Consider the following 114731-nt stretch of genomic DNA (forward strand, 5'->3'; position numbering starts at 1 on the left):
AGCGTGTTTTCACACAGTCTGCGAGGCCGGTTTTTTCAATTCAACGATCTCAGAACGTGGCGTTCTGCAGGTCGTCCAGGTAACGCTCGGTGTCGAGTGCGGCCATGCAGCCGGCACCGGCCGAGGTGATGGCCTGACGGTAAACGTGGTCAGCCACGTCACCGGCGGCAAAGATACCTTCGACGCTGGTCGCCGTCGCGTTGCCTTCACGACCGCCTTGCACCACCAGATAACCGTCTTTCAGCGTCAGCTGACCTTCGAACAACGAGGTGTTCGGGGTGTGGCCGATGGCGATGAACACGCCGTCGACTTTCAGCTCGTCGAAGCTGCCGTCGTTGTTCTTCAGGCGAGCACCGGTCACACCCATGTTGTCGCCCAGGACTTCGTCCAGGTTCGAGTTCAATTTCAACTCGATCTTGCCTTCGGCAACCCGGGCATTGAGCTTGTCGATCAGGATCTTCTCGGCGCGGAAGGTTTCGCGGCGGTGGATCAGGGTCACTTTGTTGGCGATATTGGCCAGGTACAGGGCTTCTTCAACAGCGGTGTTGCCGCCGCCGACCACAGCCACAGGCTTGTTGCGATAGAAGAAACCGTCGCAGGTCGCGCAGGCCGAAACGCCTTTGCCCATGAATGCTTCTTCGGACGGCAGGCCCAGGTAACGAGCGCTGGCGCCGGTGGCGATGATCAGAGCGTCGCAGGTGTACGTCGCGCTGTCGCCGACCAGGGTGTACGGCTTGGAAGCGAAATCCACGGCATTGATGTGATCGAAAACGATCTCGGTTTCAAAGCGCTCGGCGTGTTCTTTCATGCGCTCCATCAACGCCGGGCCGGTCAGACCGTGGACATCGCCCGGCCAGTTGTCGACTTCGGTGGTGGTGGTCAGTTGACCGCCGGCTTGCATGCCGGTGATCAGCAGTGGCTTGAGGTTGGCACGGGCGGCATAGACCGCAGCGCTGTAACCGGCAGGGCCGGAACCGAGAATAATCACTCGCGAATGACGGGCTTCAGACATGACCTGCTCCTGTTGACCGGCCCTGAATACCGGGCGCGGAACGCCGGGTTGCCGGCGGGAATAAAAAAGAACCGTGGTAAACCTTGGGGAAGGCTTGAGTACGACAGTCCTGCAAAAAGATTGGGTGCAGCGTATCGAGGGGGCGAAGATTAAGGAAATACGGTTTAACAATCCAGCTCATAGGTGGTCTCTATCCCACCGACGAGACTATAAAGACGTCTTTGTTACAGTGAATGTCGATTCCACTGCTGCGCTTTCCCCCTTCCGGCAAAGCCGGTAAGGTCGGCGCGTTTCCCTCTGCCCGGAGCACGTTATGCCCGCACCTGTCCTGTCCGGACCGCAATACCTGCGCGAAGGCCTCAAGCTGGTTCTGAGCCCCAGCTTGCGTTTATTCGTGTTATTGCCGCTGGCAATCAACCTGGTGCTGTTCGTCGGATTGATTTATCTGGCCGGCCATCAATTCAGCCTGTGGGTCGATACGCTGATGCCGACCTTGCCCGACTGGCTGAATTTTCTCAGTTACATCCTCTGGCCGATTTTTGTGGTGCTGGTGGTGTTGATGGTGTTTTTCACCTTCACCATGCTCGCCAACGTCATCGCCGCGCCGTTCAACGGCTTCCTCGCGGAAAAAGTCGAAGTGGTGGTGCGTGGCACCGACGACTTCCCGGCCTTCAGCTGGGGTGAGCTGACCGCCATGGTCCCGCGCACCCTGGCTCGGGAGATGCGCAAACTCGGCTACTTCCTGCCACGGGCCATCGGGCTGTTCATCCTGTCCTTCATCCCGGTGGTGAACATCATTGCCGCACCGCTGTGGCTGCTGTTCGGGGTGTGGATGATGGCGATCCAGTACATCGACTACCCGGCAGACAACCACAAACTGGGCTGGAACGAGATGCTCGCCTGGCTGCGCGAGAAGCGCTGGCAGAGTATGAGTTTCGGCGGCAGCGTGTATCTGGTGCTGCTGATCCCAGTGGTGAACATCCTGATGATGCCGGCCGCCGTGGCCGGGGCGACGTTGTTCTGGGTGCGTGAGCGCGGCGCGGAGAATCTCGTAACCCAGCGCTGAACGGGTCATAAATCCATCATCAAAGCGCCACAATGCCGACATGGCCTCAGCCGACACTGAGGTCATGACGACAGCTCTGCATATCACCCTCATCACTGAAACATTCCCACCGGAAATCAACGGCGTGGCCAATACCCTTGGCCGTTTGTGCGACGGCTTGCGCGCGCGCGGGCATCAGGTGGAGTTGGTGCGGCCACGCCAGGTGTGTGATCAGCAGCTGAGCAACAACGATGATTTGCTGTTGTGTCGCGGCTGGCCGCTGCCGGGTTATCCCGGTTTGCAATGGGGCCAGTCGTCGATGCACAAGCTGTTAAGGCGCTGGACGCGCCATCGCCCGGACGTGCTGTACATCGCCACCGAAGGGCCCTTGGGGTTGTCCGCATTACGCGCAGCACGGCGATTGGGGATCTCGGTGGTCAGCGGCTTTCACACCAACTTTCAGCAGTACTCCAGTCAATACGGGCTGGGGATGCTGACCAGATTGCTGACTCACTATCTGCGCTGGTTCCACAACCGTTCGACCCTGACACTGGTGCCGAGCCCCAGCCAGCGGCTGGAGCTTGAGCGTCGGCATTTCGAGCGTCTGGCATTGCTCTCCCGGGGTGTCGACAGCAAATTGTTTCACCCGAGCAAAAGGCTGACATCGCTGCGCGAACAATGGGGGCTGGCCGAGGATGACATTGCGGTCATTCATGTCGGGCGTTTGGCTCCCGAGAAAAACCTGGGCTTGCTCAAGCGTAGTTTCGGCGTACTGAAAGCCACTTTTCCACAGCGCCACCTACGCTTGATCGTGATTGGCGACGGCCCTCAACGAGCGGCGCTGGAGCAGGAACTGCCCGAGGCTGTTTTCTGTGGCGCACATCGCGGCGAAGCGTTAGCCAGTCACTACGCGTCCGGCGATGTGTTTCTGTTTCCGAGCATGACCGAAACCTTTGGTAACGTGGTGCTTGAGGCATTGGCGTCAGGTTTGGGAGTGGTGGCATACGACCAGGCGGCAGCGGCCCAACATATTCGCCATGGCTACAACGGCGTGTTGGCGATGCCGGGGGATGAAGAGGCGTTTTGCGATGCGGCAGCGTGGCTGCTGGAAAAGCGTGAGACCTTGCGTTGCGTGCGATTGAATGCGCGCCAGCATGCGAGCCGACAGGGTTGGGCGGCGATTATCGAACAGTTTGAGGGGCAGTTGCGAGGGGCTTGTGCCGGGGAGTTGTTGGTTCCTGAGGCACAGACTTTATCCTGACCCTTTGGTGACTTTGAATCCGCTTTCGCGAGCAGGCTCGCTCCCACAGTGGTTCTGTGTCGTTCACAAAACCTGTGGGAGCGAGCCTGCTCGCGAAGGGGTCCTTCCTGCTGCCGCTTAAACCAGGGTCATCAACGCCTCACGGCTGAAAGGCAGGATGTCTTCTTCACGCCCGTCGCGTACTTTCTGCGCCCAGTCCGGGTCTACCAACAAGGCACGACCGACGGCCACCAGGTCGAATTCGTCGTTATTCAAGCGTTCCAGCAGTTTTTCCAGGCTCGCCGGTTGGGCGATCTTGTCGGTGTTGACCATGAATTGCAGGAACTCGCCATCCAGGCCAACGCTGCCCACGGTGATGGTCGGCTTGCCGGTAAGCTTGCGGGTCCAGCCCGCCAGGTTCAGCTCGGAGCCGTCGAATTCCGGCTCCCAGAAACGGCGTGTCGAGCAATGGAAAATGTCCACGCCAGCCTCGGACAACGGCTTGAGGAACTCACCCAGCGCTTCTGGGGTTTGCACCAGACGCGCGGTGTAATCCTGCTGCTTCCACTGGGAGAAGCGGAAGATGATCGGAAAACCTTCGCCGACCGCTGCACGCACGGCCTGGATCAGTTCGATCGCGAAGCGTGAACGGTTGGCCAGATCACCACCGTATTCGTCGGTGCGCTGGTTGCTGCCTTCCCAGAAGAACTGGTCGACCAGATAACCATGGGCGCCGTGGATTTCCACGCCGTCCATGCCAATGCTCTGGGCATCTTTGGCAGCTTGGGCGAACGCGGCGATCACGTCCTGAATGTCTTGCCTGGTCATGCCGTGAACCACGACCTGACCGTCCTTGAGTTTTTCCGACGGGCCGTAACCCGGGACGCTCGCATCCGGCTCTGTGCCGATACGGCGCACACTGCCGACGTGCCATAGCTGTGGCACGATCTTGCCGCCTTCGGCATGCACGGCGTCGACGACTTTCTTCCAGCCGGCCAGCGCTGCTTCACCATAGAAATGCGGCACGTTCGGGTAGCCGTTCGAGGCTTTGTGACCGACGGTCGTGCCTTCGGTGATGATCAGACCCACGCCGGCAGCGGCGCGGCGACGGTAGTACTCGATCACTTTGGAGTTAGGTACCCCACCCGGCGAAAAAGAACGGGTCATCGGCGCCATGACGACACGGGTCGGCAGTTCAAGGGTGCCGAGATGGAACGGTTTGAACAGGGCTTTAACGGGCATGAGGCACTCCACGAAAACGATATCGACGGGATCATATTTTATGACGGCGATAATATGCGCAGTGGCGAGCGATGCCCAGCACTATTGATCCAGGTGATTAAGGGTCAAAAGGCAGACATAAAAAATCGCAGCCCGAGGGCTGCGATTTTTGAGGGTCAGCTCAGCGCTTTTTCAATCGCATGAACGATCGTCGGATCATCCGGCGCCGTACGGGGCGAAAACCGCGCCAGTACACGGCCGTCCTTGCCCAGCAGGAATTTTTCGAAGTTCCAGGTAATGTCACCCGGGAATTCCGCACCCTCGCCCGCCAGCAGGCGATACAACTGATGACGTTCATGACCGTTGACTTCCAGCTTGCTGGACAACGGAAAAGTCACGCCATAGTTGAGGCTACAAAACTCCTGAATCTCTTTCTCGGAACCTGGCTCCTGCCCGGCAAACTGGTTGCAAGGCAAGCCCAGCACGCTGAAACCTTTACCTTTGTATTGCTGGTAAAGGTTTTCCAGCGCCGCGTACTGTGGGGTCAAGCCACATTTGGAGGCGACGTTAACCACCAGCACGACTTGCCCCTTGAAGGGCGCCAGCGGTAGTTCCTGTCCATCCAAGGCTGTCAACTTAAGGTCGTGAAAAGCACTCATGACGAACTCCAAATTCCCGTGTTCTTCTCGAAACAGCCACTTGGTAATGCCACCAAGGACAGCCGCGGACTAAAAAGGCGCCCTCGGGCGCCTCTCCAGTTCTCTGAGCTTAGCGCAGAAAATCAGTGGTGATGGCCACCTTCGCCATGGACGTGACCATGAGCGATTTCTTCCTGGCTGGCGTCACGGATGTCGATGATTTTGACCTTGAAATTCAGGCGCTGACCAGCCAACGGGTGGTTGCCGTCAACGGTGACATCGTCGCCGTCCAGATCACGAATGGTGACGATCTGCATCTGGCCATCCGGAGCGGAAGCGTGGAACTGCATACCCACTTCCAGTTCATCGACGCCTTCGAACATGCTGCGGCTCAGGGTGCTGACCAGTTCGGCAGCGTATTCGCCGTAGGCATCTTCAGGTTCAACGGCTACGGTCAGCTCGTCGCCGACTGCTTTGCCTTCCAGAGCCTTTTCCAGGCCCGGGATGATGTTACCTGCGCCTTGCAGGTAGACCAGCGGCGCGCCACCGGCGGAGCTGTCGATGACCTCACCAGCGTCGTTGGTCAGGGTATAGTCGATGGAGACAGCCTTATTGGCGGCGATCAGCATGGGGCGAGACCTTTTGCATAAGAATGAAGAAAGGCCAAGTTTAGCGAAGCAATCGTCCGAAAGCGAACAGAACCCGGACGGAAGGTTCGAGGCGCCTGGCGTAACGGTCACCGGCTTCCATCAGGATGAGGACGGGCATTGGGTGGCCGAGCTTTCCTGCGGCCACACCCAGCACCTGCGCCACCAGCCACCGTGGCAATCGCGCGCCTGGGTCCTGGACCCCGCGCAACGTATTGAAAAAATAGGCCAGCCCTTTGATTGCGGTTGGTGCGCACAAGGCCCGGTTAGCGATAACCTTGACGACTGAATTTCGGTAGACGACCAGACATAGATCGTCACCATTGCCATGCACCTCCAGAGAATCCGCATGCAAACTTTTTTTATTGCACCCACCGACTTTGGTGTGGGTCTGACCTCCATCAGCCTCGGGCTGGTACGCACACTTGAGCGTGCGGGCCTCAAGGTCGGTTTCTTCAAACCGATTGCCCAGCCACATCCGGGTGACACCGGCCCGGAACGTTCCACCGAACTGGTAGCCCGCACCCACGGCTTGAAGCCGCCTCAGCCGCTGGGCCTGGCACACGTCGAGCGCATGCTCGGCGATGGTCAACTGGATGAGCTGCTCGAAGAAATCATCACCCTCTATCAGCAAGCCGCCATCGGCAAAGATGTGCTGGTCGTCGAAGGCATGGTCCCGACCCGCAGCGCCAGCTACGCCGCGCGGGTCAACCTGCATTTGGCCAAAAGCCTCGATGCCGACGTGATTCTGGTCTCTGCGCCGGAAAGCGAAGCCCTGACTGAGCTTTCTGGCCGCGTGGAATTACAGGCGCAATTGTTCGGTGGCCCGAAAGACCCGAAAGTCCTCGGTGTGATCCTCAACAAGGTGAAGACCGACGAAAGCATGGACGTCTTCGCCACGCGCATGAAGGAACACTCGCCATTGCTGCGCAGCGGTGATTTCCGTCTGCTGGGCTGCATTCCGTTCCGGCCGGAATTGAACGCCCCGCGCACTCGCGACGTGGCGGATTTGATGGGCGCACAAATCCTTAATGCCGGAGATTACGAAACCCGGCGCATGACCAACATCATCATCTGCGCCCGTACCATGCGCAACACCGTGGAGCTGCTCAAGCCCGGTGTGCTGGTGGTAACCCCCGGTGATCGTGACGACATCATTCTTGCCGTCAGCCTCGCGGCCATGAACGGCGTGCCATTGGCCGGCCTGCTGCTGACCAGCGACACCCTCCCCGACCCACGCATCATGGACCTGTGCCGTGGCGCGTTGCAGGCGGGTTTGCCGGTATTGTCGGTGAGCACCGGCTCCTACGACACCGCCAATCAGTTGAACGGTTTGAACAAGGAAATCCCGATCGACGACCGCGAGCGCGCGGAGATCATCACCGATTTCGTCGCCAGCCACCTAGATGCCAACTGGCTGCACCAGCGCTGCGGCACCCCGCGTGAAATGCGCCTGTCGCCCGCCGTGTTCCGCTACCAATTGATCCAGCGCGCCCAGGCGGCCAACAAACGCATCGTGCTGCCAGAAGGCAGTGAGCCGCTGACCGTGCAAGCGGCGGCGATCTGTCAGGCGCGTGGCATTGCCCGTTGCGTACTGTTGGCCAAACCGGCGGACGTCGAAGCCGTGGCTCGCGCTCAAGGTATCGAGCTGCCACCGGGGCTCGAGATTCTTGACCCGGACCTGGTTCGCGAACGCTACATCGAGCCGATGGTCGCCCTGCGCAAAAGCAAAAGCCTCAACGCGCCGATGGCCGAGCAGCAACTGGAAGACACCGTGGTGATCGGCACCATGATGCTGGCGCTGGATGAAGTCGACGGCCTCGTCTCTGGCGTCATTCACTCCACGGCCAACACGATCCGCCCGGCCCTGCAGCTGATTAAAACGGCGCCGGGCTGCACCTTGGTATCGTCCGTGTTCTTCATGCTGTTCCCCGAAGAAGTGCTGGTCTACGGCGACTGCGTGATGAACCCGCATCCGAGCGCCAGCGAACTGGCCGAAATCGCCCTGCAAAGCGCCGACTCGGCTGCCGCGTTCGGCATCACCCCGCGCGTGGCGATGATCAGCTACTCCAGTGGTGAGTCCGCCAGCGGTGAAGAAGTCGAGAAAGTGCGTGAAGCGACGTTGCTCGCCCACGAGCAGCAAAACTCGCTGCTGATCGACGGTCCGTTGCAGTACGACGCCGCCGCCAACGAAACCGTGGCCCGGCAATTGGCACCCAACAGCCAGGTCGCCGGTCGCGCCACGGTGTTCGTGTTCCCCGACCTGAACACCGGCAATACCACCCACAAAGCCGTGCAGCGCAGCGCTGACTGCGTGAGCCTCGGCCCGATGCTGCAAGGCTTGCGCAAACCGGTGAACGACCTGCCGCGCGGTGCGCAAGTCGATGACATCGTCTACACGATCGCATTGACCGCGATCCAGGCTGCCAACCGACCTATGGATATTTAAATGCTGGATTTTTTGCCTGCCGCCATACGCGGCGTGATTGCCTCGTTGTTGTTGGCCCTCAATACCATTTTGCTTTGCTCGTTTCTGTTCTGCGTGGCGATTTTCAAGGTGCTGCCATTCGCCATCACACAACGCTTCACGCTCTGGTTGATGAGCCACACCCATGAGGCATGGATCAGTAACAACAAAGCGTGGATGAACCTGGTTTACCGTACCCGCTGGCACCTCAGTGGCCTGGAAGGTCTGGACTATCAGCACTCCTATCTGATCACCAGCAACCACCAGAGCTGGGTCGACATCATGGTGCTGCAATACGTGCTCAATCGCCGCATCCAGCCATTGAAGTTTTTTCTCAAGCAAGAGCTGATCTGGGTACCGGTGATTGGTCTGGCGTGGTGGACGCTGGGCTTTCCGTTCATGAAGCGCTACTCCAAGGCGTATCTGGAAAAGCACCCGGAGAAGAAAGGCAAAGACCTGGAAACCACCCGAAAAACCTGCGCGAAGTTTCGTAATAGCCCGGTGGGGATTTTCAATTTCGTTGAGGGCACACGCTTCACCGAAGGAAAACATGCGCAGCAGAAATCACCATTCAAGTATTTGCTTAAACCCAAGGCTGGCGGCATTGCGTTTGTGCTGGATGCCATGGGTGAGCAGCTGGAGTCCATCGTCAACGTGACGATTCACTATCCGGGCGGGCGTCCGGGGTATTGGGATTTGCTCTGCGGGAATGTGAAGGACGTTGTTGTGCATTTTCAGGAACTGAAGATTCCGCCGCAGTTTATCGGCAAGAACTACGACCAGGATGGGGAGTATCGATTGCAGTTTCAGGGGTGGATCAATCAGCTGTGGCTGGACAAGGATGCGCAGCTGGAGCAGATGCATCGGGAGTATCCGGCCAAGTCTTGAGGTGCCTGTACTGGCCTCATCGCGAGCAGGCTCACTCCCACAGTTGATCTACGGTAAACACTGAAATTGTGGGAGCGGGCTTGCCCGCGATGGCGATCTGAAGGACACAAAAAACCCGCCGATGATCACTCATCGGCGGGTTTTTTCTTGCAGCTTGAAGCTAAAAGCTTGTCGCTGCTTCTACCTTAGATCGCGCCGCGCTGACGCAACAGATCCAGCACTTGCTTGACGCTTTCTTCCAGCGACAGCGACTGGGTGTCGACCACGAGGTCTGCGTCCAGCGGTACGTCGTACGGGAAGGAGTCGCCCGGGATGTTGTCGCCACCAGCGGCGTACAACCCTTGCGGATCACGCTCGGCGCAAACAGTCGGCGACGCCTGCACGTAAACGGTCAGCAAACGCTCCTTGCCGATCAGCTCCCGAGCCTGCACGCGGCCTTCGGCGCTAGGCGCTACGAATGCAGCCAGGGTCAACAGACCGGCCTCGTTGAACTGACGAGCAACGTGCGCCGCACGACGCCAGTTCTCGGTACGTCCGGCGCGATCCTGTGGCAGACCTTTGTTCAGGTCGTGACGCAGGTTCTGGCCATCGAGTACAAACACCGCGCGGCCCAAGTCGAACAGCTTGCGTTCAACCGCGTAGGCCAGGGTGCTTTTGCCGGCGCCCGACAAGCCGCTGAACAACACGGTGGCCGGTTGCTGGCCGAAGCGCTGGGCGCGTTCTTCGGTAGCGACGTGAGCAAGCTTGCCGTGGTGCGTGCTGCTGCCATGCGCCACCGGCTGAGCGATGATCATGCCGGCCGCGACGGTGCCATTGGTCAAACGATCGATGACGATGAACGAACCGGTGGTGCGGTTACTCGCGTAACCGTCCAGCGCGATAGCGGCGTCCAGGCTGATCTTGACCCGACCGATCTCGTTTAGCTGCAAGGCGCTGGCCGGACCTTCTTCCAGAGTGTTCACGTCAACGCGGTTGACGATGCTGGTGATCGAACCCGGCACGTACGTCGTGGCGCGTTTGATGTCGTATTTCTTGCCCGGCAGCATCGGCTCTTCGGCCATCCACACCAGCATGGCGTCGAAGGCGTCAGTCACTTGCGGCAGGTTGTCGGCATGCACCAGCAAGTCGCCGCGGGAGATGTCGATTTCGTCTTCCATGGTCAGCGTCACAGCCTGACCCGGACCTGCGTGCTCCAGCTCACCTTCAAAGGTGACGATGGATTTCACGCGGCTGCTCTTGCCCGACGGCAGCACAACCACTTCGTCGCCCTTGTGCACGACGCCGCTGGCCAGGGTGCCGGCGAAACCACGGAAGTTCAGGTTCGGACGGTTGACGTACTGCACCGGGAAACGCAGGTCGGCGTAATTGCGGTCGCTGGCGATTTCGACGGTTTCAAGAATTTCCATCAGCGACTGGCCGGTGTACCACGGCGAGCGCTCGGACTTGTTCACAACGTTGTCGCCCTTGAGCGCCGACATCGGCACGAAGGCCATGGTGGTCGGCTTGAAGGCGATGCCTTCGGCGAACTTCAGGTAATCGGACTTGATCGACTCGAAGACTTTTTCGTCGAAGCCATTGAGGTCCATCTTGTTGATGGCGACCACGATGTGTTTGATACCCAGCAACGAGGCGATAAAGCTGTGGCGACGGGTCTGGGTCTGCACGCCGTAACGGGCATCGACCAGGATGATCGCCAGGTCACAGGTGGATGCACCCGTGGCCATGTTGCGGGTGTACTGCTCATGGCCGGGGGTGTCGGCAATGATGAATTTGCGCTTGGCGGTGGAGAAGTACCGGTAAGCGACATCGATGGTGATGCCCTGCTCACGCTCGGCCTGCAAGCCGTCGACCAGCAACGCCAGATCAATGTCATCGCCGGTGGTGCCGACTTTCTTCGAGTCGCGGGTAATGGCTTCCAGGTGATCTTCGTAAATCATCTTGGAGTCGTGCAGCAGGCGCCCGATCAGGGTGCTCTTGCCGTCATCGACGTTGCCACAGGTCAGAAAGCGCAGCATTTCCTTGCGTTCGTGCTGGCCCAGGTAGGCGAGGATGTCCTCGCTGATCAAATCGGATTGGTGGCTCATTGGGGTTAAGCTCCGAGCTGTAAGCTTCAAGCGGCAAGCTTGTCGGCGTACAGCTAGTCAGAAATTTTGTTGATCAAGCCGCAGAGCATTTTTGAAAGCTCGCGAGTTTCTGTAATCCAATTTTCAGCCAGTGGATCGGCGATGTATGCAATTTCACGGGCAATGAGGAGTTGGGTGCGTAACTCCCCACAGGAAGCCTTGGCGATCCAAAGAAAACGTACTTTTTCCTTTGAACTACGCCGTTCCATGCCTTCAGCAATATTGGAAGGTATCGAAAGTGCGGACCGGCTGATTTGATCCTTGAAACCAAAGTCCCGGCAACGCGCAAACTCTCTATAAATACCCACCGCCAAACACTTGCTACGCTGCCAAACAACCAGTCTCTCGAAGTCCATAACGAGTAACCCGATCACGGCTCGCAGCAACTGGCCACAAGCACCAAACCACAACGTTACGCATACCGCCCTTAACTTGCAGCTTGCCGCTTGTAACTCAAAGCTTAGAAATACCCCTGCCGTTTCTTTTCTTCCATCGAGCCTGCGCCATCGTGGTCGATGACCCGGCCCTGGCGTTCGGAAGTTCGCGTCAGGAGCATTTCCTGAATGATGTCGGTCAGGCTGGTCGCCTCGGACTCGACCGCACCGGTCAGCGGGTAGTCGCCGAGCGTACGGAACCGGACCTTCTTCTTGACGATGCGCGCCTTGTCTTCATCACTCAGGTGATTGAGCAGGCGTTCGTCGTCGATCATGATCCAGGTGCCGTTCATCTCGATAACGTCGCGCTCGGCGGCGAAATACAGCGGCACAATCGGGATGCCTTCGAGGTAGATGTACTGCCAGATGTCCAGTTCGGTCCAGTTCGACAACGGGAACACGCGGATCGATTCGCCCTTGTTGACGTTGCCGTTGTAGACGTTCCAGAGCTCCGGGCGCTGGTTTTTCGGGTCCCAGCGGTGCTTGGTATCACGGAAGGAATACACGCGCTCTTTGGCACGGGACTTCTCTTCGTCGCGGCGGGCGCCACCGAAAGCGGCGTCGAAACCATACTTGTCGAGGGCCTGCTTGAGGCCTTCGGTTTTCATGATGTCGGTGTGCTTGGCACTGCCGTGGGTCAGCGGGTTGATGCCCTGCGCAACCCCGTCAGGGTTGACGTGCACCAGCAGGTCCAGGCCGAGTTCTTCGACCATGCGGTCGCGGAACGCGTACATTTCCTTGAACTTCCACTGGGTGTCGACATGCATCACCGGAAACGGAAGTTTGCCCGGGAAGAACGCCTTGCGCGCAAGGTGCAGCATCACGGCGGAGTCTTTACCGACGGAGTACAGCATCACCGGGTTATCGAACTCGGCGGCGACCTCGCGGATGATGTGGATGCTTTCGGCCTCCAGCTGTTTCAGATGCGTCAGTTTGTCGACCATGGCTACTCACGAAAACGATCTTATGGACGGCCAGCGGGCCGTGTTCGAGCGAGGAATCCTAGCACAGCGACCTCTTCTAATCAGGACGCCAGCTAGATCGAAAGGGTATATGAATATACCTGCCTGTTCGGGTGTACTGAGTCATGTGGGAGTGAGCCTGCTCGCGATAGCGGTGCGTCAGTCACATCAATGTCGAATGTTATGCAGCCATCGCCGGCAAGCCGGTCTCGCTCCCACAGTGGATAGGGGCTGATTCAGATCGGATTCGGGCAATCGATGAAGATGTGTTCGAGGGCAAACCGGCGTGCCAGATAATCGCCCAGCGCCTGTACACCATAACGCTCGGTAGCGTGATGGCCGGCGGCGATGAAACTGATGTCGTTTTCCCGTGCACTATGGAAAGTCTGCTCGGAGGCCTCGCCACTGAGGTACAGATCGACACCGGCCAACACCGCCTGGTCGATGTAGCCCTGGCCGCCACCGGTGCACCAGCCGACCCGGCGAATCGTCGCGCTGCCTTCGATCAGCAGCGGCTCGCGGCCCATGACTTCCTGAACACGACGGGCGAAATCACGCGGCGTCATCGGCTCGCTCAACGAACCGACCAGGCCAACAACTTTAGGATTTTCCGGATCCAGCGGGCCTTCGACGGTGATGTCCAACTGCCGGGCCAGTTGCACGTTGTTCCCGACTTCCGGGTGCAGGTCCAGCGGCAAATGGTAGGACAGCAGGCTGATGTCGTGCTTGAGCAAGGTTTTCAACCGACGCTGCTTCATGCCGGTGATGCACGGGTTTTCGCCTTTCCAGAAATAACCGTGATGCACCAGCACCAGATCGGCCTGGGCTTCGACGGCTGCGTCCAGCAGCGCCTGGCTGGCGGTGACGCCGCTGACGATACGCATTACTTGCGGCCGGCCTTCGACCTGCAAGCCGTTAGGGCAGTAATCAGCGATTTTGGCGCTGGCGAGGTAACGGTCGGCTTCTTCGACCAGGGTGCTCAGGGCGACGGCCATAAAAGACTCCTAAATATCCCGTTCAGAGGCGTGCTTGGCCTCGTATAATGCGCGACATTATGGGCGGTCTCATTCCGCCTGCAACCTTTCAGGACGTGCTTAATGCTCAAGGCGCTGCGTTTTTCCGGCTGGCCGCTATTGGCCGGCGTGCTTATCGCTCTTTTGATAATTCAGCGTTACCCGGAGTGGGTCGGGCTTCCCAGCCTAGACGTGAATTTGCAGCAAGCACCTCAAACCACCACCGTACAACAGGGGCCCGTGTCTTACGCCGATGCCGTCACCACGGCCGCGCCGTCGGTGGTCAATCTGTACACCACCAAGGTCATCAACAAACCAAGCCATCCGCTGTTTGAAGACCCGCAGTTCCGCCGCTTCTTCGGCGACAACTCGCCCAAGCAGAAGCGCATGGAATCGAGCCTCGGCTCCGGCGTAATCATGAGCCCGGAAGGCTACTTGCTGACCAACAACCATGTGACCACGGGTGCCGACCAGATCGTGGTGGCGCTCAAGGATGGCCGCGAAACCCTGGCCCGGGTGATCGGCAGCGACCCGGAAACCGACCTTGCGGTCCTGAAGATTGATCTGAAGAACCTTCCTTCTATCACTATCGGCCGTTCCGACAACATCCGCATCGGCGATGTGGCTCTGGCCATTGGCAACCCGTTTGGTGTCGGCCAGACCGTGACAATGGGCATCATCAGTGCCACCGGGCGTAATCAGTTGGGCCTGAACAACTACGAAGATTTCATCCAGACTGACGCCGCGATCAACCCCGGCAACTCCGGTGGTGCGCTGGTGGACGCCAATGGCAACCTGACCGGCATCAACACCGCGATTTTCTCCAAGTCCGGCGGCTCGCAAGGCATCGGATTTGCGATCCCGGTCAAACTGGCCATGGAAGTGATGAAGTCGATCATCGAGCACGGCCAGGTGATTCGCGGCTGGCTGGGCATTGAAGTGCAGCCCTTGAGTCAGGAACTGGCGGAGTCGTTCGGTCTGTCGGGACGTCCGGGGATTGTGGTCGCGGGGATTTTCCGGGATGGCCCGGCGCAGAAGGCCGGCCTGCAATTGGGAGATGTGATTCTCTCTATCGACGGTGAGCCCGCAGGTGATGGTCGCCGCTCGATGAACCAGGTCGCGCGGATCAAGCCGACGGACAAGGTCACGATTCAGGTGATGCGTAACGGCAAAGAACTGAAGCTCACGGCCGAGATCGGCCTGCGTCCGCCGCCAGCGCCGGCGCCGGTCAAAGAGAAAGAAAAAGAGTAAGCATTAGCCCAAGGATTGTGGGCTAACAGCAGACATGTCGTCTTGAACAATGGCCGCTGTGGCAAGTCTTGCCCTCGGCCTGTTTCGAGATACTGTCTTCGCCGAAGAGTCCGACACCCTCGAACTGAACACCTTCAGCGTTACTTGCGACTACGAATCCCATCGGCGGGTTACCGCGCCATTCGCTCCTCCAACGCGACTAAAACCGATACCGCGAAACGCGACGTCCCGCAGTCCGTTTGCATGGTTCCTGCCGTGAGTTCAAATATCTGGGCGGTTACCGGCCAACCCCACCGTTGACCTGCTGGCGTTTCGCAGGGCCTGCGAAAACGTCACCGTGACCCTGGTGGGTAATGGAGGGTTAAATGTGATATCGACTCAGACACAAGTCCCGATAAACAACAACCAGGTTACTTCCAGCCGAGGTCTGTTCTACTCAATGAATTTTATCAACGAATCGAATCATGAGTAACAATAAGTACTGCGACGATTACTAACCTCACTCAACAATGCTTATTTCAAATCAAGCTAAGCAGCTGTCATTTCTGACAGTAGCCCTCGAACCACTCCAAGGTTACCGTTCATATCGCAAAAGGCAGAATCACAGAATAAAACTTACTATTTACAACTAAAGGAGCTGCACTCGTGACCAGTCTTAATCCTGTAACAGAAAATAACGCCCAAAAGATGGGCACCTTTACGGCCACCATTGAGCGCGAACCCGATTTTCTTTCTAAAGACGTGTTACTACACAAGTTCGCAGGTGAGAACCCTGGCGGAATGATCATTGCTAATATATCTTCGAACTATCATCTTGCTATTGGCTTTCCCCAGGGCGTCGTAGAAAACAAAGAGGTAACATTAGTCTACCCTTTCCCAACCCCAACCCCAACCCAAAGCAATCTTCAATGGTCTTACAGCAATGGAACAACCAACCTCTTCGCTAAAACCGGCACAATAAAAATAACATTGACATCAAACAGCGGCGTGAGCCGAGCCACCGGTGTGTTCGACTTCATTACAACCGAACAACCACCTCGAAAAGTCTCTGGCACATTTGACGCAAGCCGCTGAGTAAGTACGCCAAGAGCAGCCTGACCAAGCTCACGATAATTGAGCTTGGTCGGTACGACAATTGCCGCAATGATTTCTACAAATCACAGAGACCGTCGATCAGTGCCTGATTCTGCTCTGGCGTGCCAATGCTGATCCGCAGGAACTGAGCAATCCGCTCCTGCTTGAAGTGCCGAACAATCACGCCCTGCTCACGCAACTTCGCCGCGAGGCCAGCCGCATCGTGCTTCGGGTGACGGGCGAAAATGAAGTTCGCCGCCGACGGCAACACCTCAAACCCCTTCGTCTCCAACTGTCCAACCACCTTGTCACGGCTATCGATGACCAGCCGGCACGTCTTGTCGAAGTACTCGCGATCCTCGAACGCCGCCGCAGCTCCCACAATCGCCAGACGATCCAGCGGATAAGAGTTGAAGCTGTTCTTGATCCGTTCCAGCGCCTCGATCAGGTCCGGATGCCCCACCGCCAGGCCAACCCGCAGGCCGGCCAGCGAACGGGACTTGGACAGGGTCTGCGTCACCAGCAGGTTTGGATAACGGTCGACCAGGCTGATGGCCGTCTCGCCGCCGAAGTCGATATAAGCCTCATCCACCACGACCACCGAATCCGGGCTGGCCTTGAGAATTTGCTCGACGGCATCCAGCGCCAGCAGGCAACCGGTGGGGGCGTTCGGGTTCGGGAAGATGATCCCGCCGTTCGGCTTGGCGTAGTCGGACGGGTTGATCTGGAATTGCTCGTCCAGCGGCACGGCGTCGAACTGGATGCCATACAACCCGCAGTAAACCGGATAGAAGCTGTAGCTGATATCCGGGAACAACAGTGGCTGATCGTGTTGCAGTAACCCGTGAAAGATGTGCGCCAGGACTTCATCGGAACCGTTGCCGAGGAACACCTGGTTGCCCTGGACGCCGTAGTACCTGGCAACAGCCTGCTTGAGCACATCGCTGTTCGGGTCCGGGTACAAACGCAGGTTGTCGTTCAGTTCGGTCTGCATGGCGGCCAAGGCTTTAGGCGATGGACCGTAGGGGTTTTCATTGGTGTTGAGCTTCACCAGTTTCATCAGTTTCGGCTGTTCGCCCGGCACGTAGGGCACCAGGCTTTTGACGAAGGGGCTCCAGAATTTACTCATGTTCACTTCCCCTGCTCTTTATTGGAGAGCGCGTCAATGATGCGGTATTCGGCGCTGCGGGCGTGGGCCGTCAGCGACTCGCCACGGGCCAGCACGGAAGCGGTCTTGCCCAGTTCGGACGCCCCCTGCTCGGAGCAGAAGATGATCGACGAGCGCTTCTGGAAATCGTAAACCCCCAGCGGAGAGGAGAAACGCGCGGTGCCGGAAGTTGGCAACACGTGGTTCGGACCGGCGCAGTAATCGCCCAAGGCTTCGCTGGTGTGACGCCCCATGAAGATCGCGCCCGCGTGGCGGATCTGCGGCAACCAGGCTTGCGGATCTGCGACCGACAATTCCAGGTGTTCCGGCGCAATGCGGTTGGCCACTTCGATGGCTTGCTCCATGTCACGCACCTTGATCAGCGCGCCACGGCCATTGATCGAGGTTGCGATGATCCCGGCACGCTCCATGGTCGGCATCAATTTGTTGATGCTCGCGGCAACCTTGTCGAGGAACTCGGCATCCGGGCTGACCAGAATCGCCTGGGCGTCTTCATCGTGTTCGGCCTGGGAGAACAGGTCCATGGCGATCCAGTCCGGATCGGTCTGGCCGTCGCACACCACGAGAATCTCGGACGGGCCGGCGATCATGTCGATACCGACCTGACCAAACACGTGACGCTTGGCGGTGGCGACATAGATGTTGCCCGGGCCGACCACTTTGTCGACCTTCGGCACGCTTTCGGTGCCGTAAGCCAGTGCGGCAACCGCTTGCGCGCCACCGATGGTGAACACCCGGTCAACGCCGGCAATGCAGGCCGCTGCCAGCACCAGTTCGTTGATTTCACCGCGCGGGGTCGGCACAACCATGACCACTTCGGTCACGCCAGCCACTTTGGCCGGGATCGCGTTCATCAACACCGAGGACGGATACGATGCCTTGCCGCCCGGTACATACAGACCGGCACGGTCCAGCGGCGTGACCTTCTGGCCCAGCACGGTGCCATCGGCTTCGGTGTAGGTCCAGGAATCCTGTTTCTGTTTTTCGTGGTAGCTGCGCACGCGGGCTGCGGCTTTTTCCAGTGCTTCGCGCTGCGGCACGGTGATTCGGGTCAGCGCCAGTTCCAGACGTTCGCGCGGCAGTATCAAGTCGGCCATCGAGGCGACTTCCAGGCCGTCGAACTTCTGGGTGAATTCCACCAGTGCGGCATCGCCACGCTCGCGCACGGCTTTGATGATGTCCAGCACCCGCTGATTGACCGAGTCGTCAGACACACTTTCCCAGCTCAGCAGATGATCCAGATGATGTGCGAAACCCGGGTCAGCAGCGTTGAGTCGGCGAATTGCAGTCGGTGCGGTCATAGCGAGAGCCTCATAGGATTGGCAAAAACTCAGGCGCCCGAAGCTAACATTCGATCCGCTTGGGCACCTGAGAATTCTGGCTATGAGGCGGATAGACGGCGCGACTCAAGGTCGCGCAGGTAAATCAGCCGCGGTGTCGAGACTCCACTGCCTTGCGCAGGGTGTCGATCAACGCCTGGATACGGGCGTGCTGCATTTTCATCGAAGCTTTGTTGACGATCAGACGCGAGCTGATGTCGGCAATGAAGTCCTGGGGTTCCAGGCCATTGGCGCGCAGGGTGTTACCGGTGTCGACCACGTCGATGATCTTGTCCGCCAGACCGATCAGCGGCGCCAGCTCCATCGAGCCGTAAAGCTTGATGATGTCGACCTGACGGCCCTGCTCGGCGTAGTAACGCTTGGCGACGTTGACGAATTTGGTCGCCACCCGCAGACGGCCCTTGGGCTCGACATCGCCGACACGGCCGGCGGTCATCAGCTTGCAGAGGGCAATTCGCAGGTCCAAAGGCTCGTACAGGCCCTGGCCGCCATATTCCATCAGCACATCTTTACCGGCGACGCCGAGGTCCGCGGCACCATGCTCGACATACGTCGGCACGTCGGTGGCGCGCACGATCAGCAGACGTACATCAGGCTGGGTCGTGGGAATGATCAGCTTGCGGCTCTTGTCCGGATTCTCGGTCGGCACGATGCCCGCTTCAGCCAGAAGCGGCAGGGTGTCGTCAAGGATGCGGCCCTTGGACAGTGCGATGGTCAACATGGGAAACGTCAGTCCTTAATCAGGAATCTTATGCCCGGTCGCAAACGGCGCCGGACACACATCGAGGCTTTCTCAATAATGAAAAGTCAGCCCCGATTTGAAACAAATCCAGCGGGCACGTCCCTGTGCCCATGCAGCAGAAACTAGCCCGGTACGCGGCGAATCTTGGCGCCGAGCATTTGCAGTTTCTCTTCGATGCACTCGTAACCACGGTCGATGTGGTAGATGCGGTCGATCAGGGTATCGCCTTCAGCGATCAGCGCCGAGATGACCAGGCTGGCCGAAGCACGCAGGTCGGTGGCCATGACTGGCGCGCCTTTGAGCGTCTCGGTGCCAGTAACGATGGCAGTGTTGCCTTCGACCTGGATCTTGGCGCCCATGCGGTGCAGTTCGTAAACGTGCATGAAGCGGTTTTCGAAGATCGTCTCGATCACAGCGCCCGTACCTTCGGCAATGGCGTTGAGGGAGATGAACTGCGCTTGCATGTCGGTCGGGAACGCCGGGTATGGAGCGGTCCGCACGTTGACGGCTTTGGGCCGCTTGCCGTGCATGTTCAGCTCGATCCAGTCTTCGCCGCAGGTGATTTCAGCACCCGATTCCTTGAGTTTCTCAAGCACGGCTTCGAGGATGGTCGGATCGGTGTCCTTGACCTTTACACGGCCGCCGGTCACGGCAGCAGCAACCAGATAAGTACCGGTTTCGATTCGGTCGGGCATCACTTTGTAAGTGGTGGTGTGCAGACGCTCGACGCCATCGATGGTGATGGTGTCGGTGCCAGCGCCGGAAACCTTGGCACCCATGGCGTTCAGGAAGTTGGCCAGATCGACCACTTCTGGCTCGCGTGCGGCGTTTGCCAACACACTGCGACCCTTGGCCAGCGCAGCCGCCATCATGATGTTTTCGGTACCGGTCACGCTGACGGTATCGAAGAAGAAGTTCGCGCCGCGCAAGCCGCCTTCTGGCGCCTTGGCCTTGATGTAGCCGCCTTCGACGTCGATGACCGCGCCCATGGCTTCAAGGCCACGGATGTGCAGGTCAACCGGACGCGAACCGATGGCGCAACCGCCAGGCAGTGCGACTTCGGCTTCGCCGAAACGGGCAACCATCGGACCAAGTACCAGGATCGACGCACGCATGGTTTTAACCAGCTCGTACGGTGCGATCAGGGTCTTGATCGTGCGCGGGTCGATTTCGACGCTGAGCTTCTCGTCGATCACCGGCTCGATGCCCATGCGACCAAACAGCTCGATCATCGTGGTGATGTCGTGCAGGTGCGGCAGGTTGGCCACGGTCACCGGGCCATCACACAGCAGGGTGGCAGCGAGGATCGGCAGGGCAGAGTTCTTTGCCCCGGAGATGCGGATTTCGCCATCAAGACGAACGCCACCGGTAATAATCAATTTATCCATAAGAATCTCGACGCCCTTGGGCTCAGGTGCGCTCGGCCCAGGCCGCGCTGCTGAAAAATTTCATAGTGACCGCATGGATGCTGCCATCGGTGATCCATGGGTTCAAATGGGCATAGATCTGCTGCTGACGCTTCACCGGGCTCAACGCCGCCAGTTCATCGCTAATCACATTCAGCTGGAAATTGCAGCCTTCGCCCTCGACTTCTACCAACGTTCCGGGCAGCTTTCCTTCAAGGAAGCTCTTCACTTCTACGGCCTGCATGCTCAACCTCAATCGGCGCCCTGTGCGCACGGGTCGGACATCATACAAAAAAGCCCCGCGCCTGCGAACCCCGCTAAGCAGGACTCTGACGGGGGGCTTGCTTATAGATGCGGTCAGGGGTGCGCCAACAGCTCGGTCAATTCGCTGACCTGAGCGATTTCACGCATGTCTTCTGGCATCCCGCGAATGCTCAGCGCCTTGCCGGCCGCCTCTGCATCGCGCATGAAGCACAGCAGCAGCGACAAGCCGACGCTGCTGGACTTCGATACTGCCGAACAATCAACCACCAGTTCAGTCGCTGCGCTGGACTTGATCAGCGCCTGTCCCTGCTTGCGCAGATCCGGGCCGGTGAGATAGTCCAGCATGCCACTCAACCGCAGCTCGCCGGATTCGCTCATGCGAATGGCCGACACACTCATTGGGCCTGAGTCTCGGTGGTTGCCTTGGCTTTGGCGACTTCCCCGGCCCAACCATTGATGGTCTTGTCCAGGTCGTTGCCATTGCGCTGCATCGCATCAGCGAACTGATCACGGAACAGCTTGCCGATGTTGATCCCGTTGATGATCACGTTGCGCAGCTTCCACTCGCCATTGATTTTTTCCAGTGTGTAAGACACAGGATAGATCGCGCCACTACTACCTATTACGGTCATGCCAACGCTGGTGCGATCGCCAGACTCGTCTTTGGCGGGGTCAACGGTGATGCCCTGGTTGTTGTACTCAAGCAACGCATTGCCATAAAACTGGAACAGGCCCCTCTTGAAGTTCTCTTCGAAGGTTTTCATCTGCGCCGGCGTGGCTTTTTTTGAATACTTGACCGTCATGATGCTCTTGGAAATACCCTCGGCATCCACCACAGGCCCGACGATCGTGTTCAGCGCCGTATAAAAGTCCTGGGGGTCCTGCTTGTACTTCTCTTTGTTGGCCTTCAGATCGGCCAGCATCCGGTTGGTGGTGTCCTGTACCAGATCGTGCGCGGAAGGCGCCGCTACGGCGTTAGCCATCAACGGCAGTGCCGCGAGTACTATCAACAGGCCACGTCGCAAGGTAGAGATCATTCAAAAGCTCCTCATTTGGCTTCTTTGCTTACAGTATTGAGCAAAAATTTACCGATCAGGTCCTCGAGCACCAGCGACGACTGGGTGTCGTGAATGGTTCCACCTTCCTTGAGCAAGGCTTCTTCGCCACCCACGCTGATACCGATGTACTTCTCGCCCAACAGGCCAGCGGTCAGGATAGATGCAGTGGAGTCAGTCGGCAGGTTATCTACGCGCTTTTCCAGTTGCATGGTCACCCGACCGGTGAAGCTGTCGCGGTCCAGATCGATCGCTGTGACCTTGCCGATGGTTACACCGGCCATGGTCACTTTGGCTCTGACCGTCAAACCGGCAATATTGTCAAAGTAAGCATAAAGTTTATAGGTGTCGGTGCTCGGACTCGGGGACAGACCGCTCACCCGCAACGCCAGCAGCAACAAAGCCAGGATGCCAGCCAGCAAGAAAAGGCCGACACCGATTTCCAGGGTGCGGTTTTGCATCAGAAATCTCCAAACATCAAAGCGGTCAGAATAAAGTCCAGGCCGAGCACAGCCAAAGAGGCATACACCACGGTCTTGGTAGTGGCACGACTGATCCCCTCGGAAGTGGGTTCGCAGTCATAGCCTTGGAATACGGCGATCCAGGTCACGACGAACGCGAAGACGATGCTTTTGATGATGCCGTTGAGCACATCATCAGTGAACGTCACGCTGTTTTGCATGTTCGACCAGTAGGAGCCTTCATATACACCCAGCCAGTCGACAGCCACCCACGAACCGCCCCAGATACCCACCACGCTGAAGATCATCGCCAGCACCGGCAGGGAAATGAAGCCGGCCCACAAGCGCGGGGCAACAATGTATTTGAGCGGGTCGACACCAATCATTTCCAGACTGGACAACTGTTCGGTGGATTTCATGTTGCCGATTTCGGCAGTCAGCGCCGAACCGGCACGCCCGGCGAACAACAACGCCGTCACCACAGGCCCCAGTTCTCGCAGCAACGTGAGCGCAACCATCTGCCCAACCGCCTGCTCCGAGCCGTAGCTCGACAGAATGTTGAAGCCTTGCAGCGCCAGCACCATCCCGATGAACACCCCGGAGACCACGATGATCACCAGGGACATCACGCCCACTGAATGCAGTTGCTTGATCAGCAAGCCAAAACCGCCGCCGATGCCACCGCGACCGAGCAAGGCATGAAACAGGAATATCGTCGAACGACCGAACACCGCCAGCACGTCGATGCCGGCGTGGCCAAACCGGCGCACGCGCTCTATTAGTGAAATCTTGCGCATCAACGCTTCCCCAGAAGATCTGCGCGGTAATCCGTCGCTGGAAAGTGGTATGCGACCGGACCGTCGGGTTCGCCGGTCATGAATTGACGGATCCGTGGCTCCTGCGAGTTCATCAACTCTTCGGGAGTCCCCTGCCCCAAAACCTGGCCTTCGCCGACGACATAGATGTAGTCGGCGATGCTCGCGGTTTCGGCCAGATCGTGGGACACCACGATACTGGTGATACCCAGCGCATCGTTGAGCAGACGGATCAAGCGCACCAGCACGCCCATGGCGATGGGGTCCTGGCCGACAAAAGGCTCGTCGTACATGAGAATCTGCGGATCAAGGGCAATCGCCCGGGCCAGCGCTACACGACGCTTCATGCCACCGGACAATTCGTCAGGCATCAGGTCGATGGCGCCACGCAAGCCCACCGCCTGCAATTTTAGCAGGACGATGTCACGGATCATTTCTTCCGGCAGCTCGGTATGAACGCGCAGCGGAAAGGCGACGTTCTCGAACACATCAAGGTCGGTAAACAGGGCGCCACTCTGGAACAGCACGCCCATGTGCTTGCGCGCATCGAACAGATCACTGCGCGACAACTTCGGCAGGTTCTGGCCGTTGACCCAGACTTCGCCCTTTGTCGGACGCAATTGTGCGCCCATCAACCGCAACAGCGTGGTTTTGCCGCACCCGGAAGGCCCCATGATGCCGGTGACCTTGCCGCGCGGGATACGGATATCGACGTTATTGAAAATGCTGCGCGTACCGCGCTTGAAGGACAGTCCCTTCAGCTCGACCGCGTAGGCGTTATCGGCACTCATCTAAACTCCTTGCGATGCAGCCTCTTACTCGGACGCCTGTCTCTCTGACGAAAGCACATACCTCCCCGGGCAGGCCGAACTGGCCGCGAACTATATCACTGCAAAGGCCATGCGCCCAAGGCCCACGCCGGTCCATGTTCAGCAACATGACAGGCAAACAGCCTTGTTTAGAGGGGATTGTGTAAGCGGGAATGCCAAAGCGTGACGAACTTGCGTGAGGGTTTTGATCATTACCGCTATAATCGCCGCCTTTTCATCAGGCTATACGATTTCTGACATGAGCCAATCCAGCGACCTGATTCAATCAGCACAACGCACCATCCGCCTCGAACTGGAAGCCGTAGAAGGCTTGCTGCCCCACATCGACGCAGATTTTGTACGCGCTTGCGAGATGATTCTGGCCAGCAAGGGCCGCGTGGTTGTGGTGGGCATGGGTAAATCAGGACACATCGGCAACAAGATTGCCGCGACCCTGGCCAGCACCGGCACCACGGCATTTTTCGTCCACCCGGCCGAAGCCAGCCACGGCGACATGGGCATGATCACGCGGGATGACATCATCCTGGCCCTTTCGAACTCCGGTTCCACCAATGAAATCGTGACCCTGCTGCCCCTGATCAAGCGTCTGGGCATTCAATTGATCAGCGTGACCGGCAACCCGGATTCCCCGCTGGCCAAGGCCGCCGAGGTCAACCTCAATGTTCACGTCGAACACGAGGCCTGCCCGCTGAACCTGGCACCCACCTCCTCCACCACGGCCGCCCTGGTGATGGGCGATGCCCTGGCCGTCGCATTGCTGGAGGCGCGCGGCTTTACCGCTGAAGACTTCGCCTTTTCCCACCCCGGTGGCGCGCTGGGCCGACGCCTGCTGCTGAAAGTGGAGAATGTCATGCACGCTGGGCAAGAGCTGCCACAGGTTCAGCGCGGCACCCTGCTTAAAGACGCCTTGATGGAAATGACCCGCAAGGGCTTGGGCATGACCGTCATTCTGGAAGCTGACGGTAAATTGGCCGGGATCTTCACCGACGGTGATTTGCGTCGCACACTGGATCGCAGCATCGACATCCACAGCGCCACCATCGATCAGGTCATGACCGCTCATGGCAAGACCGCCCGCGCCGAAATGCTCGCCGCCGAGGCCCTGAAAATCATGGAAGACCACAAAATCAACGCCCTGGTCGTGGTCGACAGCGAAGACCGTCCGGTCGGCGCCTTGAACATGCACGATTTGCTGCGTGCGGGAGTAATGTAATGAACACGGACCTGCTGCAACGCGGCAAACAGATCAAACTCGCGGTGTTCGACGTCGATGGCGTGCTGACTGACGGGCGCCTGTACTTTCTCGAAGACGGCAGTGAATTCAAGACGTTCAATACGCTCGATGGCCAAGGCATCAAGATGCTGATGGCAGCGGGCGTGCAGACCGCTATTATCAGCGGCCGCAAAACCCCGGTGGTCGAACGGCGCGCGAAAAACCTTGGCATTCCCCACCTTTATCAGGGGCGCGAAGACAAACTGGTAGTACTGGACGAGCTTCTGGCTCAACTCAACCTAAGCTATGAACAAGTGGCCTACCTCGGTGACGACTTGCCGGACCTGCCGGTGATTCGCCGCGTCGGCCTGGGCATGGCGGTAGCCAACGCCGCCAGCTTCGTGCGTGAAAACGCCCATGGCATTACCGTTGCCCGAGGTGGCGAGGGTGCCGCTCGCGAATTCTGCGAATTGATCCTGCGCGCCCAGGGCCGCCTCGATGCGGCCAACGCTGCGTACCTGTGAGCCCATTATGCTGAGCAAAAAGTTTCGTAACATCCTGCTATTCAGTTGCATCGCCGCGCTGTTCGCGGCGGTCGGCTACTGGAACATCAGTCCGGAACGCTTCCTCGACAAGCCTGTGGCCAAGCTCGATGAAAGCACGATCGACTATTACGCGCTCAACGCCCACAGCGTGCAGTTCCTGCCGGACGGCAGACTGCAGTACGAAATGACGTCCGACAAGGTCGAACACTTGAAGGCGTCCGAAGTCACGTTGCTGACTAATCCCGACCTGAACATGTTTCGCGGCACCGAGTTTCCCTGGCACGTCCAGAGTGAACACGGGGAAGTCAACCCGGACGGCACTCAGGTCGAGCTGATTGATTCGGTGCGCATCACCCGTTTCGACGAAAAAAATCGCAGGACCCTGATTACCACAACCCGTATGACTGTGTTCCCGCAGCAGCAATATGCGCAGACCGATCAACCCGTTAGTATCGACGGCGCTGGCGGTGTATCGACAGGCATCGGAATGAAAGCGTATTTGAAAGAAAGCAGGATACACCTGCTATCTAACGTAAGAGGACAGTATGAGGCTCGTTAAAACCCTCCCTATTTTGCTCAGTCTGGGCGCAGCACTGGGAAGCGTGAGCGCCTGGGCTCTGCCGAACGATCAAGAGCAGCCTATCCGCATACAAGCCGACGACGCCCAACTGGACGACAAGAATGGCGTTGCTACCTATACGGGCGATGTGATCATCACCCAGGGTTCGATGAAGGTTACCGGCAATAAAGTGACCATGACCCGCACCCCGGCTGGTGACATCGATGTGGTGACCTCGGTGGGCAATCTGGCCTACTTCGAGCAACTGCAAACTGCAGGCGACCCCAAGCCTGTCCAGGGCTGGGGTGTGACCATCCAGTACCATGCCTCGCAAAATCGCGTCGTTCTGATCGACAAGGCAAAAGTGGTCGACAAGGACAACAACATCACCCAAGGCGAGAAAATCGTCTACGACACCGAGAAAAAGCTTGCCAGCGCCGGTCGCGCTACAGGCAGCAAGGTGACCGAGTCGCGTCCGCGTATCGATATGGTGATCCAGCCCAAGCCGAAAACCGACGAGAAAAAGGCCCCGTAATGGCAACTCTGAAAGCTCAGCATCTGGCCAAGAGCTACAAGAGCCGCCAGGTCGTGCGCGACGTCAGCCTGTCGATCGACAGCGGTCAGATCGTCGGCCTGCTGGGGCCTAACGGCGCCGGCAAGACCACGTGTTTCTACATGATCGTCGGCCTGGTGCAGGCTGATCAGGGCCGCGTTCTGATCGACGATCTGGACGTCAGCCACCAGCCAATGCACGGTCGTGCAAAGGCCGGTATCGGCTATCTGCCGCAAGAAGCGTCGATCTTCCGCAAACTCTCGGTGGCCGACAACATCATGGCCATCCTCGAGACCCGCAAGGAACTCGACAAGGCCGGGCGTCGCAAAGAGCTGGAAAGCCTGCTGCAGGAATTTCATATCAGCCACATCCGCGACAACCTTGGCATGAGCCTGTCGGGTGGTGAACGCCGCCGCGTGGAAATCGCCCGGGCACTGGCTACCAACCCGAAATTCATCCTGCTCGACGAACCCTTCGCCGGCGTGGACCCGATTTCGGTCGGCGACATCAAACAGATCATCTACCACCTCAAGGCCAAGGGCATTGGCGTGCTGATCACTGACCACAACGTCCGTGAAACCCTGGATATCTGCGAAACAGCCTACATCGTCAACGATGGCCAGCTGATCGCCGAAGGCGATGCCGCCACTATCCTGGCCAATGATCTCGTCAAGGAAGTTTATCTGGGCCATGAGTTCCGCCTGTAAGCGTTGAGGTGTCTGGCTAGTCGACTGAGCGCTAATCGCGGTAAAAATCAACAGGTTTTTATTGTTACAGCGCTCTAGGCAAACACTTCAGTTTCAGGCATATAATTTGCTTATGTTTGGCGCTCCGGCGCCCTGTAGTGGATGGCGCATGTGCGCCGGCGAATAAGGTGTTAAGCCCCTGCCATGAAACCATCGCTAGTCTTGAGAATGGGCCAGCAGCTGACGATGACACCGCAGCTGCAACAGGCCATCCGCCTGCTCCAATTGTCGACCCTGGACCTGCAACAGGAAATCCAGGAGGCCCTGGAGTCCAATCCGATGCTCGAACGCCAGGAAGAAGGCGACGACTTCGACAACGCCGACCCCTTGGCCGACAAAGCCGAGCAGCCACCCAACGCCGACATTCAGGAACCCTCCTACCAGGAGACCGCCCCGACGGTGGACAACCTCGATGAAGGCGACTGGAACGAACGCATTCCCAATGAGCTGCCAGTCGATACCGCCTGGGAAGACGTGTACCAGACCAGCGCCAGCAGCCTGCCGAGCAACGATGACGACGAATGGGATTTCACCACTCGCACATCGGCCGGCGAGAGCCTGCAAAGCCACCTGTTGTGGCAACTGAACCTGGCACCGATGTCCGACACCGATCGCCTGATCGCCGTGACCCTGATCGACTGCATCAACAATCAGGGCTATCTGGATGAAACCCTCGAGGAAATCCTTGAAGCCTTCGATCCGGAGCTGGACATCGAACTGGACGAAATCGAAGCCGTCCTGCATCGCATCCAGCAATTCGAGCCAGCCGGTATCGGCGCTCGCAACCTGGGCGAATGCCTGCTGCTGCAATTGCGCCAATTGCCAGCCAAGACGCCTTGGCTCGCCGAAGCCAAGCGCTTGGTCAGCGACTACATCGATCTGCTCGGCAGCCGCGACTACTCCCAGCTGATGCGCCGGATGAAGCTCAAGGAAGATGAACTGCGCCAGGTCATCGAACTGGTCCAGAGCCTCAACCCGCGCCCCGGCTCGCAAATCGAATCCAGCGAAGCCGAGTACGTCGTCCCCGACGTTATCGTGCGCAAGGATAACGAACGCTGGCTGGTGGAGCTGAATCAGGAATCGGTGCCACGGCTGCGGGTCAACGCCCAATACGCCGGGTTTGTCCGTCGCGCCGACACCAGCGCCGACAACACATTCATGCGCAATCAGTTGCAAGAGGCCCGCTGGTTCATCAAGAGCCTGCAAAGCCGTAACGAAACACTGATGAAAGTCGCCACCCAGATCGTCGAGCATCAGCGCGGCTTCCTGGAATACGGCGACGAAGCCATGAAGCCGCTGGTCCTGCATGACATTGCCGAAGCCGTGGGCATGCACGAATCGACGATTTCACGGGTGACCACGCAAAAATTCATGCATACCCCTCGGGGTATATACGAGCTGAAATACTTTTTTTCCAGCCACGTCAGCACGTCCGAAGGCGGTGAATGCTCGTCCACAGCGATCCGCGCGATCATCAAAAAACTGGTTGCCGCGGAAAATCAGAAAAAGCCGTTGAGTGACAGCAAGATCGCTGGTTTACTGGAGGCACAAGGCATTCAGGTGGCTCGCCGCACCGTCGCCAAGTACCGCGAGTCCCTCGGGATCGCGCCTTCGAGCGAACGCAAGCGGTTGATGTAGAGCCACGCCACAGCGTTCCAGTGGTAGATCATCTGATCTACCGCTTTATGCACTGGCAACGAAGGAGAAGCTGTATGCAAGTCAACATCAGTGGACACCAACTGGAAGTGACCGAACCCCTGCGCGCCTACATCGGCGAAAAACTCGAACGATTAGAGCGGCATTTCGACAAGATAACCAACGTGCAGGTCACGATGACGGTCGAGAAGCTGAAGCAGAAAATCGAAGCCACCCTGCATATTCCCGGCAATGAAGTGGTCGCAAACGCGGAACATACCGATATGTACGCGGCGATCGATTCACTGACCGACAAGCTGGATAAACAACTCAAAAAGCATAAGGAAAAGACCCAGAGCCTCCTCCAGGGCGCAACCGGTCGTTAACCCCCCCAATCCATGATCCGACTAGAAACCATCCTGACCCCCGGCCGTTCTCAAGTGAACGCGCCGGGTGGCAGTAAAAAGAAAGCCCTCGAGCAAATTGCCAACCTTATCCACCGCGAAGTACCGGATCTGGAAATGCAGGACGTCTTCGAGGCCCTGATTGCCCGTGAGAAACTCGGTTCTACCGGTTTCGGCAACGGCATCGCCATCCCCCACTGCCGGCTCAAAGGCTGCACCTCGCCAATCAGTGCGCTGCTGCACCTGAAAGCCCCTATCGATTTCGACGCCATCGACGGCGCCCCGGTTGACCTGCTGTTTGTGCTGCTGGTCCCGGAAGCCGCCACCGATGCACACCTGGAATTGCTCCGCCAGATCGCCAGCATGCTTGATCGCAAGGAGGTGCGTGAAAAACTGCGCAGCGCCCCGAGCAATGAAGCGTTGTATCAGGTTGTCCTGGACGAGCAGAACGGTCACTAATCATGCGCCTGATCATCGTCAGCGGCCGCTCCGGCTCAGGTAAAAGCACCGTCCTCGATGTTCTCGAGGACAACGGCTACTACTGCATCGACAACCTGCCCGCCGGCCTGCTGCCGGAACTCGCCGAACGAGCGCTGATTCATACCGAACTGCTGCAACCGCTTGTCGCTGTGTCCATCGACGCGCGTAACCTGCCGAGCCACCTTTCGCGGTTTCCCGAACTGCTCGAGGAAGTCCGTAGCCGGCATATCAAATGCGATGTGCTGTACCTGGACGCCGACGAAGAAACCCTGCTCAAGCGATTTTCCGAAACCCGCCGTCGTCACCCGCTGAGCACCGCCAACCGTTCGTTGGCCGAGGCAATCGAGGACGAAAGCAATCTGCTGGGGCCCATCGCCGATCTGGCAGATCTCAAAATCAATACCACCAACCTGAACCTGTATCAGCTGCGCGATACCATCAAGCTGCGCCTGCTGAATCAGCCGGAAGCCGGTACTGCGTTCCTGGTCGAGTCATTCGGTTTCAAGCGTGGCATGCCGGTGGACGCGGACCTGGTGTTCGACGTGCGCTGCCTGCCCAACCCCTACTGGAAGCCGGAGCTGCGTGCGCAATCCGGGCTCGATCAACCGGTGGCCGAGTACCTGGCAGCCCAACCGGACGTCGAAGAGATGTTCCAGGACATATCCTCGTATTTGCTCAAGTGGCTGCCGCGCTTTGCCGCGAGCAACCGCGCTTATGTCACCATCGCCATTGGCTGCACCGGAGGACATCACCGCTCCGTCTACCTGACCGAACGTCTGGGCCAGGTTCTGCAACAATCCCTGAAGAACGTCCAGGTCCGCCACCGCGACCTCAGCTAAAGGATTCACATCGCGATGCCTGCTCTGGAAATCGAAATCATCAACAAGCTGGGCCTGCACGCCCGTGCTTCTGCAAAATTTGTTGGCGTTGCCGGTGAATTCAAGGATTGCACGATTAGGGTAGGACGCACGCCGGAAACTACGGTCGACGGCAAAAGCATCATGGCCATGATGATGCTCGCTGCGGGCAAGGGCACCAAAATCCACCTGAGCACTGAAGGCGAGCAAGCTGATGAAGCGCTGCAGGCATTGGTGGATTTGATCAACAGATACTTCGACGAAGGCGAATAATACCGCGCCTGTAGCAGCTGCCGAAGGCTGCGCCAGCTGCTACAAAATTCGTGTCAGGCCAACGCCGTATCCATCACCATCATCAGACAAAACCCGATCAGCAAGCCAAGGCTAGCGAGCTTGTCGTGACCATTGCGCCGTGATTCGGGAATCACTTCGTGGCTAACCACCAGTAGCATTGCCCCCGCCGCCAGGGCCAGACTTAAAGGCAACAACAGCTCGGCAAAGCTCACCAGCCACGCGCACAACAGCGCGAATATCGGTTCGACCACGCCTGACGCCGCACCGATCAGAAATGCCTTGACCCTCGACATCCCCGCCCCGGCCAACACCAACGCAATCACCAGCCCTTCTGGCACATCCTGCTGTCAGTACCGATGCAAAACTGACCCACCCTACCGGTTGAAAACTGACCCACTTGGGCAAAATGCAGCTTTTGCGAGCTGCCCATGCTGTCCCAGGAGCAACACGTGGAAATCAGTGTTCTTATTCGTCAGGGTTTATCTATTCGGTCCATCGCGCAACGGATCTGGCGACTCATCCAGCGCCAGCTTTCGAGGTACGGTTGCTCGTGCAAGGCAGAACTCATGATCCGGGCTCATTTGGTAATGAGATTTATTATTGGATGATAATGAGAAACAAAACAACTCGCTACTTGCGCAGGGTTAGTTGTGGGAGCGAGCCTGCTCGCAATGGCGCAGTGTCAGTCGACATCGTTGGCGGATGTTCCACCGCAATCGCGAGCAGGCTCACTCCTACAGGGGGCTGGTGCCAGGCGCATAAAAAAGGCGCGCCACCCGATGGGGTGGCGCGCCTTTTGTGTAGCGGTAAGGGTTAGCTACCCGCCACTGTCATCCGCTCGATCAGCACCGAACCGGTGCGAATGTTGCTGCGCAACTCCAGGTCATTACCGACCGCAATGATCTGTTTGAACATGTCACGCATGTTGCCGGCAATGGTGACTTCCTGCACCGCGAACTGGATCTCACCGTTCTCGACCCAGAAACCCGCCGCGCCTCGGGAGTAATCGCCGGTGACCATGTTCAGGCCCTGGCCCATCAGCTCTGTGACCAACAAGCCACGCCCCATGCGGCGCAACAAAGCGGCCTGATCTTCATCCCCGTGGGTGACGAACAGGTTGTGCACGCCGCCGGCGTTAGCGGTGCTCGGCATCCCGAGCTTGCGCCCGGAGTACGTGCCCAGAATGTAGGAGACCAACTCACCCTTTTCGACGAACGGTTTGGCGTAGGTCGCCAGGCCATCGCCATCGAATGCGGAACTGCCCATGGCGCGCATCAAGTGCGGACGCTCATCGATGGTCAGCCATTCCGGGAACAGCTTCTGACCCAGCGTGCCTTCCAGGAACGATGATTTGCGATACAGACTGCCGCCGGAAATGGCCGACAGGAAGCTGCCGAACAAACCACCGGCCAGTTCAGCGGAAAACAGCACTGGCACTTCGCAGGTTGGCACCGGACGTGCGCCCAGACGGCTCGCGGCCCGTTGCGCGGCACGCTGACCGATGCTCACCGGGTCGGCCAACAAATTGCCCTGACGGTTCACGTCGTACCAGTAATCGCGCTGCATCTGGCCATCGGCCTCGGCGATCATCACGCAGCTCAGGCTGTGGCGCGTCGACGCATAGCCACCGATAAAGCCGTGGCTGTTACCGTACACGCGGCATCCCTGATGGGTGCTGAGCGTGGTGCCGTCGGCATTCTTGATCCGGCTGTCGGTGGCAAACGCGGCGGCTTCGCAGGCCAGCGCTTGTTCGATGGCTTGTTCCGGGGTGATATCCCATTGGTGGAACAGGTCAAAGTCCTGAAGATCGCGAGCCATCAGCGCGGCATCAGCCAGGCCCGAAGCCTCGTCTTCGGAAGTGTGCTTGGCGATGGCCAGTGCCGCCGCGACGGTTTCGCGAATGGCGTCAGGACCGCTCGCCGAGGTACTGGCCGAGCCTTTGCGCTGGCCGACGTACAAGGTGATGCCAAAGCCTTGATCGCGATTGAATTCGACGGTTTCGACCTCACGCTGGCGCACCGACGTCGACAAGCCCTGCTCCAGCGACACAGCGACTTCGCAGGCGCTGGCGCCCTGACGCTTGGCTTCAGCAATGATCTGCTCGACTTGTTCTTGCAGTGCCGGCAACGCTTGTGGGCCGACGCTTTCAACTGCACTCATGCTGTTCTCCACTCAAATTCTGCTTTCGGTATGGCCTTCGAGCGACCGGGCCGGACAAGCGGCCCCCGACTGGTTATCATGGCGGCGTTTCTTTGCGGACGGCCACCATGGTTGATTCTTACGACGACTCCCTCGATACGGGAGAAAAAAGCAAATCCCAGGTTAAACGCGAGCTTCATGCTCTGGTTGACCTTGGCGAGCGCCTCACAACACTCAAGCCTGACTTGCTGGCAAAACTGCCGTTGACCGACGCTATGCGCCGGGCACTGGCCGATGCGCCCAAGCACACCGCGAATATCGCGCGTAAACGGCACCTTATGTTCATCGGCAAACTGATGCGCGATCAGGACACTGACGCCATTCTGACGTTGCTCGATCAACTCGATGCCTCCACCCGGCAGTACAACGAACGTTTCCATGGCCTGGAACGCTGGCGCGATCGCTTGATCGCGGGCGACGATGCAGTCCTGGAGAAGTTCGTGCTCGACTACCCGGAGGCTGATCGTCAGCAATTGCGCTCCCTGATCCGTCAGGCCCAGCACGAACTGGCGACCAACAAGCCACCGGCATCGAGCCGTAAAATCTTCAAGTACATCCGTGAGCTGGACGAGACTCAACGCGGTCTGCGTTAAGTCCCGAATCGGGTGAGTCGCCAAGCGCCTCACCCGAGGCTCCATCCTTTCTTACGACCCTGTGCCACCCACAGTGATCGCATCGATTTTCAGCGTTGGCTGGCCGACACCCACCGGCACCGACTGCCCATCCTTGCCACACGTCCCTACGCCGCTGTCCAGCGACAGATCGTTGCCGACCATCGACACCTTGCTCATGGCTTCCGGGCCGTTGCCGATCAATGTCGCGCCTTTGACCGGCGCAGTAATCTTGCCGTCTTCGATCAGATACGCTTCGCTGGTGGAGAACACAAACTTGCCGCTGGTGATGTCGACTTGCCCACCACCGAGGTTGGCGCAGTAGATGCCACGCTTCACCGAAGCGATGATTTCTGCCGGATCACTTTCGCCCGCCAGCATGTAAGTGTTGGTCATGCGCGGCATTGGCAGGTGTGCATAAGATTCGCGTCGACCGTTGCCGGTACGGGCCACGCCCATCAGGCGGGCGTTGAGCTTGTCCTGCATATAGCCTTTGAGTACGCCGTTTTCGATCAGGGTGGTGCACTTGGTCGGGGTACCTTCGTCATCGACGCTCAGGGAGCCGCGTCGGCCTGCCAGCGTGCCGTCATCGACGATGGTGCATAGTTTGGACGCAACCATCTCGCCCATGCGCCCGCTGTAGGCGGAGCTGCCCTTGCGGTTGAAGTCGCCTTCCAGACCGTGGCCGACCGCTTCGTGCAGCAGCACGCCGGACCAGCCGGAACCCAACACCACCGGCAACGTGCCGGCCGGAGCCGGAATGGCTTCAAGGTTGACCAGCGCCTGACGCAACGCTTCACGGGCGTAGCCCATGGCGCGGTCGTCACTGAGGAAATAACGGTAATCGGTACGCCCGCCGCCGCCATGTCCACCGCGCTCGCGGCGACCGTTTTGCTCGACGATCACGCTCACATTGAAGCGCACCAGCGGCCGCACGTCGGCGGCCAGGCCTCCATCGGTGGACGCGACGAGGATACGTTCCCACACACCCGCCATGCTCACGGTCACTTGCTGGATACGCGGGTCGAGGGCACGAGTGGCGGCATCGATGCGCTTGAGGAGTTCGACTTTCTCGGCGCGGGTCATCACTTCCAGCGGGTTATCCGGCCCGTACAACTGGGCGACGTCCTGAGTCGTGAACGCCTGTACCGTACCATTCTGCCCAGCGCGGGAGATCGAACGCGCGGCACGGGCCGCCGCACCGAGGGCTTCCAGGGTGATGGCATTGCTGTAGGCAAAACCGGTTTTTTCACCCGACTGTGCACGCACGCCGACACCTTGGTCGAGGTTGAAGCTGCCTTCCTTGACGATCCCGTCTTCCAGCGCCCAGGACTCGGAAATCTGCCCCTGGAAATACAGGTCGGCGGCATCGATGCCCGGGCCGGCCAGATCGCCGAGCACGCCTTGCAGGCTCTCGATCGTTACGCCGCCGGGCGCCAGGAGGTGTTCACTGACTGAGGACAACAACTCGCTCATATGCTTTACGCCTTAAATTCATCGTTCTGAGGCAGGTCGCTGAGCGCCCTGCGAGAAAAAGCGCCGGTGACTGGACACCGGCATCCGCGCCCTGATGGACGCCTGTTCGCTGCTATCGCGTTCGGCCAGCAGCACGGCCTCGCCTTGATCCTGTTGCGCCAGCACCCGCCCCCACGGGTCGATGATTGCGGCATGCCCCCAGGTTTCGCGCGGCCCCGGATGAATCCCACCCTGGGCGGCCGCCAGCACATAACACTGCGTCTCGATGGCGCGAGCGCGAATCAGCACATCCCAATGCGCCGCACCGGTCACCGCCGTAAACGCCGACGGCGCGGTAATCAGCTCCGCTCCAGCGGCGCGTAATTCGCTGTACAGCTCCGGGAAGCGCAGGTCATAACACACCGTCAGCCCGACTCGACCGACCGGCGTATCCGCCACCACCACCCCACTGCCATAAGCATAGTCATCGGACTCGCGATAACGCCCACGATTGTCTGCCACGTCTACGTCGAACAAATGCAGCTTGTCGTAACGCGCCACCGTCTCGCCGTGATCATTCACCAACAGCGAGCAGGCATGCACTTTCGCCGTCGGTTGATCCACTGGCGGCAACGGCAACGTGCCGGCCACTATCCATAATTTGAGGTCGATGGCTGTCTGTTTCAACCATGGCAGGATCGGGCCGTCGCCCAACGCTTCGGCACGGCCGATGTCGGCAATGTCGCGTCGGCCCATCGCGGCGAAATTTTCCGGCAACACGGCGAGTTGCGCACCGCCGGCCGCCGCCTGTTCAAGCAGCCGGCGTGCCTGGGCCAGGTTGGCCTGAACGTCGCTCTGGCTGACCATCTGAATCACCGCTACCGACATGGCCTTTCCTTACTTGAGAAGAGTCCGCCTGTAGCAGCTGGCGGAGCCTGCGTCCGGCTGCGAAGCAGTCGTAAAATCGGTCGACATGGTCTTTCAGATAAACCGTGCAATCCGGATTTACGACTGCTGCGCAGCCGGACGCAGGCTTCGCCAGCTGCTACACGACCTGCGTTTGGCCATGCTACTCCATCGGCCCAGGACATGGCTTTTGAAAAAGAGCGTCAAAAAGGCTTGTCGAAGGTGATTTTCGGATCTTTCCAGGGCCCTTTTACGTTGTATTGCACACTGGCAAAACGGGCCATGCGGTCACCCATCAGTTTATCGATCAGGAACAACGCGCCGCCGACTGCCGGAGCGCCAACGATCAACGCCGCGATCGGCAAGTTAGTGGCCACCGGCAAACTGACCAGTAACTTGGCATCAATCTGATCACCCACAAGGTTCAGGGTGCCATTGAGTTCAATGTTGCTGGACGGTCCGGTCATCCGGATCGGCTCACGGGTGACGTAGACGCCATTGGTCGCGACCAGCACACCTTTGACCCGGTCATAACTCAGGCCTGAGCCGAACAAGTCGGAAAAGTCCAGGCGCAAGCGCCGACCGATGGAGTTGAAATTAAGCAGGCCGAAGACTTTCAGGGCCTGGGCACTGGCGTCGACCTCAACAATCTGGCCCTTGGTGAGCGTTGCATCAAGGGTGCCGGAGAAACGCTTGCTGGCCAGCCAGGCCGGCGAACCAGGCCAGCGACCATCAACATCCAAATGAAACGATTCACTCGTGACACTGGGCGCAAAGCCCCAGTTTTTGAGCGCATCGGCAAGATTCTTGCCGCTGATCCGCCCCTTGTACCAACTGCTGGAGCTACCGGGAACGCCTTCCCAGCCACCACTGCCTTGCAAAAGAATCCCTTTGAGGCCCATGTCCAGCGCATTGAGCGCAATGCCCCTCGCGGTCGGACGAATTTTCATTGACCAGGCGCCCACCAGATCCGGCCCCAGGAACAGCTGGTTGATGGAGATGTCCAGTGCCGGAATCTTTGTCGGGTCCACCGTAACCAATGGATCGGGCGCGTTTTCGTCGGTCACGACCTTGGGATCCGCTGCGGGCAGGCGTACGTATTGCAGATTGACCGTGATTGGTGCGCCTTTCGCATCCGGAACACCGACGGAACCTTTGACCTGCTGACTGTCGAGTTGCAGCGCCCAACTGGCGGGCTTTCGGTTCAGCTGCACAGAAGCCTGATCGAGGGTAGCGCCCAGAGCACTGAGCTTGCCAACCTTGAAGTCCGCACTGCTGAGTAACTGTTTGGCACTGTCGCCCGACACCTGGCCGGCGTACTTATCCAGCAAATCCTTCCACGGGCCGACATCCAGCTCCGACAGCACGCCCCGCACCCGCAGACCTTTGACACCGGGCAATACGGCCTCGCCACCACCGAGAAACAGCTCACCGCGCCCCCCGGCAAAATTTCCGTCCGGTGCTGCATATGTAAAGTTCGCCAACTGACCGTAATTAACCCAGTAGCGCCGCTCCGGACCTTGCAAGGTCATGCGAAACGACGTGTCGCGGCACGTACCGGCCGTCAGGCCAAACGGGGCCGGCAGGTCGATTGTCGCGCCTTTGAGGCAGGAGTTGACCATCAACTGACTGTCAGCACCGCTCAGGTTCAGTTCCAGCTCATACGGGATCACCCCGAAAACCGGTACTGGCTGAGTCACGTGCAACCAGTCGGTGAGCTTTTTGATCTCCACCTGACCGGAGGCCATGACGCGGGTCTTGAGATTACTCGAATTGCCATCGGCGAAAATCTGCGCAGTGACAGGCTTGTCAAAGACGCGGGCGCTGATGCGCTGCCCGCTCAATCCCTTGGTGCTGTCAAAGCGGAAATCGCCCTTGAGTTGAGTCAGCTCCAGTGTTGGCTCCGCCAGTTTCAGACGCGCCTTGGCGGTCTTGAAGTCAACGATAATCTTCGGCAGCTCGCCTTTGGCCAGCGGGATATCCAGTTTCAATTTGCCTTGCAGATCGCCCTCACCTTCCCAGCCGGCAAAGGTTGCAGCAGTGCCTATCGGCGCTGTCTGAAGAATTTTCAGGCCATCGCCCAAGCCACCGGCGAATTCACCGTCGAGGAACAGATGAGAAGTTTTGCCCTCAGGCACATGCGGAATATCGACATAAATATCGCGCACCTGGGTATCGAGCAACTGACCCTTGCTGGCCAGAACCCGAACACCACTGTCTTCAACAAACACATCACCCGTGACCTTGCTGACATGCGGCCAGCCCGGCTGGAAAGCCAGTTCGGCATCGTGCACCTTGAAGAACAGGCTGATGCTGCGGTCGGTGTCGCTGGCGCCAGATTTCAGCGACCCCTGATACTGGAAGAAACCTTCGTCCACCGCGCCTTTGATAATCGCTGTTCGCAGCCATTCGTCCAGCGCCGGGCCGAGCATTGTCGGCAGGTACTTGGCGGTGTAACGACCATCCCCATCAACCATGCCGACCCGAAGATCCATGTAATCATCCTGAGCGGGATCGAAACGCAGGCGAATCAGGAAGTCGCCGGCAATCTTGCCTTCTTCGCCGAGCACCTTGAGGTACGGCGCGATCAGGGTGAAACCTTCTTTGTCGAGCTTCCAGGTCAGCGTCGCGTTGGCCTGAATGTATTGCCATGGCTTGGCGAAAATGGGGGTCAGGTGCAGGACAAAGTCCTTGCTGTCCATGCGCAGCTCGCCCTTGCCCAGGTCGCCGCTGATGCTGCCGCTGACATTTCGCGCCGCCGGAGCACCGTAATAAGCGTCAAAACCTACCCGGTCGAGGTTCGCGGCGAAGCTGAACTTGCTGTCATCGGTGGCATTGGGTTTGAAGTCGATGAGCACATTGCGCAACCCGCCGGTCACCTTGAGCTGTTCGACCGCCGTGGCAACACCTTCGGGCAGTGGACCCAAGGCGTTCAGCAACGGCGTAAGCGGGGTGAGGTCGATGCGGTCGGCTTGCAGGTGCCAGATTTCTTCGACCTTGTCGGTGGCTGAAGTTTGTTTGAGTTGCAGATGCGATTCCCAGCGAGTGTCGCCGAAACTCATAGCCAGGGGATCCAGTGTCACCACAACGCCTTCGGCGCTACGCTGGAAATGGCCAGTGAGCGCCAGATTGGTGATCTCAATCGGCTTGCGTTTGGCGTACGCCCCTTTGAGCTGCAGTGCGTTCAAGCGGATTGCAGCGCTTTGCAGTGTGCCCTGCCCCCAATTGGCCCAGAGCTCGCCACCGGCCTTGATCTCGGAAAAATTCCATTCTTTGGTCAGTCGCTCGGGCAGCCATTTCGACCAGTCGCTCTGCGGCAAGCTCAGGTAGGCTTCTGCTGCACCGTCGCGCCATTCACTGGCGCGTATTCGGGTGCGCACGCTCATGGCGACGGGCTGGCCGTCAGGCAAGGTCAAACGGGCATCAAGGCGCTGGCGGGCGGCACCGACTTTCAGATTAAGGCCGACGTAGGTCAGGGTCAGCGGCGGATGATCCAGTGGTTGCAATGTCACCTGACTGTCGATCACCGATAACTGTTGCACCATCTGCAGGCGGTTGAGCAGTTGTTCAGGATCAAGCGGCTGATCCTGCTGCACCGGTAGACCTTCAAGCGCCCACTTCCCGTCGTCGCCTTCCTTGAGGCTGATCTTCAGGCCGTTGAGTTCCAGGTGAGCGATGCGCAACTGGCGAGTCAATAAACTTTCCAACATGTCCGGCACCGCACGGACCTGGTCCAGGCGCAAGGCATTGGCGCCCTCCCCGACTGTCACGTCATGAGCCAGCAAGATTGGCGCAAAACCACTCCAGTTACCTTCCAGCTTGCCGATTTTCAACGGCATGCCCAAGGCCTCGCTGGCTTTGGTTTCGGCTTCCGTAGTGTACTCGGCCACCAGCGGCGTCAGTTCTCGACCAAGGCTGACATACAGCGCCATCAGCACCAATACCAACGCGCACAGGCCCAGACCCCAGCGGGTCACTTCGACCAAAATGCGTGTCAGACGCTCCATGTCAGGTGGCTCCCATGGCGAAAATGCAGCAAAAAGCTGAGGCCAGCCGATTTAACAAGGATGAAACACAGCGATTCAGAGCAACACCACGTCGTATTGTTCCTGGGAATACATGGTTTCCACCTGAAAGCGAATGGTGCGTCCGATAAATCCTTCCAGTTCGGCAACATTACCTGACTCTTCATCGAGCAATCGGTCGACAACTTTCTGGTTCGCCAATACACGATAGCCTTCCGCTTGATAGGCGCGCGCCTCGCGGAGGATTTCTCGAAAAATTTCGTAGCAGACCGTTTCCGGCGTCTTCAGCTTGCCTCGCCCCTGGCAGCTACTGCACGGTTCGCACAGTACCTGTTCAAGACTTTCGCGGGTGCGCTTGCGGGTCATCTGCACCAGGCCCAACTCGGTAATGCCGATGATGTTGGTTTTGGCGTGGTCGCGCTCCAGTTGCTTCTCGAGCGTGCGCAATACCTGGCGCTGATGCTCCTCATCTTCCATGTCGATGAAGTCGATGATGATGATCCCGCCCAGATTGCGCAGACGCAGCTGACGGGCAATGGCGGTGGCGGCTTCGAGGTTGGTCTTGAAGATGGTTTCTTCAAGATTGCGATGGCCGACGAAGGCCCCGGTGTTGACGTCAATGGTGCTCATGGCTTCGGCCGGATCGACCACCAGATAACCGCCGGACTTGAGCGGAACTTTGCGTTCCAGGGCTTTCTGGATTTCGTCTTCAACGCCGTACAGATCGAAAATAGGACGCTCGCCCGGATAATGCTCAAGACGATCAGCGATTTCAGGCATCAGTTCGGCGACGAACTGCGTTGTTTTTTGAAAGGTTTCCCGGGAGTCGATGCGGATCTTCTCGATCTTCGGCCCCACCAGGTCACGCAAGGTCCGCAGCGCCAGGCCGAGGTCTTCGTAGATCACACTCGGTGCGCTGATGGTTTTGATCTGCTCGTTGATCTGATCCCAGAGCCGGCGCAGGTAGCGGATATCCATAAGGATTTCATCGGCGCCCGCCCCTTCGGCAGCGGTGCGCAAAATGAAACCGCCGGCCTCTATGATGCCTTCTTTGGCCACACAGTCGGTGACCACCTGCTTGAGGCGTTCACGCTCGGCCTCGTCTTCGATTTTCAGCGAAATACCGACGTGAGCGGTGCGCGGCATGTACACCAGATAACGCGATGGAATCGACAGCTGGGTCGTCAGGCGTGCGCCTTTTGAGCCGATCGGGTCCTTGGTGACCTGGACCACCAGGCTCTGGCCTTCATGTACCAGGGCACTGATGCTTTCGACGACAGGACCTTCGCGCAGGGATATTTCCGAAGCGTGGATGAACGCCGCGCGGTCCAGACCGATGTCGACGAACGCCGCCTGCATGCCTGGCAAAACCCGTACGACCTTGCCTTTATAAATGTTGCCGACGATCCCGCGCTTCTGCGTTCGCTCGACGTGGACCTCTTGCAGAACACCGTTTTCGACCACCGCCACGCGCGATTCCATCGGCGTGATGTTGATCAGGATCTCTTCACTCATGGCAGGGTCTCGTTCAGGCATATTCACGATAATGGCTGCATCTTGTCAGTACAGCGCTCAGCGCGCGTTAAGGGTTTGCCAACAGGGTATGCCGAAATAGCCGAGAAGTTCTGCGGTTTCGCACAGCGGCAGTCCGACCACAGCCGAGTAACTGCCGTTGAGCCCGGCAACAAATACCGCACCCAGTCCCTGAATTCCGTAGCCGCCCGCCTTGTCGCAAGGCTCACGGCTGGCCCAATAGGCTGCCGCTTCTTCGCGACTGATGTTGCGAAAGCGCACCAGACTGCGCACCACCCGAGACTCGCAGCGCTCTGCGTCGAGTACGGCGATCGCGGTCAGCACTTCATGCTCACGGCCGGCCAACTGCATAAGCATGGCGCACGCTTGGGCTTCGTCCACCGGTTTGCCAAGTATTTTCCCGTCCAGCACCACTGCGGTATCGGCCCCCAAGACGCAAAACTGCGCATCGGACACGACAACGTCCCGCCCGGCCTCGGCCTTGCCACGCGCCAGACGCTCGACATAGGCCGATGGGGATTCTTGAGCTAAAGGGGTTTCATCGATGTCCGCGCTGATGGCGCAGAACGACACGCCGATCTGCGTGAGCAGTTCACGCCGACGCGGCGAGCCTGAGGCGAGGTACAGCTGTTTCATCAAGACATCTCCCTGTTTAGTGCCCTGCCTCACAAATACTGTTCCTTTTTGGCGGCGTCTGTTGCAGCCGTACTGCGTTGCCGCTCCTCGCCATAGCGAGCTATGACTCGTCGCGGCGCCTTGTCTGGCAACAACAGCCACTCGCCAAAAAAGGGAACGTATTTGCGAGGCAGGGCCCCGGCAAATGCCTGACCGAATTAATTGATTTTGTAGCGTCGACGCAGACCACGCAAACCGTAGCTGACCCATGGCCACAGCAACGCACTGACCAGGGCCGGCAACACCAGCGCCAACGTTGGCTGACGATTACCGGTCAAGGCACTCAGCCACAATTGAACAAGCTGTGCGAGGCCGAAGATCACCAGGATCACCAGGCTCTGCTGCCACATCGGGAACATGCGCAAGCGTTGTTGCAGCGACAGCACCAGGAAGGTGATCAATGTCAGGATCAGCGCATTCTGGCCAAGCAAGGTGCCATAAAGCACGTCTTCAGCCAGTCCCAGGCACCAGGCAGTGAGCATGCCAATTTTTTGCGGCAGAGCCAGCGCCCAGAACGCGAGCAGCAACGCCAGCCACAGCGGACGGAGAATTTCCATGAATTGCGGCAACGGCGAGACGCTGAGTAACAGGCCGACAGCAAACGTCACCCAGACCATCCAGCCGTTTCGGGAGGCTTTGACACCGACCATTATTCTTGTCTCCCAGTGGTAGCCGGCGCGGGGACGGGCGGTTTGGCAGCAGGCTTCACGACGGTGGGTGGCGTTGCCGGCGGTTTAGCGGCTGCAGGGGCAGCCTCCGGCGGCTTCTTGACGCCCGGTTTCGTAGCAGTAGCAGGCTTGGCCGGAGTTGCGGTAGCCGGGGTAGCCGGCACGACAGGTGCGGCCGGCGCGGCAGCAGGTACAACCGCAGCAGGTGTCACAGGAACCGGTTTGGTTACAGTCGCCGGAATGATCGGGCCACCGCCGTGCTGGTCCAGTGCTTCCTGCGCCTGGGCCGCTTCGTTGGCGCGTTCCTCGGCTGTGCGGCCGTCGCTGTACACCAGCAGCAAATAACGGCTGCGATTCAACGCGGCGGTCGGTACAGCGCGAACGATCGCAAACGGCTGTCCGGAGTCGTGAATCACTTCCTTGACCGTGGCCACCGGGTACCCCGCCGGGAACCGCTGACCAAGACCAGAGCTGACCAGCAGATCACCTTCCTTGATGTCGGCAGTATCGGCGACGTGACGTAACTCGAGGCGCTCGGGGTTGCCGGTGCCGCTGGCAATCGCCCGCAAACCGTTACGGTTCACCTGCACGGGAATGCTGTGGGTGGTGTCGGTCAGCAGCAATACGCGGGAGGTGTAGGGCATCAACTCGACCACTTGTCCCATCAGACCGCGCGCATCGAGCACCGGCTGACCGAGGATCACACCGTCGCGCTCACCTTTGTTGATGATGATGCGATGGGTGAAGGGGTTCGGGTCCATGCCGATCAACTCGGCCACTTCGACCTTTTCGTTGACCAGCGCCGAAGAGTTGAGCAACTCGCGCAGCCGAACGTTCTGCTCGGTGAGGGAGGCAAGCTTTTGCATGCGCCCCTGCAACAGCAGATTTTCGCTCTTGAGTTTTTCGTTTTCGGCGACGAGTTCGGTACGGCTGCCGAATTGGCTGGCCACACCCTGCCATAGCCGCTGCGGCAGGTCGGTGATCCAGTAAGACTGCATCAGCACCAGCGACATTTGGCTACGCACTGGCTTGAGCAATGTGAAGCGGGCATCGACAACCATCAGCGCAACCGATAGCACGACCAGCACCAACAAGCGCACGCCCAGTGAAGGCCCTTTGGTGAAAAGCGGTTTAATAAGCCGCTCCTCCCAGGCAAATGTTCTTTTTATTCATACGGCATCAAACCGAGCTGGATGCAGACTGACAGAAGATAAACGCCAACAGGCAGCACTGCAAAGTGCTGCCTGCGCGCCAACAGCATAGATGCAACCGGCGAGATCACTCGCTGGAAAGCAGGTCCATGGTGTGTTTATCCATCATTTCCAACGCACGGCCACCGCCGCGAGCAACGCAGGTCAGCGGATCTTCGGCGACGATCACCGGCAGACCTGTTTCCTGGGCCAGCAACTTGTCGAGGTCACGCAGCAGTGCGCCCCCCCCGGTCAGTACCAGACCGCGCTCGGCGATATCGGATGCCAGCTCCGGAGGCGACTGCTCCAGTGCGCTTTTCACAGCCTGAACGATGGTGGCCAGGGACTCTTGCAGAGCTTCCAGCACTTCATTGGAGTTCAGGGTGAAAGCACGTGGAACGCCTTCGGCCAGGTTACGGCCACGCACGTCGACTTCACGTACTTCGCCACCCGGGTAGGCCGTACCGATTTCCTGCTTGATGCGCTCGGCGGTGGACTCGCCGATCAGGCTGCCGTAGTTGCGACGTACATAGGTGATGATCGCTTCGTCGAAACGGTCGCCGCCAACCCGTACGGATTCGGCGTAAACCACCCCGTTCAGGGAGATCAGAGCGATCTCGGTAGTACCACCACCGATATCGACTACCATCGAACCGCGCGCTTCTTCAACCGGCAGGCCGGCACCGATCGCAGCAGCCATCGGCTCTTCGATCAAGAACACTTCACGAGCACCGGCACCAAGGGCCGATTCACGGATGGCACGACGCTCAACCTGAGTGGATTTGCACGGAACGCAGATCAGCACACGAGGGCTAGGCTGCAGAAAGCTGTTTTCGTGAACCTTGTTGATAAAATACTGCAGCATCTTTTCGCAGACGCTGAAGTCGGCGATCACGCCGTCCTTCATCGGACGAATGGCAGCGATGTTGCCCGGCGTTCGGCCGAGCATGCGCTTCGCTTCGGTGCCGACAGCTACGACACTTTTCTGGTTACCGTGTGTCCGAATAGCCACAACCGATGGCTCATTCAGGACGATACCGCGCTCGCGCACGTAAATAAGGGTGTTGGCAGTGCCCAGGTCAATGGAGAGATCGCTGGAAAACATGCCACGCAGTTTCTTGAACATGGGAAAGGGACCCTAGGCAACGCGTGGGTAAAAAAGTGCGGCAAACTCTAACAACGACAGGGATTTTGGGCAAGGCGCCAATATGTTAAATTGGCCGCTTTTCTGTGCACCAACCCCCACAATCGCGGCCTTATGACCGTAGAAATGCGGTAGTGTTCAGACAATCTAACACACGGACGCCGTCCGTTCTGTTTTCCACTGGAGAATCGCAATGGCGCTTGAACGCTCCGACGTGGAAAAAATCGCTCATTTGGCCTGCCTTGGCCTCAATGATGCCGATCTTCCACACATCACTTCGGCCCTGAACAGCATCCTGGGTCTGGTCGACGAAATGCAGGCGGTCAATACCGACGGTATCGAGCCGCTGGCCCACCCACTGGAAGCCAGCCAGCGCCTGCGCGCAGACGTCGTGACCGAGACCAATCATCGCGAGGCCTATCAGTCCATCGCACCAGCGGTCGAAAACGGCCTGTACCTGGTTCCGAAAGTCATCGACTAAAGGGAAAGAGCCTGCAATGCATCAATTGACTCTGGCCGAGATCGCCCGCGGACTCGCCGAAAAAAAGTTTTCTTCCGAAGAGCTGACCAAAACCCTGCTGGCGCGTATCGCCCTGCTCGATCCTCAGCTCAACAGCTTCATCAGCCTCACCGAGGACCTGGCGCTCCAGCAAGCGAAAGCCGCTGACGCACGCCGGGCCAATGGTGAGAGCGGCGCCCTGCTTGGCGCGCCGATTGCGCACAAAGACCTGTTCTGCACCCAAGGCATCCGCACCAGCTGCGGCTCGAAGATGCTCGACAACTTTAAAGCACCGTACGACGCCACCGTCGTGGCCAAGCTGGCCGCTGCCGGGACCGTGACCCTGGGCAAGACCAACATGGACGAATTCGCCATGGGGTCGGCCAACGAGTCGAGCTACTACGGCCCGGTGAAAAACCCGTGGAACCTGGAACACGTGCCCGGCGGTTCGTCCGGCGGTTCGGCGGCAGCGGTTGCCGCGCGCCTGCTGCCTGCGGCTACCGGTACCGATACCGGCGGCTCCATTCGCCAGCCCGCCGCACTGACCAACCTCACCGGCCTGAAACCGACGTACGGTCGCGTTTCGCGCTGGGGCATGATCGCCTACGCCTCCAGTCTCGATCAGGGCGGCCCGATGGCGCGCACGGCCGAAGACTGTGCAATTTTGCTGCAAGGCATGGCCGGCTTTGATCCAAATGACTCCACCAGCATCGACGAACCTGTGCCCGATTACAGCGCCAGCCTCAACGGCTCGCTGCAAGGCCTGCGCATCGGTGTACCGAAAGAATATTTCAGCGCCGGTCTCGACCCGCGCATTGCCGAGCTGATCCACAACAGCGTCAAGGAGCTGGAAAAGCTCGGCGCCGTGATCAAGGAAATCAGCCTGCCGAACATGCAGCACGCGATTCCTGCGTACTACGTGATCGCCCCGGCGGAAGCCTCGTCCAACCTGTCGCGTTTCGACGGCGTGCGTTTCGGCCATCGCTGTGAAAACCCGAAAGACCTGATCGACCTGTACAAGCGCTCCCGTGGCGAAGGTTTCGGCCCGGAAGTGCAGCGCCGGATCATGGTCGGTGCGTACGCGCTGTCGGCCGGTTACTACGACGCCTACTACCTCAAGGCCCAGAAGATTCGTCGCTTGATCAAGAACGACTTCATGGCAGCCTTCAATGAGGTCGACATCATCCTCGGCCCAACCACGCCGAACCCGGCCTGGAAGCTCGGCGCCAAGAATAGCGACCCGGTCGCCGCGTACCTGGAAGACGTCTACACCATCACCGCCAACCTCGCCGGCCTGCCGGGCTTGTCCATGCCAGCCGGTTTCGTCGATGGCCTGCCGGTGGGCGTGCAACTGCTCGCTCCGTATTTCCAGGAAGGTCGCCTGTTGAACGTTGCCCACCAGTATCAGCTCAACACTGACTGGCACACCCGCACCCCAACCGGCTTCTGAGGAGACACACATGCAATGGGAAGTCGTGATCGGGCTGGAGATTCATACCCAGCTCACCACCCGGTCGAAAATCTTTTCCGGTAGTTCCACCACGTTCGGTTCCGAGCCGAATACCCAGGCCAGCCTCGTAGACCTGGGCATGCCCGGCGTACTGCCGGTGCTGAACCAGGAAGCGGTACGCATGGCAGTGATGTTCGGCTTGGCGATTGACGCCGAGATCGGTCAGCACAACGTGTTCGCCCGTAAAAACTATTTCTACCCGGACCTGCCCAAGGGCTACCAGATCAGCCAGATGGAATTGCCGATCGTCGGCAAGGGCCACCTGGACATCGCCATGGAAGACGGCACGATCAAACGTGTCGGCGTGACCCGTGCGCACCTGGAAGAAGACGCCGGTAAAAGCTTGCACGAAGAATTCAACGGTGCCACCGGCATCGATTTGAACCGTGCCGGCACGCCGCTGCTGGAAATCGTGTCCGAGCCAGACATGCGCAGTGCCAAGGAAGCCGTGGCCTACGTCAAGACGATCCACGCGCTGGTGCGTTACCTCGGCATCTGCGACGGCAACATGGCCGAAGGCTCGCTGCGTTGCGACTGCAACGTGTCGATCCGTCCGAAAGGCCAGGTTGAGTTCGGTACTCGCTGCGAAATCAAGAACGTCAACTCGTTCCGTTTCATCGAGAAGGCGATCAACAGCGAAGTGCAGCGCCAGATCGAGCTGATCGAAGACGGCGGCAAAGTGATCCAGCAGACCCGTCTGTACGATCCGAACAAGGACGAAACCCGTCCGATGCGCAGCAAAGAGGAAGCCAACGACTACCGTTACTTCCCCGATCCAGACCTGCTGCCCGTGGTCATCGAAGACTCGTTCCTCGACGACGTACGCGCCACCCTGCCGGAATTGCCACCGCAAAAACGCGAGCGCTTCCAGGAACAGTTCGGTCTGTCGGTCTACGACGCCAGCGTGCTGGCGACCAGCCGCGAGCAAGCCGATTATTTCGAGAAAGTCGCGAGCATTGGCGGCGACGCCAAACTGGCGGCCAACTGGGTGATGGTCGAGTTGGGCAGCCTGCTCAACAAACAAGGCCTGGACATCGAACAGTCGCCGGTTTCCGCCGAGCAACTGGGCGGCATGTTGCTGCGCATCAAGGACAACACCATCTCCGGCAAGATCGCCAAGGTGGTGTTTGAAGCGATGGCCAACGGCGAAGGCAGCGCGGACGAGATCATCGACAAGCGCGGCCTCAAGCAAGTGACTGACAGCGGCGCCATCTCGGCGGTGCTGGACGAGATGCTCGCGGCCAATGCCGAACAGGTCGAACAGTACCGCGCGGCAGACGAACCCAAACGCGGCAAGATGTTCGGCTTCTTCGTCGGCCAGGCCATGAAAGCCTCCAAAGGCAAGGCCAACCCGCAACAGGTCAACGAACTGCTCAAAAGCAAGCTCGAAGGCTAACCACAGTGATCGCTCCCACGCTCCGCGTGGGAGCGCCTCATTGGACGCTCTGCGTCCGCTTTTGTGACGCGGAGCGTCACTGGCTGCATTCCCACGCGGAACGTGGGAACGATCATAGGGTCACCTAATGAAGCGTCTGCTCAGTGCCTGCGCCCTGCTCGCCCTGCTGGCCGGTTGCGCCAGTAATGATGTCGTCGATCCACACGGCTACGACAAAACCGGCACCGCGTCTTATTACGGCGCCAAACACCAAGGCAAACGCACCGCCAGTGGCGAGCGTTTCAACAAGAATTCCATGACCGCCGCCCATCGCCAGTTGCCCTTCGGCACGCGGGTGAAGGTCACCAATCTGAACAACGACAAGTCCTGCGTGGTCCGCATCAACGATCGCGGGCCGCATACCCGCGGACGTCTGATCGATCTGTCCCATGAAGCCGCCGAGCGCCTGGGCATGATCAAAAGCGGCACCGCCAAGGTTCGCGTGCAAGCCCTCGACAACTGACAGACGGAGCACACCCATTTTCGGACTTGTCGATTTACCCCTGATCAGTGTGATTGAACTGCTCAGTGGCCTGGTTTTACTGATCTTCGGCGCCGAGTTGATGGTGCGTGCCGCCGTGCGTCTCGCGGCGCGGTGGCATGTGCGGCCGCTGATCATCGGCCTGACCATCGTCGCCCTCGGCAGCAGTGCGCCGCAGATGGTGGTCAGCTTGCAAGCCACCCTCACGGAAAATGCCGACATCGCCGTCGGCAGCGTTATCGGCGGCAGCATCTTCAACATTCTCGTCACGCTCGGGCTCTCGGCGCTAATCATTCCGCTGCGTGTTTCGCGGCAACTGGTGCGCCTGGACATTCCGCTGATGATCGGCGCCAGCCTGCTGGTGTTCGTCCTGGCCTGGAATGAAATACTGACCCGTACCGATGGCTTGATACTGCTGACCGCACTGGCGCTCTACCTGGGCTTGCTGCTACGTCAGTCTCGGCACTCGGCTCGTCCGCCATCGAGCGATCCGCACAGCCAGCCGGCCCCCTGGTTCAGCAGCCTGCTGATGATCGTGGGCGGGCTGGCGATGCTGATCTACGCCGGGCACCTGCTGCTGGGGGCAGCAGTGGCGGTTGCCACGGATCTAGGGCTCTCGGAACGAATCATCGGCCTGACCATCGTTGCCATCGGCACGTCCCTGCCGGAGTTGGCCACTTCATTGATTGCTGCCCTGCGCGGTGAGCGGGACATCGCCGTGGGCAACGTGATCGGCAGCAACCTGTTCAACCTGCTGGGTGTGCTGGGCGTGACAGCACTGATCGCACCGTCGCCGCTGTCGGTCTCACCCAATGCCCTGGGTTTCGATCTGCCGGTGATGCTCGGTGTCGCGGTGTTTTGTCTGCCGCTGTTCTATACGGGATACCGGGTGACCCGGGCCGAAGGTTTGCTGTGTCTGGGTTTGTACCTGGCTTACGGGCTGCACGTGGTGTCGTTCACCACCGGCATGCCACTGGCCGGCAAGCTTGAGCATTTGATGCTGTTTTTCGTCCTGCCGGCGCTGGTGGCGTTTCTGTTGCTCACGTCCCTGCTCGCCTGGCGTCGCCAACACCACAAGAGGGATGTGCCATGACCGACCATAAAAAACCTGGCGTTGAAGTCCGCCGCCAAGTGATGGGCGACGCCTTCGTCGACCGCGCACTGGGCAATGCCACGGAATTCACCCAGCCGCTGCAGGATTTCGTCAATGAACACGCCTGGGGCGCCGTCTGGAATCGTGATGGCCTGGCGCTGAAAACCCGCAGCCTGATCACCCTCGCCGCGCTGACCGCGCTCAAATGTCCGCAAGAACTGAAAGGCCACGTGCGCGGGGCACTGAACAACGGCTGCACGGTGGAAGAGATTCGGGAAACGCTGCTGCATTGCGCAGTGTATGCCGGCGCACCGGCGGCGATCGATGCGTTTCGGGCGGCGCAGGAAGTGATTGATAGCTACCAGAAGCCGGAGTGAAAATCCGAAGATTGTGGTGAAAGGCCTGCCGCCATCGCGAGCAGGCTCGCTCCCACAGGGGATCTCCTTTGTTGCACAAGTTGTGTGAACACTGAAGATCACTGTGGGAGCGAGCCTGCTCGCGATGAGGCCCTGAAGAACACCACCAAAGCTCTGGGTTAAATCCACCCACCCCACTGCAACAAAAAGATCCCGATATTAGTGGTCACCGCCGCCATCAACGTGGTGATCACAATGATCGCCGCCGCCAGCTCGTGATTGCCATTGGCCTGGCGAGCCATGACAAAACTGGCGGCAGCGGTCGGGCTGCCAAAGTACAGAAACAGAATCCCCAGCTCCGCTCCACGAAAGCCCCAGAGCCAGGCCCCGAGGGTCGCCAGCACCGGCAGGCTGATCATCTTCACCAGGCTTGAACTCAGCGCCATATTGCCACTTTTGCGCAACGCTGCCAGCGACAACGTCCCGCCAATGCAGATCAACGCCAGTGGCAAGGTGGTTTGCGCCAGGTATTGGCCCGACTTCTCAAGCCAGCCCGGCAAACCTATCTGGAAATAAGCAAACGGCGCCGCTGCAAACACGCTGATGATCAACGGGTTGCCCATAACGCTTTTGCAGATGCTCCACGGATCAGACTTGATCACCGGGCTGTACACCGCCAGCACAATGCTCGAAAGCGTGTTGTATAGCAGGATCACTAGCGCCGCGAGAATCGCGCCAAGGGATATCCCGTAATCACCGTACATACTCGCCGCCAGTGCCAGGCCGATCACCCCGTTGTTGCCACGAAACGCGCCCTGGGTGTAGATCCCCCGATCTTCACGCGGGCACTTCCAGATTGCCCAACCCCAGGCGAAGGCAAAACTAACGAGCGTGGCAATCGAGAAGTAGATCAGCAGCGCCGGTTGCAGCGCGGCGTGGAGGTCGGCATGCAGAATGCCCAGAAACAACAACGCCGGCATGGTGACGTTGAACACCAGGGCCGACGCAGTGATGATGAAATTGTCGTTGATCCAGCTGATGCGCTTGAGTAACACCCCCAGAAACAGCATGGCAAACACCGGCGCGGTGATGTTCAGGGTTTCGAGGAAGATAGCCAGCATGCCGGGGAGAACCTTGGGTGAGCGTCGTTAGGGGGCTAATGATAAGCCACTTTCACCCTGATCGTTCCAACGCTCTGCGTGGGAACGCCTCTTGTGACGCTCCGCGTCACGCTTTGGGACGCAGAGCGTCCCTGACTGTATTCCCACGCAGAGCGTGGGAACGATCATTAGTCGGTCTTAGGTAATCGGCGCAGGGTTAAACAGGGTGATGTCGTTATGCAGCTTGTGCTGCTCGGCCCACGTCTGTTTCTTGCCGCTGGCCACGTCCAGGTAGTAGTGGAACAACTCCCAGCCGAGGTCTTCGATCGAAGCCCGCCCAGTCGCAATCCGCCCGGCATCGATGTCGATCAAATCCGGCCAGCGCTGCGCCAGTTCCGTACGGGTCGAGACCTTCACCACCGGTGCCATCGCCAAACCATACGGCGTGCCGCGCCCCGTTGTGAACACGTGCAGATTCATCCCCGCCGCCAATTGCAACGTCCCGCAGACAAAGTCACTGGCCGGGGTCGCACAGAAAATCAGTCCTTTGCGCTTGAAACGCTCGCCCGGGCCAAGCACGCCGTTGATCGCGCTGCTGCCGGACTTGACGATCGAGCCCAGGGACTTCTCGACAATGTTCGACAACCCGCCCTTCTTGTTGCCCGGCGTGGTGTTGGCGCTGCGATCCGCTTCGCCCTTGGCCAGGTAACGGTCGTACCAGTCCATTTCCCGTACCAGCTCCTGAGCGACCTCTTCAGTCTCCGCGCGGGAAGTCAGCAGGTAGATGGCGTCGCGTACTTCGGTGACTTCGGAAAACATCACCGTCGCACCGGCACGCAGCAACAGGTCCGAGGCATAACCCAGCGCCGGGTTGGCGGTGATCCCGGAAAACGCGTCACTGCCACCACACTGCATCCCCAGAATCAGCTCGGACGCCGGCACGGTTTCCCGGCGACGCTGATCGAGCTTCTTCAGACGGGTTTCGGCCAGCGCCATGATCTGCTCGATCATCTCGGTGAAACCGTGACTCGAATCCTGCAAGCGATACAACCACGGCTCGCTCAGGTCGACCGAGCTGTCGTTCTCGTGCATCACCTGCCCGGCCTGCAATTTCTCGCAGCCCAGGCTGATCACCAGCGCTTCGCCGCCCAGGTTCGGGTTGCGCGCCAGGTTGCGCACGGTGCGGATCGGGATGTAAGCGTCGGCCGCTGTGATGGCCACTCCACAACCGTAGCTGTGAGTTAGCGCCACCACGTCATCGACGTTCGGATACTGGGGCAGCAACTCGTCCTTGATGCGCTTGACCGCATGATCGAGCACGCCGGTGACGCACTGGACAGTCGTGGTGATCCCCAGAATGTTGCGCGTGCCGACGGTGCCGTCGGCGTTGCGGTAACCCTCGAACGTAAAGCCTTCCAGTGGTGCCTGCGCCGCCGGCACTTCGGTGGACAGCGGCAAGCTGTCCAGCGGTGGCGCGGTGGGCATGCGCAGTTGATCTTCCTTGACCCAGCTGCCGCGCGGGATCGGCTGCAACGCGTATCCAATGGTCTGGCCGTAACGAATGACCTGGCCGCCTTCGGGAATGTCTTCCAGCGTGACCTTGTGGCTCTGTGGCACGAAGTCCACGGTCACCAGGCCATCAGGAAACTCGGTGCCGGCCGGCACGCCTTGGTCGTTGACCACGATCACTACGTTGTCCCGCTCGTGCAGGCGGATGTAGCGCGGCGAGTCGGAATGTTCAATCAACTGCATGACGCCGCTCCTCAGGAATGCGCTTGTGACAATTTGTGATTTGTTTCAGGACCGCTGACCGGTGGCTCTTTGAGCACCACACGTTTGATCGGACCGACGATCACCAGGTAGCTGAACACTGCAACCAGTGCGTTGCAACCGACAAACACCAGCGCCCATTTGAACGAACCGGTGGAGCTGATGATGTAGCCGATCACGATTGGGGTGGTGATCGAAGCGATGTTACCGAAGGTGTTGAACAGGCCACCACTGAGACCAGCGATCTGTTTCGGCGATGTATCGGACACCACGGCCCAACCCAGCGCGCCTACACCCTTGCCGAAGAACGCGAGGGCCATGAAGCCGACGACCATCCATTCAACGTCAACGTAGTTGCAGGCCACGATGCTGCTGGACACCAGCAAGCCCGCGATGATCGGCGCCTTGCGGGCGAAGGTCAGGGAATGGCCTTTGCGCAGCAGGTAGTCGGAGATCACCCCGCCCAACACACCACCGATAAAACCGCAGATGGCCGGCAACGAGGCAATGAAACCGGCCTTGAGGATGGTCATGCCGCGTTCTTGCACCAGGTACACCGGGAACCAGGTCAGGAAGAAGTAGGTGATGGCGTTGATGCAGTACTGGCTCAAGTACACACCCAGCATCATGCGATTGGTCAACAGCTGACGGATGTAGTCCCATTTCGGACCTTCAGCCGGTTTGCCGGCGGCTTGTCCTTTACCTTTGTCCTGGTCCATATCGACCATGCCGCCGTTCTCGGCGATGTACTTGAACTCGGCCTCGTTGATCTTCGGGTGCTGGCGCGGGCTGTGGATAACTTTCAGCCAGATGCCCGAGAAGATGATACCAACCACACCCATGACGATGAACACGTGCTGCCAGCCGAAGCTGTAGACGATCCAGCCCATCAGCGGTGCAAACAACACGGTGGCAAAGTATTGCGCCGAGTTGAAGATCGCCGAAGCCGTACCGCGTTCAGCAGTCGGGAACCAGGCCGCCACAATGCGTGCGTTGCCGGGGAAGGAGGGTGCTTCGGCCAGACCGACCAGGAAGCGCAGCATGAACAGCGCTACCACCGCGGTGGACATGCCGAACTCGCCGACATAACCCTGCAACACGGTGAACAGGGACCAGGTGAAGATGCTCAATGCATAGATTTTTTTCGAACCGAAACGGTCCAGCAGCCAGCCACCGGGAATTTGCCCGGCCACGTAGGCCCAACCGAATGCAGAGAAGATGTAACCGAGGGTGACCGCGTCGATGCCGAGGTCTTTTTGCAGGCTGGAACCGGCGATGGCGATAGTGGCCCGGTCGGCGTAGTTGATCGTGGTCACCAGAAAAAGCATGAGCAGGATCAAATAGCGGACGTGAGTCGGCTTGGTCGCTTGCATGTAGATGTACTCCCACTGATTATTTTTATGCGCGGGTGGAACTGTTTATCCCTGTAGCAGCTGTCGAGTGAAACGAGGCTGCGATCTTTGCTTTTCAGGATCAAAAGATCGCAGCCTCGTTTCACTCGACAGCTACTACAGAGGTTGCGGTATCGATGCCGATACCGCGATGTTTCCTGTCAGGAGCCGATGTAGCTGGTCTTCACCACGGTGTAGAACTCTTGCGCATAGCGACCTTGCTCGCGGGATCCATAGGATGAACCTTTACGCCCGCCGAATGGAACGTGGTAGTCCACGCCCGCGGTCGGCAGGTTGACCATCACCATCCCGGCCTGGGAGTGGCGCTTGAAGTGGTTGGCGTACTTCAGCGAAGTGGTGGCGATGCCTGCCGACAAACCGAACTCAGTGTCGTTGGCCATGGCCAGCGCGGCTTCGTAATCGGCAACGCGAACCACGTTGGCCACCGGGCCGAAGATTTCTTCGCGGCTGATGCGCATCTCGGCTTCGCTGTCGGCAAACAGCGTAGGCGCGAGGAAGTAGCCTTCGGTGTCGCACGTCACCAGACCGCCGCCGCTGACCAGACGTGCACCTTCGGACTGGCCGATATCGATGTACTTCATGTCTTGTTCAAGCTGAGCTTGCGAGACGACCGGACCAATGTCGGTACCGGCTTTCAGCGCATGGCCGACCTTGATCGACTTCATGCGTTCGGCCACGGCTTCAACGAACTTGTCGTGGATGCCGGCGGTAACGATGAAGCGGCTCGACGCGGTGCAACGCTGGCCAGTGGAGTAGAACGCGCTCTGTACCGACAGCTCGACCGCTTGTTTGAGGTCGGCGTCGTCGAGAATGATCTGCGGGTTCTTGCCACCCATTTCCAGCTGAACCTTGGCCTGACGCGAGACGCAGCTGAGCGCGATCTGACGACCAACGCCCACGGAGCCGGTGAAGCTGATGCCGTCGACTTTCGGGCTCTGCACCATGGCATCGCCAACCACACGACCGCTGCCCATTACCAGGTTGAATACGCCAGCCGGGAAGCCTGCGCGGGAGATGATTTCAGCCAGGGCCCAGGCGCAACCCGGCACCAGATCGGCTGGTTTCAGCACGACGCAGTTACCGTAAGCCAAGGCCGGAGCGATTTTCCACGCAGGGATTGCGATCGGGAAGTTCCACGGCGTGATCAGGCCAACCACGCCCAATGCTTCGCGAGTCACTTCAACGTTCACACCCGGACGTACCGACGGCAAGTAGTCGCCGGACAGACGCAGGGTTTCACCGGCGAAGAACTTGAAAATGTTACCGGCGCGAGTCACTTCACCGATGGCCTCAGGCAAGGTCTTGCCTTCTTCACGGGCCAGCAGGGTGCCGAGTTCTTCGCGACGGGCAAGGATTTCGGTGCCGACTTTATCCAGCGAATCGTGACGAGCCTGAATGCCCGAGGTCGACCAGGCCGGGAACGCGGCGCGAGCGGCGTCGATGGCGGCGTGGACCTGAGCCAGATCGGCTTTGGCGTAGTTGCCAATGGTGTCGGTCAGTTCAGACGGGTTGATGTTGGCGCAGTAATCACTGCCCGCTACCCATTCACCATTGATGTAGTTATCAAAACGCTTTGCATCTGTCACGGGCTAACCCTCGAAACAAAAAGACCTTACGCAAAAGGCCGCTGATTACTCAGCGGCCAATTTAAATCGCACGTGTTATTGCGCGCCTTGCTTGTCGATCAGCGCGGCGAGCATTTCGTACTCTTCGGCCGTCAGATCGGTCAGCGGTGCACGCACAGGACCTGCGTCGTAGCCGGCAATTTTTGCCCCGGCCTTGACGATGCTCACTGCATAACCGGCTTTGCGGTTACGGATGTCCAGGTACGGCAGGAAGAAGTCGTCGATGATCTTGCCGACGGTGGCGTGATCTTCGCGAGCGATGGCGTGGTAGAAATCCATCGCGGTTTTCGGGATGAAGTTGAACACCGCCGAGGAGTAAACCGGCACGCCCAGGGCTTTATAAGCGGCAGCGTAAACTTCAGCGGTCGGCAAACCGCCCAGGTAGCTGAAGCGATCACCGAGGCGGCGACGGATCGACACCATCAACTCGATATCGCCCAGGCCATCCTTGTAGCCGATCAGGTTCGGGCAGCGCTCGGCCAGACGTTCCAGCAGCGGAGCGGTGAGGCGGCAGACGTTACGGTTGTAAACCACCACACCGATGTTTACCGATTTGCACACGGCTTCAACGTGGGCGGCAACGCCGTCCTGGCTGGCTTCGGTCAAGTAGTGCGGCAGCAGCAACAGGCCTTTGGCGCCCAGACGTTCGGCTTCCTGTGCGTATTCGATGGCTTGACGGGTCGAACCGCCTACACCGGCCAGGATCGGCACGCTGGTTTCGCAGGTGTCGACGGCAGTCTTGATGATTTCCGAATATTCGCTGGCCGCCAGAGAGAAGAACTCACCGGTGCCGCCCGCGGCGAACAGAGCCGAGGCGCCGTATGGGGCCAGCCATTCGAGACGCTTGATGTAGCCAGCGCGATTGAAGTCGCCCTGAGCATTGAAATCGGTAACCGGGAAAGACAGCAGGCCGGAAGAGAGGATGGACTTCAGTTCTTGTGGATTCATTATTCGAACACCCTGGGTAGCAACGTTTGTGTGTGTGTGAGGAAACCGTTCAGCTTTCGCCGAGTTGTAGGTCATCGTACAACTTAAATAATAACCGTCAACTGCATTTCATCGCCGTCTGCTGATTTTGTGTCAGACGGTTATGTCCTTGACGTAGGAAAACTCTCGTCTATGATCGAAACAACTGTATGCACATACAGTTAAACTAAATTCGTAACTAGACATATCAAGGAGCAAGAAATGTCAGGTCTACACGCAAAACAGCAGGAAACCCTCAATCAGGTCATTGCCAATCTGGATGATCTTTTTACCGAGGGCGGCATTACCATCAGCGTCAACGAACACTTGGTTCTGCACCTTGGCGAGCAACACAATGCAGCACCTCAACCGTCCGCCTCAATCGCGGCGAATACTCTGAAACGCCAGCCGCAGCTGCGTTTCGAGGGGGGTGAACACACTGCAATCGGCGACACCACGCTGCTGCGTTTCGTCAAGGATGCCCCCGCCATACCAGCGGCACAGGTTGAGCTGCACCTGCCCAACGGCCTGGCGCTGACCTATGGCCAGGTCGTTGCGTTGGGGGGTGATTTTTATGGCATTCCCGATCAGCCCATCAGTGATGGCGCGACGCCTGCTGATCGCATTCAGCGTTTCGCCAGTGCCTTTAACTCCCTCGCCGTTCTGCCCGCCTCCAATGCCGAGGCGAAGCAGATCCTCGCCGTCATGCAAAAGGAAATCGCCGCGGTGAACCAGGCTATCCGGGAGGGCAAACAACCTCACGAGGTCTATGACGCCCTTGGAGATACGTTGTCGGAAGAGTGGAACAAAATCACCGGTGGCGGCAGTTTTGTCTCGGCACTGTTCCCTTTCGGGCGTTATCTGAAACTGGCCGCCAACAACACCGATCACTTTGCCGAAGGGGCACTGGCCGCCTACATCGCAGGCCACACAGCCGCCGTACAGCAAGCGGTGCTGGCGAAAAACAGTGGTGATGAAAAACAGCTGGAACTCGCCTACGCGATGAATGCTTTTACTGATCATTACCTGACCGACCTGTTTTCCGCCGGCCACTTGCGCGTACCGCGAAAGCAATTGGCCGCAGTGGTCACGCCCAGTGATCTGGGCTCGCTGATCACCCGGTTCATGCACGATGAAGACAGCAAGTTCGGCCTCAATGTGCACAACGGCAACGGTGATCAATGGCGAGCCTACGGCGACAAGCGTTATTTCGATGCGATCGACAGCGCCAATCGCGTGCAGGTTAATCAAGCGGTACAGCTTTCTGCGGATGAAATCTTCGCGGCGTACCTCAGCGGCGTCGCACCGGTGCCCGACAATTTCAGCGCCTTGAAAAAATTGCCGGACCTGCAAGCCGTGCTGACCCCGGCGGGCAATTTCTCGCCACTGTTCAAGGTCGAGGGCAACAAAGTGCTGCGACGCAAGGACGTCAACAACCTGAACGACACCGCCACCATCGACGACTGGTGGGGCTGGAGCACTTACTTGCTGGTCAAGGACTACGCACCCACTGGCGACGTTGCCTGATAAGGAGATCGATGATGACTATCAAATTGAAACTGGAACTGGCTTCGGGGCAATCAATGAAAGGTGCACCGCTGGAGTTGTTGTCCAAGTGCGTGGTGATTGCGCGGGCGGTGGTGGATGAGGGCGGGAGTGTGGCGTTTGATGCCAAATCTGGGGCTGTGGAATTGGCAGTGAGGGTGGATCGTTCGATTCTGCGCACTGGCTGATTTTTTCACCAGAGCTACTGGCCCCTTCGCGAGCAAGCCCGCTCCCACACTCGATCGACTGTTAACACAAAATTGGTGAATTACAGAGATTAAATGTGGGAGCGGGCTTACTCGCGAAGACATTCTGCAGAGCACTGAAAAAGGCAAAGATTGACACTGACCGTTCATCGAAACTGTTATTTCTTACAGTTTCGGGCCCTGTAGCGCCAACGCTTAATCGGGAACTCTACTCCTGCACAGGCCAAGCGCTCATGTCGATAATCCATCGGTTTAGCTTTCCAGATAAAACCAAGCATGCAGTCCTACAGTTCCCAACGAATTTTGACCTTCATTCCAGTGTGGGCGATATCGTCGAGTTTGAAGCACTGCCCGACAAATACTGGAAAATCACCCAGAAGATTTTCAAGGTGTCGCAGTACAACACCGTTGAATACGTGGATTACAAAACTGACGAGGTAGAAAACCCTTACCCCTAGACCCGCTGTGCCTCAGCCTCTTCATGCGCATGGCGCAGCCGCTCGCGACTGTTGGTCAGGTGCAGCGCATTGCTGCCCGCGCCGCATCGGAATCCTGGCGGGCGATGGCGTCGTAAATCTCTTCGTGTTCACGACTCAGGCGATTCATGTAGTGCTGCTGGTCGTCATGGGCCAGGCGGGCCGAATTCAGCCGCACACGCAGAGTGATTCTTATCCACCACTCGTCTGAACTGTTATTTATGACAGTAGCAGGGCAGTTGCAATGAATAGCACAAATGGCGCGTAACGCATGTCCCCAATCCAATAAAGGATCGCTCATCATGACAACTCACTTCAAAACTCTAGCTGCTCCCATCCTGGAAAATCGCGAAGGTCAGGCTCTCCCTGACAATAAGATTTCCGTGAGTAAAAACAGCGCCGGTGTGGTGATCAACGTCGACACAACCTCATTCGCCCAAGGCACAGAACTTACTGCCCATTTCAGCGTGATTACCGGGGTGGTTTGGAGTGAGTTAAAACTGGTCGAGGGCTCAGAACTCAAGTTCATCCTCGATAACGCGAACTTCAAGCTACATGCCGGCAAAACGGCAACGATCAATTATTCAATTGAACGCAACGACTCTGAGGTGGTTGTCGCACCGATTGTAGAGTAACCCGTCAACTTGAGCTGAGCGCCTTTGCGTTGCGGCAAAAGGCGTCGACCTAGTCCACTCTCCAAGTATTTACCCCCGCTGCGCCTCAGCCTCTTCATGCGCATGACGCAGCCGCTCACGGCTATTGGTCAGGTGCAAGCGCATCGCAGCACGCGCCGCATCGGAATCCTGGCGGGCGATGGCGTCGTAAATCTCTTCGTGTTCACGGCTCAGGCGATTCATGTAGTGCTGCTGGTCGTCATGAGCCAGGCGGGCGGAATTCAGCCGTGTGCGCGGAATGATGCTGGTGCCCAGGTGGGTCATGATATCGGTGAAGTAGCGGTTACCGGTCGCCAGCGCGATTTGCAGGTGGAACTGGAAGTCCGAGGCGACCGCATCGCTGGCGTGGGAAGCGCTTTCGTTGAGGGCGTCCAGGGCGGCACGCATCAATGCCAGCTGCTCGGAGCTGCGGCGTTGCGCAGCGAGGCCGGCGGATTCCACTTCGAGACTGATGCGCAATTCCAGAATCGCCAACACGTCACGCAGGGTGACCACCGTTGCCGGATCGATACGAAAACCGCTCGGGCTCGGGGTATCGAGCACGAAGGTGCCGATGCCATGGCGGGTTTCAACCTGCCCGGCAGCCTGCAAACGTGAAATTGCTTCGCGCACCACGGTGCGGCTGACGCCATGGGCATCCATGATCGCCGACTCGGTGGGCAACTTGTCGCCGCGCTTGAGGTGACCGTCGCGGATCTGCTCGGACAGTACCGTCACCAATTCCTGTGCGAGGCTGCGGCGCTTGCGAGGGAGGCGTGGTACGTCGATCGGGTTTTCCATGGTGAACATCTGTCTCGAAGATTCGGCTGAAACCACATCATAGCTCAACACGGTTGTACGATCACCGTCGACCTTGTGGGAGCAGGCTTGCTCGCGAAGGCGGTGTGTCAGACACCTCAATATTGAATGTCAGACCGCTTTCGCGAGCAAGCCCGCTCCCACAAGGGTAATGCGGTGTTCAGGCGGTCACGGTCTGATCCACCAAATGGCCGTTCTCGATACGAACATGCCGAGGGTGAAAACGTTTCAAGCTACTACGGTGCCCGACGCTGACAATGCTCAAGCCTGGTATTTCATCGATCAACGCCTGATACAGCGTCGCCTCATCCTCCTCATCCATCGCCGAGGTCGCTTCGTCCATATACAGCCATTGCGGTGCATACAGCAGCGCACGGGCAAACGCCAAACGTTGCTGCTCACCTGGCGAGAGCATGCGCTGCCAGTGGTTCGCTTCATCCAGACGCGACACCAGGTGTGGCAAACGGCAGGTTTCCAGCACGTGAACGTAACGTTCCTGCGGGTAGGTATCGCCAGCCTGTGGATAACTCAGCGCCTCACGCAGGCTGCCAATCGGCAAGTACGGCTTTTGCGGCAGGAACAGGTATCGCGCCGACGGCAGTCGAATACTGCCATGACCCGCCGGCCACAGATGCCCCATCGCACGCAACAAGGTCGACTTGCCGCTGCCGGAACGACCGCTGAGCATGACACGTTCGCCCTCCTCCACCGTCATGTCGGCGTTGGTCAGCAGGTGACGGCCGTCCGCCAGATCCAGGCCGAGGTTGTGGATCTTCAGTTCATTACCCTGATTCTGTACGTCGATGGCCGGCTGGCGCTCTTCGTTGTCAGTCATGGCCTGACGGAAACTGAGCAGACGATCACAGGTGGCGCGCCAAGAAGCGAGACTCTGGTACGCGCTGATAAACCAGCTGAAGCTTTCCTGCACATTGCCGAATGCCGAGCTGATTTGCATCAGCTCACCGAGCTCGATCTTTCCGGAAAGGTAACGCGGCGCAGCGACGATAAACGGGAAGATGATGGCCGCCTGACTGTAACCGGCGGTGAAAAATGTCAGGCGCTTGGACACTTTCATGATGTCCCAGAAGTTGTGCCAGACCATCCCGAAACGGCTGCTCAAGCGACGATTTTCGTTCGGTTCGCCGTTGTACAACGCGATGCTTTCAGCATTCTCACGAATCCGCACCATGGAGAAACGCAGATCGGCTTCGAAGCGTTGTTGTTGGTTGTTCAGTCCGATCAAGCGACGGCCGATCAAATGTGTCAGCCAGCTACCTACCACCGCGTAAACCAGTACGCACCAGACCATGTAGCCGGGAATAGTGATACCGAAGACTTCAATACTGCCCGACACGCCCCACAGAATGATCGAGAACGACACCAGGCTGACGATATTGCGCAGCAAACCAATGCCCAGTTCCAGGGTGTTAGATGTGAAGTTGTTGAGGTCTTCGGAAATCCGCTGGTCCGGGTTATCGGTGTAACCGCCCTGCTCCAGCTGGTAGTAGTTTTTGTTGCCGAGCCACCGGGTAAAGTGTTTCTCGGTCAGCCAGGCTCGCCAGCGGATGGTCAGCATCTGCGTCAGATAAAGCCGGTATACCGCACCGACAATCGCCACCGCCGCAATCGCGCAGAAATACAGAATCAGCTGCCAGAACGCTGCCTCATCCTTATTTTGCAAGGCGTTGTAAAAATCCTTGTACCAGGTGTTGAACCACACCGAGATGCCCACGCTGATCAGCGACAGCGCAATCACCGCGATCAACAGCGTCCAGGCCTTGACCTTCTCTTCACTGTGCCAATAGGGAGTGATGATCGCCCAGACTCTGCGGAAAAACTGCCCGTGCACGGCATCGTTGACCGCAGAATATTCAGCGTTCTGATTCATGGATAAGGCTCGATAGGGAAAAGAACACACACGAACCGATCATAGTTGATCGGTTCGTGTTATCGCGAGGGCTGGCGATGATCGTTCAGCGTCCGTTCAGCGGCGGACCGGACGTTTCTGCAGTTTGCGCTGCAGGGTTCGGCGGTGCATGCCCAGGGCGCGGGCCGTGGCCGAGATGTTGCCTTCGTGCTCGGTCAGCACGCGCTGGATGTGTTCCCACTGCAAACGGTCCACCGACATCGGGTTTTCCGGCACCAGGGTATCGAGGTCGGCGTGCTCGGACAGCAGCGCCGCCAGCACGTCGTCGGCGTCGGCCGGTTTGCACAGGTAATTGCAGGCGCCGCGCTTGATCGCTTCGACAGCGGTGGCAATGCTCGAATAGCCGGTGAGGATCACCACGCGCATTTCCGGGTCCAGCTCAAGTAGCTTGGGCAGCAAGACCAGACCCGAGTCGCCGTCCATTTTCAGGTCCAGCGCGGCGTAATCCGGCAGATCGGCCTGGGCGATGGTCAGGCCTTCTTCGGCGGAGCCTGCGGTGCTGACGCGGAAACCACGGCGGGCCATGGCGCGGGCCATCACGCGGGTGAAGGTTGCATCGTCGTCGACCAACAGCAAATGCGGCAGTTCTTCGCCTTCTACTTGGATCTCGTCACTCATGTTCGTCTCCTCGGGCGACACGGGGCAGGCGCAGCTCGGTGAGCGTACCGCCTTCCTCATGACTGTAGAGTTTCACTGAGCCGCCGGCGCGTGTCACGCTGGCCTTGCTCAAAAACAGGCCCAGGCCGAAACCTTTGCCCTTGGTGGTAAAAAACGGTTTGCCGATCTGTTCGGCGATGGCCAGCGGCACGCCGGCACCGTGGTCGCGGATGCTGATGGTCAGGTCTTCGGCGTTCCAGTCCAGCGTCACTTGCAGCCCTTCGGGGCACGCATCGGCGGCGTTGTTCAGCAAATTCAGCAGCGCCTGGGTCAAATCTGGCGGCGGCGCCATGCGCGGTACGGTGCCCTGGCCCAGGCGCTGGAAGCGGTAACTGGCTTCCGGACGCATCAAGTGCCAACGGTTCAGTGCTTCGTCGAGCCAGTCGGTGACGTCCTGCATCTCCACCGCCAAACGGCGATTGGCCTCGGCGGCGCGCACCAGATGCTGCAAGGTTTCTTTACACAGCTTGACCTGATCCTGCAGAACGCTCAAATCATCCTGCAACAACGGGTCGTGGTGATCCTGACGCATCTCCTTGAGCAACACGCTCATGGTTGCCAGAGGCGTACCCAACTCATGGGCCGCGCCTGCCGCTTGCGTCGCGACAGCCAGCAATTGCTGATCACGCAGGCCTTCTTCACGACGAATGGCGCGCAGTTCTTCCTGACGACGCAGTTCCTCGGCCATACGCGCGGCGAAAAACGTAATCACCGCCGCGGCCAGCGCGAAGCTTAACCACATCCCGTAGACCTGCAGGTTTTCCCGGGCAATCGGGAAGGTTTGCAGTGGATAGAAACGCACGAGCAGCAAGGTGTACATCGTCAACGCCAAACCGGACAGAATCACCGAATAGCGCCATGGCAACGTCACCGCCGCGATGGTCAGAGGTACCAGGTAATAGGAGACGAACGGGTTGGTCGAGCCACCGGAGAAATACAGCAGGGCACTGTGGATAAACAGGTCACAGGCCAGTTGCAGGGCGTATTCGAGCTCAGTGACTGGCCACGACGTGCGCAATCGAACCGCCGTGAATACGCACAACAGCGTTGAACACCCGAGGGTCATTGCCAGCTGCACCCACGGCAGCGGCAGCAGATTGAACCAGTAGGCCAGCCCCACGGAACCGGCCTGAGCGGCGAGTACCAATGTGCGGATGAACGTCAGCCGCCAGAGGTTCTGGCGAGTGGCAGAAGTGATTTGAACGGGGGCGAGCATGAGCTCTCCTGATGAGCGCTCCAGGCGGATCGCATGGAGTATAACCAAGCGTGGAGGTTGGTAGGCAAAAGTGCGGCAAAGCGCCACATGGCAATGGCCGACGCAGACCTTGTAGCAGCTGCCGAAGGCTGCGTTCGACCGCGAAGCCGTCGCAATTGGACTGACGCACTTTACTTGAAGGAATGAGGTCTCAGATTTTACGACCGCTTCGCGGTCGAACGCAGCCTTCGGCAGCTGCTACACAGGATCGAGTCGATCTGTATAGAAGTTGTAACTGTGCGAACCGGATCATCAAAGCTAGAGTCTGATGGTTTCACGCAGGCTCGGAACCAACCCTGCGCACCGCCCAAGGAGCTTTCATGCACACATTGCGCCGCTGCACCGCCCTTCTCGCCCTGAGTGCCGGCACCCTCGCCAGCCTCCCGGCCATGGCCGCCGACGAATTGCACTACAACCAGATTTCCCTGCGCGCCGAAGTCAGTCAGGAAGTGGCGCGCGACCTGATGATCGTCACCCTCTACACCGAAGACCAAAACACCGATCCGGCCAAACTCGCCGCCGACGTCAGCACCACCATGAACAAAGCGCTGGCCCAGGCTAAACAGGTCAAAGACATCACCCTGCGCCAGGGCAGCCGCAACAGCTACCCGATCTACGACACCAAGGGCCAGAAAATCACCGGCTGGCGTGAACGCGCCGAACTGCGCCTGGAAAGCTCGGACTTTGCTGCCCTGTCGAAACTGACCGGCGAACTGCTCACCGACCTGAAAATGGGCGGCATGGACTTCGCTATCGCCACGCCAACGCGCAAGGCCAGTGAAGATGCACTGCTTAAAGAAGCCGTGGCCGCCTTCAAGGCCCGCGCACAATTGGCGACGGATGCGTTGGGTGGCAAGAGCTACAAAATCGTTAACCTGAACCTGAACAGCAACGGTTATCCACAACCGTACATGCGCGGGCCGATGATGATGAAAGCCGCCGCGATGGATGCCGCGCCGGTGACACCGGATGTGGAAGCGGGCACCAGCCAGGTCAGCATGACGGCGGATGGGGCGATTGAAGTGTTGATGCCTTGATTCGATAACACTTACATCAAAACGGCGATCACTGGAGTGATCGCCGTTTTTTTGTTGCCTGCAAGAGACCGGGTGAACCGAACAGGTGTGGGGGAGACGTTAACCCGTCGCTATCGTCGAGATGCCACCCGAACAAAGCTGCTTGCGAATAACGATACTACGGTCTTCCCAATGCTATTGATGAAGGGTTCCAACAATATCTGAAATGATTAATCGTTTAACGTCTTCCTCGGTTGCACAAAACTGGGTTAATTGCTCTCCATTCTTTCTAAAACCCTGATACGAACTTGCCTGAAAGGCAGGATCATGCTTACGAATAATATAGCCTTTGTATTCAGTATCTTGTGGATAGCTCATAATTATTTCCTTATAAAAATTATTTAAACCAATTCAGCCCCGGAGCGGCCTGACTGAACAGGAAGAGCGCCATCGGCCTTAGTACATTCAACTGATATCCAAAAATGAAATCTACTGTCAGAAATAACAGGTAAGCGCGAATATTCCCGACTACCGATATTATTTTGGAATAACGACCTTTCAGTTCCGATAGCGGAAACAGTCTCAACCCGAAACATATTTGCTCGACTATTAAGCCGAGCAGACATATTCAACCCTCCTCCCTTCAAGTCCTACCATATAAGCGAGCCTGCTCGCGAAGAACGATAACGCGGGCTCCGATCAGCCCTGCGGATCAACGTTATCCAACGCCCGATTCACCGCCAACTCCGCCAGCATGATGATCTGCTGAATCGCCAACACCGTATTACGCTGCGGGCCGATCAGGTTGGCGGCGAAATCACTGGTCATGACACTCGCGGAAGCCAACGACTCGCAGGCTTGGGCCAGGAGGCTTTCGGTGTCCATGTTCGGGGCGATCATGTACATCGTGCTGGGACGGCGGGGCTTTTCGGTGTATTGGGACGGGGGATCGAGGTAGTAGTCGAGGGCGCGCTTGATGGCTTCGCGGTCTTTGAGTAACGTTTCGGCGCGTAAGTCTTCGGCTTCGGCTTCGGGGGTGGTGGGTGGATCGGGGACTGACTTATCCATGGAAACTCCTACTGGTAACGGGAGCCATCCCTTCGCCGGATCTCAAGCGGCGAAGAGGTGGCAGCTATGTGCAGAGTGAGATCACCGGTAGTAGGCACCCGGCCAGACCGAAGTCTGCCCGCACACAGCCGCCATAACGCATTTACAGGCAGCAGATAAGCTGGCGCCAATTATGGTGGCATTGGCGCTAGATGAATACTAATTGCCGGGGATCTCACGCCCGGTCGCTGATTTTGCAGCGACAGCCAGAGGTTAGAGAAACTGCTTCCTACCCGACAACCTGAAAAATGCGTGGGAAAGCTCTGTGTTTTTTACACATCATTCAACATGATTTATCGGCTATCAGTCCGCCATCGCCAGCAGACTAGCTCCCACCTTTTTGAAATGCCCGCCCAGCGTATCCCACCCCCAGGCGGTGGGTATAAATAAGTAACACCTCGCCCCAACCGGGCGCACAGAGCGCCTCGATTGACTCGCACAGGTGCACCGCTTGCACCGAAAAAACCCTGCGCAAACGGTCAAATGCGCGTGGATTTACACATATGCGACATTAAGGTACGTACGTGCCACTGTTTAACGCCTATGCTCGTTCAGGATCTTGCATTGGGTATGGCCCCTGCATAAGTATCCGCAGGGCCGACTCACGAGGTCGTCCTATAATTCCAAAAAAGCCACAATCATGAGGCCACCATGCTTAAAAACGCGGTCATTCCGTTTTTGCTCGGCGCCAGCTTATTAGCTAGCGCACCCTTCGCCCAAGCCGCGACTAACCTGGTGTTCTGCTCCGAAGGTAGCCCGGCCGGTTTCGATCCAGGTCAATACACCACCGGAACCGACTTTGACGCCTCGGCAGAAACCATGTTCAACCGTCTGACCCAGTTCGAGCGCGGCGGCACCGCCGTGATTCCTGGTCTGGCGACCAGTTGGGACATCTCCCCCGACGGCCTGACGTACACCTTCCACCTGCGCGACGGCGTCAAGTTCCACACCACCCCGTACTTCAAGCCGACTCGTGATTTCAACGCTGACGACGTGCTGTTCACCTTTAATCGCATGATTAACAAGGATGACCCGTTCCGCAAAGCGTACCCGACCGAATTCCCGTACTTCACCGACATGGGGATGGACACCAACATCACCAAGGTCGATAAAGTCGACGACAAAACCGTCAAGTTCACCCTGAAAGAAGTGGATGCCGCGTTCATCCAGAACATGGCCATGAGCTTCGCGTCGCTGCAGTCCGCCGAGTACGCCGCCCAGCTGCTGAAAGAAGGCAAAGCCGCCGACATCAACCAGAAGCCGGTCGGCACTGGTCCATTCGTGTTCAAGAGCTACCAGAAAGACTCCAACATCCGCTACACCGGGAACAAGGACTACTGGAAGCCGGACGACGTCAAGATCGACAACCTGATCTTCGCCATCACGACCGACCCGTCGGTGCGTATCCAGAAGCTGAAGAAGAACGAGTGCCAGATCACACTGTTCCCGCGTCCGGCCGACCTGAAGGCGCTGCAGGAAGACAAGACTCTGAAGGTGCCTAACCAGGCTGGTTTCAACCTGGGTTACATCGCCTACAACGTGATGGACAAGGTCAAGGGTCAAACCGATGCAAACCCGCTGGCTGACCTGAAGGTTCGCCAGGCACTGGACATGGCCGTCAACAAGCAACAAATCATCGACTCCGTGTACCAGGGCGCCGGCCAACTGGCCGTCAACGCCATGCCTCCGACCCAGTGGTCCTACGACACCACCATCAAGGATGCGCCGTATAACCCTGAGAAAGCCAAAGAGCTGCTCAAGGAAGCCGGCGTAAAAGACGGCACCGAAATCGTGCTCTGGGCGATGCCGGTACAGCGTCCATACAACCCGAACGCCAAGCTGATGGCAGAAATGCTGCAGTCGGACTGGGCCAAGATCGGTCTCAAGGTCAAGATCCAGAGCTACGAGTGGGGCGAGTACATCAAGCGCTCCAAAGGTGGCGAAAACCAGGCGATGCTGATTGGCTGGAGCGGCGACAATGGTGATCCGGACAACTGGCTGAACGTGCTGTTCGGTTGCGATTCGCTGGAAGGCAACAACTTCTCCAAGTGGTGCGACAAGAAGTTCGACGGCATCGTCAAGGAAGCCAAGCGCACGACTGATCAGGACAAGCGCACCGAGCTGTACAAACAGGCACAACACGTCCTCAAAGATGCAGTGCCAATGACACCTATCGCTCACTCGACGGTGTTCCAGCCTATGCGCGACAACGTGCAGGACTTCAAGATCAGCCCATTTGGCTTGAACTCCTTCTACGGCGTCAGCGTCAGCAAGTAAGGCATTGCAACGGCGACGTTTCTGACGTCGCCGTTGTTTTATCTGCCGACAAAGTAGGAAATCTCTTACACCAAATTCCGTCGCGTACTACCGCTGCCGCGTCGGACGCGTTGCCATTTCCTACGAGTCTTTAGGACTCTACGCATTTACTGCCAGACCTACGGTCCCTACCGTCGAGTTCTGACCAGCTCATGCGTGGGCTGTCGGTTTTGCTGCAAGCATGGTTTGAGATCAATGAACCTCCACGTTCCAGGACGGAACGGCGGCTCATTGCCAAAACACTCGTGAACGACAAGAGGGAGCGTCATGCGCCATACCTTGGTTTTATCCGCATTGTTGGGCACCGGCCTGTTGGCCGCCAGTTCCATTAGCCTGGCCGCCAGTAACAGCCTGGTGTTCTGCTCCGAAGGGAGCCCCGCCGGTTTCGACACGGCGCAGTACACCACTGCAACAGATAACGACGCCGCCGAACCGCTGTACAACCGGCTGGCCGAGTTTGAAAAAGGCGCCACCAACGTCGTACCGGGCCTGGCCACGAGCTGGGATATTTCCGAGGACGGCCTCAAGTACACGTTTCACCTGCGCGAAGGGGTGAAGTTTCATACCACTCCATACTTCACGCCAACCCGTGACTTCAACGCCGATGACGTGCTGTTCACGTTTAATCGCATGCTCGACCCCCAACAACCTTTCCGTAAGGCGTATCCGACCGAGTTCCCGTACTTCAACGGGATGAGCCTGAACAAGAACATCGCCAAGGTCGAAAAGACCGGGCCGCTGACCGTGGTCATGACGCTCAACAGCGTCGACGCCGCGTTCATCCAGAACATCGCCATGAGCTTCGCGGCCATCCTGTCCGCCGAATACGCCGACAAGCTGCTGACCGAGGGCAAGCCGAGCGACATCAACCAGAAGCCGATCGGCACTGGCCCGTTTGTCTTCAAGAGTTACCAGAAAGACTCCAACATCCGTTACACCGGCAACAAGCAGTACTGGGACCCGAGCCGGGTCAAGCTCGACAACCTGATTTTCGCCATCAACACCGACGCTTCGGTTCGGGTGCAGAAACTCAAGGCCAACGAGTGCCAGATCACCCTGCATCCGCGTCCTGCCGATGTGACTGCGCTGAAGAACGACACCAAACTCCAGCTCATCGAGAAGCCAGGCTTCAACCTCGGTTACATCGCCTACAACGTTCGGCACAAGCCTTTCGACCAGCTCGAAGTGCGTCAGGCGCTGGACATGGCGGTGAACAAGCAAAGCATTCTCAACGCCGTCTACCAGGGCGCCGGGCAGCTGGCCGTCAACGCCATGCCGCCGACCCAATGGTCTTATGACGAAACAATTAAAGACGCCGCCTACAACCCGGAAAAAGCCAAGGAATTGCTCAAGGCTGCCGGCGTGAAGGAAGGCACCGAGATCACCCTGTGGGCGATGCCGGTTCAGCGCCCTTACAACCCGAACGCCAAGCTGATGGCGGAAATGCTCCAGGCTGACTGGGCAAAAGTCGGTCTCAAGGTGAAGATCGTCAGCTACGAATGGGGCGAGTACATCAAGCGCACCAAGAATGGCGAACACGACATCAGCCTGATCGGCTGGACCGGTGACAATGGGGACCCGGACAACTGGCTCGGCACGCTTTACAGCTGCGACGCCATTGGTGGCAACAACTACTCCATGTGGTGCGATCCGGCTTACGACAAGCTGATCAAGCAGGCCAAGGTCGTTACCGACCGGGACCAGCGCACCGTGCTCTACAAACAGGCGCAGCAGTACCTCAAACAACAGGTACCGATCACGCCAGTCGCCCACTCGACGGTTAACCAGCCGTTAAGCACCAAAGTCGAAGGGTTCAAAGTCAGCCCCTTCGGCCGCAACGTGTTCTCGGGCGTCAGTATCGACCAATAACCGATTAGCCAGAACGCTGGGGGCGCATTGCGCCCTCACGCAAGCGTATTGCCGAAATTCGCCAGTCCGGCGTACAGCAAACGTTTGCGAAGCCTTGTTTGCGTTCTAAACCAAATAGCCGGATCACCCAATAAGACCGGCATTAATAAAAAAAGAAACTGAGGAGCTTCACCCATGAAACTGAGCAGCAGCGCGATATTGGCCTTAGCCATCAGCAGCGTAACCGCCACGGCTTACGCAGAAACCCAGAGCCAGGAATTCACCCCGGTGACGGTCAACACCAAAAGCTCACAAGCCGACGCAACCGGCTTTGTCGAAGGCCAGTCCATCAGCGGCACCACACGTAACTGGTACGCCAACGAACAATTGCATCGCGGCAGCAAGTTCACTTACCTCAAAAACGGTGTAGCCACCCCGACGGATCGCCGCATCAACTGGGTTCAAGGCACCATCGTCAAGTACAACTCCGGCTTCACCCAAGGCGCCGTGGGCTTGAGTACCGAAGTGGCCGCCTACAACGAAATTGCTCTGGAGCGCGATCGCGAGAACCTGGCTTCCAACAACGGTGGCGCACCGGGCACCCGTCCAGGCGCGGGCAACAACCGTACCCTGACCAAAGAAGGCGGCGACGCTCAAGGTCAGTGGAGCAAGCTGGGCCTGGCCAACGTCAAGGCCCGCGTCTCCAACACCACCCTGACCGCTGGCCGCATGAACTTCAGCAGCCCGATGGTCGATGTCATCGGCAACCGTGCGCTGCCTTCGAGCTTCCAGGGTGTGGCGATCCACAGTGAAGAGCTGAACAACCTGGCCTTTGACCTGGGCACTTTCGATCGCAACTCACCGCGAACCGAAGAAAGCCTGAGTAAATTCCGTAGCGAATACGCCAACAGCTTCGTTGAAACCGATCACGTTCATACCGGCGGTATCACCTTCACACCCTTCGCCAGCCTGACCACCAGCCTGTGGGCGACCCAGGCGGAAGACATCTGGAACCAATACTACTTCGGCGCCAATCACATCCTGGGCGACAGCCAGGTGCTGAGTCTCAACACCGGCCTGAATTACTACAAAACCCAGGAAGAAGGTAAGGCCCTGCTCGGCAACATCGACAACGACACCTACTCCCTGTCGTTCGGCCTGACTCACCAGGCTCATACCCTGACCTTCTCGTACCAGCAAGTGGAAGGTAACGAGTACTTCGACTACCTGCACGAAACCAACGGTATCTACCTGGCCAACTCCCTGCTGTCGGACTTCAACGGCCCGAACGAGAAATCCTTCCAGGTCGCCTACGGCCTGAACATGGCTGAATACGGCGTGCCTGGCCTGAAGTTCAACATCTACCAGGCTCGCGGCTGGGACATCACCGGTACTCACTACACCGGCACGGCTTACGACGTGAAGAACATGGACGGCGAACATCATTACGAATACGGCATCGGTTCCACGTACGCCATTCAGAGCGGCCCGTTCCAGGCCTCCACTGTTCGCGTTACCTACACCGCTCACCGTGCCAGCGAAAACCAGGGTGACGGCAGCATCAACGAGTTCCGCCTAGTGACCACCATTCCGTTCAACATTCTGTGATGCACCTGCCCAACGGCTGATTCAGTGACGAATCGGCCGCCGGGCTTTGACCTTTAACCGATTGCAGAGGGTTCTTGATGAAAATGCTTCCCCTACGTGCGGCCATTGCGGCCGCGTTGCTGAGTGTCGCTGTTGGCGTCGCGGCCAAACCCTTGGTGGTCTGCACCGAAGCCAGCCCGGAAGGCTTCGATATGGTCCAGTACACGACTGCAGTCACCGCCGATGCCGTGGCTGAAACCCTCTTCAATCGCCTGGCGGACTTCAAGCCCGGCACCACCGAGGTCATTCCAGCGCTGGCCGATTCCTGGGACATCAGTGAAGACGGTCTGACTTACACGTTCCACCTGCGCAAAGGCGTCAAGTTTCACACCACCGATTACTTCAAGCCGACCCGCGACATGAACGCCGACGACGTGGTCTGGAGTTTCCAGCGTCAGCTGGACCCGAACCACCCATGGCACAAACTGTCGAGCGTGGGCTTCCCGTACTTTGAAAGCATGGGCTTCAAGGAACTGCTCAAAAGCGTCGAGAAAGTCGACGACAACACCGTCAAATTCACCCTGACCCGTCGCGAAGCGCCGTTCCTGGCGGACATCGCCATGGCGTTCTCCTCGATCTACTCCGCCGAATATGCCGACCAGTTGCTTAAGACGAACAAGACCGGCGACCTGAACAACAAGCCCATCGGCACCGGCCCGTTCGTGTTCCAGCGGTACAACAAGGACGCCCAGGTTCGCTTCAAGGCCAACCCGGAGTATTTCCGTGGCAAACCACCCGCTGAAGCCTTGATTCTGGCGATTGCCACCGACAACAATGTGCGCCTGCAAAAACTCAAGGCCAACGAATGCCAGATCGCGCTGTATCCCAAGCCCGATGACATCCCGAGCATCAAGAAAGACACCAACCTCAAGGTTGATGAGCTGAACGCAATGACCGTTTCGTACATCGCGATGAACACCTCTCACAAATACATGAGCGATGTGCGCGTGCGAAAAGCCATCGACATGGCGTTCGACAAGGCCGCCTATGTCAATGCTTTGTTCGGCAAAGGCAATGCAACCGTGGCCGTCAACCCGTACCCTGACACCCTGCTGGGCTACAACCACACCCTGAAAAACCCGCCGCGTGATCTGGACAAGGCCCGCGCCCTGCTCAAGGAAGCCGGCGTACCGGAAGGGACCACGTTTACACTGTTCACCCGCAACGGCGGCGGGCCGACCAACCCCAACCCGATGCTCGGTGCGCAGATGATGCAGGCTGACCTGGCTCAGGTCGGGATCAAGGTCGATATTCGCGTCATGGAATGGGGCGAAATGCTCAAACGTGCGAAAAACGGCGAGCACGATATGGTTTCCGCCGGATGGGCGGGTGATAACGGCGACCCGGACAACTTCCTGACGCCTATGCTGAGTTGCGAAGCAGCCAGGAACGGCGAAAACTACGCGCGCTGGTGCAACGAGAAATTCCAGACGCTGATCGACGAAGCACGGGCTAAAGTGAATCCGGCGGAACGTGCCGCGCTCTACGAGCAAGCCCAGGAGGTTTTCAATCAGGACCAGCCATGGATCAGCATGGCCCACACCCGTATGTTTACTGCAATGCGCAACAACGTAGAGGGCTATCACATTAGCCCGCTCACCACTAATAACTTCGCCACCACCCAGGTGAAGTAGATAAGAAACTACCGGCATTCCTGACCCAGGAATGCCGGGCACGCCGAACCGGCTGATGAGGTACACCAGAAGATGTTTAGTTTTATTGCCCGCCGATTGGGGTTATTGATCCCCACGTTCTTCGGCATCACCTTGCTGACTTTCGCGTTGATTCGCATGATTCCCGGCGACCCCGTAGAAGTCATGATGGGCGAACGTCGAGTCGACCCCGAAATGCATGCTCAGGCAATGGAACGCCTTGGTCTGAACAAACCGCTGTATGCCCAATACCTGGACTACATCGGCAAGCTGGCCCACGGCGACCTTGGCGAATCGCTGCGTACCCGTGAAAGCGTGTGGACAGAATTCACTTCTCTATTCCCCGCGACCCTGGAACTGTCCATGGCCGCACTGCTGTTCGCCGGCATCCTGGGCCTCCTGGCCGGGGTGATTGCGGCACTCAAGCGAGGATCGCTGTTCGACCATGGGGTGATGGGCATCTCCCTGGCGGGCTACTCGATGCCGATCTTCTGGTGGGGCCTGATCCTGATCATGTTCTTCTCGGTGAGCCTGGGCTGGACTCCGGTGTCCGGGCGGATCGACCTGCTCTATGACATCGAGCCGCGCACCGGTTTCATGCTCATCGACACACTGCTGGCCGATGACGTCGGTGCATTCTTCGATGCCCTGCATCACTTGATCCTGCCAGCCATCGTGCTCGGCACCATCCCGCTGGCCGTTATTGCGCGGATGACCCGTTCGTCGATGCTCGAAGTACTGCGCGAGGATTACATCCGTACCGCCCGTGCCAAAGGCCTGTCGCCGTCGCGCGTGGTGTTCGTGCACGGTCTGCGTAACGCGCTGATTCCGGTACTGACCGTGGTCGGCCTGCAAGTCGGCACATTGCTGGCGGGCGCCGTTCTGACCGAAACCATCTTCTCGTGGCCCGGCATAGGCAAATGGCTGATCGAAGCCATTGGCGCCCGAGACTATCCAGTCGTGCAAAACGGCATCCTGTTAATCGCCTGCCTGGTGATCGTGGTCAATTTCGTCGTGGACATCCTCTACGGCTTTGCCAACCCACGCATCCGTCACCAGCGCTGAGATCATGACCATGACCACTCCAGCTTCAACTCAGAATCAAGCGGTAACAGTCGATCAAAGCCTGCTGTACCCGTCCCCGTACAAAGAATTCTGGCACGCGTTTTCGCGCAACAAAGGCGCCGTCGCCGGCCTGATGTTCATGTCACTGGTGATTTTCTGCGCGATCTTCGCGCCGTGGGTTGCCCCGCATAACCCGAGCGAGCAGTACCGTGACTTCCTGCTGACCCCGCCAGCCTGGCTGGAAGGTGGGCAGTTGCAGTTCCTGCTCGGCACCGATGAATTGGGTCGTGACCTGCTGTCGCGCCTGATTGCTGGTTCGCGCCTGTCGCTGATGATCGGTTTGTCGTCGGTGGTGATGTCGCTGATTCCGGGGATCCTGCTGGGTCTGTTCGCCGGTTTCTTTCCGCGCCTGCTCGGCCCGACCATCATGCGTCTGATGGACATCATGCTGGCCCTGCCGTCCCTGCTGCTGGCTGTGGCGATTGTCGCCATCCTCGGCCCTGGCCTGATCAACACCGTGATCGCCATCGCCGTGGTGTCCCTGCCGTCTTATGTTCGTCTGACTCGCGCCGCGGTGATGGGCGAACTGAACCGCGACTACGTGACCGCCGCGCGCCTGGCCGGTGCCACGTTGCCACGCCTGATGTTCATCACCGTGCTGCCTAACTGCATGGCGCCGCTGATCGTTCAGGCCACCTTGAGCTTCTCCTCGGCGATTCTCGATGCCGCCGCACTGGGCTTCCTCGGCCTTGGCGTACAACCGCCAACCCCTGAGTGGGGCACCATGCTGGCTTCGGCTCGCGACTACATCGAACGCGCCTGGTGGGTGGTAAGTCTGCCTGGTTTGACCATTTTGCTCAGCGTGCTGGCAATCAACTTGATGGGCGACGGCCTGCGCGATGCGCTGGACCCGAAACTCAAGAACGCCGCCTGAGGAGATTCAAATGTCACTGTTAGAAATCAAGAATCTCAACGTTCGTTTCGGCGACAAGAACGCCGTTCCGGTGGTCGACGGGCTCGACATTTCCGTGGACAAGGGCGAAGTCCTGGCCATCGTTGGCGAGTCGGGTTCCGGTAAATCCGTGACCATGATGGCGTTGATGGGCCTGATCGAACATCCGGGAATCGTCACGGCCGACGCCCTGAATTTCGACGGCAAGAACATGCTCAAGCTCAGCAACCGTCAGCGTCGGCAAATCGTCGGCAAAGACCTGGCCATGGTCTTCCAGGACCCGATGACCGCGCTGAACCCGAGCTATACCGTCGGTTTCCAGATCGAAGAAGTACTGCGCCTGCACCTGAAAATGTCCGGCAATGCCGCCCGCAAGCGTGCCATCGAGCTGCTGGAAAAAGTGGAAATCCCCGGCGCCGCGAGCCGTATGGACGCCTACCCGCACCAACTGTCTGGCGGCATGAGCCAGCGTGTGGCGATTGCCATGGCAATTGCCGGCGAACCGAAACTGCTGATCGCTGACGAACCGACCACCGCCCTGGACGTCACGATTCAGGCGCAGATCATGGACCTGCTGCTGGCGTTGCAGAAAGAGCAGAACATGGGCCTGGTGCTGATCACTCACGACCTCGCCGTCGTGGCCGAAACCGCCCAGCGCGTGTGCGTGATGTACGCAGGCCAAGCGGTTGAAGTCGGTCAAGTGCCACAGCTGTTCGACATTCCGGCGCACCCGTACAGCGAAGCCTTGCTCAAGGCGATTCCGGAACACAGCCTGGGCGCCACGCGTCTGGCCACGCTGCCGGGCATCGTTCCAGGTCGTTATGACCGTCCGCAGGGTTGCCTGCTGTCGCCACGTTGCCCGTACGTGCAAGACAGTTGCCGCGCACAGCGTCCAACCCTCGACCCGAAAAGCCACAGCCTCGCCCGCTGCTTCTACCCGCTGAATCAGGAGGTGGCGTAATGGCCGTCGTACTTACCGCCCGCGACCTGACCCGTCACTACGAAGTGTCCCGTGGCCTGTTCAAGGGGCATGCGACCGTACGCGCCCTGAACGGTGTGTCTTTCGAACTGGAAGCCGGCAAGACCCTCGCCGTTGTAGGCGAATCGGGTTGTGGCAAATCCACCCTCGCCCGAGCCCTGACGCTGATCGAAGAGCCGTCCTCCGGCTCCTTGAAAATCGCCGGCCAGGAAGTCGCCGGAGCCGACAAGGCCCAGCGCAAACAACTGCGCAAAGACGTGCAGATGGTGTTCCAGAGCCCCTACGCTTCGCTGAACCCTCGGCAAAAAGTCGGTGACCAGCTCGGCGAACCGCTGCTGATCAATACCAACCTGAGTGCCTCCGAACGTCGCGAGAAAGTGCAGGCGATGATGAAGCAGGTCGGCTTGCGTCCCGAGCACTACCAGCGTTATCCGCACATGTTTTCCGGCGGTCAGCGTCAGCGGATCGCCTTGGCCCGCGCGATGATGCTGCAACCGAAAGTGCTGGTCGCGGATGAGCCGACTTCGGCTTTGGACGTGTCGATTCAGGCGCAGGTGCTGAACCTGTTCATGGATTTGCAGCAAGAGTTCAACACCGCCTACGTGTTCATCTCCCACAACCTGGCAGTGGTGCAGCACGTTGCCGATGACGTGATGGTGATGTACCTCGGTCGCCCGGTGGAAATGGGGCCGAAGAACGACATCTACGAGCGTCCTCTGCACCCGTACACCCAGGCGCTGTTGTCGGCCACGCCGACCATTCACCCGGACCCGAACAAGCCCAAAATCAAGATCGTCGGCGAGTTGCCCAACCCGCTGAACCCACCGTCCGGCTGCGCATTCCACAAACGCTGCCCGTACGCGACCGAGCGTTGCAGCACTGAAGAGCCGGCCTTGCGCCTGCTCGACAGCCGCCAGGTGGCTTGCCATTACGCCGAGCAGTTCATCGACGGCGCGGCGTAAAAACTGTGGGAGTGAGCCGGCTCCGGTCGGCTAACTCCCACAGTGAAATGCGATCTGCTCAGTAACCCCTTCTACTTTGATTGCGTAACTATCGGAGCAGAGGGGGTTTTATTTTGTGGGGCCGTTACGACATGCTGTCACCTTCATCGTCGTCGGTGTCCGGCTCTTCAGTGGTCGAATCGTCATCGCCCTTGCTACCACCCTGATCTTGGTCCCCTGGCTCTGAGTCGGACTTGGCGATCATCAAGCTCGAATGTGCCACCTGCTCGCTCGACGCTTGTTTCTCATGGTCCGGGCACTCTGCCCATGCAGCCGACATCCCCACTGACAACATCACTAAAACCTTAAGCAACAGCACAATGCGTTGAAAAATGCTCATAGCCGAATCCATCCTTTTTGGGGGTGACGCTTGGGCGCCGGACTGACGCTAATTGAAATCTAGTTCCGATCAGCTAGGTTCTCCAGATAGGAGGCTAACGAGGCGGCAGAAATGCCATTGGCGGGGAGATTGGTTTTGAATAACCGCTATCTCGAATCGTTATTGTGATCGTTCCCACGCTCTGCGTGGTAACGCCTCAATGGACGCTCTGCGTCCGCTTCTGGGACGCGGAGCGTCCCGGGCGGCATTCCCACGCAGAGCGTGGGAACGATCTAACCGCGCTGAAAACAAAAAACCCCGCGGCTTTCGCAACGGGGTTTTCGGTGTTTCGACTCAACGCTTAGTGATGCTCACGGGTCGCACGGAATTTCACATCCGGCCAACGCTCTTCCATCAACGCCAGGTTGACCCGCGTCGGGGCCAGGTAGGTCAGGTGACCGCCGCCGTCGACTGCAAGGTTTTCCACGGCCTTGACCCGGAATTCCTCAAGCTTCTTCTTATCGTCGCAATCAATCCAGCGCGCGGAATAAACGGTGATCGGCTCGTAAGAGCACTCGACCTTGTATTCCTCTTTCAAGCGGCTCGCGACCACATCGAACTGCAGCACACCCACGGCGCCGAGAATGATGTCGTTGCTGCGCTCGGGGAAGAACACTTGCGTCGCGCCTTCTTCGGCCAGTTGCTGCAAGCCTTGACGCAGTTGCTTGGATTTCAGCGGATCACGCAGGCGCACGCGACGGAACAGTTCCGGGGCGAAGTGCGGGATACCGGTGAAGCCCAGGACTTCGCCTTCGGTGAAGGTGTCGCCGATCTGGATGGTGCCGTGGTTGTGCAAACCGATGATGTCGCCAGCAAACGCTTCTTCCAGTTGCTCACGCTCGGAGGAGAAGAAGGTCAGCGCGTCGCCGATCCGCACGTCTTTGCCGGTGCGCACGTGGCGCATTTTCATGCCTTTTTCGTACTTGCCGGAGCAGATACGCATAAAGGCGATGCGGTCGCGGTGCTTCGGGTCCATGTTCGCCTGGATCTTGAACACGAAGCCGGCGAATTTCTCTTCGACCGGTTCTACGGTGCGCTCGTTGGCAACACGGGCCAGCGGTTTCGGCGCCCAGTTGACCACGGCGTCGAGCACGTGATCGACACCGAAGTTACCCAATGCAGTACCGAAGAACACCGGGGTCAGTTGACCGTCGAGGAATTCCTGCTGGTTGAACTCGTGGCAGGCGCCCTGCACCAGTTCCAGCTGATCGACGAAGCGATCGTACTCGTCGCCCAAGTGCGCGCGGGCTTCATCGGAGTCGAGTTTCTCGATGATTTTCACATCGGTGCGCTCGTGGCCGTGGCCAGCGGTGTACACGATGATGTAGTCGTCGGCGAGGTGATAAACGCCCTTGAAATCGCGGTAGCAACCGATCGGCCAGGTGATCGGCGCTGCCTTGATCTTCAGGACCGCTTCGATTTCGTCGAGCAATTCGATCGGGTCGCGGATGTCACGGTCGAGTTTGTTGATGAAGCTGACAATCGGCGTGTCACGCAGACGGCAAACGTCCATCAGCGCGATGGTCCGTGGCTCTACACCCTTACCGCCGTCGAGCACCATCAAGGCCGAGTCCACCGCTGTCAGGGTGCGGTAGGTGTCTTCGGAGAAGTCTTCGTGGCCCGGGGTGTCGAGCAGGTTGATCATGTGATCGCGATACGGGAACTGCATGACCGACGTGGTAATGGAAATACCCCGTTGTTTTTCCATTTCCATCCAGTCGGAGGTGGCATGGCGGTCGGACTTGCGAGACTTCACCGTGCCCGCAATCGCAATCGCCTTGCCCATCAGCAAGAGCTTCTCGGTGATGGTGGTTTTACCGGCATCGGGGTGGGAAATAATGGCGAAAGTGCGGCGTTTCGCGACTTCGGCGGCCTGTTTGGTCATGGGAAATCGCCTGGCAGGTGATTCAAAAAAGGGCGGCGAGTATAGCTCAAAACATGACCTACGAACCACCGTTCGCCTGTAGCAGCTGCCGAGCCCGCGAGGCTGCGTTCGGCGGCGAAGCCGTCGTAAACCATACGCTGCGGTGTTTCAGACAGGTCCCGTGTAACGATCCGACGACTGCTGCGCAGCCGAACGCAGCCTCGCGGGCTCGGCAGCTGCTACACCGGCAAAACGAGATGCGGGGTGGCTATCTGCTGTTAATTATGGAACCTTTTAAAAGGTGCAGACGTCCACTCCCCTGTTACGGCACTCGTACCAGGGGCTGAAAAATCAGCAAGTTAGCCTGACGAGGCTGCGCTTATGGCTCGAACTCATGCGGTTTTACCGACATGAAGAGCTGCTTCTCGCGAACGTTGATTTTCCCGGCAGCCAGGAATGGACAGCCACACGGGACTGCGTTCGCCGACAAAGAAAAAAGGAGTCCGCCTGTGGCTATTCGCTATGGCAAAGGGCTAATAGGAGGTGCGGTTGTCGTCGCCCTTCTGGCCCTGCTGATCCACTGGATTGGCATCAACACGATCGAACATTACCGCGACGATTTGTTGTTTTACCTGCAAGCTCATCTGATTCTCGTCCTCGCTTCCATGCTGGCCGCCCTTGTTGTGGGCATCCCCGCCGGTATCTTCCTCAGTCGCCCGACCATGGTGGGACGCGCTGAACGCTTCATGCAGCTCTTCAACATCGGCAACACCGTGCCGCCTCTCGCCGTACTGGCCATCGCCCTGGGCATCCTCGGCATCGGCAGCGGCCCTGCGATCTTCGCCCTGTTCCTCGCCTCGCTGTTGCCGATTGTGCGCAACACCTATGAAGGCCTGAAAAACGTTCAGGGCTCGCTCAAAGAAGCGGCGGTCGGCATCGGCATGACCCCGACCCAAGTGCTGTGGCGAGTCGAACTGCCGAACGCCGTGCCGATCATTATCGGTGGCGTGCGTGTGGCACTGGCGATCAACGTCGGGACCGCACCGCTGGCGTTCCTGATCGGCGCCAACAGCCTGGGCAGCCTGATTTTCCCCGGCATCGCCCTGAACAATCAGCCGCAACTGCTGCTCGGCGCGGCTTGCACCGCCCTGCTGGCCTTGCTGCTCGATGGCTTGGTGACACTCGCCAGCCGCCTCTGGCTCGAACGCGGCTTGCGCCCGTCTTAAGCCTCGGCAAAGGAATCTTTATGAAGACATTTAGCTTTTTACTAGGCTGCGTCCTGCTATTCGCAGGATTTGCCCAAGCCGCTGAAAAACCGGTGATCCGCATCGGCGCCCGGGTGTTCACTGAACAAACCCTGCTGGCGGAAATCACCTCCCAATACCTGCGCACCAAGGGTTACGACACCCAGGTGACCGGTGGACTGGGCAGCAACCTGGCCCGCAGCGCCCAGGAAAGTGGCCAGCTGGATTTGATGTGGGAATACACCGGCGTGTCGTTGGTGGCATACAACCATGTCACCGACAAACTCGACAGCGCTCAGTCCTACGCCAAGGTGAAAGAACTCGACGCGAAAAAAGGCCTGGTCTGGCTCACCCCGTCGAAGTTCAGCAACACATACGCCCTGGCCCTGCCGGAAACCACCGCAAAGGCTTACCCGCAGATCAACACCATCAGCGAGCTGAACACGGTGTTGCAGGCAGAGCAGAAAGGCAATCATCTGGTCGCGCTGGATACCGAGTTCGCCAACCGCTCCGACGGTCTGGACGGCATGGTCGACCTGTACACCATGAACCTGACCCGCAACAACATCCGCCAGATGGACGCAGGGCTGGTCTACACCGCCCTGCGCAATGGCCAAGTGTTTGCCGGTCTGGTCTACACCACTGACGGGCGATTGAACGCCTTCAAGCTCAAACTGCTCGAAGACGACAAGCACTATTTCCCGGACTACACCGCCGCGCCGGTGGTGCGTCAGGTTTACCTCGATGCACATCCAAAACTGGCCGAAGAACTCAAACCGCTGGCCGAACTGTTCGATGACGCCACCATGCGCCAGCTCAACGCGCGGGTCGATGTCGATCACGAAAGCCCTTCATCCGTTGCCGCCGATTTCCTGCGCCAACACCCCATCAACTGAGGAGGAAAAGACATGGAATTTTTGAACGCCTTTTCCCATCTCGACTGGCCGTTGGTCCTGCATCTGACCTGGCAACACATCACCCTGGTCGGTATCGCCGTGACCCTGGCGATCCTGGTCGGCGTGCCGCTGGGCATTCTGATGACGCGCTTCCCGACGCTCGCAGGTCCCTTGCAGGCCAGCGCCACGGTGCTGCTGACCGTACCGTCGATTGCCCTGTTTGGCCTGCTGTTGCCGTTCTACTCCAAATTCGGCCAAGGCCTGGGCCCGATGCCGGCGATCACCGCCGTGTTTCTGTACTCGCTGCTGCCGATCATGCGTAACACCTACCTCGCCCTCACCGGCGTGGAACCGGGCATTCGCGAAGCCGCGCGCGGCATCGGCATGACCTTCGGCCAGCGCCTGCGCATGGTTGAACTGCCGATTGCCGTGCCCGTCATTCTGGCCGGTGTGCGCACCGCCGTGGTCATGAACATCGGGGTCATGACCATCGCCGCCACCATCGGCGCCGGTGGCCTCGGTGTCCTCATTCTCGCTTCCATCAGCCGCAGTGACATGTCGATGCTGATCGTCGGCGCCGTGCTGGTCAGTCTCCTTGCCATCTTCGCCGACCTGCTTCTGCAATGGCTGCAACGTACGCTGACCCCAAAAGGATTACTCAAATGATCGAACTTCAAAACCTCAGCAAGACCTTCCAAAGCAACGGCAAAGATGTCAAAGCCGTGGACTCGGTAAGCCTGACCGTCAATGAAGGCGAAATCTGTGTGTTCCTCGGGCCATCGGGCTGCGGCAAAAGCACCACGCTGAAGATGATCAATCGCCTGATCAGACCGACCTCGGGCAAGATCCTGATCAACGGCGAAGACACCACCGACCTCGACGAAGTGACCCTGCGCCGCAACATCGGCTACGTGATCCAGCAGATCGGTCTGTTCCCGAACATGACCATCGAGGAAAACATCACCATCGTTCCGCGCCTGCTGGGCTGGGACAAACAGAAATGCCACGACCGCGCCCGCGAGTTGATGAGCATGATCAAGCTGGAGCCCAAGCAATACCTCAATCGCTACCCGCGCGAGTTGTCCGGCGGTCAGCAGCAGCGGATCGGCGTGATTCGTGCACTGGCGGCGGATGCACCGCTGTTGCTGATGGACGAACCGTTCGGCGCGGTCGACCCGATCAACCGTGAAATGATCCAGAACGAGTTCTTCGAGATGCAGCGCGCGCTGAACAAGACTGTGATCATGGTCAGCCATGACATCGACGAAGCGATCAAGCTGGGCGACAAGATTGCGATCTTCCGCGCCGGCAAGCTGTTGCAGATCGATCACCCGGACACGCTGCTGGCGCACCCGGCGGATGATTTTGTCAGCAACTTCGTCGGCCAGGACAGCACGCTCAAGCGTCTGTTGCTGGTGAAAGCCGAGGATGCGGCGGACAACGCGCCGTCGGTGAGCCCGGAAACGCCGGTCGCTGAAGCGCTGGAGTTGATGGACGAGCTGGACCGTCGTTATGTGGTGGTCACCTGTGCTGACAACAAGGCATTGGGTTATGTGCGTCGTCGCGACCTGCACCGTCAGGCCGGGACTTGCGCGCAGTATCTGCGTGAGTTCAACGCTACCGCCGCGTACGACGAGCATTTGCGCATCCTGCTGTCGCGCATGTACGAGTTCAACCGCTCGTGGCTGCCGGTGTTGGATGCGGAGCGGGTGTTCCTGGGTGAGGTGACTCAGGAATCGATTGCCGAGTATCTAAGCTCCGGTAAGTCCCGTGGGGGCAAGACCAGCATTGTTTCGCCAGCGGAAGTTGCACTGGCCTGATCCCCTTACTGCTGATCGTTCCCACGCTCCGCGTGGGAATGCCTCCCCGGACGCTCTGCGTCCACCCTTTGAGACGCAGAGCGTCTCTTGATGCATTCCCACGCGGAGCGTGGGAACGATCATTTGAGGGAACATCACACTGTCATGCAGGTCGGTTACATCAGTAGCTGTCAGGGACCACACGACGGAACCGTGTAAAAACGCGACATTTTTTGTTGATCTCAAGCCCCTCACGCCCTAAAGTTCGCGCCGAACGTCCATGCTGGAAACGATCCATCCGGCTCAAGTACTGACGACGAGACAGCAAGGCCAAGGGAAAGCACCGCTTCCCATGGCCTTTTTGCTTTCGGCGACATGCCTTGGGAAGTAGGCGAACCAAAGTGGGGATACGGAGGACGTTCATTTGCACCCATTGTTAATTTCAGTTTGCCAGTAGGAGTTCCCAGCATGTCGATCAACGTCGAAGACTATTTCGCGCGCGATACCTTCAACAAAATGAAGGCCTTCGCCGACAAACAAGAAACCCCGTTCGTGGTGATCGACACCGCGATGATCAGCCAGGCCTATGACGACCTGCGCGCCGGTTTCGAATTCGCCAAGGTCTACTACGCGGTCAAGGCCAACCCGGCCGTCGAAATCATCGACCTGCTCAAAGAGAAAGGCTCGAACTTCGACATCGCGTCGATCTACGAGCTCGACAAAGTGATGAACCAGGGCGTCGGCCCGGATCGCATCAGCTACGGCAACACCATCAAGAAATCCAAAGACATTCGCTACTTCTACGACAAGGGCGTGCGACTGTACGCCACCGACTCCGAAGCCGACCTGCGCAACATCGCCAAGGCTGCACCGGGTTCGAAAGTCTACGTGCGCATCCTCACCGAAGGCTCGACCACCGCTGACTGGCCTTTGTCGCGCAAATTCGGCTGCCAGACCGACATGGCCATGGACCTGCTGATCCTCGCCCGTGACCTGGGCCTGGTGCCTTACGGCATCTCGTTCCACGTCGGCTCGCAACAGCGCGACATCAGCGTCTGGGACGCGGCAATCGCCAAGGTCAAAGTGATCTTCGAACGCCTGAAGGAAGAAGACGGCATTCACCTCAAGCTGATCAACATGGGCGGCGGCTTCCCGGCCAACTACATCACCCGCACCAACAGCCTGGAAACCTACGCTGAAGAAATCATCCGTTTCCTCAAGGAAGACTTCGGTGACGACCTGCCGGAAATCATTCTGGAGCCAGGCCGTTCGTTGATCGCCAACGCTGGCATCCTGGTCAGTGAAGTGGTGTTGGTTGCGCGTAAATCCCGTACCGCTGTAGAGCGTTGGGTGTACACGGACGTGGGCAAGTTCTCCGGCCTGATCGAAACCATGGACGAAGCCATCAAGTTCCCGATCTGGACCGAGAAGAAAGGCGAGATGGAAGAAGTGGTCATCGCCGGCCCGACCTGCGACAGCGCCGACATCATGTACGAAAACTACAAGTACGGCCTGCCGCTGAACCTGGCAATCGGTGATCGTTTGTACTGGTTGTCGACCGGTGCGTACACCACCAGCTACAGCGCCGTTGAATTCAATGGCTTCCCGCCGCTGAAGTCGTTTTACGTTTAAGGGCAGCTGCGAGTTTTAAGCTTCAAGCTGCAAGTAAAAGCCCATGACGTGTCATGGGCTTTTTTGTGTCTGCGTTAAAGAGGTGTCAGTTGCAGCTCTAGTTCGTCAATGCGCAAGGCATAGTTCACTGCCAACTCGCGGATTTGTGGATTCAAGGCATTCAACAACGACTTGATCGCGACTCGCAGGAAATTCAGATTTCCACCGGCCAACGCCTTATGCAACCAGGCCAGCGCCTCTTCAGTATTTCCCTCTTCGGCCAGCACAGCGGCATAACTGAACTGCCCGCGAAAATCCCCCCCGACTGCTGAACGTCGATACCAGTCGCGAGCTGCCGACAGATCCATCGGACAAATGTGCCCTTCTTCCAGATAACGCCCGAGCAGGTTCATTGATTTTGCGTGACCAAGTTCGGCAGCGCGGCGATAGAGATTCAGCGCTAGCTGCTGATCTTTAATCACTCCTCGTCCGGTCGCCAGCAGATTGGCATAGTTGTACATCGCCCAATCCAGCCCGGCGTCTGTTGCGACCCGATAATGCTGCGCGGCAATCGAGGCATCAGCGACGCAACCCCAGCCATGCTCATGACAACGCCCGAGCATGTTGCGCGCCATCAGGTGCCCGCCATTCGCGGCAATCGTGAACCAGCGTAATGCCAACGCCTGATCCTGTGCGATGCCGTTTCCGTCCAGCAGAATCTGCCCCAGCAAGGCCTGGGCATCGAGTACGCCCTCGCGAGCCGCCATCAAAATCGCCTGGGCTGCGCGCGCCGGGCTTTCCTCCAGCATGGCCTTGAGGGAATCACCGTCGAGGACTTCCTCGCGGCGCAGTTGATAACTCATACCTCGACCCAGCGGCGAAGCAAGTTGTGATAGGTGCCGGTGAGACGAATCAACGATGGATGATCCGGCATGTCCTGCGTCAACTGCTGGATCGCCCCGTCCATCTCGAACAGCAAGGCGCGTTGACTGTCTTCGCGCACCAGGCTTTGGGTCCAGAAGAACGAGGCGTAACGCGTGCCGCGTGTGACGGCGTTGACCTTGTGCAGGCTGGTGCCGGGATACAAGACCATGTCGCCCGCCGGCAACTTCACGCGCTGGGTGCCGAAGGTGTCCTGGATTTCCAGTTCACCGCCGTCGTAGTCCTCGGGCTCGCTGAAGAACAGCGTTGCCGAAAGATCGGTGCGCACCCGCTCGATGCTGCCCTTGGGCTGGCGCACCGCGTTATCGATATGAAAATCGAAACTGCCGCCGGCGGTGTAGCAGTTCAGCAATGGGGGAAAAACCTTGTGCGGTAACGCGGCTGACATGAACAGTGGATTTTTCCACAAGCGTTCGAGCATCGCCGCCCCCACTTCCTTGGCCAGTGGATGGCCTTCAGGCAGCTGTAGATTGTGCTTTGCCTTGGCCGACTGATAACCGGCGGTGATCTTGCCGTCCGACCAATCAGCCTGCTCCAGAGCCTCGCGAATGCGCTGCACTTCTTCTTTCGCGAACAAGCCGGGAATGTGCAACAGCATGGCAAAGACACCTGAGACCAAAGGGGCGCCAATGGTATTGATTCTTATTGCTCAAGTAAAACCCTCACGACGGACGAAACACCAAAAACCGTAAGGTTAAATTGTAAAGAATGTAAATTCTTCGCGAATAGTAACGTTTCGCAATTGATACAAATACGCGTCTACCCTATATTCCGCGGCCTCAAATCCTTGGGGAAGGGAATTCAAAATGTCGCGTCAACAACCACACGTACCGGTCAGCTCACCACGTCTGCTCGCATCGGCCATTGGCATGGCAATTACCGCCGGCTCTGCGGGTCACATGGTTTTCGCGGCGGAAAAAGCCGACGAAAAAGCACCGAGTAATGTGCTGTCGCTGGGCGCTACCGCCATCACTGGCGAGGCTCAGGACGAGACTTCCTACAACACGGAAAGAGCCTCCTCTTCCAAGTACACCGCACCGCTGGTCGATACGCCGCGTTCGATCACCGTCATTCCGCAACAAGTCATCAAGGACACGGGCGCCCTCAATATGCAGGACGCGCTGCGTACCGTTCCAGGCATCACTTTTGGTGCCGGTGAAGGTGGCAACCCCCAGGGCGACCGTCCGTTCATTCGCGGTTTCGACGCGCAGGGCGATACCTACCTGGACGGCGTGCGCGACACCGGTTCGCAGAGCCGCGAAATCTTCGCCGTCGAATCGATTGAAGTCAGCAAAGGCCCGAACTCGGCCATCGGTGGCCGTGGCGCTGCTGGCGGCAGCATCAACCTGGTGAGCAAAAAGGCTCATTTGGGCGACTCGTTTGATGGTGGTTTTACTTGGGGTTCGGACCAGACCCAGCGTTACACCATGGATGGCAACTATCAGTTGAATGACACCACCGCGGGCCGTCTGAACCTGTTGAGCCACGAAAGCAATGTCGCCGGCCGTGACAGCGTCGACTACGACCGCTGGGGCATCGCACCGTCGCTGGCTTTCGGCCTGGGCACCGACACCCGCGTCAACCTCGATTACTACCATCTGGAAAATAACGACACGCCGGATTCGGGCATTCCTTACTCCATTCCGGCCGCAGGTTCGGCTGCCCGGACCAAATCCAACCCGGACAAACCGGACGACGGCGGCGACAGCACAAACTTCTACGGCCTCAATGACCGTGACTTCCGCAAAGGCCGCACCGATATCTCGACCTTCGCCATCGCGCACGATCTGAATGACGCGATGACCGTCAAAAACACCTTGCGTCACGGTAGCAGCATGCAGGATTACATCCTGACCCAGCCGGACGACAGCAAGGGCAACGTCAACAATGGCACCGTCTGGCGTCGGGCTAACACCCGGGTCAGCAACACCGAGACCACGACCAACCAGACCGATCTGTTTGGTGATATCTACATCGCCGGGTTCAAGAACAGCTACTCCACCGGTGTCGAGTACACCCACGAGGAGAGCCAGAAATCCTCGTACAGTGTCAACACCGACACCACCCCGCGAACAGCGGCAGTGACTAACACCTGCAACCCGGCGTTGATCGGCGCGCCAAGCGGTTACAACTGCACCTCGCTGTCCAACCCGAACCCGAACGATCCATGGAACGGTGCGATTTCGCGTAACTACGCCGGCACCGACACCAAGGCCGACACGTACGCGATGTATGTGTTCGACACCCTGGAATTGTCCCAGCAGTGGCTGTTGAACATGGGCTTGCGCTACGACCATTTCGAAACCGACTACAAAACCTTCGATGGGTCCGGTGTGACCACTGCCAAAGACAAAGACACCAGTGAGTTTGTCACCGGGCAGTTCGGCGTCGTTTACAAACCGGCGGAAAACGGCAGCATCTATGCGTCCTACGCGACCTCGGCCATACCACCGGGCAACACCTTGAGCGAAGGCTCCGAAGGCAATCCTTTGGGCGGCGGCACCGTCAATAACGATTTGAAACCGGAAACCACCAAGAACTACGAAATCGGTACCAAGTGGGATCTGCTCAATGATCAGCTTTCGCTGACCGCCGACATCTTCCGCACCGAGAAAGAGAACGCACGCGTTCAAGTCAATACCAACACCTATGAAAACGCCGGCAAAACCCGCGTCCAGGGTATCGAACTGTCGGCCACCGGCAGGATCACCGATAAATGGCAAGTGTTCGCCGGTTACGCCTACATGGACAGCGAGCAAATCGACGGCGGCCCGGTAGGTGCAGTCAACGATGGCAACGAACTGCCTAACACACCGAAAAACAGCGCCAGCCTGTGGACGACCTATCAGGTCCTGCCAAGGCTGACGGTCGGTGGCGGTGCGTTCTATGTCGACGACGTATTCGGCAACGTGGCCAACACCACCATGGTTGAATCCTACGTTCGTTACGACGCGATGGCGGCCTACAAGCTGACCAAAAATATCGACCTGCAGCTGAACGTGCAGAACCTGACCAACGAAACGTATTACGACAAAGCCTTTTCGACCCACTTCGCCAATCAGGCGCCGGGCCGTACGGCATTGCTGAGCACCAACTTCCACTTCTGATCGAAGTGGCTGGCAATAACGCCAGGCCCCGTTCATCTACATGAACGGGGCTTTTGTGTGTAAAAAAGAATGCTTCTCGACAACCCACGGCATAATGCGCGCCGTGATGACACTTTCTGAACGAACAAGGCGAGCGACGTGTTGAAGAAAACCCTGTTCCAGTTGCACTGGTTTTTCGGCATCAGTGCCGGGCTGGTCCTGGCCCTGATGGGCATCACCGGGGCAACGGTATCGTTTCAGGATGAAATCCTGAGTGTGCTTAACCCATCCGTGTTGCAGGTCGAGAAGCAGGTTGCCGGCGTCCTGCCGCCCGTCGAACTGGTTGAGCGTATCGAAGCCGCGTCCGGAAAAAAAGTCTCGATGCTCTCCGTCGAGACCGACAGCGGCAATGCGGCCAAGGTGTTTTTCACCCCGCCACCGGGCCAACGCCGTGGCGAGATGCGCTACTTCGATCCGTACACCGCCGAGTTCATGGGCGACGCCACCGGCCAGGATTTCTTCGGCTTGATGCTGCAACTGCACCGCTTCCTTGCCATGGGCGACACCGGCCGCAACATCACCGGCGCGTGCACGCTGATTCTGGTGTTCTTTTGCTTGTCCGGCCTGTACCTGCGCTGGCCGCGCCAGTGGAAAAGCTGGCGTGCCTGGCTGACCCTGGACTGGAAGAAAAAGGGTCGCAGCTTCAACTGGGATTTGCACTCGATAGCCGGAACCTGGTGCCTGGTGTTTTACCTCCTGGCGGCGCTGACGGGGTTGTTCTGGTCGTATGAGTGGTACAACAAAGGCCTGACCCGTCTGCTGTCCGACGCACCGCAAAACGAGCGAGTTCGTGGTGGTCGCGGTCCTGCGCCGAGCGGTCCGCCACCAACCGCCGACTATTCGGCCATCTGGAGCAGCGTCTACAGCGCCGCAGGCCCGGAACTCAGCGCTTACAACGTCCGTATGCCGCCCGTAGCCGGCCAACCGGCGACTGTGTTCTACCTGCTGAAAACCTCCCCCCACGACCGTGCCCTGAACCAGATCACCCTCGATCCGGCGACCGGCATCGTCAGGCAGCACGATCGTTACAGCGACAAGAGCCTCAAGGCGCAATTGCTCACCAGCATCTACGCGCTGCACGTCGGCAACTACTTCGGCATGGTCGGGCGGATCCTCCTGATGATCAGCTCGCTGGCCATGCCGTTGTTTTTCGTCACGGGCTGGTTGCTGTACCTGGATCGCCGACGCAAGAAAAAACAGATCAAGAACGCACGCAAAGACCTCGCACAACCGGGCAGCGATGCACCCGCGTGGCTGATCGGTTTCGCCAGCCAAAGCGGTTTTGCCGAGCAACTGGCATGGCAGACAGCCGGACAATTGCAGTCCGCCGGACTGCCGGTGAAGGTGCAACCGCTGGCGAGTGTCAGCGAACAGGATTTACTGGATTCCAATAACGCGCTCTTCGTGGTCAGCACCTTCGGTGACGGCGAAGCGCCGGACAGTGCACGCGGGTTCGAACGCAAGGTGCTGGGTCGGGCATCGAGCCTGCAAAGCCTGAACTATGCAGTGCTGGGCCTCGGTGATCGCCAGTATCAACACTTCTGCGGCTTCGCCCGACGCTTGCACACCTGGCTGGGTGAGCATGGCGGCAAGACTTTGTTCGCGCCGGTAGAAGTCGACAGCGGCGACCCGTACGCCTTGCGTCACTGGCAGCACCAACTGGGTCTGTTGACCGGACAGACACCGGTCGACACCTGGCAAGCACCGAGCTACGACAACTGGACACTGGTCAGCCGCGAATTAATGAACCCGGACAGCATCGGTTCTCCGGTGTACTTGCTGGGCCTCTGCGCCCCCTCCACCAGCAGTTGGCTGGCCGGTGATCTGGTGGAAGTGCTGCCGCGTAATTGCCCGTGGGTCATCGAGCACTTCCTCGATGGCCTGGGCATCGACGGTCGTGCCACTGTTGAGTTTGATGGCTTGTCACAACCTCTGGAACAAGCGCTCGCCACGCGCCAACTGCCTGAGAACAGAGCCCATCTGGTCGGCCTGCACGCTCAGGCATTGCTCAATGCACTGGTGCCGTTGGCCATGCGCGAATACTCCATCGCCTCGATTGCTGCTGATGGCGTGCTGGAGTTGATCGTGCGTCAGGAAATGCACGCCGACGGCAGCCTGGGTATCGGCTCCGGATGGCTGACGGAACACGCGCCCGTGGGTGGTTCCATCAGCCTGCGCGTGCGGCGCAACAGTGGCTTCCATCTGCCGGCCGAACCGGTACCGATGATCCTGCTGGGCAACGGTACCGGCCTGGCCGGACTGCGCAGTTTGCTCAAGGCGCGGATTGCCGATGGGCAACAACGGCATTGGCTGCTGTTTGGAGAACGTCATCGGGAACACGATTACCTGTGCCGCGATGAGTTGGAAGAGTGGTTGATTTCAGGCGACCTGGAGCGGCTCGACCTGGCGTTCTCGCGGGATCAGGCCGAAAAGATCTATGTGCAGGATCGCCTGCGTGAGTCAGCCGATGAGTTGAAGAAATGGCTGGCCGATGGCGCCGTCATTTACATCTGCGGCAGCTTGCAAGGGATGGCGTCGGGCGTGGATCACGTGCTCAACGAGGTGCTCGGGATTGCTGAGGTAGATCGGCTGATCGAACAGGGTCGCTACCGCCGCGACGTCTACTGACGATACCAATCCCCTGTGCGAGCGAGCTTTGTCGCGATGACGGTTTAACATTCAACACATTGTTGGCTGTTATACCGCAATCGCGAGCAAGCTCGCTCCCACATTGGTTCAGTGGCGAACCTAAAATGAGCGCAGCCCTCTCAGACCGGCTGCACCTTCTGCTCAAACACTGACACCCCATCCAGATCCCGCAACACCACCCTCATCTCCCCTGTCTGCCCGTCAATATTCACCTCGCCAAAAAACTGAAACCCGGCAAACGGCGAGGCGTTGTGCGTCGGCGATGCCTTCTCGAAAATCACCTCAGGGCCGAATGTCTTATCCAGCCGATCCGGCCCAAAACTCCCTGCGTTCAAAGGCCCGGCGACGAACTCCCAGAACGGATCAAAGTCCTGAAACGCGGCATGATCCGGGTGGTAATGATGCGCCGCGCAGTAGTGGACTTCCGCCGTCAAAAACACAAAGTTGCGCACCTGCTGCGCCCGCAAGAATCCTAACAACTCAGCGATTTCCAGCTCCCGCCCCTGCGCCGGTCCCGGGTCACCATTGGCCACCGCTTCCCACCGTGTCACGCCGGGGCTGACCTCACCGTCGGGCGCGCCAAGACCAATCGACATGTCGGCGGCGATGACTTTCCACTGCGCTTGCGAGCCATTCATTTCCTGCTTGAGCCAGTCCAGTTGCTCACGCCCGAGAAAGGGTTTTGCAGCGCCGAGGTTGTCATCGTTGGCGCCGCGATAACTGCGCATATCGAGCACAAACACATCGAGCAGCGGCCCATAGCCGAGCTTGCGATAAATCCGCCCGCCATTGTCGGCACTCTGCAAGCGCATGGGTGCGTATTCGAGCCAGGCCTGACGTCCGCGTCCGACCAGGTCGGGGATATCTTTCCCCTGATAGCGCACATCCAGTGGCTTGCCCGGCGACCAGTTGTTCACCACTTCATGGTCGTCCCATTGCCAGATCTGTGGGACCTCGGCGTTGAAGCGGCGGATGTTTTCATCCATCAGGTTGTAGCGGTAGTTACCGCGAAAATCGTCGAGGCTTTGCGCGACGTTGCTCTTGGCTTCGCTGGTGATATTGCGCCACACCCGGCCACTTTCGGTGGTCAGTTGCGCGGGTATGGGGCCGTCGGCATAGATGGTGTCGCCGCTGTGGATAAAAAAGTCCGGCAGGCGCAACCGCATGGCTTCGTAGATGCGCATGCCACCGATATCCGGGTTGATACCAAAGCCCTGGCCGGCGGTGTCGCCGCTCCAGACAAAACGAATGTCACGGCGGGTTTGCGGCACGCTGCGCAAATGGCCGAACCAGGGTTCGCTGGCGACACCGCTTTGGGCGTCTTCGAAGGACACGCGATAGAAAATCGCCTGATCGGCGGGCAGCCCGGTGAGCTCCACCCGCGCGGTGAAATCGCTGCGGGCATCAGCCAATGGCGAGACCAATCGGCGCGGGTTGCTGAACAGACTGCGGGTATCCCATTCCACCACCATCCGCGCCGGACGGTCGCAGCGGCTCCAGATCATCGCCCGGTCACCCAGCACGTCGCCGGACTGCACGCCATCGGTGAGTTGCGGACGATCCCTGACCGAAGCGATCACGGCCGGCGCAAGCCCCGGTAACAGTAGCCCCGCGCCCACCGCCTGGATGACAAGACGGCGACCGGGGTCGAATTCGCTCATGGTGTTCTCCCTGAAAAGGAAAACTAAAGTACATGCCCACCTGTGGGAGCGAGCCTGCTCGCGATAGCGGTCTGACAGTCAACAAAGATGTTGAATGTGAGGGCCTCATCGCGAGCAGGCTCGCTCCCACAAGGGTTTGGTGGTGTCAGGCCTGGGCGGGCTCCAGCGCCAGCTCCACAGCTTCAGGCCGTTTGAGCAGCGCATACGCCACCGCCGTCAGAATACTCCCGGCGACAATCGCCAGCAGGTACAACAGCGCATGGTTGATCGCATTCGGGATCGCCAATACAAACAATCCGCCGTGCGGCGCCATCAGTTTGCAGCCGAAATACATCGACAATGCCCCGGCCAGGGCGCCACCGGCAATGCTCGCCGGAATCACCCGCAACGGGTCTTTCGCAGCAAACGGAATGGCCCCTTCGGAGATGAAGCACAAGCCCAGCACCAGCGCCGCTTTGCCGGCCTCGCGCTCGGTCTGGGCAAACTTTCGTCGCGCAATGAACGTGGCAATGCCCAAGCCAATCGGCGGCACCATGCCGGCAGCCATGGTCGCGGCCATGGGTGCATAACTCTGCGACGCCAGCAGCCCCACCGAGAACGCGTAGGCCGCCTTGTTGATCGGCCCGCCAAGGTCCACGCACATCATCCCGCCCAACAATACACCGAGCAAAATCGCATTGGTGGTGCCCATGCTGTCGAGGAAGTGCGTCAGCCCTTCCAGCATCCCGGCCACCGGTTTGCCGACCACGTAAATCATCACCAGCCCGGTGAACAGACTCGCCAGCAGCGGGATGATCAGGATTGGCTTCAGCGCCTCAAGACTCTGCGGCAAACGCGCGTAGCGGTTGATCGCCTGCGCCGCATAACCGGCGATGAAACCGGCAATGATCCCGCCGATAAAACCGGCACCCAGGGTGCTTGCCAACATCCCGCCGATCATCCCCGGCGCCAGGCCCGGCCGGTCGGCAATCGAGTAGGCGATGTAGCCTGCCAGCAGCGGCACCATCAACTTGAACGCGGTGTCACCGCCGATCTGCATCAGCGCAGCCGCCAATGTGCCCGGCTCCTTGAACGCGGTGATGCCGAACACAAAGGACAACGCAATCATCAACCCGCCCGCCACCACCATCGGCAGCATGAACGACACGCCGGTCAGCAGGTGTTTGTAAACGCCCGTCTTCTCTTGCTTGGCCGGGCCTTGTGAACCCGTGGCAGCGGTTTCCTGCCGACCTTCGGCCAGTGCTTTATTCAGCGTCGCTTCGGCCTGTTTCAGCGCTATGCCGGTGCCGCAGCGGTAAATCTTCTTGCCGGCGAAACGCTCGGTGGCGACTTCGATATCACAGGCCAACAACACCACATCGGCATCGGCAATCGCCGCCGCGCTCAACGGATTGCGCGCGCCGACCGAGCCCTGGGTTTCCACTTGCAGGTCATAACCCAGACGCTTGGCCGCTTGCTGCAAGGCTTCGGCGGCCATGAAAGTGTGAGCGACGCCGGTCGGGCACGCGGTAATCGCGACCAGACGCGGGGCGTTTTTTACGAGGGCGACAGGCTCGGCCACGGCTTCGGGGGTGACGTAAACCTGAGCCTCTTCAGCACCGCGACGCAGCACCGCTTCAACATCTTGCAGGGCTTGCGCCGGGGTGCTCTGGAACACCCGCTTGCCGACGAATCGCGACATATCCACCGACGCGCTGGTCACCAGCAACACCCACTGGGCCGCCTCGATCGTGGCCGCCGATAGTTGACGTTCCGGGTGCGCCGCATCGTTGACTTCGACACTGGTGCTCCAGCCCTGACGCTGGGCCGCCGCATCAAGCAAACGGGCGCACAGCACACTGGTGACCATGCCGTTCGGGCAGGCCGTAACAATGGCTAATTTCATCACAAACCCTCTTATTGTTCTGTCAGGGGACGCACGCGCACACCCTGTTCAAGCTGCGCCAATTGCCTGGCATCGCCGATGCCGAAACCGATCTGGGTGACCGCCATCGCGGCAATCGCCGTGGCGGTGCGCAGGGTCTGTTCAGGCGTATCGGCGCTGAGCAATCCATGGAGCATGCCGGCCAACAACGAATCGCCCGCGCCCACCGTGCTGGCGACGCTGACCTTGGGCGGCGTGGCATGCAATGCCGAACCGACACTGAACCAGTTCACGCCATCCGCCCCGTGGGAGATCACCACGTGCTCGATGCCTAGAGCGTGCAAACGGCTCGCGGCTTCGGCTTGAGCCGCCACCGAAACGACCTCGCAACCCAGCGCATCGGCCAGCTCTTCGGTGTTGGGCTTGATCAGCCACGGGCCGGCCTTGAGTGCAACGCGCAAGGCTTCGCCGCTGGTGTCGAGGGCGACGTTCAATCCGAGTTTTTTCAAGCGCACAATCAACGCCTGCAGCCAGTGCGCACTGACGCCTTGCGGCAAACTTCCGGCGACGACGACCACATCATGACCGGGCGCAATCTGCACAAGGCGATCAAACAACGCCTGCTGCGCGGCTTCACTGACCCTCGGCCCCGGACCATTGAGGTCGGTGATGCGCCCGTCGCTTTCCGCCAGTTTGATGTTGCTGCGAATCTCGCCCGGAACCCGGATAAACGCGTCGACAAAACCGCGTTTGGCGAACAGGGTTTCGAACGCCTGAAGATTGTCCTCTCCGAGAAATCCGCTGACGGTCAGCTGATGGCCGAGGTCCGCCAACACTTGCGCCACGTTCACGCCTTTACCGGCGGCGTGGGTGTGCATGGCGCCGCTGCGGTTGACCTGACCGGGTTCCAGGCGTGGCAACTGGACGGTCAGGTCCAGTGCCGGATTGAGGGTGAGGGTTAAAATCCGGGCCATTACAGAGCCTCCACTAATGCGCGCACTTCATTGGCGCTACCCACGGCCAGGGCCTGTCGGGCGAGAGTTTGCGTCTGGGCGAGGTTGAGCTCACGAATACGCGCCTTGACCTCGGCAATGCTGCGACCCGAGACGCTGAGTTCGTCCACACCCAGTCCGACCAACACCGGTACCGCCAGCGGGTCGGCCGCCAGTTCGCCGCACACGCCGACCCATTTGCCATGGGCATGCGCCGCGCGCACGGTGATGTCGATCAGTTGTAGCACCGCCGGGTGCAAGCCGTCGGCCTGGGCGGACAAGGTCGGATGACCGCGGTCGATGGCCAAGGTGTATTGCGTCAGGTCGTTGGTGCCGACGCTGAAGAAGTCGACCTCTTTGGCCAGCACCGGCGCCAACAAGGCCGCCGACGGCACTTCGATCATAATCCCCAGTTGCAGGTCCGCAACCGGGATTTCCAGACGCAAACGTTCGGTCATGTCCCGCGCCTGACGCCATTCATCGACGTTGCCCACCATCGGAAACATGATGCGCAGCGGACGGTTGTCGGCGGCCCGCAGCAAGGCGCGCAATTGCGCTTCCATGATCTTCGGACGTTGCAGCGTCAGGCGAATGCCCCGCACGCCGAGGAACGGGTTTTCTTCCTTGGCGATGGGCCAATACGGCAACGGTTTGTCGCCACCGACGTCGAGGGTACGCACCACCAGCGGCCGACCGGCCAGGCCGTCGAGGACGCGACGGTATTCGACTTCCTGGGTAGCTTCGTCCGGCGCCTGCTGGTGGGCCATGAAAATCAGTTCGGTGCGCAACAAGCCAATGCCTTCGGCGCCCTGCTCCACCGCGCTGGTGACGCCCGCGCTTTCGCCAATGTTGGCGAACACTTCGACCGCGTGACCATCGGTGGTGAGGGCCGGTTGATGGCGTTGTTCAGCGGCCCTTTGCAAACGCAGTTCGCGGGTGTCGCGCTCTTCCGTGGCGCGTTGCAAGGTCAACACATCGGCGTCCACATGCAAGCGACCGCGTTGGCCATCAATCAGTAAAGGCGTACCCGGCGCCAGCAGCAACACGGCCTCCCCGGCACCGACCAGCGCTGGAATGCCCAGCGCCCGGGCAACAATGGCGCTGTGCGCCGTGGCGCCGCCCCGAGCCGTGAGAATACCGGCGACGCGAGCCGGATCGAGACGCGCCACATCGGACGGCCCCACTTCGTCCATCACCAGAATGTAAGGCTGGTCCGGCTCGCTCGGCGTTACAACGCCAGCCAGTTGCGCCAGCACACGACGGCCAATGTCGCGCAAATCAGCCGCCCGCTCGGCGAGCAATGCGTCCTGCAACGATTCCTGTTGCCGGGCCGCCGCTTCGATCACCGCCATGCACGCCGCCTCGGCGCTTTCGCCTTGTTTGAGACGGGTGTCGACTTCATCGCTCAGCTCCGGGTCGTCGAGCATTTCCTGGTGAGTGATGAAAATCTCGCGGATGGCCTTGGACTTGCTACGATCGATCAAGCCTTGGATGTCGCGACGCACCTGCGCCATTGCGTGTATGAGACGCTCACGTTCGATGCTGGCAGACTCGCCACGCAACGGATAATCGATGATTTGCAGCACCTGAATATGCGCCGGACCGATGGCAATACCCGGGGCAGCTGCGATGGCTTGAATGACACTGCCGGACGCCGGGGCGAGCAGCACTTCGGCCACCTCGGCAACTGCTTCGTGCTGTTGGCTCACCGCCGGCAATGGCTCGACCTCTTCACCGAGGCCGTCTTCGATGGCAGTCAACAAGGCCGGCAAGGCATCGGCGGCAATGCTCGGCTCGGCAACGAATTCCAGCACTTGGCCCCGACGGGCGCCGAGACTGAGCAGTTTGCTCAAGCTTTTTACCGATACCGCACTGTCCTGGCCGTCGACGATGCGTACGCGAATTTCACCTTCAAAACTTTTCGCCAGTTGCGCGAGGATTTTCGCCGGGCGCGCGTGCAAGCCGTGGGCGTTGGCCAGGGCGATGCGAGCGCTCGGCCAGTCCGCCGGCAGTTCGCCACCCAGCACTTCGAGCACCTTGCGACTGCTGGTGGCGCGGCCCAGTTCGTGACCGCGACCTTCAATCAGCAACGCACAAAGACGTTCGAGCAAGGCTTGATGCGCCTCACCGAGGCTGGCCAGGCAGAACAGACCGCTGAGTGGCTGGCCGAGGTAGCGCATCGGTTTGTCCGGGGTGACGAAGGCCAGGCCCGGGCGCTTCACCGTTTGTTCGCTGTGCAACCACCACAAGCCATCGCCCAGCGGTAACGCTTCGACCTGTTGCAACACGGCGGAGAAACCGTTGCTGACGCAATCGGCCTGGCGCAGCAAACGCGCACCGCGCCAGACCAGTTCCTCGAAGTCATCGGCGGACACACCCAGGCCGATCATCTGTGCATCCAGCGCCAATTCCTGTGGCGCGCCTTGCAGCAGTTTCAACAAGGCCTCGGCGGAGCTGGCACGGCGCAGAGCCTGGCCCAGATCGGTTTCGCCGAGGGCGCGGGTCAGCAGTTGCAACAATCGCAAATGTTCATCGGACTTGGCCGCGATACCGATCGCCAGGTAAACGATCTGGCCGTCGCCCCAATCCACGCCCTCGGGGAACTGCATCAGCCGCACGCCGGTGGTAAACACCAGATCGCGGGTCTGCGGTGTACCGTGGGGGATGGCAATACCTTGTCCGAGAAAGGTCGAGCCCTGAGCTTCTCGCGCCTGCAAGCCGGCCAGATAGCCCTCGGCAACCAGGCCATCAGCGATCAGATGCTCGGCCAATAACTGTAACGCAGCGGACTTATCCACAGCCGATTGGCCCATGGAAATCTGCTCTAGGGTGAGCTCGAGCATGCTTTCTCCTTTTTGGCATCTGATGACGCCAGGTATTGTTTTGAATGAATCAGCACAGGCGCCTAATCTTCACTTTTGGCGGTTTCACGGCAGAACCGGCCAAAGGTGCCTACAGTCCCGAAAATACGCCTGCTGAAACGTTTAATCTAGAATACTTGGCACGTTACTCGATAATGTCTCATCCTTGAAGCCCAACTTGTCGGATGTGCTTGGACATTAGTCGTCTGCCTGATTCGGGTAGGATTGGCGAAAATGTCGGGGCAAGCTCGAAAAAAAGGAAATCCCGAGTTGAAACTCAGTGATATCGCACAGTTGGCCGGTGTGTCCGTAACCACCGCCAGTTATGTCATTAATGGCAAGGCCGAACAGCAACGCATCAGCAGTGCCACTGTCGAGCGCGTGCGCGCGGTCGTCGAACAACATGGCTTTACGCCCAACCCTCAAGCCGCCGGGTTGCGCAGTCGGCACACACGCACCTTGGGGTTTATTCTGCCGGACCTGGAAAACCCCAGTTACGCACGAATCGCCAAACTGCTGGAACAAGGCGCCCGGGCACGCGGCTATCAATTGCTGATCGCCAGTTCCGACGATGCGCCGGACAGTGAACGGCAATTGCTGCAACTGTTCCGCGCCCGGCGCTGCGATGCGCTGATCGTCGCCAGTTGCCTGCCGACAGGTGATGACAGCTATCGCCAGTTGCAGGCCAAGGGCATTCCGATCATCGCCATCGACCGGGTCATGGAGCCCGAGCATTTCTGCTCGGTGATCAGTGATGACCGCGAGGCCAGCCTGCACTTGACCCGCAGTCTACTGGACCCGTTGCCCAAGCAGATCGCCTTGATCGGCGCGCGCCCCGAGTTGAGTATCAGCCAGGAACGCGCGGCCGGCTTCAAAGAAGCGCTGGACGGCTTCCAGGGCGAGGTATTGATCGAGCACGGCGAGTCGTTCAGCCGCGAGTGCGGCAAGCAGTTGATGGAAGAAATGCTCCAGCGCCTGGGTCATCTGCCGGATGCGCTGGTGACCACCTCCTACGTGCTGCTTCAGGGTGTGTTCGATGCCTTGCATGACTATCCGCTGAAAACCCGTCCATTGCGCCTGGGTACGTTCGGCGACACGCAGCTGCTGGACTTCCTGCCGCTGCCGGTCAACGCCATGGCCCAGCAGCATCAGTTGATCGCCGACAAAGCCCTTGCGCTCGCACTGGCCGCCATCGAGCAGTCCGATTACCAACCCGGCGTGCAGGCCATCGCGCGGACTTTCAAGCAGCGTATTCGGCGGGACTGAACCGTGGAGCTGATCGACAGCCACACTCATCTGGATTTTCCGGATTTCGACGAGGACCGTCAGGCGCTGCTGGCCGAAAGCCGCGCCCTGGGTGTGCGGCGGATGGTGGTGTTGGGGGTTTATCAGGCGAATTGGCAGCGAGTCTGGGAGTTGGTGCAAAGCGATCCAGACTTGCATGCTGCATTCGGTTTGCACCCGGTTTACCTGGATGATCACCGACCTGAAGATTTACAGGCGCTCGCCGACTGGCTGACGCGTCTGGCCGGCCATCGGCAGTTGTGCGCCGTGGGCGAAATCGGTCTGGATTACTTCATCGAAACCCTCGACCGAGAGCGTCAACAGGCGCTGTTCGATGCGCAACTGCAACTGGCGGCGGACTTCAACCTGCCGGCGCTGATTCATGTGCGGCGCAGCCATGCGGCGGTGATTGCCACGTTGAAACGCTTTCGTCTGAAACGCGCAGGGATCATCCACGCCTTTGCGGGCAGCAAGGAAGAAGCGCACGAGTACATCAAGCTCGGTTTCAAACTGGGTCTGGGCGGCGCCGCGACCTGGCCACAGGCGCTGCGCATGCATCGCGTGCTCGCCAATTTGCCGCTGGCGTCCGTGGTGCTGGAAACCGACTCACCGGACATGGCTCCCGCCATGTTTCCCGGTCAACGCAACAGCCCGGCGCACCTGCCGGCGATCTGCGCGGCACTGGCGCAGATCATGGCGATCAGCCCTGGGCAATTGGCCGCCATCAGCACGGCTAATGCTTGCGAGCTGTTCTACTGGTAATCAGTCGGCTTGGGCCTTGGTGGCGTCCCTGCTCGCACCCACAGGAATCTTCTAAACCCGGAATGCGCTGATCAGGTGCTTGAGTTCCACCACCTGAGCCGACAACGCACGGCTGGCATCCTCGGTCTGGTGCGCACCTTCGGCGGTGCGCTCGCCGGCACGGTTGATTTCGACGATGTTCTGATCGATGTCGTGGGCGACGGCGGTCTGCTGCTCGACGGCGGCAGCGATTTGCTGGTTCTGGTCAACGATCATGCCGACGGCGCCGAGGATGTTTTCCAGCGCCTGCTGGACCTTTTCCGATTGCCCGACCGTGCCGTCGGCCACCTGATGGCTGATGCCCATGGCTTTCACCGCCGCACCGACGCCGCTGTGGAGCTTGCTGATCATCTGCTCGATTTCTTCGGTCGATTGCTGGGTGCGCTTGGCGAGCGTGCGGACCTCATCGGCCACCACCGCAAAACCACGCCCCTGCTCACCGGCCCGAGCGGCTTCGATGGCCGCGTTAAGGGCCAAAAGATTGGTTTGCTCAGCGATGCTTTTGATCACCTCCAGCACACGGCTGATGGACTGGCTGTCGCTGGCCAATTGATTGATCACCAGCACCGACTGATCGATCTCACTGGCCAATTGCGCGATGCTGCCCTGCTGGGACGCCACCAGCCCGCGGCCGGTGATGGTCTCGTCATTGACGCTGTGGGCGCTGCTGACCGCGGCGGCGGCACTGCGCGCCACCTCAAGGGAGGTGGCCGACATCTGGTTCATGGCCGTGGCGACCTGCTCGATCTGCGTACGCTGCCCGGCCACTGCCTGGTTGCTCTGGGTAGAAACGCTTTGAACCTGCCCGGCCTGACGCTCGACCTCATTGACGGTCTTGCCGACTCGCTCGATCAGGTCATGGATTTTCTTCACGGTGCCGTTGAACACCTCGCCCAACTCGCCAAGTTCATCGCGGCTTTGCGCACGGAAGGTCACCGTCATGTCGCCGGCAGCGACTGTGTCCATCATGGCGCCAAGCCGCTTGAGGGTGGTGCGGGTTGAAGCGTAGAAGCCGCCGTAAAGGTAGAAAATCAGCACAAACACCACCGACAGCGCCACGGCCTGCAAGATCATGTGAGTGCGGTTTTGCTCCAGTCGCTGCTGCAACTGGGTACCGAGGAATTTCAAGGTGGCTTCGTTGAGTTGGTAAGTTTGGTCCATCAGGCCAGTGACCTGATCGTAAAAACCCTGCCAGGGTGTATCGAGTGTGTCCGCCATCACCACTTTTTCTTCGAACAGCTCACTGGCTTTTTTCAGCGAAGCCTTGCTGCTATCCGCTTGAGCGGCCAGGGTTTCACGCGCCGCTTTGCTGGAGCCCAAGGCGTCCTGCAATTTCAGGCCGTATTCGCCCTGAAGCTTTTCGATCTGCGCCAACAGCTCATCAAATCGAGTGCTCGACGCCGAGTTGATAAAGCCTTGCCCCAGCGAAAAGGAACCCATCGCGCGGCCTTCGCCCAGCAGTTGGGTCACAGGTGGAGTGACGCTGGTGATCAGTTCGCTCAGTTGACGCATGTCGCTTTGATTGTCGCGACTGAGGCCGGCCTGAGTGGCGATGATCTGGCTGAAAATCTGCGCGCTGCCGAGCAGTTTGCCGATCATGCCGCTTTTACTTTGCAGGGAGGTTTCCGCTTGCTGGGCCTTGAAAGCGGCAATCATTTCATCGCGCTTGCCATCAAAAGCGGTGATCTGCTCTGGATCAGTGGTCATCGCCGTCAGCCCTTGCAGGCGCGCCAGGATACTTTGCTCCAGCGTGCCGATCTTCGACTCGACATTGCCGGCCTTGCCGGACTGGCCCAGCGTGACGTTGATCTGTACCAGATTATTCAGTGTCTCCAGGTCTCGCCGAAGGGTCAGGCCGCTGCCCAGCAGGTTGAGGCTCTGCAGTTCGACTTGTGTGCCCTGAAATTCACGATAGGAGTCGCGCACCAGATAGAAGTTGGTCACCAGCATGGGCACAAGGAACAGCACGCTGATCAGGCTGAACTTCATGCCGAAGCTCAGGCGGTTCATCAGCGCGACGGCGGGATAGAGCAAGCTCTTCACTGGAAGTCTCCCTTTGAGTTCTTATTTTTATTTGGCAGGCGCAGGCCAGCGGCAGATAGCCACTATCGAGCGCTATCCCTGTATATCTTAAATCGGCAGGATGTTTTGTAACTTAAGGTTAACGCGGGGAGATCAATCCCTGTAGCAGCTGGCGCAGCCTGCGTCCGGCTGCGAAGCAGGCGTCGTGAATACACTGGGACTATCAGGTTTACTCGTCATTTGGATTGACGACTGCTGCGCAGCCGGACGCAGGCTGCGCCAGCTGCTACAGGGATTGAGGTGTTACGGGAGCACCGTCCACAGCGCAAAACCGGCGTACCAGAGCACTGCCGCGCGCAGTAGCAACTCCCAGATCCGGTCCAGGCTGTTGATGCCATCCGGTCCGACGACCGGTGCCGGAATTTCACCGGCTACCAGCCCGACTTTCTCGATCAGCTGAGCAGCGCTGATGTTCCAGTTCAGCAACTCATGCAACATCACCCGGCTGACCGCCACAAAATTGCCGATCAGCGCAAAACTCATCGCCAGCAACCGCACGGGCACCCAATCAAAGGCGTGGCGCAATTGTGCCGCGCGCTCGACCACGGCCGGGTTCTGCCCATGCTCCTCGGCCAGTGCCAGCAAGCGATAACTCAGGGCCGCAACCGGCCCCAGCAGGAAGTACCAGAAAATGACCGCAAAGAAACTTTGATAAGCCTCCCACAGCAGGTGTGCTTCGACCCGTTCCAGCAATTCCTCGCCACTTTCAGCGCAAATATCCAGGTCACGTTCGGCCACATGCTCAGCGGCTTGCAGGTCTTCCCGCCGCCAGGCATCGCGAAATGGCCCCAAGCCCGCCAACAGATCGCCTCGGCCCAGGCTGTAAATCACCACCAGCAAATGCACCGGTAACGCCAGCAGACCGTAGGCCAAGGGCTCCAGCACCACGAGCAGTAACCCCAACAGCGCGACCGGCAACAACACCATAATGATCAGGATTAACCATGACCGGTCGATCAGACGTGGCGTGACCTCAAGCTTGTTCAGCTCGCGCACCCAACCGCCATCTCGCTGGACCCGATGGCGCAGTGCCGAGAATTTCTCGATCCACACAGCCAACAGCAACACCAGAAAACTCATTGTCCTTCCTCTTTTGCCAGGGCCGCGCGATAGCGTGCCCAGTCGAACGCCGGTCCTGGATCGGTCTTGCGCCCCGGCGCGACGTCGCTGTGCCCGCAAATGCGCTGCGCAGTGATGCCGGTGTAGGCGTTTTGCAGCTGTCGGGTCAAAGCCGTCAGCGCAAGATACTGAGCATCGGTGAACGGCAGATCATCCGTGCCTTCAAGCTCGATGCCCACCGAAAAATCGTTACAGGTGTCCCGGCCCTCGAAACTCGAAACACCGGCGTGCCAGGCACGTTCAATGCAAGAGACAAACTGAGTGACAGCACCGTCGCGCTCAATCAGAAAGTGGGCGGACACCCGCAAGTCAGCAATGCCTTCAAAATAAGGATGCTCCGTGACATCCAGACGATTCTGGAAGAATTCCTGCACTTTGCCGGTGGCGAACTGCGCTGGCGGCAAGCTGATGTTGTGGATCACCAGCAGGGAAATTTCGCCCGAGGGGCGCGCATTGAAGTTGGGTGAGGGGCATAAACGCACGTCCTGACACCAACCACTCGCGGGGTCCAACTGCATACCGGTTCCTTCAACGACGACTGTGTTGGCGCCCAGTATGCCGCGATAGCCCCTCCAGATGCGATCATTGCCGCGAATGGAACGTCTATGAGACCTTGGGTTGACTCGTGCCATGGCCCTATAATCGGACCACTTTGTTTGTGGAGCCCGTTATGCCGAATCTACGTCTCGCCGACCTGACCGCCGAAATCGAAGCCAACGTACGCCGTGCGTTGCGAGAAGACATCGGCAGCGGCGACATCACCGCGCAGTTGATCCCGGCCGAACGCCTGGCTAAAGCCACCATCATCACTCGTGATGCCGCCGTCATTGCCGGCACTGCGTGGGTTGATGCGGTGTTCCGGCAGCTGGACCCACGGGTCGCAGTGCATTGGCAAGTGTGTGACGGCGAACGGGTAAAACCCAATCAGGTGCTGTTCCACCTCGAAGGCCCGGCGCGCTCGCTGCTCAGCGGCGAACGCAGTGCACTGAACTTCCTGCAATTGCTGTCGGGTGTGGCCACGCGTGCGCAGTACTTGGCTGATTTTGTCGCCAACACCCAAGTGAAGTTGCTCGACACCCGCAAAACCCTGCCCGGTCTGCGTCTGGCGCAGAAGTACGCCGTGACCTGCGGCGGCTGCCACAACCACCGCATCGGTCTGTATGACGCCTTCCTGATCAAGGAAAACCATATCGCCGCCAGCGGTGGCATCCCTGAAGCCATTAACGCCGCGCACAAGATCGCCCCGGGCAAACCGGTGGAGATCGAAGTGGAAAGCCTGAGCGAGCTCAAGGAAGCTCTGACGGCGGGTGCTGACATCATCATGCTCGATGAATTGAGCCTGGATGACATGCGTGAAGCCGTGCGCCTGAACGCAGGCAAAGCCAAACTGGAAGCCAGTGGCGGGATCAACGAAAGTACTCTGCTGCCAGTCGCCGAAACCGGGGTCGATTACATTTCGATTGGCGCGATGACCAAGGACGTGAAGGCTATCGATCTGTCGATGCGTTTGAGCCTCTGAGCCCCAGCTACGAGCGGCAAGCTCCAGGCTTCAAGCAGGTTTGCTTTGGCTTGTAGCTTGCCGCTTGAAACCTGAAGCTGCTCTCAAACCACCAGATTGTTCATCTCGCAATATTCTTCCCACTCGACACCCAGCACCTCGGCCGCCTCCTTGTGCAGCACCAGGCGCGCAGCCTCGAACTCTTCCGGGGTGGAGGTGTATTTGAGCGTCAATTCCCACGGCTGCAAGCCCTGGGCTTCGGCCTCGTCCTCAAACGCCCATTGAATCTGGTCTTTCTGATCGTCGGCCGGCAGGTCCTTGATCTCTTCGGCTAGCTGGGGCGAATCCACCAAGTACTTTTTGAGCGCTTCTTCGTGTCTGGCTTCTTGGGTCAATTCTTTAACGGTCATGTCGTTCTCGCTGATCTGGGGAATGGAAGATGGATCTGGATCATCAAGGATCTCTCTGACGCAAAAAACCGGTAGAAGCCCGGTTTGTCTGGCCTTCAGAACCATTCGGGGATCATCTGAAAACTGCAAAGTGGTGCGTGTGCAGGTACCGAATATAGGACGTTTGGTTGCCGATTTATATGGACTTTTACATCAATTCGACAAAAAACGCTGGAAGGACTTTGAGCACAAAGTTGAAACAACAGGGGGATGGTGCCCGAGACAGGAATCGAACATCACCATATAGGCCGTGCATTCACTGAAATATCGCCTTGCAAGCTCCTTTCCGTATACCTAAACGTATACCTAAAACGGAAAGTACCCCCCCTCACTCAGTCGTTTTTGCATCTATTCCAAGGCGTATCACGTTCAAGGGCGAAGCAGAGTTGAGTGATCGGATGAGCGGTCAGATTCGGCCTATTCAGACGCCGCCAGAATTGGCGCGGCTGCCTGGTTTCCCAATTTTTGGGAGTGACCCATTTGCTGGCTCAAATTTACGCCATCGAGTTCTTGGGGAGTTACTGGAGCTGATTGGTCAGCCAGCATCAAGGCCAGACTCAAGACGGCGAAACCGAGTATCACGGAGAACGAGCCCCTCCAGAATACGGTGCGGCGACAGCGTTGGTGTGCATTCATGTTGCAGACCCCTTTCAGCCTTATGGCTGGCATCTGGCTAGCATTGCTTAGCTTGCTTCTTATTCGGTCGCCCAATGTAGCTACTGCTAAGGATGATTACCAGACCGCGACCAGGGCGTGGCGGTATTCACCATATCTACCCGCTGGGCTGGCCAGTCGCCCGTGGTTGGCCAGGTGGCAGTCGGTTCTTCTTTTCTTCCGCAGGAAGCGAACAACAAACGCAGTTTGTGTAGTGAGTACACAAGCTGCGCTTGGGGTGACTTGCACCGACCTTGGCTCCACCCGCACGCTGAAGATGAGAACACTCAGCACGGGGGCAGTCATGCCTTACACGATACTAAGAACAAAAAAGCTGAAGTCGGTCGCCGGGATTATTGGATCTGGCCGACACACATTCCGAGAGATGCCCACACCGAACTCCAATGGTGCGGCCAATGTGCACGTTGGTGGCGCGACGACGGCTGCGGGTCTTGCCAATGCGGTCTTGGCCAAGCTGCCTGAACGCCGGCGTAAGGGTGCGGTGCTCTGCATTGAATATCTGATCACCGCCAGCCCCGAGGCATTCACCCGGCACGGCGGGACGATGCCAGACACAGGCGGCTACTTCGACCGGGCCATAGCCTGGCTGAAGGCTCGGCACGGCGGCGCGAACATTGTCAGCGCTACCGTTCACCTGGACGAGAGGACGCCCCACCTAGTCGCGTACGTCGTGCCGGTGACCAAGGACGGGAGGCTGTCTGCGCGTGATTTTCTCGGCGGTGCCGCCAAGCTGCGCAAGATGCAGACCGACTTCCATCATTGGTGCGGGAAGCCGTTCGGTTTGTTGCGCGGCATCGAGGGATCGAAAGCCCCCCATCAGAAGGTCAGCCAGTATTACCAGGCACTCGCCGCTGCTGAGCCGGTTATTGAGCGATCAGACCTGGCCGCTGCGGTCGTCGGGATACAGACACCAAGTTACAAGGCGCTGCTGCTGAGGGCCAAGACTTCAGCCATACAGGACAAGCTTCAACGCTCAGCCAGTGAGGCACTACATGCACGGCAGATGGCACTGGATCGGCAGGCGGTCGAGTTCAGGCAGGCCCAGCGGGCGCTTGAGGATCTGGAGATCACACTAGAAAAGCGAGCTGACAGTCTGGATGAGGTTGATCAGGCATTGGAGGCAGCGCTGTTGAAGGCTGGGCGGGAAAAGGAGCGCGCTGACCGGCTGAGCAAGCAGCTCGCCGAATTGATCAGGCGAATGCCCGAAGCAGACGTGGCAATAACGCCACACTGAGGCGTTCCCGTCATCCTGTTTCGGGGCAGTCGTCGGCTATTGGCTCAGCTCATTCATAGCGTTGCTTCGCAAACTCGTCATTCACATAAATATGGGGGGATGCCTAATCTCTGGTCATAGTCGGTCGTCTAAGCTCCTTTCGGCGATGGTGGTGGCGGCACTGGGCGCGAGGGCGGGTCTCGCCTTGGCAGCGGAACATCACTTTTGATATTGCGCATTGGTGGCGGAGGTGGCGGTGGTCGCTTCTGGTCGGTCATTTTTATGAGCTCAGGGATTATTGTAGAGGTAGAAGGGGACGAACGAGAGAATCGCAAGGACGATAGACCAGATGACAAACTTGGACAGAAGGTCGAGCTCTGCGGTTCGCTTGTCATTGTTGAGCGAATTTTTAGTGGCGCCCATCACGTAGTAATCGGCCATTGTCTGGAAAAAGAAACTATTTGCTAACTCCTCGCCACCTTCTCCGTAGTAGGCGAGTAACTCCTGGCGGTGAGCTTCCAGTTCCGTCGTCGTCGGTATGGCCAGATCAGCGTTCCGAATCCGCCACGCCTGTGAAAAGTGAAAAATTCCAATCCCGACACAGATCGTACACCAGAGGAAAAATATCCAGAAGAACACGCCGGCAGTGTGTGTGGATGGGGGCGCTTTGCCCAATAAGTAGGACAGAAAGCTGGAGAGCGCTACCAGCATCGCCAGTGGCAGATTCAGGCGGGCGATCAGCTTTTCTTTTCGTTCAGCCTCGAAAAAATAGATCTTCTCGTACAGCTTGTAACAGTCGTCATCGGCTTTCATGTGACCTCCTTGCTATTTCGCGATTCCGTTGTGATGGCAAACCGATGCTGCAAACTACCAAAATCCCGGTAGTCCGCCCAAGCCGATTACAGCCGCATTTCCCTGATGACTCGCCGAGGTTCCACACCTTGGGCAAGAGCACGCCGTGCGTCTCTGGTAGCTGGTCGGCCTCCTGGCTCTCAAATGCTTTAGCCATGGCGGCGGCCTACCTGACAATCAGCAGCGCCAGCTCTGGCGGAAATACCACCTTGTCGGCGGGCAGGTAGTCGCAGTCGATAACGGACATTGGGCGGCCTCGCAGATGTGGTGATGTTCAACAGCCGCTGAACAGGCGTTCGATTATCTGATAACTGGCGTAGTCGCGGTAGTTTGCTTGGTGCGTCCTAGCGCCCGTTCCAGCCAACTAACTGGGCGTGGTGAGACTACCAATATCAGTCGAGAACTATCAGTTCGGGTAATTTCGGCTCTCAGAGAGCAAAACCCTCCGGTAGCTGTAGATTGCCTCCCAGTCGGGTTGCATGGTTGGCATGGTTTTCCTAAAACTTGAAATATTGGGGTGCCCCCGCTAAACCTGTAGGTCGTTCATATGGGGAAGCAGGGAGAACAAGATGTCCGGCAGATTCGTAGTGGTAAACGCGAGACCAATGGAGCACGGCCAAGACAGTGGTAGCGCAAATCCAGCGAGTCGCGTGGCTCGCGGCTATCTCATCCTGGACAAGCATCAAGACCAAAGACTTCCAGACTGCTATATGAGTCGGGGTGAAGCCCAAGAAGAATGCGATAGAAGGAATGGGGTGTATTGCCAAAGCTGAGCCGCACTCAACTGCGGCACACCTTCCAATCACCCGGGCAACCATCACCAGCGCACCATATGCAATCGGTGGCAGTACGGCCTGGAGTTGCGGCAGTAGCTGCTCAGCGATACCCAGGACAGTAATGGCGCCACCCGCCAATTCGCGGTTATGACTAGGTCATTGCCGGGTGAGATGTTTTGGTCGTACTGCAAAACCAATCTATAACTTACCAAGACCAAGGCCACGAGGAGCCGCCCCATGCCCACGTTCCAGATCCAGCAAGACAACCCCGCCATCTTTGAGGACGCCAACCTGCAACTGAGCCGGATGGTCGAGGAGCTCCACAAGTGCCATGGCAATCATCCGTTGCAACACGGTGCGCGGATGCACGCGACGGGGTATCTGGCCGCGCTGCGGATGCACAAACTGGTGAGTGATGCGGCCTATAACAACCTGTACGGCAGTCTGGTCATAGTGCACGACGCGGCCCTTGCCAAACTGGCGCGGGCCAGCGACTGACGCTGGCCCCAGCCACCCACCGAGGAACCGCCCCATGCCCATGTTGCCCCTGATCCAGATCCAGCAAGACCACCCCGCCATCATTGATGCCGCTCGCCTGCAACTGCGCCGGATGGTCGAGGAGCTCAGCCACTGCCCTGACGATTACCCGTTGCGACACGGTTACCACATGCACGCCACCGGGTATCTAGACGCGCTGCTGAAGCACAAGCTAGTGAGTGATGCGCTCTACGAATACCTGTACGAAGAGGTAGCGGCCTACGGCAAACATGTGCTGGGCCGCCACGGCATAACGCTGCCTATGTAAAAGACCACTCCGCACCTGACCCGGCCTTGGTTGCAATCTGCCGGGGTTGCGGCGACCAACCCCCGTACATTTGGCGTACCAGCGGCTAGACTCCTGGCTTGCGCGCAGGTCTGACCCTGCGCCGGAGACCGGAGACCGCCGATGCGCCGCACCGCCCGCGTGCTTTACCTGATCGACGTGCTGCAAGCCGCCCCCTACGGCCCGTACCCGGCAGGCCGGGCCGTGTTACTGACCTGGGTGTGTGAGCAACTCGATCAACACCCCGGCGATGCCGGCATGCGCCAAATCATCGACGACTACCCGACGCACCTGGTCAGCCTTGGGATGTTGGGAGACATCCAATCGGCAAGTTCGCCCGGAGAGCCTTGATCGATGAAAAAGACGATTCAACAGGAGACGCTCAAAGAGCTCATCGACGCCAGGCGCTGATCATTCCACGCACTCCAGAATGCGTGATGACACTGCGTGAAACAGCACGTTTTGCTGTAACAGAAGCTGCAACAGTCTCTGTAACAGCCCGCCTTTTTTATGGACACCAATAATCATCAGAGTTGTCCCGCAACAGCTTCTCCTCGATGGCCAGACGTACGAACTCTGAGCGATTGCCCTTGGCCGGATGATCGTTCGCGTAGGGATAGTGGATCAGTTGGTCGATGGCGTTTACGGTTTCAGCTCCGACCGACACGATAAGGCGTGTTTTGGCCTTGCCGTCGAACATCCGGTTTTTACTCATGCATTCTCATCTCTGTTTCATCAAGCGATAGTCAGACGCTGGCAAAAGCCCTGTATGCCTGTCCTAGGCTGCGCTCGATGCTAGCGAACAGGGCCCCGGCATCGACCAAAGCTCTAGCGTCTACACGCTTGAGCTGCTTCACCTTCTGCCCGAATGTCCGCCAGTGCATGCCTTTGGGCTTCGGAATTAACTCGGCAGGTATGGATAGGTAGCCTCCGGGGCAGCTTAGGGAGCGGCGCAGCTTCGACGAAAGATCGGCGGCACGGTCACGCTTGTTGGCTTGCTGGCTCGCGTAGTTGAGGTGCAGACAGTGACGGCAGGCGAACACGCGGCGCAGGTACAGCTTGGCGACTCGCCGGCCACAACAGGGACACAGGAACCACGGACGATTGCCGCCCAGGTGACAAGGTGTCCAGGTGATCGGAACGGGGTAATCCTTCAACTCGGCTTCTCCCTTCGTTGTCACTCGATACCGAAGACGCAGACGGGTCTGGCTTTCAGACTCGACGTCGATTGCCCCGACCACTTCACCACGGCGCTTCCACTCCCAGCTGCCGTCGTAGCCAGCGCGCAGCATCCCTGCACGGTGTAGCGCCACAATGCTGAGGGAGCGGTAGTCCGCTGTCGCGTTTTTTTCCTTGGCTCTGCCCATTCAGGGAACCTAAATCAATTGGGAAATTTGGTGTCGGCTGGTTACCAGTTACCGGGAATACTCAAAGAAAAGCGCCTCTCATGCGACTCGTCACTCGTGCAAGACTTAGAAGGCCTGGCGCAGTAATTAGCGGCATCAAGCTCGGCTGTGGTGCTGCTGTACGACTAGACTCAATGGCTGATTCAGCGCCGGCTGGGCTAGTGCTGTCAGCCGTAGTGGAAGGTTCATAGATCGAAGCAGGGATCGGCATTTTTTTGTAATCCCAGTAAAAGCCCGCACAGGGCGGGCTTGGAGGTCTTGGTGGATTTCTCAGGTTTTACGATGATCGACTTCATGATCTGGAAAGGAGTGGCCATCGTTATAGGTGCGGCCATTTACGGGTTCTGGCTGGGCCTTACTGGTCACTGAGAAGTTGCGGGGCAAGTAACGGAAGAACCTTGTTCGCCTTCTCGGCACCCAGTGAAAGCAAGCCGCGACCCTGACTCGGAGGGCGCGTAAGCAGGCCACGAACGGCTTTGCTATTCAGGGCCATATTCGCCCCTCTGCCTGCCGCAATGCCGCCGGCGACCACCAATGGGGCCACCGCGCCAGATCCTGCCCCTATCGCCCCAAGACCGCCAAGCATCAGGCGCTGCATAGCACCGTGCGGGCTTTCTCGCGATTTCAGGAATTGAGCGCTGATATCGGCCAGATCTTGTAGCTCTGGATTGCCGATGTTCTTCATGTTG

The 114731-nt window shown here is 58.8% G+C and carries 105 protein-coding genes and 4 pseudogenes (1 of these 109 running past the window's edge); 52 read left to right on the forward strand and 57 right to left on the reverse strand.

The genetic code is table 11. The features are described 5' to 3' along the window. Positions 1-49: 49 nt before the first annotated feature. The gene (trxB, locus tag PMI22_RS27160; RefSeq protein ID WP_007942717.1) at positions 50-1012 is read right to left on the reverse strand and encodes a thioredoxin-disulfide reductase; all 963 of its coding nucleotides are present in this window, start codon (positions 1010-1012) and stop codon (positions 50-52) included. Positions 1013-1325: 313 nt separating this feature from the next. Here trxB and cysZ point away from each other — a divergent pair, with 313 nt between their 5' ends. Both cysZ and PMI22_RS27150 read left to right on the forward strand, forming a co-directional pair. Then, complete coding sequence (gene cysZ / locus PMI22_RS27155) at positions 1326-2078, forward strand: sulfate transporter CysZ (protein ID WP_007942718.1); 753 nt, start codon at positions 1326-1328, stop codon at positions 2076-2078. A gap of 40 nt (positions 2079-2118) precedes the next feature. Continuing rightward, complete coding sequence (locus PMI22_RS27150) at positions 2119-3318, forward strand: glycosyltransferase family 4 protein (protein ID WP_007942720.1); 1200 nt, start codon at positions 2119-2121, stop codon at positions 3316-3318. A gap of 117 nt (positions 3319-3435) precedes the next feature. Here PMI22_RS27150 and PMI22_RS27145 read toward each other — a convergent pair whose 3' ends face one another. From PMI22_RS27145 to PMI22_RS27135, 3 genes are all read right to left on the reverse strand, one after another. Then, positions 3436-4539, reverse strand: a complete 1104-nt coding sequence (locus PMI22_RS27145; RefSeq protein ID WP_007942722.1) for an NADH:flavin oxidoreductase — start codon at positions 4537-4539, stop codon at positions 3436-3438. Between the two features lie 155 nt (positions 4540-4694). Further along, positions 4695-5177 carry a glutathione peroxidase gene (locus PMI22_RS27140; RefSeq protein ID WP_007942723.1) on the reverse strand — a complete coding sequence of 161 codons (483 nt, stop codon included), beginning with the start codon at positions 5175-5177 and terminating at the stop codon, positions 4695-4697. 122 nt (positions 5178-5299) lie between these two features. After that, complete coding sequence (locus PMI22_RS27135; protein WP_007942724.1) at positions 5300-5785, reverse strand: FKBP-type peptidyl-prolyl cis-trans isomerase; 486 nt, start codon at positions 5783-5785, stop codon at positions 5300-5302. Between PMI22_RS27135 and PMI22_RS0128985 the strand changes: the two genes are divergently transcribed. From PMI22_RS0128985 to PMI22_RS27125, 3 genes are read left to right on the forward strand one after another with little or no spacing between them, the layout of a single operon-like run. Continuing rightward, a complete protein-coding gene (locus tag PMI22_RS0128985) occupies positions 5754-6092 on the forward strand; it encodes a DUF3565 domain-containing protein (protein ID WP_033048681.1) in 339 nt (112 codons plus the stop codon). The two genes, PMI22_RS27135 and PMI22_RS0128985, sit on opposite strands and share 32 nt — an antisense overlap. A 60-nt stretch (positions 6093-6152) precedes the next feature. Then, entirely contained in the window at positions 6153-8252 is a 2100-nt protein-coding gene (gene pta, locus PMI22_RS27130; RefSeq protein WP_007942725.1) for a phosphate acetyltransferase, read from the forward strand. Next, positions 8253-9158 (forward strand): acyltransferase, encoded by a 906-nt coding sequence (locus PMI22_RS27125; protein WP_007942726.1) that lies wholly within the window; start codon positions 8253-8255, stop codon positions 9156-9158. Between the two features lie 185 nt (positions 9159-9343). Here PMI22_RS27125 and cysN read toward each other — a convergent pair whose 3' ends face one another. From cysN to PMI22_RS27110, 4 genes are all read right to left on the reverse strand, one after another. After that, entirely contained in the window at positions 9344-11242 is a 1899-nt protein-coding gene (cysN, locus tag PMI22_RS27120; protein ID WP_007942727.1) for a sulfate adenylyltransferase subunit CysN, read from the reverse strand. A 53-nt stretch (positions 11243-11295) separates the two neighbouring features. Further along, on the reverse strand, positions 11296-11637 hold the full coding sequence (locus PMI22_RS0128990) for a four helix bundle protein (protein ID WP_033048668.1): 342 nt from the start codon (positions 11635-11637) through the stop codon (positions 11296-11298). A 104-nt stretch (positions 11638-11741) separates the two neighbouring features. Further along, positions 11742-12659, reverse strand: coding sequence for a sulfate adenylyltransferase subunit CysD (cysD, locus tag PMI22_RS27115; protein ID WP_007942729.1), 918 nt, complete (start codon positions 12657-12659; stop codon positions 11742-11744). Between the two features lie 254 nt (positions 12660-12913). Continuing rightward, entirely contained in the window at positions 12914-13672 is a 759-nt protein-coding gene (locus PMI22_RS27110; protein WP_007942731.1) for a Nif3-like dinuclear metal center hexameric protein, read from the reverse strand. Positions 13673-13774: 102 nt separating this feature from the next. Between PMI22_RS27110 and algW the strand changes: the two genes are divergently transcribed. The 3 genes and pseudogenes from algW (at position 13775) to PMI22_RS27100 (ending at position 16015) form a co-directional block, all read left to right on the forward strand. Further along, positions 13775-14941, forward strand: a complete 1167-nt coding sequence (algW, locus tag PMI22_RS27105) for a Do family serine endopeptidase AlgW (RefSeq protein WP_007942732.1) — start codon at positions 13775-13777, stop codon at positions 14939-14941. 49 nt (positions 14942-14990) lie between these two features. Then, positions 14991-15193 (forward strand): annotated as a pseudogene (locus PMI22_RS32385) (hypothetical protein); the annotation flags it as partial. A 393-nt stretch (positions 15194-15586) separates the two neighbouring features. After that, positions 15587-16015, forward strand: coding sequence for a hypothetical protein (locus tag PMI22_RS27100; protein ID WP_007942733.1), 429 nt, complete (start codon positions 15587-15589; stop codon positions 16013-16015). Between the two features lie 76 nt (positions 16016-16091). Here PMI22_RS27100 and hisC read toward each other — a convergent pair whose 3' ends face one another. The 10 genes from hisC to PMI22_RS27050 form a co-directional block, all read right to left on the reverse strand. Next, the gene (gene hisC, locus PMI22_RS27095; RefSeq protein ID WP_007942734.1) at positions 16092-17144 is read right to left on the reverse strand and encodes a histidinol-phosphate transaminase; all 1053 of its coding nucleotides are present in this window, start codon (positions 17142-17144) and stop codon (positions 16092-16094) included. A gap of 2 nt (positions 17145-17146) precedes the next feature. Continuing rightward, a complete protein-coding gene (gene hisD / locus PMI22_RS27090) occupies positions 17147-18484 on the reverse strand; it encodes a histidinol dehydrogenase (RefSeq protein ID WP_007942736.1) in 1338 nt (445 codons plus the stop codon). A gap of 124 nt (positions 18485-18608) precedes the next feature. Next, positions 18609-19244, reverse strand: coding sequence for an ATP phosphoribosyltransferase (gene hisG / locus PMI22_RS27085; RefSeq protein WP_007942738.1), 636 nt, complete (start codon positions 19242-19244; stop codon positions 18609-18611). A 143-nt stretch (positions 19245-19387) separates the two neighbouring features. Then, positions 19388-20653 carry a UDP-N-acetylglucosamine 1-carboxyvinyltransferase gene (gene murA / locus PMI22_RS27080; protein ID WP_007942739.1) on the reverse strand — a complete coding sequence of 422 codons (1266 nt, stop codon included), beginning with the start codon at positions 20651-20653 and terminating at the stop codon, positions 19388-19390. Positions 20654-20675: 22 nt separating this feature from the next. Beyond that, on the reverse strand, positions 20676-20915 hold the full coding sequence (locus tag PMI22_RS27075) for a BolA family protein (RefSeq protein WP_007912386.1): 240 nt from the start codon (positions 20913-20915) through the stop codon (positions 20676-20678). A gap of 113 nt (positions 20916-21028) precedes the next feature. Next, on the reverse strand, positions 21029-21334 hold the full coding sequence (locus tag PMI22_RS27070; RefSeq protein WP_007942742.1) for an STAS domain-containing protein: 306 nt from the start codon (positions 21332-21334) through the stop codon (positions 21029-21031). Next, positions 21331-21972, reverse strand: coding sequence for an MlaC/ttg2D family ABC transporter substrate-binding protein (locus PMI22_RS27065; protein ID WP_007942743.1), 642 nt, complete (start codon positions 21970-21972; stop codon positions 21331-21333). The genes PMI22_RS27070 and PMI22_RS27065 overlap by 4 nt, the downstream gene beginning before the upstream one ends. Before the next feature lie 11 nt (positions 21973-21983). Next, the gene (gene mlaD / locus PMI22_RS27060; RefSeq protein ID WP_007942747.1) at positions 21984-22451 is read right to left on the reverse strand and encodes an outer membrane lipid asymmetry maintenance protein MlaD; all 468 of its coding nucleotides are present in this window, start codon (positions 22449-22451) and stop codon (positions 21984-21986) included. Beyond that, a complete protein-coding gene (mlaE, locus tag PMI22_RS27055; RefSeq protein ID WP_007942748.1) occupies positions 22451-23248 on the reverse strand; it encodes a lipid asymmetry maintenance ABC transporter permease subunit MlaE in 798 nt (265 codons plus the stop codon). Before mlaE ends, mlaD begins: the two co-directional genes overlap by 1 nt. Further along, the gene (locus tag PMI22_RS27050) at positions 23248-24057 is read right to left on the reverse strand and encodes an ATP-binding cassette domain-containing protein (RefSeq protein WP_007942749.1); all 810 of its coding nucleotides are present in this window, start codon (positions 24055-24057) and stop codon (positions 23248-23250) included. The genes mlaE and PMI22_RS27050 overlap by 1 nt, the downstream gene beginning before the upstream one ends. 277 nt (positions 24058-24334) lie before the next feature. Here PMI22_RS27050 and PMI22_RS27045 point away from each other — a divergent pair, with 277 nt between their 5' ends. The 10 genes from PMI22_RS27045 (at position 24335) to PMI22_RS27000 (ending at position 31361) form a co-directional block, all read left to right on the forward strand. Beyond that, positions 24335-25309 (forward strand): KpsF/GutQ family sugar-phosphate isomerase, encoded by a 975-nt coding sequence (locus PMI22_RS27045; RefSeq protein ID WP_007942750.1) that lies wholly within the window; start codon positions 24335-24337, stop codon positions 25307-25309. Then, positions 25309-25833 (forward strand): KdsC family phosphatase, encoded by a 525-nt coding sequence (locus tag PMI22_RS27040; RefSeq protein ID WP_007942752.1) that lies wholly within the window; start codon positions 25309-25311, stop codon positions 25831-25833. The genes PMI22_RS27045 and PMI22_RS27040 overlap by 1 nt, the downstream gene beginning before the upstream one ends. A gap of 7 nt (positions 25834-25840) precedes the next feature. Beyond that, complete coding sequence (lptC, locus tag PMI22_RS27035) at positions 25841-26413, forward strand: LPS export ABC transporter periplasmic protein LptC (protein ID WP_007942753.1); 573 nt, start codon at positions 25841-25843, stop codon at positions 26411-26413. After that, positions 26400-26948: a lipopolysaccharide transport periplasmic protein LptA gene (gene lptA, locus PMI22_RS27030; RefSeq protein WP_007942754.1), complete on the forward strand. Its 549-nt coding sequence runs from the start codon at positions 26400-26402 to the stop codon at positions 26946-26948. The genes lptC and lptA overlap by 14 nt, the downstream gene beginning before the upstream one ends. Continuing rightward, complete coding sequence (gene lptB, locus PMI22_RS27025) at positions 26948-27673, forward strand: LPS export ABC transporter ATP-binding protein (protein WP_007942755.1); 726 nt, start codon at positions 26948-26950, stop codon at positions 27671-27673. Before lptA ends, lptB begins: the two co-directional genes overlap by 1 nt. A gap of 183 nt (positions 27674-27856) precedes the next feature. Then, positions 27857-29350 (forward strand): RNA polymerase factor sigma-54, encoded by a 1494-nt coding sequence (locus PMI22_RS27020; protein WP_033048669.1) that lies wholly within the window; start codon positions 27857-27859, stop codon positions 29348-29350. Positions 29351-29424: 74 nt separating this feature from the next. Next, positions 29425-29733: a ribosome hibernation-promoting factor, HPF/YfiA family gene (gene hpf, locus PMI22_RS27015; protein WP_007942757.1), complete on the forward strand. Its 309-nt coding sequence runs from the start codon at positions 29425-29427 to the stop codon at positions 29731-29733. 12 nt (positions 29734-29745) lie between these two features. Further along, positions 29746-30210, forward strand: a complete 465-nt coding sequence (gene ptsN, locus PMI22_RS27010) for a PTS IIA-like nitrogen regulatory protein PtsN (protein WP_007942760.1) — start codon at positions 29746-29748, stop codon at positions 30208-30210. A gap of 2 nt (positions 30211-30212) precedes the next feature. Next, positions 30213-31070 (forward strand): RNase adapter RapZ, encoded by an 858-nt coding sequence (gene rapZ, locus PMI22_RS27005; protein ID WP_007942761.1) that lies wholly within the window; start codon positions 30213-30215, stop codon positions 31068-31070. 15 nt (positions 31071-31085) lie between these two features. Beyond that, entirely contained in the window at positions 31086-31361 is a 276-nt protein-coding gene (locus PMI22_RS27000) for an HPr family phosphocarrier protein (RefSeq protein WP_007942762.1), read from the forward strand. Positions 31362-31414: 53 nt separating this feature from the next. Here PMI22_RS27000 and PMI22_RS26995 read toward each other — a convergent pair. The 3 genes and pseudogenes from PMI22_RS26995 to pmbA all read right to left on the reverse strand — a co-directional run. Beyond that, positions 31415-31726: pseudogene (locus tag PMI22_RS26995) on the reverse strand (ZIP family metal transporter); the annotation flags it as partial. A 146-nt stretch (positions 31727-31872) separates the two neighbouring features. Next, positions 31873-31950, reverse strand: a pseudogene (locus tag PMI22_RS32390) (FagA protein); the annotation flags it as partial. 245 nt (positions 31951-32195) lie between these two features. Beyond that, a complete protein-coding gene (pmbA, locus tag PMI22_RS26990) occupies positions 32196-33542 on the reverse strand; it encodes a metalloprotease PmbA (protein WP_007942766.1) in 1347 nt (448 codons plus the stop codon). A gap of 107 nt (positions 33543-33649) precedes the next feature. On the opposite strand from pmbA, the gene yjgA reads away from it, so the two are divergent. After that, positions 33650-34174 (forward strand): ribosome biogenesis factor YjgA, encoded by a 525-nt coding sequence (gene yjgA / locus PMI22_RS26985; protein WP_007901505.1) that lies wholly within the window; start codon positions 33650-33652, stop codon positions 34172-34174. Between the two features lie 51 nt (positions 34175-34225). Here yjgA and tldD read toward each other — a convergent pair whose 3' ends face one another. The 8 genes from tldD to mreB form a co-directional block, all read right to left on the reverse strand. Further along, the gene (tldD, locus tag PMI22_RS26980) at positions 34226-35668 is read right to left on the reverse strand and encodes a metalloprotease TldD (RefSeq protein ID WP_007942767.1); all 1443 of its coding nucleotides are present in this window, start codon (positions 35666-35668) and stop codon (positions 34226-34228) included. 18 nt (positions 35669-35686) lie between these two features. Next, the gene (locus PMI22_RS26975; protein ID WP_007942769.1) at positions 35687-36535 is read right to left on the reverse strand and encodes a carbon-nitrogen hydrolase family protein; all 849 of its coding nucleotides are present in this window, start codon (positions 36533-36535) and stop codon (positions 35687-35689) included. 221 nt (positions 36536-36756) lie between these two features. After that, a complete protein-coding gene (locus tag PMI22_RS26970; protein WP_007942770.1) occupies positions 36757-40560 on the reverse strand; it encodes a YhdP family protein in 3804 nt (1267 codons plus the stop codon). A 75-nt stretch (positions 40561-40635) separates the two neighbouring features. Then, complete coding sequence (gene rng, locus PMI22_RS26965) at positions 40636-42093, reverse strand: ribonuclease G (protein WP_007942771.1); 1458 nt, start codon at positions 42091-42093, stop codon at positions 40636-40638. 57 nt (positions 42094-42150) lie between these two features. Next, complete coding sequence (locus tag PMI22_RS26960) at positions 42151-42747, reverse strand: Maf family protein (RefSeq protein ID WP_007942772.1); 597 nt, start codon at positions 42745-42747, stop codon at positions 42151-42153. Positions 42748-42944: 197 nt separating this feature from the next. Beyond that, entirely contained in the window at positions 42945-43436 is a 492-nt protein-coding gene (mreD, locus tag PMI22_RS26955) for a rod shape-determining protein MreD (protein WP_007942773.1), read from the reverse strand. Then, complete coding sequence (gene mreC / locus PMI22_RS26950) at positions 43436-44590, reverse strand: rod shape-determining protein MreC (protein WP_081502724.1); 1155 nt, start codon at positions 44588-44590, stop codon at positions 43436-43438. Before mreC ends, mreD begins: the two co-directional genes overlap by 1 nt. Positions 44591-44732: 142 nt before the next feature. Beyond that, the gene (mreB, locus tag PMI22_RS26945) at positions 44733-45770 is read right to left on the reverse strand and encodes a rod shape-determining protein MreB (protein ID WP_002555108.1); all 1038 of its coding nucleotides are present in this window, start codon (positions 45768-45770) and stop codon (positions 44733-44735) included. 211 nt (positions 45771-45981) lie between these two features. Here mreB and gatC point away from each other — a divergent pair, with 211 nt between their 5' ends. The 6 genes from gatC (at position 45982) to PMI22_RS26915 (ending at position 51183) form a co-directional block, all read left to right on the forward strand. Further along, complete coding sequence (gene gatC, locus PMI22_RS26940) at positions 45982-46269, forward strand: Asp-tRNA(Asn)/Glu-tRNA(Gln) amidotransferase subunit GatC (RefSeq protein WP_007901429.1); 288 nt, start codon at positions 45982-45984, stop codon at positions 46267-46269. Between the two features lie 16 nt (positions 46270-46285). After that, positions 46286-47737, forward strand: a complete 1452-nt coding sequence (gatA, locus tag PMI22_RS26935) for an Asp-tRNA(Asn)/Glu-tRNA(Gln) amidotransferase subunit GatA (protein ID WP_007942775.1) — start codon at positions 46286-46288, stop codon at positions 47735-47737. A 10-nt stretch (positions 47738-47747) separates the two neighbouring features. Beyond that, entirely contained in the window at positions 47748-49193 is a 1446-nt protein-coding gene (gene gatB / locus PMI22_RS26930) for an Asp-tRNA(Asn)/Glu-tRNA(Gln) amidotransferase subunit GatB (RefSeq protein WP_007942776.1), read from the forward strand. 127 nt (positions 49194-49320) lie between these two features. Further along, positions 49321-49695, forward strand: coding sequence for a septal ring lytic transglycosylase RlpA family protein (locus tag PMI22_RS26925; RefSeq protein WP_007942777.1), 375 nt, complete (start codon positions 49321-49323; stop codon positions 49693-49695). A 49-nt stretch (positions 49696-49744) separates the two neighbouring features. Continuing rightward, entirely contained in the window at positions 49745-50806 is a 1062-nt protein-coding gene (locus tag PMI22_RS26920; protein ID WP_007942778.1) for a calcium/sodium antiporter, read from the forward strand. Then, a complete protein-coding gene (locus tag PMI22_RS26915; RefSeq protein ID WP_007942779.1) occupies positions 50803-51183 on the forward strand; it encodes a carboxymuconolactone decarboxylase family protein in 381 nt (126 codons plus the stop codon). Before PMI22_RS26920 ends, PMI22_RS26915 begins: the two co-directional genes overlap by 4 nt. A gap of 158 nt (positions 51184-51341) precedes the next feature. Here PMI22_RS26915 and PMI22_RS26910 read toward each other — a convergent pair whose 3' ends face one another. The 5 genes from PMI22_RS26910 to kdgD form a co-directional block, all read right to left on the reverse strand. Further along, positions 51342-52283 (reverse strand): AEC family transporter, encoded by a 942-nt coding sequence (locus tag PMI22_RS26910; RefSeq protein ID WP_007942780.1) that lies wholly within the window; start codon positions 52281-52283, stop codon positions 51342-51344. 177 nt (positions 52284-52460) lie between these two features. Beyond that, a complete protein-coding gene (gene garD, locus PMI22_RS26905) occupies positions 52461-54014 on the reverse strand; it encodes a galactarate dehydratase (protein WP_007942781.1) in 1554 nt (517 codons plus the stop codon). Positions 54015-54025: 11 nt separating this feature from the next. Continuing rightward, positions 54026-55405, reverse strand: coding sequence for an MFS transporter (locus PMI22_RS26900; protein WP_007942782.1), 1380 nt, complete (start codon positions 55403-55405; stop codon positions 54026-54028). A 179-nt stretch (positions 55406-55584) separates the two neighbouring features. Further along, on the reverse strand, positions 55585-57030 hold the full coding sequence (locus tag PMI22_RS26895; protein ID WP_007942783.1) for an aldehyde dehydrogenase family protein: 1446 nt from the start codon (positions 57028-57030) through the stop codon (positions 55585-55587). Positions 57031-57105: 75 nt separating this feature from the next. Beyond that, entirely contained in the window at positions 57106-58017 is a 912-nt protein-coding gene (gene kdgD / locus PMI22_RS26890) for a 5-dehydro-4-deoxyglucarate dehydratase (RefSeq protein ID WP_007942784.1), read from the reverse strand. 240 nt (positions 58018-58257) lie between these two features. Here kdgD and PMI22_RS26885 point away from each other — a divergent pair, with 240 nt between their 5' ends. Continuing rightward, on the forward strand, positions 58258-59562 hold the full coding sequence (locus PMI22_RS26885; RefSeq protein WP_007942785.1) for a hypothetical protein: 1305 nt from the start codon (positions 58258-58260) through the stop codon (positions 59560-59562). Positions 59563-59576: 14 nt separating this feature from the next. After that, positions 59577-59768 (forward strand): hypothetical protein, encoded by a 192-nt coding sequence (locus PMI22_RS26880; protein WP_007942786.1) that lies wholly within the window; start codon positions 59577-59579, stop codon positions 59766-59768. Between the two features lie 472 nt (positions 59769-60240). Here PMI22_RS26880 and PMI22_RS30115 read toward each other — a convergent pair. Then, a pseudogene (locus PMI22_RS30115) lies at positions 60241-60443 on the reverse strand (FCD domain-containing protein); the annotation flags it as partial. Between the two features lie 121 nt (positions 60444-60564). On the opposite strand from PMI22_RS30115, the gene PMI22_RS26870 reads away from it, so the two are divergent. Next, positions 60565-60897, forward strand: a complete 333-nt coding sequence (locus tag PMI22_RS26870; protein WP_007942789.1) for a hypothetical protein — start codon at positions 60565-60567, stop codon at positions 60895-60897. A 69-nt stretch (positions 60898-60966) separates the two neighbouring features. Here the strand turns inward: PMI22_RS26870 and PMI22_RS26865 are convergent, their stop codons facing one another. The 4 genes from PMI22_RS26865 to PMI22_RS26850 all read right to left on the reverse strand — a co-directional run bounded on the left by PMI22_RS26865 (position 60967) and on the right by PMI22_RS26850 (position 65534). Further along, a complete protein-coding gene (locus tag PMI22_RS26865; protein ID WP_007942790.1) occupies positions 60967-61716 on the reverse strand; it encodes a FadR/GntR family transcriptional regulator in 750 nt (249 codons plus the stop codon). 178 nt (positions 61717-61894) lie between these two features. Further along, positions 61895-63622 carry an ABC transporter ATP-binding protein/permease gene (locus tag PMI22_RS26860; protein ID WP_007942791.1) on the reverse strand — a complete coding sequence of 576 codons (1728 nt, stop codon included), beginning with the start codon at positions 63620-63622 and terminating at the stop codon, positions 61895-61897. Positions 63623-63718: 96 nt separating this feature from the next. Then, positions 63719-64279, reverse strand: coding sequence for a response regulator transcription factor (locus tag PMI22_RS26855; RefSeq protein WP_007942792.1), 561 nt, complete (start codon positions 64277-64279; stop codon positions 63719-63721). Then, positions 64272-65534 carry an ATP-binding protein gene (locus tag PMI22_RS26850; RefSeq protein ID WP_007942793.1) on the reverse strand — a complete coding sequence of 421 codons (1263 nt, stop codon included), beginning with the start codon at positions 65532-65534 and terminating at the stop codon, positions 64272-64274. Before PMI22_RS26850 ends, PMI22_RS26855 begins: the two co-directional genes overlap by 8 nt. A gap of 359 nt (positions 65535-65893) precedes the next feature. Between PMI22_RS26850 and PMI22_RS26845 the strand changes: the two genes are divergently transcribed. Further along, positions 65894-66610, forward strand: a complete 717-nt coding sequence (locus PMI22_RS26845) for an SIMPL domain-containing protein (RefSeq protein WP_007942794.1) — start codon at positions 65894-65896, stop codon at positions 66608-66610. A gap of 174 nt (positions 66611-66784) precedes the next feature. Here the strand turns inward: PMI22_RS26845 and PMI22_RS31200 are convergent, their stop codons facing one another. Together PMI22_RS31200 and PMI22_RS26840 are read right to left on the reverse strand one after the other, a co-directional pair. Then, positions 66785-66967: a hypothetical protein gene (locus tag PMI22_RS31200; RefSeq protein ID WP_007942795.1), complete on the reverse strand. Its 183-nt coding sequence runs from the start codon at positions 66965-66967 to the stop codon at positions 66785-66787. 321 nt (positions 66968-67288) lie between these two features. Continuing rightward, a complete protein-coding gene (locus PMI22_RS26840) occupies positions 67289-67657 on the reverse strand; it encodes a DUF6124 family protein (protein WP_007942796.1) in 369 nt (122 codons plus the stop codon). A 690-nt stretch (positions 67658-68347) separates the two neighbouring features. Between PMI22_RS26840 and PMI22_RS26835 the strand changes: the two genes are divergently transcribed. From PMI22_RS26835 to PMI22_RS26800, 8 genes are all read left to right on the forward strand, one after another. Beyond that, entirely contained in the window at positions 68348-69973 is a 1626-nt protein-coding gene (locus PMI22_RS26835) for an ABC transporter substrate-binding protein (RefSeq protein WP_007942798.1), read from the forward strand. Positions 69974-70279: 306 nt separating this feature from the next. Then, positions 70280-71881, forward strand: coding sequence for an ABC transporter substrate-binding protein (locus tag PMI22_RS26830; protein ID WP_007942799.1), 1602 nt, complete (start codon positions 70280-70282; stop codon positions 71879-71881). A gap of 174 nt (positions 71882-72055) precedes the next feature. Next, positions 72056-73468, forward strand: a complete 1413-nt coding sequence (locus PMI22_RS26825) for an OprD family outer membrane porin (RefSeq protein ID WP_007942800.1) — start codon at positions 72056-72058, stop codon at positions 73466-73468. 77 nt (positions 73469-73545) lie between these two features. After that, positions 73546-75141, forward strand: coding sequence for an ABC transporter substrate-binding protein (locus tag PMI22_RS26820; protein ID WP_007942801.1), 1596 nt, complete (start codon positions 73546-73548; stop codon positions 75139-75141). Between the two features lie 72 nt (positions 75142-75213). Then, positions 75214-76224, forward strand: coding sequence for an ABC transporter permease subunit (locus PMI22_RS26815; protein ID WP_007942802.1), 1011 nt, complete (start codon positions 75214-75216; stop codon positions 76222-76224). Between the two features lie 10 nt (positions 76225-76234). Beyond that, a complete protein-coding gene (locus PMI22_RS26810) occupies positions 76235-77158 on the forward strand; it encodes an ABC transporter permease subunit (RefSeq protein WP_007942803.1) in 924 nt (307 codons plus the stop codon). Positions 77159-77168: 10 nt separating this feature from the next. After that, the gene (locus PMI22_RS26805; protein WP_007942804.1) at positions 77169-78137 is read left to right on the forward strand and encodes an ABC transporter ATP-binding protein; all 969 of its coding nucleotides are present in this window, start codon (positions 77169-77171) and stop codon (positions 78135-78137) included. Further along, on the forward strand, positions 78137-79117 hold the full coding sequence (locus PMI22_RS26800) for a peptide ABC transporter ATP-binding protein (RefSeq protein ID WP_007942806.1): 981 nt from the start codon (positions 78137-78139) through the stop codon (positions 79115-79117). The genes PMI22_RS26805 and PMI22_RS26800 overlap by 1 nt, the downstream gene beginning before the upstream one ends. 124 nt (positions 79118-79241) lie before the next feature. On the opposite strand, the gene PMI22_RS26795 is transcribed toward PMI22_RS26800, so the two are convergent. Further along, positions 79242-79496, reverse strand: a complete 255-nt coding sequence (locus PMI22_RS26795; RefSeq protein WP_007942807.1) for a hypothetical protein — start codon at positions 79494-79496, stop codon at positions 79242-79244. A gap of 340 nt (positions 79497-79836) precedes the next feature. Next, positions 79837-81420 carry a peptide chain release factor 3 gene (locus PMI22_RS26790; RefSeq protein WP_007942808.1) on the reverse strand — a complete coding sequence of 528 codons (1584 nt, stop codon included), beginning with the start codon at positions 81418-81420 and terminating at the stop codon, positions 79837-79839. Between the two features lie 488 nt (positions 81421-81908). On the opposite strand from PMI22_RS26790, the gene PMI22_RS26785 reads away from it, so the two are divergent. From PMI22_RS26785 to PMI22_RS26765, 5 genes are all read left to right on the forward strand, one after another. After that, complete coding sequence (locus PMI22_RS26785; RefSeq protein ID WP_007942810.1) at positions 81909-82625, forward strand: ABC transporter permease; 717 nt, start codon at positions 81909-81911, stop codon at positions 82623-82625. A gap of 20 nt (positions 82626-82645) precedes the next feature. After that, complete coding sequence (locus tag PMI22_RS26780; protein ID WP_007942811.1) at positions 82646-83539, forward strand: glycine betaine ABC transporter substrate-binding protein; 894 nt, start codon at positions 82646-82648, stop codon at positions 83537-83539. A 12-nt stretch (positions 83540-83551) separates the two neighbouring features. Then, positions 83552-84205, forward strand: a complete 654-nt coding sequence (locus PMI22_RS26775; RefSeq protein WP_007942812.1) for an ABC transporter permease — start codon at positions 83552-83554, stop codon at positions 84203-84205. Further along, positions 84202-85359, forward strand: coding sequence for an osmoprotectant ABC transporter ATP-binding protein OsmV (locus PMI22_RS26770; protein ID WP_007942813.1), 1158 nt, complete (start codon positions 84202-84204; stop codon positions 85357-85359). The genes PMI22_RS26775 and PMI22_RS26770 overlap by 4 nt, the downstream gene beginning before the upstream one ends. Before the next feature lie 447 nt (positions 85360-85806). Continuing rightward, positions 85807-86970, forward strand: coding sequence for a type III PLP-dependent enzyme (locus PMI22_RS26765; RefSeq protein WP_007942814.1), 1164 nt, complete (start codon positions 85807-85809; stop codon positions 86968-86970). A gap of 74 nt (positions 86971-87044) precedes the next feature. On the opposite strand, the gene PMI22_RS26760 is transcribed toward PMI22_RS26765, so the two are convergent. Both PMI22_RS26760 and PMI22_RS26755 read right to left on the reverse strand, forming a co-directional pair. After that, entirely contained in the window at positions 87045-87812 is a 768-nt protein-coding gene (locus PMI22_RS26760) for a tetratricopeptide repeat protein (RefSeq protein WP_007942815.1), read from the reverse strand. Beyond that, positions 87809-88489 (reverse strand): Fe2+-dependent dioxygenase, encoded by a 681-nt coding sequence (locus PMI22_RS26755; protein ID WP_007942816.1) that lies wholly within the window; start codon positions 88487-88489, stop codon positions 87809-87811. Before PMI22_RS26755 ends, PMI22_RS26760 begins: the two co-directional genes overlap by 4 nt. 208 nt (positions 88490-88697) lie before the next feature. On the opposite strand from PMI22_RS26755, the gene PMI22_RS26750 reads away from it, so the two are divergent. Further along, on the forward strand, positions 88698-90998 hold the full coding sequence (locus PMI22_RS26750) for a TonB-dependent receptor (RefSeq protein WP_007942817.1): 2301 nt from the start codon (positions 88698-88700) through the stop codon (positions 90996-90998). Between the two features lie 138 nt (positions 90999-91136). Then, positions 91137-93665, forward strand: coding sequence for a PepSY domain-containing protein (locus PMI22_RS26745; RefSeq protein ID WP_007942819.1), 2529 nt, complete (start codon positions 91137-91139; stop codon positions 93663-93665). A gap of 140 nt (positions 93666-93805) precedes the next feature. On the opposite strand, the gene PMI22_RS26740 is transcribed toward PMI22_RS26745, so the two are convergent. From PMI22_RS26740 to ptsP, 4 genes are all read right to left on the reverse strand, one after another. Beyond that, positions 93806-95347 (reverse strand): alkaline phosphatase D family protein, encoded by a 1542-nt coding sequence (locus PMI22_RS26740; protein WP_007942820.1) that lies wholly within the window; start codon positions 95345-95347, stop codon positions 93806-93808. A 145-nt stretch (positions 95348-95492) separates the two neighbouring features. Further along, positions 95493-97232 carry a PTS fructose-like transporter subunit IIB gene (locus PMI22_RS26735; RefSeq protein ID WP_007942821.1) on the reverse strand — a complete coding sequence of 580 codons (1740 nt, stop codon included), beginning with the start codon at positions 97230-97232 and terminating at the stop codon, positions 95493-95495. A gap of 11 nt (positions 97233-97243) precedes the next feature. Then, positions 97244-98185, reverse strand: a complete 942-nt coding sequence (pfkB, locus tag PMI22_RS26730; RefSeq protein WP_007942822.1) for a 1-phosphofructokinase — start codon at positions 98183-98185, stop codon at positions 97244-97246. Next, on the reverse strand, positions 98185-101046 hold the full coding sequence (gene ptsP / locus PMI22_RS26725; RefSeq protein ID WP_007942823.1) for a phosphoenolpyruvate--protein phosphotransferase: 2862 nt from the start codon (positions 101044-101046) through the stop codon (positions 98185-98187). Before ptsP ends, pfkB begins: the two co-directional genes overlap by 1 nt. A gap of 288 nt (positions 101047-101334) precedes the next feature. Between ptsP and cra the strand changes: the two genes are divergently transcribed. Then, the gene (cra, locus tag PMI22_RS26720) at positions 101335-102330 is read left to right on the forward strand and encodes a catabolite repressor/activator (RefSeq protein ID WP_033048671.1); all 996 of its coding nucleotides are present in this window, start codon (positions 101335-101337) and stop codon (positions 102328-102330) included. Between the two features lie 3 nt (positions 102331-102333). Beyond that, positions 102334-103110, forward strand: a complete 777-nt coding sequence (locus PMI22_RS26715; RefSeq protein ID WP_007942826.1) for a TatD family hydrolase — start codon at positions 102334-102336, stop codon at positions 103108-103110. Positions 103111-103161: 51 nt separating this feature from the next. Here the strand turns inward: PMI22_RS26715 and PMI22_RS26710 are convergent, their stop codons facing one another. The 3 genes from PMI22_RS26710 to ampD all read right to left on the reverse strand — a co-directional run bounded on the left by PMI22_RS26710 (position 103162) and on the right by ampD (position 106868). Continuing rightward, the gene (locus PMI22_RS26710) at positions 103162-105192 is read right to left on the reverse strand and encodes a methyl-accepting chemotaxis protein (protein ID WP_007942829.1); all 2031 of its coding nucleotides are present in this window, start codon (positions 105190-105192) and stop codon (positions 103162-103164) included. A gap of 282 nt (positions 105193-105474) precedes the next feature. Beyond that, positions 105475-106311, reverse strand: a complete 837-nt coding sequence (gene ampE / locus PMI22_RS26705; protein WP_007942830.1) for a regulatory signaling modulator protein AmpE — start codon at positions 106309-106311, stop codon at positions 105475-105477. Then, complete coding sequence (ampD, locus tag PMI22_RS26700; protein ID WP_007942831.1) at positions 106308-106868, reverse strand: 1,6-anhydro-N-acetylmuramyl-L-alanine amidase AmpD; 561 nt, start codon at positions 106866-106868, stop codon at positions 106308-106310. Before ampD ends, ampE begins: the two co-directional genes overlap by 4 nt. Positions 106869-107020: 152 nt before the next feature. On the opposite strand from ampD, the gene nadC reads away from it, so the two are divergent. After that, on the forward strand, positions 107021-107869 hold the full coding sequence (gene nadC, locus PMI22_RS26695) for a carboxylating nicotinate-nucleotide diphosphorylase (RefSeq protein ID WP_007942832.1): 849 nt from the start codon (positions 107021-107023) through the stop codon (positions 107867-107869). Positions 107870-107952: 83 nt separating this feature from the next. Here nadC and PMI22_RS26690 read toward each other — a convergent pair whose 3' ends face one another. Next, entirely contained in the window at positions 107953-108258 is a 306-nt protein-coding gene (locus tag PMI22_RS26690) for a DUF6388 family protein (protein ID WP_007942833.1), read from the reverse strand. Positions 108259-109255: 997 nt separating this feature from the next. Here PMI22_RS26690 and mobV point away from each other — a divergent pair. Then, positions 109256-110206: a MobV family relaxase gene (gene mobV / locus PMI22_RS26680; RefSeq protein ID WP_007942835.1), complete on the forward strand. Its 951-nt coding sequence runs from the start codon at positions 109256-109258 to the stop codon at positions 110204-110206. Positions 110207-110473: 267 nt separating this feature from the next. Here mobV and PMI22_RS26675 read toward each other — a convergent pair whose 3' ends face one another. Then, entirely contained in the window at positions 110474-110998 is a 525-nt protein-coding gene (locus tag PMI22_RS26675) for a hypothetical protein (RefSeq protein WP_007942836.1), read from the reverse strand. 1052 nt (positions 110999-112050) lie between these two features. Between PMI22_RS26675 and PMI22_RS26670 the strand changes: the two genes are divergently transcribed. From PMI22_RS26670 to PMI22_RS31205, 4 genes are all read left to right on the forward strand, one after another. Next, on the forward strand, positions 112051-112311 hold the full coding sequence (locus PMI22_RS26670) for a hypothetical protein (RefSeq protein ID WP_007942837.1): 261 nt from the start codon (positions 112051-112053) through the stop codon (positions 112309-112311). Between the two features lie 34 nt (positions 112312-112345). Further along, complete coding sequence (locus PMI22_RS26665) at positions 112346-112618, forward strand: hypothetical protein (protein WP_007942838.1); 273 nt, start codon at positions 112346-112348, stop codon at positions 112616-112618. 141 nt (positions 112619-112759) lie between these two features. Beyond that, on the forward strand, positions 112760-112987 hold the full coding sequence (locus PMI22_RS26660) for a hypothetical protein (RefSeq protein WP_007942839.1): 228 nt from the start codon (positions 112760-112762) through the stop codon (positions 112985-112987). Continuing rightward, entirely contained in the window at positions 112984-113160 is a 177-nt protein-coding gene (locus PMI22_RS31205; RefSeq protein ID WP_157214389.1) for a hypothetical protein, read from the forward strand. The genes PMI22_RS26660 and PMI22_RS31205 overlap by 4 nt, the downstream gene beginning before the upstream one ends. On the opposite strand, the gene PMI22_RS26655 is transcribed toward PMI22_RS31205, so the two are convergent. From PMI22_RS26655 to PMI22_RS26650, 3 genes are all read right to left on the reverse strand, one after another. Beyond that, positions 113145-113351 carry a hypothetical protein gene (locus tag PMI22_RS26655; protein ID WP_007942842.1) on the reverse strand — a complete coding sequence of 69 codons (207 nt, stop codon included), beginning with the start codon at positions 113349-113351 and terminating at the stop codon, positions 113145-113147. The genes PMI22_RS31205 and PMI22_RS26655 overlap by 16 nt on opposite strands. A gap of 31 nt (positions 113352-113382) precedes the next feature. Further along, entirely contained in the window at positions 113383-114003 is a 621-nt protein-coding gene (locus PMI22_RS31785; protein WP_007942844.1) for a hypothetical protein, read from the reverse strand. Positions 114004-114397: 394 nt separating this feature from the next. After that, a protein-coding gene (locus PMI22_RS26650; protein WP_007942846.1) for a transglycosylase SLT domain-containing protein crosses the window boundary here: on the reverse strand, positions 114398-114731 show its 3' end. Its footprint extends 1835 nt past the window's final position; the window shows 334 of its 2169 coding nt (coding positions 1836-2169); its start codon lies beyond the right edge, outside the window; it ends in the stop codon at positions 114398-114400.

The organism is Pseudomonas sp. GM21 (assembly GCF_000282215.1).
Lineage (GTDB): Bacteria > Pseudomonadota > Gammaproteobacteria > Pseudomonadales > Pseudomonadaceae > Aquipseudomonas.

What these genes read in the sequence shown, in the direction of transcription:
- trxB (WP_007942717.1), bottom strand. Translation starts at nt 1,012, where the DNA reads ATGTCTGAAGCCCGTCATTCGCGAGTGATTATTCTCGGTTCCGGCCCT.
- cysZ (WP_007942718.1), top strand. Translation starts at nt 1,326, where the DNA reads ATGCCCGCACCTGTCCTGTCCGGACCGCAATACCTGCGCGAAGGCCTC.
- PMI22_RS27150 (WP_007942720.1), top strand. Translation starts at nt 2,119, where the DNA reads ATGGCCTCAGCCGACACTGAGGTCATGACGACAGCTCTGCATATCACC.
- PMI22_RS27145 (WP_007942722.1), bottom strand. Translation starts at nt 4,539, where the DNA reads ATGCCCGTTAAAGCCCTGTTCAAACCGTTCCATCTCGGCACCCTTGAA.
- PMI22_RS27140 (WP_007942723.1), bottom strand. Translation starts at nt 5,177, where the DNA reads ATGAGTGCTTTTCACGACCTTAAGTTGACAGCCTTGGATGGACAGGAA.
- PMI22_RS0128985 (WP_033048681.1), top strand. Translation starts at nt 5,754, where the DNA reads ATGGAGACAGCCTTATTGGCGGCGATCAGCATGGGGCGAGACCTTTTG.
- PMI22_RS27135 (WP_007942724.1), bottom strand. Translation starts at nt 5,785, where the DNA reads ATGCTGATCGCCGCCAATAAGGCTGTCTCCATCGACTATACCCTGACC.
- pta (WP_007942725.1), top strand. Translation starts at nt 6,153, where the DNA reads ATGCAAACTTTTTTTATTGCACCCACCGACTTTGGTGTGGGTCTGACC.
- PMI22_RS27125 (WP_007942726.1), top strand. Translation starts at nt 8,253, where the DNA reads ATGCTGGATTTTTTGCCTGCCGCCATACGCGGCGTGATTGCCTCGTTG.
- cysN (WP_007942727.1), bottom strand. Translation starts at nt 11,242, where the DNA reads ATGAGCCACCAATCCGATTTGATCAGCGAGGACATCCTCGCCTACCTG.
- PMI22_RS0128990 (WP_033048668.1), bottom strand. Translation starts at nt 11,637, where the DNA reads ATGGACTTCGAGAGACTGGTTGTTTGGCAGCGTAGCAAGTGTTTGGCG.
- cysD (WP_007942729.1), bottom strand. Translation starts at nt 12,659, where the DNA reads ATGGTCGACAAACTGACGCATCTGAAACAGCTGGAGGCCGAAAGCATC.
- PMI22_RS27110 (WP_007942731.1), bottom strand. Translation starts at nt 13,672, where the DNA reads ATGGCCGTCGCCCTGAGCACCCTGGTCGAAGAAGCCGACCGTTACCTC.
- algW (WP_007942732.1), top strand. Translation starts at nt 13,775, where the DNA reads ATGCTCAAGGCGCTGCGTTTTTCCGGCTGGCCGCTATTGGCCGGCGTG.
- hisC (WP_007942734.1), bottom strand. Translation starts at nt 17,144, where the DNA reads ATGAGTAAATTCTGGAGCCCCTTCGTCAAAAGCCTGGTGCCCTACGTG.
- hisD (WP_007942736.1), bottom strand. Translation starts at nt 18,484, where the DNA reads ATGACCGCACCGACTGCAATTCGCCGACTCAACGCTGCTGACCCGGGT.
- hisG (WP_007942738.1), bottom strand. Translation starts at nt 19,244, where the DNA reads ATGTTGACCATCGCACTGTCCAAGGGCCGCATCCTTGACGACACCCTG.
- murA (WP_007942739.1), bottom strand. Translation starts at nt 20,653, where the DNA reads ATGGATAAATTGATTATTACCGGTGGCGTTCGTCTTGATGGCGAAATC.
- PMI22_RS27075 (WP_007912386.1), bottom strand. Translation starts at nt 20,915, where the DNA reads ATGCAGGCCGTAGAAGTGAAGAGCTTCCTTGAAGGAAAGCTGCCCGGA.
- PMI22_RS27070 (WP_007942742.1), bottom strand. Translation starts at nt 21,334, where the DNA reads ATGAGTGTGTCGGCCATTCGCATGAGCGAATCCGGCGAGCTGCGGTTG.
- PMI22_RS27065 (WP_007942743.1), bottom strand. Translation starts at nt 21,972, where the DNA reads ATGATCTCTACCTTGCGACGTGGCCTGTTGATAGTACTCGCGGCACTG.
- mlaD (WP_007942747.1), bottom strand. Translation starts at nt 22,451, where the DNA reads ATGCAAAACCGCACCCTGGAAATCGGTGTCGGCCTTTTCTTGCTGGCT.
- mlaE (WP_007942748.1), bottom strand. Translation starts at nt 23,248, where the DNA reads ATGCGCAAGATTTCACTAATAGAGCGCGTGCGCCGGTTTGGCCACGCC.
- PMI22_RS27050 (WP_007942749.1), bottom strand. Translation starts at nt 24,057, where the DNA reads ATGAGTGCCGATAACGCCTACGCGGTCGAGCTGAAGGGACTGTCCTTC.
- PMI22_RS27045 (WP_007942750.1), top strand. Translation starts at nt 24,335, where the DNA reads ATGAGCCAATCCAGCGACCTGATTCAATCAGCACAACGCACCATCCGC.
- PMI22_RS27040 (WP_007942752.1), top strand. Translation starts at nt 25,309, where the DNA reads ATGAACACGGACCTGCTGCAACGCGGCAAACAGATCAAACTCGCGGTG.
- lptC (WP_007942753.1), top strand. Translation starts at nt 25,841, where the DNA reads ATGCTGAGCAAAAAGTTTCGTAACATCCTGCTATTCAGTTGCATCGCC.
- lptA (WP_007942754.1), top strand. Translation starts at nt 26,400, where the DNA reads ATGAGGCTCGTTAAAACCCTCCCTATTTTGCTCAGTCTGGGCGCAGCA.
- lptB (WP_007942755.1), top strand. Translation starts at nt 26,948, where the DNA reads ATGGCAACTCTGAAAGCTCAGCATCTGGCCAAGAGCTACAAGAGCCGC.
- PMI22_RS27020 (WP_033048669.1), top strand. Translation starts at nt 27,857, where the DNA reads ATGAAACCATCGCTAGTCTTGAGAATGGGCCAGCAGCTGACGATGACA.
- hpf (WP_007942757.1), top strand. Translation starts at nt 29,425, where the DNA reads ATGCAAGTCAACATCAGTGGACACCAACTGGAAGTGACCGAACCCCTG.
- ptsN (WP_007942760.1), top strand. Translation starts at nt 29,746, where the DNA reads ATGATCCGACTAGAAACCATCCTGACCCCCGGCCGTTCTCAAGTGAAC.
- rapZ (WP_007942761.1), top strand. Translation starts at nt 30,213, where the DNA reads ATGCGCCTGATCATCGTCAGCGGCCGCTCCGGCTCAGGTAAAAGCACC.
- PMI22_RS27000 (WP_007942762.1), top strand. Translation starts at nt 31,086, where the DNA reads ATGCCTGCTCTGGAAATCGAAATCATCAACAAGCTGGGCCTGCACGCC.
- pmbA (WP_007942766.1), bottom strand. Translation starts at nt 33,542, where the DNA reads ATGAGTGCAGTTGAAAGCGTCGGCCCACAAGCGTTGCCGGCACTGCAA.
- yjgA (WP_007901505.1), top strand. Translation starts at nt 33,650, where the DNA reads ATGGTTGATTCTTACGACGACTCCCTCGATACGGGAGAAAAAAGCAAA.
- tldD (WP_007942767.1), bottom strand. Translation starts at nt 35,668, where the DNA reads ATGAGCGAGTTGTTGTCCTCAGTCAGTGAACACCTCCTGGCGCCCGGC.
- PMI22_RS26975 (WP_007942769.1), bottom strand. Translation starts at nt 36,535, where the DNA reads ATGTCGGTAGCGGTGATTCAGATGGTCAGCCAGAGCGACGTTCAGGCC.
- PMI22_RS26970 (WP_007942770.1), bottom strand. Translation starts at nt 40,560, where the DNA reads ATGGAGCGTCTGACACGCATTTTGGTCGAAGTGACCCGCTGGGGTCTG.
- rng (WP_007942771.1), bottom strand. Translation starts at nt 42,093, where the DNA reads ATGAGTGAAGAGATCCTGATCAACATCACGCCGATGGAATCGCGCGTG.
- PMI22_RS26960 (WP_007942772.1), bottom strand. Translation starts at nt 42,747, where the DNA reads ATGAAACAGCTGTACCTCGCCTCAGGCTCGCCGCGTCGGCGTGAACTG.
- mreD (WP_007942773.1), bottom strand. Translation starts at nt 43,436, where the DNA reads ATGGTCGGTGTCAAAGCCTCCCGAAACGGCTGGATGGTCTGGGTGACG.
- mreB (WP_002555108.1), bottom strand. Translation starts at nt 45,770, where the DNA reads ATGTTCAAGAAACTGCGTGGCATGTTTTCCAGCGATCTCTCCATTGAC.
- gatC (WP_007901429.1), top strand. Translation starts at nt 45,982, where the DNA reads ATGGCGCTTGAACGCTCCGACGTGGAAAAAATCGCTCATTTGGCCTGC.
- gatA (WP_007942775.1), top strand. Translation starts at nt 46,286, where the DNA reads ATGCATCAATTGACTCTGGCCGAGATCGCCCGCGGACTCGCCGAAAAA.
- gatB (WP_007942776.1), top strand. Translation starts at nt 47,748, where the DNA reads ATGCAATGGGAAGTCGTGATCGGGCTGGAGATTCATACCCAGCTCACC.
- PMI22_RS26925 (WP_007942777.1), top strand. Translation starts at nt 49,321, where the DNA reads ATGAAGCGTCTGCTCAGTGCCTGCGCCCTGCTCGCCCTGCTGGCCGGT.
- PMI22_RS26915 (WP_007942779.1), top strand. Translation starts at nt 50,803, where the DNA reads ATGACCGACCATAAAAAACCTGGCGTTGAAGTCCGCCGCCAAGTGATG.
- PMI22_RS26910 (WP_007942780.1), bottom strand. Translation starts at nt 52,283, where the DNA reads ATGCTGGCTATCTTCCTCGAAACCCTGAACATCACCGCGCCGGTGTTT.
- garD (WP_007942781.1), bottom strand. Translation starts at nt 54,014, where the DNA reads ATGCAGTTGATTGAACATTCCGACTCGCCGCGCTACATCCGCCTGCAC.
- PMI22_RS26900 (WP_007942782.1), bottom strand. Translation starts at nt 55,405, where the DNA reads ATGCAAGCGACCAAGCCGACTCACGTCCGCTATTTGATCCTGCTCATG.
- kdgD (WP_007942784.1), bottom strand. Translation starts at nt 58,017, where the DNA reads ATGAATCCACAAGAACTGAAGTCCATCCTCTCTTCCGGCCTGCTGTCT.
- PMI22_RS26885 (WP_007942785.1), top strand. Translation starts at nt 58,258, where the DNA reads ATGTCAGGTCTACACGCAAAACAGCAGGAAACCCTCAATCAGGTCATT.
- PMI22_RS26880 (WP_007942786.1), top strand. Translation starts at nt 59,577, where the DNA reads ATGACTATCAAATTGAAACTGGAACTGGCTTCGGGGCAATCAATGAAA.
- PMI22_RS26870 (WP_007942789.1), top strand. Translation starts at nt 60,565, where the DNA reads ATGACAACTCACTTCAAAACTCTAGCTGCTCCCATCCTGGAAAATCGC.
- PMI22_RS26865 (WP_007942790.1), bottom strand. Translation starts at nt 61,716, where the DNA reads ATGGAAAACCCGATCGACGTACCACGCCTCCCTCGCAAGCGCCGCAGC.
- PMI22_RS26860 (WP_007942791.1), bottom strand. Translation starts at nt 63,622, where the DNA reads ATGAATCAGAACGCTGAATATTCTGCGGTCAACGATGCCGTGCACGGG.
- PMI22_RS26855 (WP_007942792.1), bottom strand. Translation starts at nt 64,279, where the DNA reads ATGAGTGACGAGATCCAAGTAGAAGGCGAAGAACTGCCGCATTTGCTG.
- PMI22_RS26850 (WP_007942793.1), bottom strand. Translation starts at nt 65,534, where the DNA reads ATGCTCGCCCCCGTTCAAATCACTTCTGCCACTCGCCAGAACCTCTGG.
- PMI22_RS26845 (WP_007942794.1), top strand. Translation starts at nt 65,894, where the DNA reads ATGCACACATTGCGCCGCTGCACCGCCCTTCTCGCCCTGAGTGCCGGC.
- PMI22_RS31200 (WP_007942795.1), bottom strand. Translation starts at nt 66,967, where the DNA reads ATGAGCTATCCACAAGATACTGAATACAAAGGCTATATTATTCGTAAG.
- PMI22_RS26840 (WP_007942796.1), bottom strand. Translation starts at nt 67,657, where the DNA reads ATGGATAAGTCAGTCCCCGATCCACCCACCACCCCCGAAGCCGAAGCC.
- PMI22_RS26835 (WP_007942798.1), top strand. Translation starts at nt 68,348, where the DNA reads ATGCTTAAAAACGCGGTCATTCCGTTTTTGCTCGGCGCCAGCTTATTA.
- PMI22_RS26830 (WP_007942799.1), top strand. Translation starts at nt 70,280, where the DNA reads ATGCGCCATACCTTGGTTTTATCCGCATTGTTGGGCACCGGCCTGTTG.
- PMI22_RS26825 (WP_007942800.1), top strand. Translation starts at nt 72,056, where the DNA reads ATGAAACTGAGCAGCAGCGCGATATTGGCCTTAGCCATCAGCAGCGTA.
- PMI22_RS26820 (WP_007942801.1), top strand. Translation starts at nt 73,546, where the DNA reads ATGAAAATGCTTCCCCTACGTGCGGCCATTGCGGCCGCGTTGCTGAGT.
- PMI22_RS26815 (WP_007942802.1), top strand. Translation starts at nt 75,214, where the DNA reads ATGTTTAGTTTTATTGCCCGCCGATTGGGGTTATTGATCCCCACGTTC.
- PMI22_RS26810 (WP_007942803.1), top strand. Translation starts at nt 76,235, where the DNA reads ATGACCACTCCAGCTTCAACTCAGAATCAAGCGGTAACAGTCGATCAA.
- PMI22_RS26805 (WP_007942804.1), top strand. Translation starts at nt 77,169, where the DNA reads ATGTCACTGTTAGAAATCAAGAATCTCAACGTTCGTTTCGGCGACAAG.
- PMI22_RS26800 (WP_007942806.1), top strand. Translation starts at nt 78,137, where the DNA reads ATGGCCGTCGTACTTACCGCCCGCGACCTGACCCGTCACTACGAAGTG.
- PMI22_RS26795 (WP_007942807.1), bottom strand. Translation starts at nt 79,496, where the DNA reads ATGAGCATTTTTCAACGCATTGTGCTGTTGCTTAAGGTTTTAGTGATG.
- PMI22_RS26790 (WP_007942808.1), bottom strand. Translation starts at nt 81,420, where the DNA reads ATGACCAAACAGGCCGCCGAAGTCGCGAAACGCCGCACTTTCGCCATT.
- PMI22_RS26780 (WP_007942811.1), top strand. Translation starts at nt 82,646, where the DNA reads ATGAAGACATTTAGCTTTTTACTAGGCTGCGTCCTGCTATTCGCAGGA.
- PMI22_RS26775 (WP_007942812.1), top strand. Translation starts at nt 83,552, where the DNA reads ATGGAATTTTTGAACGCCTTTTCCCATCTCGACTGGCCGTTGGTCCTG.
- PMI22_RS26770 (WP_007942813.1), top strand. Translation starts at nt 84,202, where the DNA reads ATGATCGAACTTCAAAACCTCAGCAAGACCTTCCAAAGCAACGGCAAA.
- PMI22_RS26765 (WP_007942814.1), top strand. Translation starts at nt 85,807, where the DNA reads ATGTCGATCAACGTCGAAGACTATTTCGCGCGCGATACCTTCAACAAA.
- PMI22_RS26760 (WP_007942815.1), bottom strand. Translation starts at nt 87,812, where the DNA reads ATGAGTTATCAACTGCGCCGCGAGGAAGTCCTCGACGGTGATTCCCTC.
- PMI22_RS26755 (WP_007942816.1), bottom strand. Translation starts at nt 88,489, where the DNA reads ATGCTGTTGCACATTCCCGGCTTGTTCGCGAAAGAAGAAGTGCAGCGC.
- PMI22_RS26750 (WP_007942817.1), top strand. Translation starts at nt 88,698, where the DNA reads ATGTCGCGTCAACAACCACACGTACCGGTCAGCTCACCACGTCTGCTC.
- PMI22_RS26740 (WP_007942820.1), bottom strand. Translation starts at nt 95,347, where the DNA reads ATGAGCGAATTCGACCCCGGTCGCCGTCTTGTCATCCAGGCGGTGGGC.
- PMI22_RS26735 (WP_007942821.1), bottom strand. Translation starts at nt 97,232, where the DNA reads ATGAAATTAGCCATTGTTACGGCCTGCCCGAACGGCATGGTCACCAGT.
- pfkB (WP_007942822.1), bottom strand. Translation starts at nt 98,185, where the DNA reads ATGGCCCGGATTTTAACCCTCACCCTCAATCCGGCACTGGACCTGACC.
- ptsP (WP_007942823.1), bottom strand. Translation starts at nt 101,046, where the DNA reads ATGCTCGAGCTCACCCTAGAGCAGATTTCCATGGGCCAATCGGCTGTG.
- ampE (WP_007942830.1), bottom strand. Translation starts at nt 106,311, where the DNA reads ATGAGTTTTCTGGTGTTGCTGTTGGCTGTGTGGATCGAGAAATTCTCG.
- ampD (WP_007942831.1), bottom strand. Translation starts at nt 106,868, where the DNA reads ATGCAGTTGGACCCCGCGAGTGGTTGGTGTCAGGACGTGCGTTTATGC.
- nadC (WP_007942832.1), top strand. Translation starts at nt 107,021, where the DNA reads ATGCCGAATCTACGTCTCGCCGACCTGACCGCCGAAATCGAAGCCAAC.
- PMI22_RS26690 (WP_007942833.1), bottom strand. Translation starts at nt 108,258, where the DNA reads ATGACCGTTAAAGAATTGACCCAAGAAGCCAGACACGAAGAAGCGCTC.
- mobV (WP_007942835.1), top strand. Translation starts at nt 109,256, where the DNA reads ATGCCTTACACGATACTAAGAACAAAAAAGCTGAAGTCGGTCGCCGGG.
- PMI22_RS26675 (WP_007942836.1), bottom strand. Translation starts at nt 110,998, where the DNA reads ATGAAAGCCGATGACGACTGTTACAAGCTGTACGAGAAGATCTATTTT.
- PMI22_RS26670 (WP_007942837.1), top strand. Translation starts at nt 112,051, where the DNA reads ATGCCCACGTTCCAGATCCAGCAAGACAACCCCGCCATCTTTGAGGAC.
- PMI22_RS26665 (WP_007942838.1), top strand. Translation starts at nt 112,346, where the DNA reads ATGCCCATGTTGCCCCTGATCCAGATCCAGCAAGACCACCCCGCCATC.
- PMI22_RS26660 (WP_007942839.1), top strand. Translation starts at nt 112,760, where the DNA reads ATGCGCCGCACCGCCCGCGTGCTTTACCTGATCGACGTGCTGCAAGCC.
- PMI22_RS26655 (WP_007942842.1), bottom strand. Translation starts at nt 113,351, where the DNA reads ATGAGTAAAAACCGGATGTTCGACGGCAAGGCCAAAACACGCCTTATC.
- PMI22_RS31785 (WP_007942844.1), bottom strand. Translation starts at nt 114,003, where the DNA reads ATGGGCAGAGCCAAGGAAAAAAACGCGACAGCGGACTACCGCTCCCTC.